The sequence below is a fragment of the Colwellia sp. MB3u-41 genome, assembly GCF_014076845.1.
Taxonomy (GTDB): domain Bacteria; phylum Pseudomonadota; class Gammaproteobacteria; order Enterobacterales; family Alteromonadaceae; genus Colwellia_A.
In genome coordinates this window covers 230,685-313,046 of the sequence record NZ_JACGUT010000077.1, presented here as the reverse complement: position 1 = coordinate 313,046, position 82,362 = coordinate 230,685, and the positions used below count along the sequence as shown (strand labels likewise).

The 82,362-nt window shown below is 38.5% G+C and carries 86 protein-coding genes and 1 tRNA gene (1 of these 87 cut by a window edge); 15 read left to right on the top strand and 72 right to left on the bottom strand.

Translation table 11 applies throughout. The annotated features are described in order from the left end of the window. From H4J73_RS10630 to H4J73_RS10570, 13 genes are all read right to left on the bottom strand, one after another. Positions 1–299 (bottom strand): GTP-binding protein (locus H4J73_RS10630; protein ID WP_259366696.1); only part of this gene is annotated, 299 nt, incomplete at its 3' end. 78 nt (positions 300–377) lie between these two features. Continuing rightward, entirely contained in the window at positions 378–2,486 is a 2,109-nt protein-coding gene (gene fusA / locus H4J73_RS10625) for an elongation factor G (RefSeq protein WP_182180516.1), read from the bottom strand. A 213-nt stretch (positions 2,487–2,699) separates the two neighbouring features. Then, complete coding sequence (gene rpsG, locus H4J73_RS10620; RefSeq protein WP_070375045.1) at positions 2,700–3,173, bottom strand: 30S ribosomal protein S7; 474 nt, start codon at positions 3,171–3,173, stop codon at positions 2,700–2,702. Between the two features lie 116 nt (positions 3,174–3,289). Beyond that, positions 3,290–3,664, bottom strand: a complete 375-nt coding sequence (gene rpsL, locus H4J73_RS10615) for a 30S ribosomal protein S12 (protein ID WP_011045492.1) — start codon at positions 3,662–3,664, stop codon at positions 3,290–3,292. A 186-nt stretch (positions 3,665–3,850) separates the two neighbouring features. After that, a complete protein-coding gene (rpoC, locus tag H4J73_RS10610; protein ID WP_182180518.1) occupies positions 3,851–8,062 on the bottom strand; it encodes a DNA-directed RNA polymerase subunit beta' in 4,212 nt (1,403 codons plus the stop codon). A 101-nt stretch (positions 8,063–8,163) separates the two neighbouring features. Next, positions 8,164–12,192 carry a DNA-directed RNA polymerase subunit beta gene (rpoB, locus tag H4J73_RS10605; protein WP_182180520.1) on the bottom strand — a complete coding sequence of 1,343 codons (4,029 nt, stop codon included), beginning with the start codon at positions 12,190–12,192 and terminating at the stop codon, positions 8,164–8,166. A 260-nt stretch (positions 12,193–12,452) separates the two neighbouring features. After that, on the bottom strand, positions 12,453–12,812 hold the full coding sequence (gene rplL / locus H4J73_RS10600; RefSeq protein ID WP_182180522.1) for a 50S ribosomal protein L7/L12: 360 nt from the start codon (positions 12,810–12,812) through the stop codon (positions 12,453–12,455). A 99-nt stretch (positions 12,813–12,911) separates the two neighbouring features. Beyond that, positions 12,912–13,406 carry a 50S ribosomal protein L10 gene (gene rplJ / locus H4J73_RS10595; RefSeq protein ID WP_182180524.1) on the bottom strand — a complete coding sequence of 165 codons (495 nt, stop codon included), beginning with the start codon at positions 13,404–13,406 and terminating at the stop codon, positions 12,912–12,914. A 299-nt stretch (positions 13,407–13,705) separates the two neighbouring features. Continuing rightward, positions 13,706–14,410: a 50S ribosomal protein L1 gene (rplA, locus tag H4J73_RS10590; RefSeq protein WP_182180526.1), complete on the bottom strand. Its 705-nt coding sequence runs from the start codon at positions 14,408–14,410 to the stop codon at positions 13,706–13,708. A gap of 3 nt (positions 14,411–14,413) precedes the next feature. Then, positions 14,414–14,842: a 50S ribosomal protein L11 gene (gene rplK, locus H4J73_RS10585; RefSeq protein ID WP_182180528.1), complete on the bottom strand. Its 429-nt coding sequence runs from the start codon at positions 14,840–14,842 to the stop codon at positions 14,414–14,416. A gap of 275 nt (positions 14,843–15,117) precedes the next feature. Beyond that, on the bottom strand, positions 15,118–15,714 hold the full coding sequence (gene nusG, locus H4J73_RS10580; protein WP_220460067.1) for a transcription termination/antitermination protein NusG: 597 nt from the start codon (positions 15,712–15,714) through the stop codon (positions 15,118–15,120). Positions 15,715–15,716: 2 nt separating this feature from the next. After that, entirely contained in the window at positions 15,717–16,097 is a 381-nt protein-coding gene (gene secE, locus H4J73_RS10575) for a preprotein translocase subunit SecE (RefSeq protein WP_182180530.1), read from the bottom strand. 87 nt (positions 16,098–16,184) lie between these two features. Beyond that, positions 16,185–16,261 (bottom strand) — tRNA-Trp (locus H4J73_RS10570). Between the two features lie 251 nt (positions 16,262–16,512). On the opposite strand from H4J73_RS10570, the gene H4J73_RS10565 reads away from it, so the two are divergent. Beyond that, positions 16,513–16,917, top strand: a complete 405-nt coding sequence (locus H4J73_RS10565; RefSeq protein WP_182180532.1) for an OsmC family protein — start codon at positions 16,513–16,515, stop codon at positions 16,915–16,917. Positions 16,918–16,963: 46 nt separating this feature from the next. Here H4J73_RS10565 and H4J73_RS10560 read toward each other — a convergent pair whose 3' ends face one another. The 36 genes from H4J73_RS10560 to H4J73_RS10385 form a co-directional block, all read right to left on the bottom strand. Further along, on the bottom strand, positions 16,964–17,863 hold the full coding sequence (locus H4J73_RS10560; protein WP_182180534.1) for a phosphoribulokinase: 900 nt from the start codon (positions 17,861–17,863) through the stop codon (positions 16,964–16,966). A gap of 149 nt (positions 17,864–18,012) precedes the next feature. Beyond that, the gene (gene rplQ, locus H4J73_RS10555) at positions 18,013–18,417 is read right to left on the bottom strand and encodes a 50S ribosomal protein L17 (RefSeq protein ID WP_182180536.1); all 405 of its coding nucleotides are present in this window, start codon (positions 18,415–18,417) and stop codon (positions 18,013–18,015) included. A gap of 43 nt (positions 18,418–18,460) precedes the next feature. Next, entirely contained in the window at positions 18,461–19,450 is a 990-nt protein-coding gene (locus H4J73_RS10550; protein WP_182180538.1) for a DNA-directed RNA polymerase subunit alpha, read from the bottom strand. Positions 19,451–19,474: 24 nt separating this feature from the next. Next, on the bottom strand, positions 19,475–20,095 hold the full coding sequence (gene rpsD / locus H4J73_RS10545) for a 30S ribosomal protein S4 (protein ID WP_182180540.1): 621 nt from the start codon (positions 20,093–20,095) through the stop codon (positions 19,475–19,477). A gap of 32 nt (positions 20,096–20,127) precedes the next feature. Further along, complete coding sequence (gene rpsK, locus H4J73_RS10540) at positions 20,128–20,517, bottom strand: 30S ribosomal protein S11 (protein ID WP_070375058.1); 390 nt, start codon at positions 20,515–20,517, stop codon at positions 20,128–20,130. A gap of 13 nt (positions 20,518–20,530) precedes the next feature. Then, on the bottom strand, positions 20,531–20,887 hold the full coding sequence (rpsM, locus tag H4J73_RS10535) for a 30S ribosomal protein S13 (protein WP_070375059.1): 357 nt from the start codon (positions 20,885–20,887) through the stop codon (positions 20,531–20,533). A gap of 158 nt (positions 20,888–21,045) precedes the next feature. Then, positions 21,046–21,159 carry a 50S ribosomal protein L36 gene (gene rpmJ, locus H4J73_RS10530; protein WP_083277954.1) on the bottom strand — a complete coding sequence of 38 codons (114 nt, stop codon included), beginning with the start codon at positions 21,157–21,159 and terminating at the stop codon, positions 21,046–21,048. A gap of 38 nt (positions 21,160–21,197) precedes the next feature. Next, positions 21,198–22,526 carry a preprotein translocase subunit SecY gene (gene secY, locus H4J73_RS10525; RefSeq protein WP_182180542.1) on the bottom strand — a complete coding sequence of 443 codons (1,329 nt, stop codon included), beginning with the start codon at positions 22,524–22,526 and terminating at the stop codon, positions 21,198–21,200. Positions 22,527–22,532: 6 nt separating this feature from the next. Next, a complete protein-coding gene (gene rplO, locus H4J73_RS10520) occupies positions 22,533–22,967 on the bottom strand; it encodes a 50S ribosomal protein L15 (protein WP_182180544.1) in 435 nt (144 codons plus the stop codon). 2 nt (positions 22,968–22,969) lie between these two features. Further along, positions 22,970–23,149, bottom strand: coding sequence for a 50S ribosomal protein L30 (gene rpmD / locus H4J73_RS10515; RefSeq protein ID WP_070375062.1), 180 nt, complete (start codon positions 23,147–23,149; stop codon positions 22,970–22,972). Positions 23,150–23,155: 6 nt separating this feature from the next. Further along, the gene (gene rpsE / locus H4J73_RS10510; RefSeq protein ID WP_070375063.1) at positions 23,156–23,665 is read right to left on the bottom strand and encodes a 30S ribosomal protein S5; all 510 of its coding nucleotides are present in this window, start codon (positions 23,663–23,665) and stop codon (positions 23,156–23,158) included. Between the two features lie 9 nt (positions 23,666–23,674). Beyond that, on the bottom strand, positions 23,675–24,028 hold the full coding sequence (gene rplR, locus H4J73_RS10505) for a 50S ribosomal protein L18 (protein WP_070375064.1): 354 nt from the start codon (positions 24,026–24,028) through the stop codon (positions 23,675–23,677). A gap of 9 nt (positions 24,029–24,037) precedes the next feature. Beyond that, positions 24,038–24,571 (bottom strand): 50S ribosomal protein L6, encoded by a 534-nt coding sequence (gene rplF, locus H4J73_RS10500; protein WP_182180546.1) that lies wholly within the window; start codon positions 24,569–24,571, stop codon positions 24,038–24,040. 10 nt (positions 24,572–24,581) lie between these two features. Next, positions 24,582–24,971 (bottom strand): 30S ribosomal protein S8, encoded by a 390-nt coding sequence (rpsH, locus tag H4J73_RS10495; RefSeq protein ID WP_146799770.1) that lies wholly within the window; start codon positions 24,969–24,971, stop codon positions 24,582–24,584. A 19-nt stretch (positions 24,972–24,990) separates the two neighbouring features. Then, positions 24,991–25,296 (bottom strand): 30S ribosomal protein S14, encoded by a 306-nt coding sequence (rpsN, locus tag H4J73_RS10490; protein WP_070375066.1) that lies wholly within the window; start codon positions 25,294–25,296, stop codon positions 24,991–24,993. 4 nt (positions 25,297–25,300) lie between these two features. Then, positions 25,301–25,846 carry a 50S ribosomal protein L5 gene (rplE, locus tag H4J73_RS10485; protein WP_182180548.1) on the bottom strand — a complete coding sequence of 182 codons (546 nt, stop codon included), beginning with the start codon at positions 25,844–25,846 and terminating at the stop codon, positions 25,301–25,303. A gap of 15 nt (positions 25,847–25,861) precedes the next feature. Next, entirely contained in the window at positions 25,862–26,176 is a 315-nt protein-coding gene (rplX, locus tag H4J73_RS10480) for a 50S ribosomal protein L24 (protein ID WP_182180550.1), read from the bottom strand. A gap of 12 nt (positions 26,177–26,188) precedes the next feature. Next, a complete protein-coding gene (gene rplN / locus H4J73_RS10475) occupies positions 26,189–26,557 on the bottom strand; it encodes a 50S ribosomal protein L14 (protein WP_070375069.1) in 369 nt (122 codons plus the stop codon). Between the two features lie 337 nt (positions 26,558–26,894). Next, a complete protein-coding gene (gene rpsQ, locus H4J73_RS10470) occupies positions 26,895–27,146 on the bottom strand; it encodes a 30S ribosomal protein S17 (RefSeq protein ID WP_182180552.1) in 252 nt (83 codons plus the stop codon). Further along, positions 27,146–27,337: a 50S ribosomal protein L29 gene (gene rpmC / locus H4J73_RS10465; RefSeq protein ID WP_070375071.1), complete on the bottom strand. Its 192-nt coding sequence runs from the start codon at positions 27,335–27,337 to the stop codon at positions 27,146–27,148. The genes rpsQ and rpmC overlap by 1 nt, the downstream gene beginning before the upstream one ends. Further along, positions 27,337–27,750, bottom strand: coding sequence for a 50S ribosomal protein L16 (rplP, locus tag H4J73_RS10460; RefSeq protein WP_070375072.1), 414 nt, complete (start codon positions 27,748–27,750; stop codon positions 27,337–27,339). Before rplP ends, rpmC begins: the two co-directional genes overlap by 1 nt. A gap of 10 nt (positions 27,751–27,760) precedes the next feature. Then, positions 27,761–28,456, bottom strand: coding sequence for a 30S ribosomal protein S3 (gene rpsC / locus H4J73_RS10455; protein WP_070375073.1), 696 nt, complete (start codon positions 28,454–28,456; stop codon positions 27,761–27,763). Between the two features lie 12 nt (positions 28,457–28,468). After that, positions 28,469–28,801 carry a 50S ribosomal protein L22 gene (gene rplV / locus H4J73_RS10450; RefSeq protein WP_182180554.1) on the bottom strand — a complete coding sequence of 111 codons (333 nt, stop codon included), beginning with the start codon at positions 28,799–28,801 and terminating at the stop codon, positions 28,469–28,471. Between the two features lie 10 nt (positions 28,802–28,811). Further along, complete coding sequence (rpsS, locus tag H4J73_RS10445) at positions 28,812–29,087, bottom strand: 30S ribosomal protein S19 (RefSeq protein ID WP_070375075.1); 276 nt, start codon at positions 29,085–29,087, stop codon at positions 28,812–28,814. 86 nt (positions 29,088–29,173) lie between these two features. Continuing rightward, entirely contained in the window at positions 29,174–29,998 is an 825-nt protein-coding gene (gene rplB / locus H4J73_RS10440; RefSeq protein ID WP_182180556.1) for a 50S ribosomal protein L2, read from the bottom strand. A gap of 12 nt (positions 29,999–30,010) precedes the next feature. Beyond that, positions 30,011–30,313, bottom strand: coding sequence for a 50S ribosomal protein L23 (rplW, locus tag H4J73_RS10435; protein ID WP_182180558.1), 303 nt, complete (start codon positions 30,311–30,313; stop codon positions 30,011–30,013). After that, on the bottom strand, positions 30,310–30,915 hold the full coding sequence (gene rplD, locus H4J73_RS10430; RefSeq protein ID WP_182180559.1) for a 50S ribosomal protein L4: 606 nt from the start codon (positions 30,913–30,915) through the stop codon (positions 30,310–30,312). The genes rplW and rplD overlap by 4 nt, the downstream gene beginning before the upstream one ends. A 15-nt stretch (positions 30,916–30,930) precedes the next feature. Continuing rightward, positions 30,931–31,569 (bottom strand): 50S ribosomal protein L3, encoded by a 639-nt coding sequence (gene rplC / locus H4J73_RS10425; protein ID WP_182180561.1) that lies wholly within the window; start codon positions 31,567–31,569, stop codon positions 30,931–30,933. A 12-nt stretch (positions 31,570–31,581) separates the two neighbouring features. Next, complete coding sequence (gene rpsJ, locus H4J73_RS10420) at positions 31,582–31,893, bottom strand: 30S ribosomal protein S10 (RefSeq protein ID WP_070375080.1); 312 nt, start codon at positions 31,891–31,893, stop codon at positions 31,582–31,584. A 217-nt stretch (positions 31,894–32,110) separates the two neighbouring features. Further along, the gene (locus tag H4J73_RS10415) at positions 32,111–33,703 is read right to left on the bottom strand and encodes a PDZ domain-containing protein (protein WP_182180564.1); all 1,593 of its coding nucleotides are present in this window, start codon (positions 33,701–33,703) and stop codon (positions 32,111–32,113) included. After that, positions 33,687–34,235, bottom strand: a complete 549-nt coding sequence (locus H4J73_RS10410) for a hypothetical protein (RefSeq protein ID WP_182180566.1) — start codon at positions 34,233–34,235, stop codon at positions 33,687–33,689. Before H4J73_RS10410 ends, H4J73_RS10415 begins: the two co-directional genes overlap by 17 nt. Continuing rightward, the gene (locus tag H4J73_RS10405; RefSeq protein WP_182180567.1) at positions 34,225–34,758 is read right to left on the bottom strand and encodes an RNA polymerase sigma factor; all 534 of its coding nucleotides are present in this window, start codon (positions 34,756–34,758) and stop codon (positions 34,225–34,227) included. Before H4J73_RS10405 ends, H4J73_RS10410 begins: the two co-directional genes overlap by 11 nt. Positions 34,759–35,429: 671 nt before the next feature. Beyond that, positions 35,430–36,632, bottom strand: coding sequence for a hypothetical protein (locus H4J73_RS10400; protein ID WP_182180569.1), 1,203 nt, complete (start codon positions 36,630–36,632; stop codon positions 35,430–35,432). 183 nt (positions 36,633–36,815) lie between these two features. Further along, entirely contained in the window at positions 36,816–38,390 is a 1,575-nt protein-coding gene (locus tag H4J73_RS10395) for a PDZ domain-containing protein (RefSeq protein ID WP_182180571.1), read from the bottom strand. Then, the gene (locus H4J73_RS10390; protein WP_182180573.1) at positions 38,374–38,925 is read right to left on the bottom strand and encodes a hypothetical protein; all 552 of its coding nucleotides are present in this window, start codon (positions 38,923–38,925) and stop codon (positions 38,374–38,376) included. Before H4J73_RS10390 ends, H4J73_RS10395 begins: the two co-directional genes overlap by 17 nt. Further along, positions 38,915–39,454 (bottom strand): RNA polymerase sigma factor, encoded by a 540-nt coding sequence (locus tag H4J73_RS10385; protein WP_182180574.1) that lies wholly within the window; start codon positions 39,452–39,454, stop codon positions 38,915–38,917. The genes H4J73_RS10390 and H4J73_RS10385 overlap by 11 nt, the downstream gene beginning before the upstream one ends. Positions 39,455–39,747: 293 nt before the next feature. On the opposite strand from H4J73_RS10385, the gene fusA (H4J73_RS10380) reads away from it, so the two are divergent. Further along, entirely contained in the window at positions 39,748–41,853 is a 2,106-nt protein-coding gene (gene fusA, locus H4J73_RS10380; protein WP_182180576.1) for an elongation factor G, read from the top strand. A 155-nt stretch (positions 41,854–42,008) separates the two neighbouring features. Here the strand turns inward: fusA (H4J73_RS10380) and rluF are convergent, their stop codons facing one another. From rluF to metB, 4 genes are all read right to left on the bottom strand, one after another. After that, positions 42,009–42,827, bottom strand: a complete 819-nt coding sequence (rluF, locus tag H4J73_RS10375) for a 23S rRNA pseudouridine(2604) synthase RluF (RefSeq protein WP_182180578.1) — start codon at positions 42,825–42,827, stop codon at positions 42,009–42,011. 78 nt (positions 42,828–42,905) lie between these two features. Then, a complete protein-coding gene (locus tag H4J73_RS10370; RefSeq protein WP_182180580.1) occupies positions 42,906–44,357 on the bottom strand; it encodes a hypothetical protein in 1,452 nt (483 codons plus the stop codon). Between the two features lie 168 nt (positions 44,358–44,525). Then, on the bottom strand, positions 44,526–46,976 hold the full coding sequence (metL, locus tag H4J73_RS10365; protein ID WP_182223480.1) for a bifunctional aspartate kinase/homoserine dehydrogenase II: 2,451 nt from the start codon (positions 46,974–46,976) through the stop codon (positions 44,526–44,528). A 40-nt stretch (positions 46,977–47,016) separates the two neighbouring features. Beyond that, a complete protein-coding gene (gene metB / locus H4J73_RS10360; RefSeq protein WP_182180584.1) occupies positions 47,017–48,174 on the bottom strand; it encodes a cystathionine gamma-synthase in 1,158 nt (385 codons plus the stop codon). A gap of 182 nt (positions 48,175–48,356) precedes the next feature. On the opposite strand from metB, the gene metJ reads away from it, so the two are divergent. Continuing rightward, complete coding sequence (metJ, locus tag H4J73_RS10355) at positions 48,357–48,686, top strand: met regulon transcriptional regulator MetJ (RefSeq protein WP_182180586.1); 330 nt, start codon at positions 48,357–48,359, stop codon at positions 48,684–48,686. 3 nt (positions 48,687–48,689) lie between these two features. On the opposite strand, the gene H4J73_RS10350 is transcribed toward metJ, so the two are convergent. The 13 genes from H4J73_RS10350 to H4J73_RS10290 form a co-directional block, all read right to left on the bottom strand. After that, on the bottom strand, positions 48,690–49,055 hold the full coding sequence (locus H4J73_RS10350; protein ID WP_182223479.1) for a hypothetical protein: 366 nt from the start codon (positions 49,053–49,055) through the stop codon (positions 48,690–48,692). Between the two features lie 267 nt (positions 49,056–49,322). Next, positions 49,323–50,564 carry a malic enzyme-like NAD(P)-binding protein gene (locus tag H4J73_RS10345; protein WP_182180590.1) on the bottom strand — a complete coding sequence of 414 codons (1,242 nt, stop codon included), beginning with the start codon at positions 50,562–50,564 and terminating at the stop codon, positions 49,323–49,325. Positions 50,565–51,065: 501 nt separating this feature from the next. Next, positions 51,066–52,364, bottom strand: a complete 1,299-nt coding sequence (locus tag H4J73_RS10340) for an adenylosuccinate synthase (protein ID WP_182180592.1) — start codon at positions 52,362–52,364, stop codon at positions 51,066–51,068. A gap of 144 nt (positions 52,365–52,508) precedes the next feature. Next, the gene (locus H4J73_RS10335) at positions 52,509–52,697 is read right to left on the bottom strand and encodes a DUF2065 domain-containing protein (protein WP_182180594.1); all 189 of its coding nucleotides are present in this window, start codon (positions 52,695–52,697) and stop codon (positions 52,509–52,511) included. Between the two features lie 131 nt (positions 52,698–52,828). Next, positions 52,829–53,716, bottom strand: a complete 888-nt coding sequence (hflC, locus tag H4J73_RS10330) for a protease modulator HflC (protein WP_182180596.1) — start codon at positions 53,714–53,716, stop codon at positions 52,829–52,831. Positions 53,717–53,719: 3 nt separating this feature from the next. Next, on the bottom strand, positions 53,720–54,865 hold the full coding sequence (hflK, locus tag H4J73_RS10325) for an FtsH protease activity modulator HflK (RefSeq protein ID WP_182180598.1): 1,146 nt from the start codon (positions 54,863–54,865) through the stop codon (positions 53,720–53,722). Positions 54,866–54,919: 54 nt separating this feature from the next. Further along, entirely contained in the window at positions 54,920–56,227 is a 1,308-nt protein-coding gene (gene hflX / locus H4J73_RS10320; protein WP_182180600.1) for a ribosome rescue GTPase HflX, read from the bottom strand. 88 nt (positions 56,228–56,315) lie between these two features. Next, positions 56,316–56,573: an RNA chaperone Hfq gene (gene hfq, locus H4J73_RS10315; RefSeq protein ID WP_182180602.1), complete on the bottom strand. Its 258-nt coding sequence runs from the start codon at positions 56,571–56,573 to the stop codon at positions 56,316–56,318. 102 nt (positions 56,574–56,675) lie between these two features. Beyond that, on the bottom strand, positions 56,676–57,641 hold the full coding sequence (miaA, locus tag H4J73_RS10310) for a tRNA (adenosine(37)-N6)-dimethylallyltransferase MiaA (protein ID WP_182180765.1): 966 nt from the start codon (positions 57,639–57,641) through the stop codon (positions 56,676–56,678). Between the two features lie 4 nt (positions 57,642–57,645). Continuing rightward, positions 57,646–59,523, bottom strand: coding sequence for a DNA mismatch repair endonuclease MutL (gene mutL / locus H4J73_RS10305; protein WP_182223478.1), 1,878 nt, complete (start codon positions 59,521–59,523; stop codon positions 57,646–57,648). A gap of 33 nt (positions 59,524–59,556) precedes the next feature. Beyond that, a complete protein-coding gene (locus tag H4J73_RS10300) occupies positions 59,557–60,861 on the bottom strand; it encodes an N-acetylmuramoyl-L-alanine amidase (RefSeq protein WP_182180606.1) in 1,305 nt (434 codons plus the stop codon). 38 nt (positions 60,862–60,899) lie between these two features. After that, positions 60,900–61,382 (bottom strand): tRNA (adenosine(37)-N6)-threonylcarbamoyltransferase complex ATPase subunit type 1 TsaE, encoded by a 483-nt coding sequence (gene tsaE / locus H4J73_RS10295; protein ID WP_182180608.1) that lies wholly within the window; start codon positions 61,380–61,382, stop codon positions 60,900–60,902. A gap of 9 nt (positions 61,383–61,391) precedes the next feature. Beyond that, positions 61,392–63,014 carry an NAD(P)H-hydrate dehydratase gene (locus H4J73_RS10290; RefSeq protein ID WP_182180610.1) on the bottom strand — a complete coding sequence of 541 codons (1,623 nt, stop codon included), beginning with the start codon at positions 63,012–63,014 and terminating at the stop codon, positions 61,392–61,394. A 48-nt stretch (positions 63,015–63,062) separates the two neighbouring features. On the opposite strand from H4J73_RS10290, the gene queG reads away from it, so the two are divergent. After that, entirely contained in the window at positions 63,063–64,223 is a 1,161-nt protein-coding gene (queG, locus tag H4J73_RS10285; protein ID WP_182180611.1) for a tRNA epoxyqueuosine(34) reductase QueG, read from the top strand. On the opposite strand, the gene H4J73_RS10280 is transcribed toward queG, so the two are convergent. The 4 genes from H4J73_RS10280 to H4J73_RS10265 form a co-directional block, all read right to left on the bottom strand. Next, on the bottom strand, positions 64,210–65,868 hold the full coding sequence (locus tag H4J73_RS10280) for a response regulator (RefSeq protein WP_182180613.1): 1,659 nt from the start codon (positions 65,866–65,868) through the stop codon (positions 64,210–64,212). The two genes, queG and H4J73_RS10280, sit on opposite strands and share 14 nt — an antisense overlap. Before the next feature lie 18 nt (positions 65,869–65,886). Continuing rightward, entirely contained in the window at positions 65,887–66,084 is a 198-nt protein-coding gene (locus H4J73_RS10275; RefSeq protein ID WP_182180615.1) for a DUF1289 domain-containing protein, read from the bottom strand. A gap of 1 nt (position 66,085) precedes the next feature. Next, the gene (locus H4J73_RS10270; RefSeq protein ID WP_182223477.1) at positions 66,086–69,415 is read right to left on the bottom strand and encodes a hypothetical protein; all 3,330 of its coding nucleotides are present in this window, start codon (positions 69,413–69,415) and stop codon (positions 66,086–66,088) included. Positions 69,416–69,523: 108 nt separating this feature from the next. Further along, positions 69,524–70,009 carry a DUF4442 domain-containing protein gene (locus tag H4J73_RS10265; protein WP_182180619.1) on the bottom strand — a complete coding sequence of 162 codons (486 nt, stop codon included), beginning with the start codon at positions 70,007–70,009 and terminating at the stop codon, positions 69,524–69,526. 551 nt (positions 70,010–70,560) lie between these two features. On the opposite strand from H4J73_RS10265, the gene H4J73_RS10260 reads away from it, so the two are divergent. From H4J73_RS10260 to H4J73_RS10245, 4 genes are all read left to right on the top strand, one after another. Then, entirely contained in the window at positions 70,561–70,782 is a 222-nt protein-coding gene (locus H4J73_RS10260; protein WP_182180621.1) for a hypothetical protein, read from the top strand. A gap of 174 nt (positions 70,783–70,956) precedes the next feature. Continuing rightward, on the top strand, positions 70,957–71,259 hold the full coding sequence (locus H4J73_RS10255; RefSeq protein WP_182180623.1) for a hypothetical protein: 303 nt from the start codon (positions 70,957–70,959) through the stop codon (positions 71,257–71,259). A 95-nt stretch (positions 71,260–71,354) separates the two neighbouring features. Continuing rightward, positions 71,355–71,660 carry a hypothetical protein gene (locus H4J73_RS10250; protein ID WP_182180625.1) on the top strand — a complete coding sequence of 102 codons (306 nt, stop codon included), beginning with the start codon at positions 71,355–71,357 and terminating at the stop codon, positions 71,658–71,660. Positions 71,661–72,094: 434 nt separating this feature from the next. Next, positions 72,095–74,143, top strand: coding sequence for a methyl-accepting chemotaxis protein (locus H4J73_RS10245; RefSeq protein WP_182223476.1), 2,049 nt, complete (start codon positions 72,095–72,097; stop codon positions 74,141–74,143). Positions 74,144–74,374: 231 nt separating this feature from the next. On the opposite strand, the gene orn is transcribed toward H4J73_RS10245, so the two are convergent. Further along, positions 74,375–74,920 (bottom strand): oligoribonuclease, encoded by a 546-nt coding sequence (orn, locus tag H4J73_RS10240; RefSeq protein ID WP_182180629.1) that lies wholly within the window; start codon positions 74,918–74,920, stop codon positions 74,375–74,377. A 326-nt stretch (positions 74,921–75,246) separates the two neighbouring features. On the opposite strand from orn, the gene rsgA reads away from it, so the two are divergent. The 5 genes from rsgA to H4J73_RS10215 all read left to right on the top strand — a co-directional run bounded on the left by rsgA (position 75,247) and on the right by H4J73_RS10215 (position 80,499). Continuing rightward, on the top strand, positions 75,247–76,284 hold the full coding sequence (gene rsgA / locus H4J73_RS10235; RefSeq protein WP_182180631.1) for a small ribosomal subunit biogenesis GTPase RsgA: 1,038 nt from the start codon (positions 75,247–75,249) through the stop codon (positions 76,282–76,284). A 68-nt stretch (positions 76,285–76,352) separates the two neighbouring features. Continuing rightward, positions 76,353–77,186 carry an archaetidylserine decarboxylase gene (gene asd, locus H4J73_RS10230; RefSeq protein ID WP_182180767.1) on the top strand — a complete coding sequence of 278 codons (834 nt, stop codon included), beginning with the start codon at positions 76,353–76,355 and terminating at the stop codon, positions 77,184–77,186. Positions 77,187–77,188: 2 nt separating this feature from the next. Next, complete coding sequence (locus H4J73_RS10225) at positions 77,189–77,926, top strand: glycerophosphodiester phosphodiesterase (RefSeq protein WP_182180633.1); 738 nt, start codon at positions 77,189–77,191, stop codon at positions 77,924–77,926. 132 nt (positions 77,927–78,058) lie between these two features. Then, positions 78,059–78,439, top strand: a complete 381-nt coding sequence (locus tag H4J73_RS10220; RefSeq protein ID WP_182180635.1) for a BlaI/MecI/CopY family transcriptional regulator — start codon at positions 78,059–78,061, stop codon at positions 78,437–78,439. 56 nt (positions 78,440–78,495) lie between these two features. Then, a complete protein-coding gene (locus H4J73_RS10215; RefSeq protein ID WP_182180637.1) occupies positions 78,496–80,499 on the top strand; it encodes a M56 family metallopeptidase in 2,004 nt (667 codons plus the stop codon). Positions 80,500–80,510: 11 nt separating this feature from the next. Here the strand turns inward: H4J73_RS10215 and H4J73_RS10210 are convergent, their stop codons facing one another. Then, positions 80,511–81,002 (bottom strand): Spy/CpxP family protein refolding chaperone, encoded by a 492-nt coding sequence (locus tag H4J73_RS10210; protein ID WP_182180639.1) that lies wholly within the window; start codon positions 81,000–81,002, stop codon positions 80,511–80,513. Between the two features lie 236 nt (positions 81,003–81,238). Here H4J73_RS10210 and H4J73_RS10205 point away from each other — a divergent pair, with 236 nt between their 5' ends. Both H4J73_RS10205 and H4J73_RS10200 read left to right on the top strand, forming a co-directional pair. After that, on the top strand, positions 81,239–81,952 hold the full coding sequence (locus H4J73_RS10205; protein WP_182180641.1) for a response regulator transcription factor: 714 nt from the start codon (positions 81,239–81,241) through the stop codon (positions 81,950–81,952). Further along, positions 81,952–82,362, top strand: the beginning of a protein-coding gene (locus H4J73_RS10200) for an ATP-binding protein (RefSeq protein WP_182180643.1). 981 nt of this gene lie beyond the right edge of the window; the window shows 411 of its 1,392 coding nt (coding positions 1–411); the start codon lies at positions 81,952–81,954; its stop codon lies beyond the right edge, outside the window. Before H4J73_RS10205 ends, H4J73_RS10200 begins: the two co-directional genes overlap by 1 nt.

The following is an 82,362-nucleotide window of genomic DNA, read 5'->3' as shown; positions in this document are numbered from 1 at the left end:
TCCATTTGTGCAGCACCAGTGATCATGTTTTTGATGTAATCGGCGTGACCAGGACAATCTACGTGTGCGTAGTGACGAGCTTCTGTATCGTACTCGATGTGAGAAGTATTGATTGTAATACCACGCTCACGCTCTTCAGGAGCATTATCGATTTGTGCGAAATCTTTAACTTCACCACCGTGTACTTTAGTTAATACTGCAGAGATAGCAGCTGTTAAAGTTGTTTTACCGTGATCGACGTGACCGATAGTACCAACGTTAACATGCGGTTTTAAACGTTCAAATTTTGCTTTAGCCATTTTTCATTTACCTTAAAGTTTATTAAAAGCGCAGCCAAGACGACCGAGCTAGACTTTCACTAACTATAAGTGAGTGTCTTACGAGATTCCAAGAGATTCTGTTATTGCCGCAACTACATTCTTAGGAGCTTCACTGTATTGTAAAAATTCCATAGAATAAGAGGCGCGGCCCTGTGTTGCACTGCGTAATGCAGTAGCATAACCAAACATTTCAGACAGTGGTACTGTTGCATTCACTACCTTAGAGCCAGCAGGACCTTCGTCCATGCCATCGATCATACCGCGACGACGATTTAAATCGCCAACGACATCACCCATGTTTTCTTCTGGCGTTGTAACTTCTACTTTCATCATAGGCTCTAGAAGAGTTGGCGTAGCTTTTAACGCCCCTTCTCTAAATCCCATTGAAGCAGCAACTTTAAACGCCATTTCGTTAGAGTCAACGTCATGAAAAGAACCGTCATAAAGTGTTACTTTAACATCAAGCATCGGGTAACCAGCTAAAACGCCACTATCCATTTGCTCAAAACAGCCTTTTTCTATGGCGGGGATATATTCTTTAGGAACACTACCGCCAACAATTTCGTTAACAAACTCGAAACCACCACCTTCAGGTAAGGGCTCCATTTTCAACCAGACGTGGCCAAACTGACCTTTACCACCTGATTGTCGAACAAATTTACCTTCAACTTCAACCGTTGAACGAATCGTTTCACGATAAGCGACTTGTGGTTTACCAACATTACATTCAACGCCAAACTCGCGCTTCATACGTTCAACAATGATGTCTAAGTGTAGCTCACCCATGCCAGAAATTATCGTTTGGCCTGTTTCTTCATCAGATGCCACTTTAAACGATGGATCTTCAGCTGATAATTTACTTAATGCAAGGGCTAACTTATCTTGAGAAGCGATGGTTTTCGGCTCAACAGCAATTGAAATTACTGGATCTGGAAATTCCATTCTCTCAAGTGTGATCACATGATTTGCATCACACAAGGTCTCACCTGTAGTAACATCCTTCAAACCAATGGCTGCAGCGATATCGCCAGCACGTACTTCTTTAATTTCTTTACGATCATTGGCATGCATCTGTACAAGACGGCCTAAACGTTCTTTTTTTCCTTTGATAGGATTAAAAACGCTGTCACCTGTTTTTACGACACCCGAATAAACACGGAAAAAGGTAAGTGTTCCTACGAAAGGGTCAGTGGCAATTTTAAAAGCCAAAGCTGAAAATGGTGCGCTGTCATCAGCGGCACGAGTCGCGGGTGTCTCATTTTTATCATTACTAATACCGGTAATCGCAGCAACTTCAGTTGGTGAAGGTAAATAGTCAATAACGGCATCTAAAACAGCTTGTACGCCTTTATTTTTAAAAGCAGAGCCACAAGTACAAAGAATGATTTCATTATTAAGCGTGCGCTGGCGAAGGGCTGATTTAATTTCAACTTCAGTCAAATCAACACCTTCTAGATACTTTTCCATTAAATCATCTGAGACTTCAGCCGCTTCTGAAATCATATTTTCACGCCACTCATCGGCAAGGTCTTGCATATCGTCAGGTATTGCTGAATAAGTAAAAGTCATGCCGTAATCGTCTTCATTCCAGTTGATCACTTTCATTTTGACAAGATCAATAACACCTTTAAAGTCTTCTTCAGACCCAATCGGCAACTGAATAGGAACAGCGTTTGCTTTTAGACGTGCTTTTAGCTGACCAACAACAGAAAGAAAGTCTGCACCCGTGCGATCCATTTTGTTGACAAAAACAATGCGTGGAACCGCATACTTTTCCATTTGACGCCAAACAGTTTCTGTTTGTGGTTGAACACCAGAAGATGCACATAACACTAATACTGCACCATCGAGTACACGTAATGAACGTTCAACTTCGATAGTGAAGTCAACATGGCCAGGAGTATCAATAATATTAATGCGATGGTCAACGAATTGCGCATCCATCCCCTTCCAGAAACAGGTAGTCGCTGCAGAAGTAATGGTAATACCGCGCTCTTGCTCTTGTTCCATCCAGTCCATTGTGGCAGCGCCATCATGCACTTCACCAATTCTGTGAGAAAGCCCCGTGTAAAACAAAACACGTTCTGTGGTTGTCGTTTTGCCAGCATCTACGTGCGCACAGATACCAATATTACGGTAGCGCTCAATAGGGGTGATACGTGCCAAAATGAAATCCTCTAATTCTTAGTCACTAATAATTAGTACTATTAAATAAATATTCGCGTAAGCGGTGAGTATTTGTTTAATACTACTTTTTGAACTGTACAAAGCATCAGTCCGTAAAAGTTAGTATGGCTAGCAAGAGAAACTCTTGCTAGCCATGTATTTACCCTAAGCATATGCAAAGGGTAAATCATACATCCATTCAAAACTGCTAGCTTACCAGCGGTAGTGAGCGAACGCTTTGTTAGCATCAGCCATACGGTGAACGTCTTCACGTTTCTTAACCGCTGAACCTTTGCTGTCAGACGCATCTAACATTTCGTTAGCTAGGCGCTGAGCCATTGATTTTTCACCACGTTTACGAGCTGCTTCAACTAACCAACGCATGGCTAGAGCATTACGACGAACTGGACGAACTTCAACTGGTACTTGATAAGTAGAACCACCAACACGACGAGATTTAACTTCGACAGATGGGCGGATATTATCTAAAGCAGTTTCGAAAAGCTCTAAGTGAGTTTTCTCGCTGTTTTTTTCAGTTAAAATGTCTAATGCACCGTAAACAATTTTTTCTGCAGTAGATTTTTTACCATCAACCATAAGGATGTTGATGAATTTTGCTAAAAGTTCGTTATGGAACTTAGGATCTGGCAATATTTTACGTTGCCCTACGACGCGTCTTCTTGGCATCTTAATTCTCCGTAGTATTCAGGATTAATCCAAAATATATAAATTTAAAAATTTCTTATTTGGCCTTACTTAACGTTTTTTTCTCTTCCTATCTATAAGGAGTTAGAGAGGAAAACTTAAGATTTAGGTCGTTTAGCACCGTATTTAGAACGGCCTTGTCTTCTGTCGCTTACACCTGAACAATCAAGCGCGCCACGAACGGTGTGATAACGCACACCCGGTAAATCTTTTACACGGCCACCGCGTATTAAAATAACGCTATGCTCTTGTAAATTATGTCCTTCACCACCGATGTATGAAGTTACTTCGAAGCCGTTAGTTAAACGAACACGAGCAACTTTACGAAGTGCTGAGTTAGGTTTTTTCGGTGTAGTTGTATACACACGAGTACATACGCCACGACGTTGTGGACAAGCTTGTAACGCTGGAACGTTACTTTTAGTTACTTGTCTTACACGTGGTTTACGTACTAATTGGTTAATAGTTGCCATTAAATAGCTCCCGATTAGTTAAACTTGTGCAAATTCCAATCAATGAGAAACTTACACCCTTATAAACGTGAAAATCCGCGACCTTAAATGCTATACATAAACAGTACAGAATATAGGGTCGCGGAATTCTATAGGTCAAGCTATGGCCTGTCAAGTAGCACAGGCCATTAACGCTATATTTTTTACTTAATCACTAGCATTTAGTGCGTCAGTTAATGCTTGTGCTGCATCGTCAGCTGAAACAGCGACTTCTTCAACGGCAGGCATTTTTGCTTGTAGTTTACGTTTAGCACGTTCTTGGTGGTATGAATAACCCGTACCTGCAGGGATTAAACGACCAACGATAACGTTTTCTTTCAAGCCACGTAACTTATCTTTCTTACCTGCGACAGCAGCTTCAGTAAGTACACGTGTTGTTTCTTGGAAAGATGCCGCTGAAATAAACGATTCAGTTGCTAATGATGCTTTAGTAATGCCCATCATTTGCATTTCGTATTCAGCAGGTTGCTTACCAGCAGATTCAAGCTCACGATTTGAAATATTCACGCGTGCTACTTCTACTTGTTCGCCTTTCAAGAAATCACTATCACCGGCGTCTAAGATTTCACACTTGCGAATCATTTGACGGACGATAACTTCGATGTGCTTGTCGTTAATTTTAACACCTTGTAAACGATATACTTCTTGTACTTCGTTAACAATGTAATTAGCAACAGGCGCAACACCACGTAAACGCAAGATATCATGCGGAGACTCAGGACCATCGGCAATAACTTCACCTTTAATCACTGGCTCACCTTCATAGATATTTAAAAGACGCGTTTTAGGAATCATCTCTTCGTAAACTTCACCGCTAGGCTGAGTGATCAATAGACGTACTTTGCCTTTAGTTTCTTTACCGAAAGCAACAACACCTGTTTTCTCTGCAAGAATAGCAGGAAGTTTAGGCTTACGCGCTTCAAATAAATCAGCAACACGTGGAAGACCACCGGTAATATCACGCGTTTTTGAACTTGCCTGTGGTATACGAGCAAGTGCATCACCAATATTTACATCCGCGCCATCTTCCAAGTTTACAATAGCATTACCTGGTAAGTAGTAAAGTGCTGGGATTTCAGTCCCTGCAATCATTACTTCATCGCCTTTAGCATCGATAAGTTTCAATGCTGGACGCATTTCTTTACCGGTAGCATTACGTTGACCTGCGTCAGTAACGATAATACTTGATAAACCAGTAAGATCATCCGTTTGACGAACCATAGTCACGCCATCAGAAAGGTCAACAAACTGAACTTTACCCGCTACTTCCGTAATAATAGGGTGAGTATGTGGGTCCCAGTTGGCGATAATTTCACCGGCAACAATTGAACCACCATCTTTCTTAGAAAGAACAGAACCGTAAGGAACTTTATAGCGTTCTTTTTCACGACCGAGTTCATCAATTACCGTCATTTCAGAAGAACGTGAGGTAATAACAAGATGGTCTTCAGAGTTTGTTACAAACTTAGCATTTTGAAGTTTCAAGGTACCAGTGTTTTTAACTTGTACGTTGTTCTCAGCAGAAGCACGCGATGCGGCACCACCGATGTGAAACGTACGCATGGTAAGCTGTGTACCAGGTTCACCAATTGATTGTGCTGCAACAACACCAATAGCTTCACCTTGATTGATCATATGTCCACGAGCTAAATCACGACCGTAACAATGAGCACAAATACCAAAATCAGTTTTACAGGTAATAATTGAACGTACTTTCATTTGATCAATTGAGTTTTCTTCAATGAAATCACATAAAGCTTCGTCTATTAACGTATTACGTGGTAATAAAACTTCGTCAGTACCCGGCTTGATAACATCTTCAGCAACAACACGACCAAGAACACGTTCTCTTAATGGTTCAACAACATCACCACCTTCGATAAGTGGCGTCATTTGTAGACCGTCGTAGGTACCACAATCATGTTCAGTAACAACCAAATCTTGTGCAACATCAACCAAACGACGAGTTAAGTAACCCGAGTTAGCTGTTTTCAATGCTGTATCGGCAAGACCTTTACGCGCCCCGTGAGTTGAGATGAAGTATTCTGATACGTTCAAACCTTCACGGAAGTTAGCTTTGATTGGCGTTTCGATGATAGAACCATCTGGTTTTGCCATCAAGCCACGCATACCTGCTAACTGACGGATCTGAGCAGCACTACCACGAGCACCCGAGTCAGCCATCATGTAGATAGAGTTGAATGAATCTTGCTCTTCTGGAACGCCATCACGGTTAATAACTGTTTCTTTCGATAAATTGTCCATCATCGCTTTTGAGATTTTCTCGTTGGCAGATGACCAAATATCAATAACTTTGTTATATTTTTCGCCTTGAGTCACTAAACCTTGCTCGAATTGAGTTTGGATTTCAGCAACTTCTTCTTCCGACTCTTCGATAATAGTGTATTTAGCATCAGGAATAACCATATCATCAATACCAACAGAACAACCCGCGATCATCGCATAATGGAAGCCTGTGTACATGATTTGGTCAGCAAAAATAACCGTTTCTTTCAAACCTAAATTACGGTAAGCATGGTTAATCAGTTTCGAAATAGGTTTTTTACCCAGCGGTTGATCGATTAGATCATAAGGCATACCTTGTGGACAAACTTGCCACATAATGGCACGGCCGACCGTGGTATCACGTAAAGTCGTTTTAGGAACAGTAAAGTTACCTTCTTCGTCTTTAAAGTATTCTGTGATACGAATTTTCACACGGGCGTGAAGTTCAGCAACGCCAGTACGGTAAGCCTTTTCAGCTTCTTTAGTGTCGGCAAAAACCATGCCTTCACCTAAACCATTAACACGGTCACGTGTTAAGTAGTACAAACCTAAAACAACATCTTGTGATGGTACAATAATCGGCTCACCGTTTGCTGGTGATAGCACGTTATTAGTAGACATCATTAAAGTACGAGCTTCCATTTGTGCTTCAATAGTTAACGGTACGTGTACCGCCATTTGGTCACCATCGAAATCGGCGTTGTATGCCGCACAAACCAGTGGATGCAAGTGAATCGCTTTACCTTCAATAAGAACAGGTTCAAATGCTTGAATACCTAGTCTATGAAGTGTTGGTGCACGGTTAAGCATTACCGGATGTTCACGGATCACTTCGTCAAGTACATCCCAAACTTCAGCGCCTTCACGTTCAACTAATTTTTTAGCTGCTTTAATCGTAGTCGCTAAACCACGAGCTTCTAATTTACCGTAAATAAATGGCTTGAATAATTCAAGTGCCATTTTTTTTGGTAAACCACACTGGTGTAAACGTAGTGTAGGACCAACAGTAATTACAGAACGACCAGAGTAATCAACACGTTTACCCAATAGATTCTGACGGAAACGACCTTGCTTACCTTTAATCATATCGGCAAGAGATTTAAGAGGACGTTTGTTAGAACCGGTAATTGCGCGACCACGACGACCGTTATCAAGAAGTGCATCAACAGACTCTTGTAACATACGTTTTTCGTTACGTACGATAATGTCTGGTGCTACTAAGTCTAGAAGACGCTTTAAACGGTTGTTACGGTTAATAACACGACGGTATAAATCGTTCAAATCAGACGTAGCAAAACGGCCACCATCCAAAGGTACTAACGGACGTAAATCCGGTGGTAAAATGGGCAGTACGTTCATGATCATCCACTCAGGTTTGTTACCTGAAGCGGCAAATGCTTCCATTAACTTTAAACGTTTTGTCACTTTTTTACGCTTAGTTTCACTACCAATTTCAGGAAGCTCTTCACGCATTTGCGCTACTTCGCCTTCTAAATCGATTTGTTGTAGTAAAGCTAAAACAGCTTCTGCACCCATTAGGGCGTCAAATTCATCACCGTGTTCTTCTAACGCGTCAAGATATTCTTCTTCAGTTAGAATTTGGCTTTTTTCTAATGTTGTCATACCAGGTTCAGTAACAACATAGGATTCAAAGTAAAGGACACGTTCGATATCACGAAGCGTCATATCAAGTAACAAACCAATACGTGAAGGTAATGATTTTAAGAACCAGATATGTGCAACGGGGCTAGCTAATTCGATATGGCCCATACGGTCACGACGAACTTTTGTTAATGTAACTTCAACGCCACATTTTTCACAAATAACACCACGATGCTTTAAACGCTTATATTTGCCACATAGACATTCGTAATCTTTTACTGGACCAAAAATACGCGCACAAAACAAGCCATCACGTTCAGGTTTGAACGTACGGTAGTTAATCGTTTCAGGTTTTTTTACTTCACCAAATGACCAAGAACGAATCTGGTCAGGTGAGGCTAGTCCGATACGTATACCATCGAACTCTTCTGTTTGATTTTGTTGCTTAAGAAACTTAAGTAAATCTTTCACACTTCTTCTCCTGTCGGAGTTAAACCTTAAAGAGAAAGCAGTTGCCTGCTTTCTCCGTGTACTGACTCATCAAATTGATAGTCAGCATGCAGCTTTCGAGGCTAGTCCTGGTCTAATTCGATGTTAATACCTAACGAACGAATTTCTTTCAACAGTACGTTGAATGATTCAGGAATGCCTGGTTCCATTCTGTGATCACCGTCTACTAAGTTTTTATACATCTTAGTACGACCGTTAACATCATCAGATTTAACCGTTAACATTTCTTGTAGCGTGTAAGCAGCACCGTAAGCTTCTAGTGCCCATACTTCCATCTCACCAAAGCGTTGACCACCAAATTGCGCTTTACCACCAAGTGGTTGTTGCGTAACTAATGAGTAAGAGCCTGTTGAACGTGCATGCATTTTGTCATCAACCAAATGGTTAAGTTTTAACATATACATGTAGCCAACCGTTACAGGACGTTCAAATTCACGACCAGTACGACCATCAGTTAAGATAAACTGACCACTTTCAGGCATATCTGCAAGTTTGAACATCTCTTTGATTTCTTTCTCTGCAGCACCATCAAAAGCGGGTGTAGCAATAGGAAGACCAGCACGTAAGTTGTTCGCTAAACGCATCACTTCGTCATCAGAGAAACTTGCAATGTCAACAACTTGACGAGATTCACCAACATTGTAAACTTCTTGAATGAAGTTACGTAGTTTATGAATTTCTTGTTGTGCTTCTAACATACGGTTGATTTTTTCGCCAATACCACGACACGCCATACCTAGATGAGTCTCTAAGATCTGACCAATGTTCATACGTGATGGAACACCTAACGGGTTAAGTACCACATCAACAGGAACACCAAACTGATCGTAAGGCATATCTTCTACTGGAACTACGTTTGAAATAACACCTTTGTTACCATGACGACCGGCCATTTTATCACCCGGTTGGATGTGGCGTTTTATCGCTAAATAAACTTTGATGATTTTAAGAACACCTGGAGCCAAATCAGCACCTTGGGTGATCTTACGACGTTTAATTTCAAACTTCTTATCAAAGTCAGCTTTAATGTTGTCGTATTGCTCAGCAATTTGTTCAAGTTCAGATTGTTGACCTTCGTCAGACAAGTTTTGAACTAACCAATTTGCACGAGACATACTATTAATGTCTGATTCGTTTAAGCCAGCAGATAAAAGGAGATTTTTAGCACGAGCATAAATACCATCTTCTAAGATGCTAAATTCATCGCCTAAATCTTTCTTAACTTCTTTAAGTTGTAATTCTTCAATTTCAACAGCGCGTTTATCTTTTTCTACACCGTCACGGGTGAAGATTTGCACGTCGATGATAGTACCTTTAACTGAATTAGGTACACGTAAAGAGCTGTCTTTAACGTCAGCAGCTTTTTCACCAAAGATTGCTCTTAAAAGTTTTTCTTCTGGTGTTAATTGAGTTTCACCTTTAGGAGTAACTTTACCCACTAAGATGTCGCCACCATTAACTTCAGCACCGATGTAAACAACACCCGCTTCATCTAATTTAGATAATGCTGATTCGCCTACGTTAGGGATATCAGAAGTAATTTCTTCACTACCTAATTTTGTGTCACGCGCGATACAGGTTAACTCTTGAATATGTACCGTAGTAAAACGATCTTCAGTAGCAACACGTTCAGATAACAACATTGAATCTTCGAAGTTGTAACCATTCCAAGGCATAAACGCTATACGCATGTTTTGACCAAGGGCTAATTCACCCATGTCCGTTGAAGGACCATCGGCTAAAACATCACCACGAGTTACAGGTTCGCCCATACGACACTGTGGACGCTGGTTGATACATGTATTTTGGTTAGAACGTGTGTATTTTGTTAAGTTGTAAATATCAATACCTGCTTCACCAGCATGCATTTCATCTTCGTTAACTTTAACAACGATACGTGAAGAGTCTACATAGCTGACTACACCACCACGTTTAGCAACGGCTGTAACACCTGAGTCAACAGCAACTACTTTTTCCATACCCGTACCGACTAAAGGCTTATCAACGATAAGAGTTGGTACCGCTTGACGTTGCATGTTTGAACCCATCAAGGCTCTGTTAGCATCATCGTGCTCGAGGAATGGAATTAAACTTGCTGCAACTGAAATGATCTGTTGTGGCGAGACGTCCATATATTGAACTTGTTCTGCTGAAATAAGTGTAAATTCATTTTTGTGACGACATTGTACTAAGCCATCAACTAACTTACCTTCACTATCAACCGCAGCAGTCGTTTGGGCAATAACGAAGTTACCTTCTTCAATTGCTGATAAATAATCTATCTCATCAGTTACTAAACCATCAATTACTTTACGATAAGGAGTTTCTAAGAACCCATAATCGTTAGTACGTGCATAACACGAAAGTGAATTGATCAAACCAATGTTTGGACCTTCCGGCGTTTCAATAGGACATACACGACCATAATGGGTAGGATGTACATCTCGAACTTCAAAACCGGCACGTTCACGCGTTAGACCGCCTGGGCCTAATGCTGAGATACGACGTTTATGCGTCACTTCTGATAACGGGTTGTTCTGATCCATAAACTGTGACAATTGTGAAGAACCAAAGAATTCTTTCACAGCCGCAGAAATTGGCTTAGCGTTAATTAAATCTTGTGGCATGATCGCATCTAAGTCACCAAGACTTAAACGCTCACGAACCGCACGTTCAACACGCACTAAACCAACACGGAATTGGTTTTCTGCCATTTCGCCTACAGAGCGAATACGACGGTTACCTAAGTGATCGATATCGTCAGTTTCGCCTTTACCGTCACGAATGGCGATTAAAGTTCTCATTACTGAAATAATGTCATCGTTAGATAAAATGCCTGTACCAACATCGTCTGAATTACCAACACGACGGTTGAACTTCATACGACCTACCGTTGATAAGTCATAACGTTCTGATGCGAAAAATAAGTTAGTAAATAACGTTTCTGCTGCATCTTTTGTTGGCGGCTCGCCTGGACGCATCATACGGTAAATCTCAACTAAAGCTTCAAGCTTATTTGAGGTACCATCAACACGAATAGTGTCAGACATATATGAACCGACATCGAATTCATTCATGTACAATGTAGAAAGAACTTTATGACCTGCTTGGCTAAGCTCTGCTAATAGCTCTAATGTTATTTCAGCATTGGCTTCAGCGATAACTTCACCAGTAGACTCATCAATGTAAGCTTTAGATAAAACCTTACCAACGATGTACTCAGCTGGAACTTCAAGCTTTTCAAGGTTTTCTTTAGATAAAGAACGAATATGACGGGCAGTTATACGACGTCCTTGCTCTACCAATACATCACCATTTTTCAAGCAAATGTCAAACGTTGCCGTTTCACCACGTAAGCGTTCAGGGATTAGATCCATGATCAACTTATCGCCTTTGATTGAGAAGTCAGTGGTGTCATAGAACATATCTAGAATTTCTTCAGTAGAATATTCTAATGCACGTAATATGATTGATGCTGGTAATTTACGACGGCGATCAATACGTACAAATAAGTTATCTTTTGGATCGAACTCAAAATCCAACCAAGAACCACGGTAAGGAATAACACGTGCGTTATATAACACTTTACCCGATGAGTGTGTTTTACCTTTATCATGATCGAAAAACACACCAGGAGAACGATGTAATTGCGAAACAATAACACGCTCAGTACCATTAATAACAAACGTACCGTTGTCTGTCATTAATGGGATTTCACCCATGTATACTTCTTGTTCTTTGATATCTTTAACTGTGCCTGCTGGCGCTTCTTTATCGTAAACTACTAAACGTAATTTTACGCGAAGCGGCGCAGAATAGGTTACACCGCGGATTTGACATTCTTTGACGTCAAATAACGGTTCGCCAAGTCTGTAGCTCACATATTGTAACTCTGAGCTACCAGAGTAGGCTTTAATTGGGAAAATAGAATGAAACGCAGCCTCTAGGCCTGTTTCACCTGTTGGATCAATATCAATAAACTTACGGAAAGATTCGAGTTGGATTGATAACAAGAATGGATAGTCCATTACTTGTATGCTTTTACCAAAGTCCTTGCGAATACGTTTCTTTTCGGAGTAAGAGTAAACCATGGGGTTCCTCAGCTTGCTGGTTATGGCCGATCTGCCTTTAAAATACCAATTGGACTAGACAACTTTAGTATAGTTTCATACATTTTGTTAGCTAATCCAATTGGTATCAGACAGGATATTGCAATGATACTTAATACATTTAGTATCAAATTATGCACTTTTTTGGTTTAAAAAAACCACTTTCTTTAGCGCAAAAAGGCCGGTAACTTTAAAGTCACCAGCCATTGCCTTTTCAGGCAAATAATCTGTTTAAAAACAGATTATTTGATCTCAACAGAAGCACCAGCTTCTTCAAGAAGTGTCTTAAGCGAATCAGCTTCAGCTTTATCAACGCCTTCTTTAACAGTGCCAAGAGCTTCAACTAAGTCTTTAGCTTCTTTAAGGCCTAAACCTGTAGCGCCACGAACTGCTTTAATTACTGCAACTTTCTTCTCACCGAAGCTAGTCATAATAACGTTGAATTCAGTTTGCTCTTCAGCAGCTTCAGCAGGTCCAGCAGCGGCAACAGCAGCTGATGCAGATACGCCAAATTTTTCTTCCATTGCTTCAATTAAAGCAACAACGTCCATTACTGACATTTCAGCAACTGCGTTTAGGATATCGTCTTTAGAAATAGACATTTTTAATTTCCTGTTCAATTAACAACCTAAGGTTGTTATAAATAACTATAAATACAAAAAGTGCAAATTGTGCTCTTAAATTTAAGAGGTAAACAATTATTAAGCAGCTTCTTGTTCTTTCTGATCGCGTACTGCAGCAATCGTGCGGACCAATTTGCCTGCAGATGCTTCTTTCATTGCGCTCATTAAACGTGCAATCGCTTCGTCGTAAGTAGGTAGCTTAGCTAACATATTTACGTCTACTGAATTACCTTCAAATGCAGCTGCTTTTAATTCAAAGGCTTCGTTCTTTTTAGCGAAGTCTGTGAATAAACGTGCAGCAGCACCTGGGTGATCAGATGAAAAAGCAACTAATGAAGGACCTTTGAATACGTCAGAAACACATTCAAATTGAGTACCTTCTACTGCACGACGTGCTAATGTGTTACGAACAACCTTCATCCATACGCCATTGTCACGTGCTTGCTTACGCAATGCAGTAATTGCTTCAACTGTAACACCACGGGCATCCGCGATTACAACTGAGTGAGCGCCACTAGCAGCTTCTTGAACTTCAGCAACAATTGCCTTTTTGTCATCAAGATTGATAGCCATTGGCTTTAACTCCTGGTTCACCGGTTACATAAACCGGTATTTACTATCCCTAAGCTACTACCTTTTACAGTCATTAACTTAGGCCGTTACGGCGAGGACCAGAATTAGGAAATACTGGGTAATCACCATCTACGTAGGAAAAATTAAGTTAAATGTGATAAATAATTATCGATAAAACTCCTACGGTCTTTGACGGGGTTGTTTAATCTTGTTAAAGAAGAAAACAACACCTACCAAAATTTTTAAGGGCGAAATTATAGTCTATAATTTAACCCTTGTAAAGTACCATGATAGGGACTTTACTTAGAAACTGCTGTCAAACTAGCTTGGTTTACCGATACACCGGCACCCATTGTAGTTGAAATAGAAAGTTTCTTAATATACTGACCTTTAGCATTTGCTGGTTTAGCTTTCTTTAAAGCTTCCAATAAGAACTCTAGGTTTTCTTGTAATTTAGCGTCGTCGAAATCAGCCTTACCAATAGTAGTATGGATGATACCGTTTTTATCATTGCGGTAACGGATTTGACCCGATTTTGCATTGTTAATAGCGGTTACAACATCTGGCGTTACGGTACCAACTTTTGGGTTAGGCATTAAACCGCGAGGGCCTAATATCTGACCTAGTTGACCAACAACACGCATAGCATCTGGAGAAGCGATAACAACATCAAAGTTCATCTCGCCTTTTTTAACTAATTCAGCTAAATCTTCCATACCTACGATGTCAGCACCAGCTTCTTTCGCTTTCTCAGCATTTGCACCCTGTGTAAATACAGCAACACGAACATCACGACCTGTACCATTTGGTAATACAGCTGCGCCACGTACATTTTGGTCTGATTTACGAGCATCGATGCCAAGATTTACAGCAACATCTACACTTTCACGGAATTTAGCAGTTGCTAATTCTTTTAATAATGAGATTGCTTCTGCAATGTCATAATCTTTTAATACGTCTACTTTTTCACGGATAAGACGAGCGCGTTTTGATAATTTAGTCATTGATTAGTCCTCTACCACTAAACCCATTGAACGAGCAGAACCCGCAATGGTACGCACTGCAGCTTCTAATGAACTAGCAGTTAAATCAGATTCTTTTGTCTTAACAATTTCTTCAAGTTGTGCTGTAGTAACAGTTCCAACTTTATCTGTGTTAGGACGACCAGAGCCGCTTTTTATGCCAGCTGCTTTCTTTAATAAGTAAGATGCAGGTGGAGTTTTTGTTTCGAACGTGAAAGAACGGTCACTGTAGACAGTAATAACTACTGGAACTGGAGCGCCTTTTTCTAAAGAATCTGTTTTTGCGTTAAACGCTTTACAGAATTCCATGATGTTCACACCGTGTTGACCTAATGCAGGACCAACAGGCGGTGACGGATTTGCTGCACCAGCAGCAACTTGTAGCTTGATTAAAGCTTGGACTTTCTTAGCCATTTTTCAATACCTTTAGTTTGGGTTCAAACGCTAAAGACTATTCAGCTCCCCGTTGTACGATTTACCCTGTTTTTTTTTAAGCAACAATGTCGTTTAAAAAAAATAGGCAGCGGATTATATATTAAATAGGGCAAGTTACACAAGTTTTTTAAATAGAAAGTTTTGCTGGCCTTATACGTACTGAACAATAACAGTATTTTTTTATTAAGGGCAAAGAAAAAGGCTAAAGATTTACATCTTTAGCCTTTTGTGTATTGTATGGTTTTATTGAGGTACTAGCCTTTTTCGACTTGACCAAACTCTAAATCTACTGGTGTAGAGCGACCAAAAATCAAAACCGATACTTTAATACGGTTTTTATCGTAATCTAATTCTTCAACAACACCATTAAAGTCGGCAAATGGACCGTCAATAACACGAACCACTTCGCCGGGCTCAAAGAGTGTCTTAGGACGAGGCTTATCAGTATCTTCGAGACGTTGCAAAATACGATCAGCTTCTTTTTGTGAAATAGGCGCTGGACGATCACTGGTTCCACCAATGAAGCCTAATACGCGTGGCACACTTTTTACTAGATGCCATGCTTCAACATCCATTTCCATTTGAACTAAAACATAACCTGGAAAGAATTTACGTGAACTTTTACGCTTTTGACCTGCACGCATTTCAACAACTTCTTCGGTAGGAACAAGTATTTGACCAAACTTTTCATGTAAGCCCTGAATCTCGATATGCTCAACTAATGTTTTTTGCACTCGACCTTCATAGCCAGAGAAAGCTTGAACAACATACCAACGCAACTTTGGGTTCGTATTCACTACTTTTTCTTCGTTTTGTTCATTCTCTTCAGATGGTAAATTTTCTTCAGTCATAATTAAACCTGTAAACCTGTAATAAAGCCAACTACCCAAAATAGAGTAGAATCAAGTCCCCACATAACGAGTGACATGATAAAAGTAGCAAATAAAACGATACCTGTCGTTTGTATAGCTTCTTGGCGAGTTGGCCAGACAACTTTACGAATTTCGGTACGTGATTCTTTTGCGAATGCAACGGCATTGTGGCCTTTAACTGTTTGCATGGCGATAAAACCAGCAACAACTATACCTACGACTGCACCTATCGCACGATATAAAACGGATTCATCACCGTAGAAATAATTAGCGAAAACGACTCCAGCTAAAAGAAGGAGGACGATCATCCACTTTAGTGAATCAAGAGACCCGTTTGGCTGGCTTTCTGTACTTGCATTCATAATATTGACCCGTAAATATTTGCCTATGGCATGTTAACTTCATCACTGAAGTTACTTCAAAAGTATTAAAAACTACTTTATAAAATATGGCAGGGGTAGAGAGATTCGAACTCCCAACCGTCGGTTTTGGAGACCGCTGTTCTACCAATTGGAACTATACCCCTAATTTACTTTTCATCTTAGATGAAGAGTTTCACTTTTCTGGTGAATCTTAGTTTTTTTGGGAATTAAAAGAGACTCAAGAAGTGAGGCGCTATTATACTAATGATATTACTTTTCTCAAGTGATATTTTGTTTTGTCTGATGTTTCTTGGTTTGAAATATCTTTTTCCCGTTATCTCAACTGTTCACTAGTAAAATTCTATCGATGCAAGTTAAGATATTATTAGATAATAAGTAACTATAAGGTATAACAATGAAGGCAAGTGTAAAATGGATGGGTAAAGAATTATTTATGGGCACTTCTGATAGCGGCCATACAATTCTTTTAGACGCGAATGCAGGAACCTCTGCGCCTAGTCCACTAGAAAATGTTCTCATTTCTTTAGGGGCGTGTTCCTCAGTTGATATTGTTAGTATTCTAGAAAAATCGCGACAAAACATCAGTGCTTGTCGTGTAGATATCCAAGCAAAACGTGTAGATTCTGTACCAAAAATGTTTTCAGACATCCATCTTCGCTTTGTTATCACAGGGCAAGAGGTCGCTGAAAAGCATGTCGAAAGAGCGGTTAAACTTTCAGCCGATAAATACTGCTCCGTAGCATTAATGTTGAATAAAACGGTTAATATTACTCATGACTTTGAGATTATTGACGATTAACCGATATTATTGGTGCTGTAGTCTTTTTAAACACAGCACCTTTGTTCTATAAATCAGTCATCCAATCTAACTGCTGATTAGCTTTATGTTTCTTATTCATTAAATCTTGAATAAGTGGCGTTAAAAGTAACTCCATGGCAAGCCCCATCTTTCCCCCAGGCACAACTAAAGTATTAATACGTGACATAAATGCTCCATCAATCATTGATAAATAATAAGGAAAGTCTACACCAGTTGCTTCACGAAAGCGGATGACGACAAAGCTTTCATCAAGACTAGGGATCGCTTTTGCACTAAAAGGGTTTGACGTATCAACCGTAGGTACACGTTGGAAATTGATATGTGTTTTTGAAAACTGCGGTGTAATGTAAGAAATATAATCTTCCATGCTACGAACGATACTCGCAGTGACTGCTTCTCGACTATGTCCACGATGATTAGTATCACGAATTATTTTCTGGATCCATTCTAGGTTTACTATCGGTACCATGCCAATTAATAAATCAACATGCTTCGCGACATCGTTTTTTTTGGTAACAACCCCACCATGTAATCCTTCATAGAAGAGCAAGTCTGTGCCATCTGCTAACTTTTCCCATGGTGTAAATGTACCAGGCATTTGATTATAAGGAACCGCTTCGTCGAATGTATGAAGGTATCGGCGCATCTCCCCTTTACCTGTTTCAGAATAGTTTCTAAAAAGCTTTTCTAAAGCATCAAAGTCATTAGCCTCATCGCCAAAGTAACTAATGTTTCTTCGCTCCTCTCTTGCTTTACGTTTCTCTAGATCCATTTCTTGTCGGGAATATCGATGAAAGCTGTCACCTTCGACTGTAGCAGGAGTGACTCCAAGAGACCGAAATATGTGTGCAAACGACTCTATTGTAGTAGACGTACCTGCACCTGAGGATCCGGTTACAGCAATAATAGGGTTGCGTGATGACATAGTTAATTCTCTTTGGGGTAAGATAAATGTTATACGGAGAATTTGAAGGTGGGTCAAGTTTTACAAAAATATCATTTAGCTTATTTTTAAAAACAAAAACGGAGCCGAAGCTCCGTTTTTAATTTTAAAGTAAATTTAGCTAGGCTAAATTATGCTTCAACTGATTCTTCAACTTCTTCTACAGCATCTTCAACTGCAGGACGGTCTACTAATTCAATGTAAGCCATAGGTGCTTTATCACCAGTACGGAAACCGCATTTTAAAACGCGAGTATATCCACCTGGACGGTCTTGGTAACGAGCACCAAGTTCGTTAAATAAAATACCTACTACTTCTTTATCTTGTGTACGAGCAAACGCTAAACGGCGATTTGCAACACTGTCGGTCTTAGCCAATGTAATCAATGGCTCTATTACCATACGTAGTTCTTTAGCTTTTGCTACAGTCGTTCTAATAAGACCGTGCTTAACTAAAGAGCTTGCCATATTGCGGAACATCGCTTTACGATGACTGCTATTACGGTTTAACTGGCGACCGCTTTGACGATGGCGCATAAGTTAATCCTTCTCTCAAACTATTAAAAAAATGATGAACGAATTAGTCGTTATCAGCGATGCTTTCAGGTGGCCAATTTTCAAGGCGCATACCTAAAGATAAACCACGAGACGCCAAAACGTCTTTGATTTCTGTTAAAGACTTCTTACCTAAATTAGGTGTTTTAAGAAGTTCAACTTCTGCACGCTGTACTAAATCGCCAATATATTGAATTGCTTCTGCTTTTAAACAGTTAGCTGAACGAACTGTTAATTCAAGATCATCTACTGGACGAAGCAAAATAGGGTCAAATAAAGGCTTAGCTTCTACTTGCTCTACTTCTTTAATATCACGCAATTCTACAAACGCATCTAGCTGTTCAGCTAAAATCGTTGAAGCACGACGAATAGCCTCTTCTGGATCCAATGTACCATTGGTTTCCATATCAAGTACAAGTTTGTCTAAATCGGTACGCTGTTCAACTCGAGCTGAGTCAACATCGTAAGCAATTCTTACAACTGGACTGAACGAAGCATCTACTAACAAACGTCCTATAGCACGATCTTCATCCTCGGCGTCGCGTCTTACTGAAGCAGGAACATAACCACGTCCCATTTCAATTTTGATGCGCATACTGATAGAACCTTCACCTGTTAAATTACAGATTACATGATTTGGATTTGCAATTTCTACATCACCGTCATGTTGGATATCAGCTGCCGTTACAGGGCCTTCACCGGATTTAGTTAAAGTAATAACAGCTTCGTTTTTACCTTCTAAACTTATAGCTAATCCCTTAAGGTTCAACAATATTTCGATGATGTCTTCTTGAACACCCTCTTTACTACTGTATTCGTGTAGAACGCCATCAATTTCAACTTCAGTTACAGCACAACCTGGCATTGAAGATAAAAGAATGCGACGTAACGCATTACCTAAAGTATGACCAAAACCACGTTCTAATGGCTCTAAAGTTACCTTAGCACGAGTTGCACTAATGGTTTCAATACCAACCAGTCGTGGTCTAAGGAATTCGGTTACAGAACCCTGCATATGTGTCCTCTCTTAAGTGCTACTTTACTTAGAGTAAAGTTCAACAATTAACTGTTCATTAATTTCAGCAGACAAGTCAGAACGATCAGGAACACGTTTAAAAACGCCTTCAAGTTTCTTGTTATCTACTTCAACCCAGACTGGTTTCTCACGTTGTTCAGCTAATTCTAAAGCAGCGATAATACGTGCTTGAGTTTTAGATTTCTCACGAATAGAAACTGCATCTTCAGCTTTAACATTGAAAGATGGAATATTAACAACTACGCCGTTAACTACGATAGCTTTATGGCTAACAAGTTGACGGGCTTCAGCACGAGTGCTTGCATAGCCCATACGGTATACTACATTATCAAGACGCTTCTCTAAAAGTTGTAACAAGTTTTCACCTGTATTACCTTTCAAACGAGCCGCTTCTTTATAGTAATTACGGAATTGCTTTTCTAGTACGCCATATATACGACGAACTTTTTGTTTTTCACGAAGTTGAATACCGTAATCAGACAAACGACCGCGACGTGCGCCGTGCTGACCTGGTATTGTTTCGATTTTACATTTAGTGTCAATTGCTCTAACACCGCTTTTAAGGAACAAATCTGTTCCTTCGCGACGACTAAGCTTTAACTTAGGACCTAAATATCTAGCCATTTTCTTTCTCCAACTATCCTAGAAAAGTGCGATTAAACGCGACGTTTCTTAGGAGGACGACAACCATTATGAGGAATAGGCGTAACGTCAGTAATGTTGGTGATTTTAAAACCAGCAGCATTTAAAGCACGGATAGCAGACTCACGTCCTGGTCCAGGGCCTTTAACGAACACTTCAATATTCTTCAAACCAAACTCTTTTGCAGCGGCGCCAGCGCGGTCTGCAGCTACCTGAGCAGCGAAGGGTGTTGATTTTCGTGAACCACGAAAACCTGAACCACCCGCAGTTGCCCAAGATAAAGCATTACCTTGACGATCTGTAAGAGTTACGATTGTGTTGTTGAAAGAGGCGTGGATATGAGCCATGCCATCAGCAACTTGTTTTTTAACGCGTTTACGCGTACGTACAGGTGTTTTAGCCATTGTCTAGTTCCTCTTACTTCTTAATTGGCTTACGAGGACCTTTACGGGTACGCGCATTTGTTTTAGTGCGTTGACCACGTAGAGGAAGACTGCGACGATGACGTATGCCACGGTAACAACCTAAATCCATAAGACGTTTAATATTCATTGAAACTTCACGGCGTAAATCACCTTCTACGGTGTATTTATCCACTTCAGCACGTAGCAAATCTATTTTTGCTTCGTCTAATTCACTGATCTTCGTTGATTCTGCGATACCTGCGGCTGCACAAATTGCTTTTGCGCGAGTCGCTCCGATACCGAAAATCGCAGTAATGGCGATTACTGCATGCTTACGATCAGGGATGTTAATGCCAGCGATACGGGCCACTAACACATCTCCTATTTAAGGTTAAAATTATCAGGTTGGAAAGCCCGTTAGGATACCCAACCCGTCTTCTTTTCTGCAAATCGAAGCGGCATTATACAGAAATCTCTGCACAATGCTACTTCTAAAAGATATTGCTGTCAGCTTAGATAAATCTAAACTTAACCTTGTCTTTGCTTGTGCTTAGGTTCAACACAAAGAATGCGTACTACGCCTTTGCGTTTAACCACTTTACAATTACGACAAATCTTTTTTACGGATGCACGTACTTTCATTTTATACTCCGTTTACCTATTAAATTAAGCCTAACGGCCTAACCTTTTAAGTTAGCTTTCTTAAGCACATTATCATATTGATGAGACATCATATGCGTTTGTACTTGTGCCATAAAGTCCATAATAACCACTACTATAATAAGTAATGATGTACCACCGAAGTAGAACTGAACGTCCCATGCGATGATCATGAACTGAGGTACCAAACAGATAAAGGTAATATACAACGCACCGGCTAGGGTTAAACGTGTCATCACTTTATCTATATATTTAGACGTTTGCTCGCCAGGACGTATCCCAGGAATAAACGCACCTGATTTTTTTAGGTTATCTGCTGTTTCACGCGGATTGAAAACAAGAGCCGTGTAAAAGAAACAGAAAAATATTATCGCTGCGGCAAGTAACATAACGTACAACGGCTGACCTGGAGAAATAGCAATAGATACTTCTTGTAAAAAGTCAGCAACTGCACCTTCACCTTGCCCGAACCAGCTCGCTAGAGTGCCAGGGAACAAGATAATACTTGATGCAAAGATTGGTGGTATAACACCAGCCATATTCACTTTCAGTGGTAAATGTGTGCTTTGGGCAGCAAAAACCTTACGGCCTTGCTGACGTTTAGCATAGTTAACAACAATACGTCGTTGACCACGTTCCACAAATACTACAAAAAATGTTACAGCGAATACTATGACACACATCAGCAATAATACTAATAAGTGCAATTCACCTTGACGCGCCATTTCAGCTGTTTGTGCAACAGCCGAGGGCATGCCAGCAACAATACCTGCAAAAATCAAGATTGATATACCGTTACCAATACCACGTTCAGTAATTTGTTCGCCTAACCACATCAAAAACATGGTACCGGTTACTAAACTTACTACCGCAGCAAAGTAGAAACCAAAACCAGCGTCCATTACTAGACCCGGCATCATTCCTGGTAAACTTCTTGCAATTGCAATTGATTGTACTGTCGCTAAGACTAACGTGCCGTAGCGGGTGTATTGGCTGATCTTACGACGTCCAGCTTCACCTTCTTTTTTCAGCTCTGCCATTGCGGGATGAACCACAGTGAGCAATTGCATGATAATTGAAGCTGAGATGTACGGCATAATACCTAGCGCCAATACAGAGGCTCGCTCAAGTGCACCACCAGAGAACATGTTAAACATTTCTACAATGGTGCCCTTTTGTTGTTCAAACAACTGAGCTAATACAGCGGCGTCAATACCAGGGATTGGCACAAATGATCCTAAACGGAACACAATGAGGGCGCCGAGAACAAACCATAATCTTTGCTTAAGCTCAGACATTCCGCCTGCGCCTTTACCACTTTGTGAAGTAGCCATTCCTGGTGTAGCCATGCTGTACTATTCCTCGATTTTTCCGCCAGCAGCTTCAATAGCTGCACGTGCGCCTTTAGTAACACCTAAACCACGAACCGTAATTGGACGGTTAATTTCACCAGACAACATAATTTTTGCTGTCTTAATGTTACGTGTAATTAGGTTTGCATCTTTAAGAGCAAAGATATCGACAACATCACCTGTGATGTTATTTAGTTCATGTAGACGTACTTCAGCGCGAACTAAAGATTTACGTGACGTGAAACCAAACTTAGGTAAACGTTGTTTCAATGGCATTTGACCACCTTCGAAACCTGGACGTACACTACCGCCAGAACGAGACTTCTGACCTTTATGGCCACGTCCGCCTGTTTTACCTATGCCTGAACCAATACCACGCCCACAGCGCTTCTTAGCTTTCTTTGCACCTGGTGCAGGAGATAAAGTATTTAAATGCATAATTAGTCCTCCACCTTAACCATATAAGATACTGTGTTAATCATACCGCGTACAGATGGAGTATCTTCTAACTCTACTGTATGACGGATACGACGTAATCCAAGACCTCTTAATGTAGCTCTATGCTTCGGTAAACGACCGATAGAACTTTTCATTTGAGTTACTTTTACTGTTTTAGCCATGCTCAATTACCCCAGTATGTCTGCAACGGTTTTGCCACGCTTAGCTGCAACACCTGCCGGCGATTTCATATTCGCAAGAGCTGAAACAGTAGCACGAACTACGTTGATCGGGTTAGTAGAACCGTATGCTTTTGACAATACGTTCTGAACACCTGCTACTTCTAGTACTGCACGCATCGCGCCACCGGCGATGATACCTGTACCTTCAGAAGCTGGTTGCATGTAAACTTTAGAACCAGAGTGCTTGCCAATAATGACATGCTGAAGAGTTGTACCCTTCAGATCAACGGTTACTATGTTACGACGTGCTTTTTCCATTGCTTTCTGGATTGCAGCAGGCACTTCACGTGCTTTACCGTATCCGAAACCAACGCGACCAGCACCATCACCAACTACTGTAAGAGCAGTGAAACTGAATATGCGACCACCTTTAACCACTTTTGAAACGCGGTTAACGGCGATTAGCTTTTCAGCCATATCACTTTGTTGTGAGTTTTCTTGATTATGATTAGCCATTATCAACTCCTAGAACTGCAGGCCAGCTTCACGAGCTGCTTCTGCTAACGCTTTTACGCGACCGTGATAACGGAAACCAGAGCGATCAAAAGCAATGCTTGTGATCCCTTTAGCTACTGCACGTTCAGCAATTGCTGTACCGACTGCAGTTGCTGCGGCAACGTTACCTGTTTTATCTAACTGAGCACTGATTTCTTTGTCTAAAGTAGACGCAGATGCGATAACTTCAGAACCCGTTGGAGCGATCAATTGCGCGTAAATGTGGCGAGGAGTACGAAATACAACTAAACGATTCGCACCCAACTCGCTAATTTTTGCACGAGCGCGTTTAGCGCGGCGCAAACGAGATGTTTTCTTATCCATAGTATTATCCTACTTCTTTTTAGCTTCTTTACGGCGAACATGCTCGTCACTATAACGTATACCTTTACCTTTATAAGGCTCTGGCTTACGGTATGAACGAATGTCTGCAGCAACTTGACCAACCAACTGTTTATCAGCACCTTTCAGTATGATTTCAGTTTGACTAGGAGTTTCAACGGTAATCCCATCAGGGATAGCGTGGTTAACTGGATGTGATAAACCTAGAGATAAGCTTAATGACTTACCTGCAGCTTTTGCACGATAACCAACACCGTTTAATAACAATGTTTTTGCATAACCTGTACTAACACCTTCAACCATATTATTGATTAAAGCACGTGCAGTACCTGCTTGAGCCCATGCGCCTTTAACATCAGCAACGATATTAGTAATGATGCTATTTTCTTCTTGAGAAATAACAACGTCACTATGGATCGTGCGAGATAATTCGCCCATTGGACCTTTAACTTGAATGTCTTGACCTGATAACGTAACAGTAACGCCAGCAGGAACAACGACAGGTGCTTTTGCAACACGAGACATATATTTCTCCTTACGCTACGAAACCGATGATTTCACCGCCGATACCCGCAGAGCGAGCAGCGCGATCAGTCATCAGACCTTTAGAAGTAGATACAATCGCAATACCCATACCTGCTAGAACTTTAGGAAGTTCATCACAGCTTTTGTATATACGAAGACCAGGACGTGAAACACGTTTGATCGTTTCTATTACTTCTTTACCTTCAAAATATTTCAAAGTTACAGATAACTCAGGCTTAACTTCGCCTGACACTGAAAACTCTGATACATAACCTTCTTCTTTAAGCAAGTTGGCAATAGCAACTTTAACCTTAGAAGATGGCATTGTAACTGCAACTTTAGCTGCAGATTGACCGTTGCGGATGCGTGTAAACATGTCCGCGATAGGATCAGTCATCATAACAATTTACTCCCGTGAATTACCAACTAGCTTTCTTAAGACCTGGAACTTCACCACGCATCATTGCTTCACGCAATTTGATTCGGCTTAAACCGAATTTACGTAAGAAACCATGCGGACGACCAGTAATATTACAACGGTTACGTTGACGACTACTTGATGAATCACGAGGTAAACTTTGAAGTTTCAATACAGCATCCCAACGATCTTCTTCAGAAGAGTTATCGTTAGAGATAATTGCTTTCAATGCACTACGCTTTTCAGCATATTGTGCTACTAATTTGGTTCTTTTAGCTTCACGAGCTTTCATTGACGTTTTAGCCATAACTCTACACCTTGTTCTTAAACGGGAAGCTAAAGGCAGACAACAATGCGTGTCCTTCTTCATTGCTCTTCGCGCTAGTAGTGATAGTAATATCCATCCCACGAATTTTATCGATTTTATCGTAATCGATTTCAGGGAAGATTATTTGCTCACGTACGCCCATGCTGTAGTTACCACGGCCATCGAATGACTTAGGGTTTAAGCCACGGAAATCGCGGATACGAGGAATAGAGATCGAAATTAAACGCTCTAAAAATTCCCACATACGTTCGCCACGTAGAGTTACTTTTGTACCAATAGGGTAACCTTCACGGATCTTAAAGCCCGCAACAGATTTGCGTGCTACAGTCGTAACTGGTTTTTGACCTGAGATTGCAGTAAGATCATTTGTGGCATGGTCTAATACTTTTTTATCAGCAATAGCTTCACCAACACCCATGTTAAGGGTGATCTTTTCAATCCGAGGGACTTGCATGACACTCTTATATTCGAACTTCTTCTGAAGGTCGTCTACAACAGTATCTTTGTAAAAATCATGCAGTTTCGCCATCGTTTACTCCAATAATTAAACTAGTTCGTTGTTAGATTTGAAGAAACGAACTTTTTTGCCGTCTTCAACTCTAAATCCTACACGATCTGCTTTACCCGTTTTAGGGTTAACAATCGCTACGTTTGAAACTTGTAAAGAAGCTTCTTTTTCAATAATCCCACCAGGTTGCTGTAACTGAGGTACAGGCTTAGTGTGTTTCTTGATTAAGTTTATGCCTTCTACAAATACTTTACTGTCTTCAACAAGAACTTTAGTGACTTTACCAGTCTTACCCTTGTCTTTGCCAGCTAGTACAATAACTTCATCATCACGACGAATCTTAGATGCCATTATCGTGACTCCTTATAGTACTTCAGGTGCAAGTGAAACGATTTTCATGAACTTTTCATTACGAAGTTCACGCGTCACTGGACCGAAAATACGAGTACCAATTGGTTGTAAGTTAGCATTTAACATTACAGCCGCGTTTTCATCAAAACGGATGGTTGAACCATCTGAACGACGAACACCTTTCTTAGTGCGCACAACTACCGCAGTCAGAACATCACCTTTTTTAACTTTGCCACGAGGATTTGATTCCTTCACTGCAATTTTAATGATATCACCGATACGCGCGTAGCGACGGTGCGAACCACCAAGAACCTTTATACACTGTACACGTCGAGCGCCGCTGTTATCAGCTACGTTCAGTTGTGATTGCATTTGGATCATTGAGTTTTACTCCGCTATTTATCTAAATTAACTTAGATATAATTTAAGGCCAGAAATTTGACCCGTCACTGCCTTCTACTCCCCCATAAAAACGTCAAACGAATTCGGAGGGCGCGAGATTATAACACCGCAAAAGTTAAAGTGATACTTTATTTAGCTAAAAAATAAACAATTTCATAGCTTGGAAATAATTAACACCATCAATATTGTAAAATATTATCAACTCTGATTTTTATTATTACGAAAAAGGCTGTCTTTCATGCATAAAAAAACCCTATCACAGTGTGATAGGGTTTTTATTAAACACGTTCGTTAAAACAAATTTACTAAAAGTAAATTATGATTTAGTGATTACATCAACTAAAGTCCAGTTTTTAGACTTTGAAATTGGTGCAACTTCACGAATTGTTACTAAATCACCTTCGTTGCATTGGTTTGTCTCATCATGCGCTTTCAACTTAGTTGAACGCGTAAGGTACTTACCATACATTGGGTGCTTAACACGACGTTCTATTAATACAGTGATAGACTTATCCATTTTATCACTGACAACACGACCTTGTAGTGTGCGGATTTTAGCTTCGCTCATTACTTACCTGCCTTTTCAGTTATGATAGTCTTTACACGTGCAATATTGCGACGTACCGTTCTTAGCAAATGAGTTTGTGCTAATTGTCCTGTGCTTGCTTGCATGCGATAGTTAAACTGTTCGCGTAATAATGCAAGCATTTCAGTATTTAGCTCTTCAATGCTTTTATCTTTTAATTCACTAGCTTTCATTACATCACCGTTCTAGTTACGAAAGATGTTTTGAACGGAAGTTTAGCCGCGGCTAAAGCAAATGCTTCGCGTGCGATTTCTTCCGATACACCTTCCATTTCATAAAGAACACGGCCTGGTAGAATTTGGCATACCCAATATTCCACTGAACCTTTACCTTTACCCATACGAACCTCAAGAGGCTTTTTAGTAATTGGCTTATCAGGGAATACACGTATCCAGATTTTACCTTGTCGCTTAACGTGACGAGTCATTGCTCGACGTGCCGCTTCAATCTGACGCGCAGTCATACGACCACGTTCCATTGATTTTAAACCGAAAGTACCGAAGCTAACTGAACTACCGACGTGTGCAAGACCACGGTTGCGCATTTTAAATTGCTTACGGAATTTAGTACGTTTTGGTTGTAACATTACTTAGCTCCTACTTAGGCTTGCGGTTGTTTTTTCTTTTAGGTTTAGCCGCTGGTACTTCTGCCTGTAGAGGCATATTACCAATGATTTCACCTTTAAAGATCCACACTTTGATACCAATAACACCATAAGTTGTGTTACCGCGTGCAATAGCATAGTCGATGTCAGCACGTAAAGTGTGTAGTGGTACACGACCTTCACGATACCATTCAGCACGTGCAATATCTGCACCGCCTAAACGACCACTTACTTGTACTTTAATACCCTTTGCGCCTAGACGCATAGCATTTTGTACAGCACGTTTCATAGCGCGACGAAACATCACACGACGTTCTAATTGACTAGCAATGCTGTCGGCAACAAGCTGCGCATCCATTTCTGGCTTACGTACTTCAGCGATGTTGATTTGAGCAGGAACACCAGCAATTTTAGAAACAGCTAAACGTAGTTTTTCAACATCTTCGCCTTTCTTACCGATAACTACACCCGGACGAGCCGTGTGAATTGTTACGCGGATAGATTTAGCTGGACGTTCAATCACTACTTTAGATAATGATGCACGGACAAGCTTCTCTTTCAAATATTCGCGAACCAAATGGTCACCGCGTAAATTTTCAGCGAAGTCTTTATTACTTGCAAACCAAGTAGACGCGAAAGGTTTCGTGATACCTAAGCGAATACCGTTAGGATGAACTTTTTGACCCATACTAATATACTCCTAGTTATCAGATACAATCACAGTTATGTGGCTTGTACGTTTAATTATACGATCCGCACGGCCTTTTGCACGAGGTCGGATACGTTTCATTGTTGGACCATCATCAACCGTAATAGTTTTTACGATAAGTTCATCAATGTCTGCACCTTCGTTATGCTCAGCATTAGCAATTGCAGAGTTAAGTACTTTTTTAACTAATTCAGCAGCTGACTTGTTGCTGAAAGTTAGTATTTCAAGTGCTTTCTCTACATGTAAGCCGCGGATTTGATCCACAACTAAACGTGCTTTTTGAGCAGAACCGCGGGCAAATTTATGTATAGCGATAGCTTCCATTTAATTTCCCCTATTTCTTCGCTTTCTTATCAGCGATATGACCGCGATAAGTACGAGTTGGTGCAAATTCTCCTAATTTGTGACCGATCATTTCATCAGTTACAAATACAGGTACGTGTTGACGGCCATTATGGACAGCTATGGTCAATCCGATCATCGTAGGGATGATCATTGAACGACGAGACCAGGTTTTAATTGGCTTTTTATTCCCGCTTTCCAGAGCTTTCTCTACCTTCGTCAGCAAGTGTAGGTCTATAAATGGACCTTTCTTGAGAGAACGTGGCATGGTGAATCCTCTTTATTTACCCTTCATGTGAACTTAACCTTACCGAAGTAACCTAAGCTCCACATTCAGAGTATTAATTAAATGTACTATTTAGTACGACGACGCACGATAAATTTATCAGTACGTTTGTTTGAACGAGTCTTGTAACCCTTAGTTGGTACGCCCCAAGGGGATACCGGGTGACGACCGCCAGATGTTTTACCTTCACCACCACCGTGTGGGTGATCAACTGGGTTCATGGCAACACCACGAACAGTTGGGCGAATACCGCGCCATCTTGAAGCACCAGCTTTACCCAAAGAGCGAAGCATGTGTTCAGAATTGCCGATTTCACCTAAAGTAGCACGACAGTCAGACTCAATTTTACGCATTTCGCCAGAGCGAAGACGTAAAGTGACATATGCACCGTCTTTAGCAACTAACTGAGCGTAAGTACCAGCAGCACGTGCAATTTGTGCACCTTTACCTGGCTTAAGTTCGATTGCATGCACAACACTACCTAATGGTGTGTTGCGAAGTGGCATTGTATTACCTGGCTTGATTGGAGCATCGATACCTGACTGGATTGTATCTCCAGCGCTTAAGCCTTTAGGGGCTAAGATATAACGACGTTCACCATCTGCATATAATACAAGTGCAATGTTAGCAGAACGGTTTGGATCATATTCCAAACGCTCAACTTTTGCAGGGATACCATCTTTGTTACGTTTAAAGTCGATCATGCGGTAATGTTGCTTGTGACCACCACCAACGTGACGAACTGTAATACGACCGGTATTGTTACGGCCACCAGACTTAGACTTAGTGTCTAATAATGGTGCGTAAGGCTTACCTTTATGCAACTCCGTGTTTACCACTTTAACTACGTGGCGACGACCCGGAGAAGTAGGTTTACATTTAACTATAGCCATTTTCGTAAACTCCTATGATTCCGCGCCGACGAAGTCGATGTCGCTGCCTTCAGCAAGAGTAACGTAGGCTTTCTTCCAGTCACTTCTGCGACCAAAACGAGCACCAGTACGTTTCACTTTACCTTTAACATTTAATGTGCGAACACCGTCTACTGAAACTTCAAAAAGTTTCTCAACAGCAGCTTTGATTTCAGCTTTAGTAGCACTAGTGACAACTTTGAAAACAACAGTGTTGTTTGCTTCAGCGGCCATTGTGCTTTTCTCAGAAATGTTCGGTGCTAAAAGCACTTTTAACAAACGTTCTTCGCTTATCATCCTAACATCTCCTCAAGTTGTTTAACTGCAGTAGCAGTCATCAAAACTTTCTCGAAACCAACCAAGCTAACTGGGTCAATACCGTCTACGTCACGAACGTCAACTTTATATAAGTTACGTGCTGACAAGAACAAGTTCTCATCAACTTCTGGAGTGATGATTAATACATCTTTTAACTCCAAGCCGTTAAGTTTAGCTACTAATTCTTTAGTTTTTGGTGTTTCAACAGTAAAATTTTCTACCACGACTAAGCGATCTTGACGAACTAACTCAGATAAGATGCTTTTAATCGCACCACGGTACATTTTACGGTTTACTTTTTGGCTGTGGTCTTGAGGTTTAGCAGCGAATGTTACGCCACCAGAACGCCAAATTGGACCACGGGTAGTACCAGCACGAGCACGGCCAGTACCTTTTTGACGCCAAGGTTTTGCGCCACCGCCGCTTACTTCTGAACGAGTCTTTTGAGCACGAGTACCTTGACGAGCGCCAGCTGCATATGCAACTACTACTTGATGTACTAATGCTTCGTTAAACTCAAGTCCAAAAGTTGCTTCAGAAACTTCAAGAGCACCTGAAGCGTCTTTTAATGATAATTCCATCACGAATCTCCCGGACTAGGCTTTAACAGCTGGTTTGATGATTACGTTACCGTTGATTGCACCCGGAACCGCACCTTTAATAAGGAGCAAGTTACGTTCTGCGTCAACGCGAACCAATTCAAGGTTTTGTGTAGTACAACGCACAGAACCCATGTGACCAGACATTTTCTTACCTTTGAAAACGCGACCTGGTGTTTGACACTGACCTAACGAACCGTTAGAACGATGTGATAAAGAAACACCATGAGTGGCATGTTGCATAGTAAAGTTCCAGCGCTTAATACCGCCTTGGAAACCTTTACCTTTTGACGTGCCAGTTACGTCTACTAATTTTATGTCATCGAAAATTGAAACAGTTAATTCACTGCCCAACTCTAAACCTTCGCCTTCATTTTCGTTTAAGCGGAATTCCCACAGGCCACGGCCTGCTTGAACGCCAGCTTTAGCGAAATGACCCGCTGCTGGTTTTGTAACACGGCTAGCCTTGCGGCTACCTGTTGTAACTTGAAGCGCTGAGTAACCGTCAGTTTCTAAAGTTTTCACTTGAGAAATACGGTTGGCTTCAACTTCTAGAACGGTTACAGGTGTTGATACGCCATCTTCAGTGAAGATACGAGTCATGCCTACTTTACGTCCAACTAGACCAATAGTCATTGTTAAAACCCCTTAACCCAAGCTGATTTGAACGTCAACGCCAGCTGCAAGATCTAAACGCATTAATGCGTCTACAGTCTTTTCAGTTGGCTCTACGATATCAATCATGCGTTTGTGAGTACGAATTTCGTACTGATCTCGCGCATCTTTGTTAACGTGTGGAGAAGTCAAGATAGTAAAACGCTCTTTACGTGTAGGAAGTGGAATTGGACCACGAACCTGTGCACCAGTGCGTTTTGCAGTATCTACGATTTCAGCTGTTGATTGATCAATCAAACGATGATCGAACGCTTTCAAACGAATGCGAATTCTTTGATTTGACATTAATCAAATCCCCATTTTTAAAGAACAACAAAATACATCCCATCACCTTTTATATGTAAAAGGGGGGTGTATCGCTAATAACATTCAACTCCCTATCGGAGCTGCTGTAGTACTTATCCATGTTGGCATAAGTAGAAATCCGCACAAAGCCTGAGCTATATGCGGATGCGTATTATACATAAGCAAAGATATATAGCAAGACAAAGATATTCGTTAACTATTTTTCTGAGCTTTTGCTTTCTTTTCCTGATCTCTTATTACTCGATTGCCAAGGTGAAGACGGCCCCTTCCCGGAAATCCTGCTCTTTGTAGAAGAACTCCGAGTTCCCTGGCTGTTCCTAAGTAACTGTGTAAAATCTTTAATATCTTTGTTCACACTTTTTATCGATGCTAAGTTAGCGTAATAGGTGTCCACAGAGTCTAGTTCTATTATTAAATTAAAAGATAAAAAAGCACTTGCTGTAAATTTCTCGGTCAAAGCTATACTTTTACCTTGGCGTTCTATAGCTATAGTATACTCTTCTCCTACTGCTAGATTTTTTAACTCTTCATTAATATGCGTGATGTATCGTGTGTTCATTACTTTATCATTCACTGAGACTATTATATCACCAACTTTAAGTCCTATAGCCTTAGCTGCACTATGAGGCAAGACTTCATCAACAACAATGCTATATTTTGAACCTGAGACTTTGTCTAATGTACCTATAAGACCAAATTGTTCGTTCAAGGTATTGTCTCTTACTATGTTGAGCCGACCTTTGTAATTTTTATTTCGATAGTATTCTGTAATTTCAAGCATAAGTCGTTCATATTCAAACTGTAATTCATGATCAAACTCTACCCCTTCAATAAGTGTTTTTTGAATATCGTTTTTATCGCGACCATAGGTTACTTGCGGCACAACAACAGGCTCATACACCATGTTAAGCGCGACTAATGAACTATTCCTTAAGACCTCAAGTTTCATTTCTTTTTTATAGTCAAGTGCCGTGAGTAATTCTGTTAAGTTACTATAAGCAGGATCGCCGTAACTTACTATTACATCTCCGCTAAGTAACCCCAGTTTATGAGCTAATGAAAAAGGCAAAACGCTTAGTAATCTTACCCCGCCGTCTTTGTCTTTATAATTTTCGTCTTTAACCGCACCAAAATATTGACTTACTTCACTATTAATAAGACCTAAAGGTTGCACATTATCAAAGAGTTTATTCATCACCACCCTTAGGCGTTTTTCAAGTTCAGGCGGCAATTTTTCACTACTTTTAATCTCATCAACTTTGCTCGTGATAGCTCCAAGAATATAATTATTGTCTAATACGCATAATGACTTTTCTGCACTGAGTGTTACCTGACCATCGAGACTAAAAACCACCTGATATGCATGATTATCTTCTACTCTCAATCTAAAGGTTGATAAGCGTTCAGGTGATTTAGGGCTATCGGTTCCACGCATAAAATCTGTGTAATACGTCTCCAAATCATCCTTTTTCCATAGTTCCACTGTTACGCTGTGTTCACCTGGTTCTAAATAATAGAGTTTACTGGCGTTTAGCGTCCTTAATTCATCTCCACCAATAAGACCGGTACGAAGTGTTCTAGTGCTGAGGCCACTTGTATACTTTTTAATTTCACTCTCTAACATCAAACCATTGCTAAGTCTTATTCTTGAGAGGTAAGTTTCACCTTCTATTTTGGTCTGTTTTAGTTGTAAAGATGAACACTCCTTAGCTGAAACTGTATGCGTCGTTATCCCCAATAACAAAACTAAACCTAATACAAATTTATGACTTTTATATACTGAATACATCGCTGACTCCCTGTTGTGTTTTATAGAGCTCTAAAATAAGAACACTTCGCTTTTGAAGAAGTGTTACTTTTTGATCTAAAGAGCTAATATTTTGTAATTTTTTATCAATATCATTTAATTTTTGAACAAAAAACACTTGTTCATAGGTAGTGACTTTAGGATTTATAAGTTTTGATTCTAATTGTTGATTTGTTAATAACACTTGTTCTAATTGATTGTGTAATTGATAATTGCTAAAAACTAGCCAGCCCATTGCTAAAAAGATTGTTGATGCAGCTACAGCAAAAGATTTAATGTAAAAAGGCACAACAGTTGGCTCTTTAACGTGATGTGGAGCGGCAATTATCGGTTGAATTCGGCCTTGAATTTTAAGCCAGTTAATTTCATTAGGGACGCTAAGTGCAGACATTTTAGAAGATTGTATTAAGGCTGACATCTTAGTTCGCTCATCTTCATTGTCAGTAATTTCCCTAACATGATCTTCGTCTGCAGCTGTTAGTAAATCTGCACTTTCAATTTTATTATCCTGCATATTTTTTAGCCTCAGATTTTATTTTTAACTTTTTTAAGGTGCGTGAAAGCGTAGATTTTGAAAAGCTCGCGGTTTTATTGAATATACGCCCTATTTCATCATGCTTATATTGCTCAACCACTGACAACCATAAAACCATTCTCTCAGTCTCCGTTATTTGTGCTAATAAGTTATCTAATAAGTTTTGATTTTCTGCTTCATTATTTACATAACTGCCATCAGTAAAAAGGTAAGTTAATTGTGAAAACACCTCTTGTTGTCTTTTTACTTTCTTAATATTATTTAAGGTATTATTAAAACCGATCCTCTTTATCCATGAAGCAAAGCAGCGATTCTTATCAAACGATCCTATTGAATTAAAGGCGTCCACAAATGTATCTTGCAATAAATCATTAGCGGTAGATTCATCTCGGCAAATCCTAATAATAAAACCATAAAGTGCAGGGGAGAAAAGCCGATAACACTTTTCAAAAGCCTCATTCTCTCCGGCTAACATTCCTGATAAAACGTCAATTTTTAACATCTACTCCTCCAAATCCCTTTTCTTCAATGTGTGTGCCACTATTATTGATAAAGTGTGCTTTCATTGACTTAACAACTTACAACGCAATTACCAGCGTTAGCACCGGCGGTCTATCATATCGATACGGTATAATATGATATTTTAATAAGTCACTTAGTTTATCTTAAGCTTTTTACCTTGCATTGATTTCTATCCTTATCCTTTCATACTTAGTAATACATCTGTCAACAATAAATGGTCGCAAAGAATGGTAAACTTTTCTGATTTTTCTTTTTATTTATAGAGAAAGGGTTAAGTGACGCTGATTCAAAGCATCATATAAATAAAGTGCAAACTTACCGACATGGATCCTTTTTCAACCGCCTTATTACCGATAAATATAACGGAGAAATATGATTTTATATTTACAATTGGTGTGGGTATTATGCAGTTTATGATATGAGTTAACGTAGATAGACGTAACTTTTATTCACAGAAGATAGGTTGAGGCTCTGTAGCACCTAAAGATAAATTATCCTGAAGGTGCTACATTACATTGTTAAAGTATTTTCAGCTTTATTGTTAGCTACTTGTGTGCATATTAAGTTATTTGTAATGCTCACCGTTCACTGAATGTTATTCATTAAGTTGAGATATATAATGACTTATTTAAAGTCGATGATGTTAAGACTCTACCCCCCCATATTATAATTAAGAACGCCTGAACTTCTCGATTCTCTACTCCTTAATTTATGATAACTGCCCTTTCCTTCAATACTCGCTTTCAACATTTCTTTTTGCGCATTCTCTACAGAAGCCAAATTTATTGAGAGTTGAAATATTGGTTCTTTAACAATGACGATTTTATTACCTTGCCCCATTTGTTGGTAATAATTGTTCATTGCTAACAAAAACTGGTCAAATTCGAAGGCTAGTTGTGCAGGTAATATTGTTTGATTAATAACATCATTCATTGAGCCTTTAACAATGGTGTAAGATGCTTCAGGGACAACCACTGGGATATAACGGCCAGTGAGCTTCATTACTTTCCCTGCACGAAGGATGTCTAGAGATATTTGTTCACCATAGGCACGCCCTTTCAAGTAAGTATTTATTACTTGGCTGGGTGTATTACTCGCCGTATTAAATATTTCTTCTCCCAATTTAATAATTAAGTCTCCTGCCTTAATATTAACGCCGGCTGCAAGTGAATGGCTTATCACTTTATCTACCTTTATATTCTCACCGACAAAATCTCTTGCCAACACAGTGCCAAAATGTTCGTTTAGCTTACGAGATTGAACATTAGTATCATCACGCTTGTCAGCTGTTTGTTGATGAAAGACGGTAAGGCTATGCATCATTGACGTTAGCTGCTGCTGAAGATTTTCGGGTAGGTCTACCGCAAGTAATTCAGGATAATTAGTTTTTGCTTTTGCAATGAATATCCCTTCGCACTCTTTACTGTCTTGTTCCTTAATTTCGATTACAGAACCAAGTCCCATTTCACTCACAGATAACTGATAATGTTGATTAGCCAATACTTGCATAGTAACTGCAGACTGCAATGGCACAGGTGGATTACTGGCCGTTACTCCTCTACGTAAACTTTTATGATATGAAATAAAATCACGTTTATCCCATTGATTTAAAATCAAGGTATGCGTACCAGGAGCAAGAAAGTATGCATGGTCTCCTTTGAGCGTTTTTTGATATTTCTTAGGTTGAGCTACCGCTTTACCATTAGTTCCCAGTAATTCTAAGATAACTTTTTTTCCAGAGATTTCACCACTCGCCAAACTAACTGATGCACAATCTGCTGCATAGACTGTTTGTAGCAGCAAGGCTGGAATCAATGCAACTAATGCTGATTTTGCCAATCTGTATTTATTCATCTGTAATCCTTTATTTTAACTGAATACGTTCATAGGTTTAGCCATTACCGCTTAATTAAGTCAATATTTGTTAATAATATTGACTAATAATGGCTCTTAGTTTGGAACTATTTTTCTGATAAATCGTTGGTTAATTCGGTTTTAGAATGCTGCCTGAGTTATTAACTCAAGCAGCGTTAAACCTTAATTCTTTGATGAAGATTTTGAACTCGAACTCGATTTTGATGGCGAACTTGGTTTTGAACTTGATCTCCAGCTTGCATCAGAACGATGACTTCTCGGAGTTCTTAACGTACTCGAACGGTAGTCATATAATTCAATTCCATAGTTATAACGCAACTTGCGTTCCTTGGTAAATTCCATAGGATTATTCGCTAAATCAAATAAAGCGTTTAACGCTAAGCTTCTCTCGGCTAAATCTACAGTCATTTCAAATTTAGGAAATAGTATTGGTGTATATATCCCCGTTAAAACCTGTTTAATACCACTACGTAAAATAGACACTGTATATACTTTATTTTTCTCTAGGGCTCGAATATTACTGGCTAGAATAACCGATGCAGCACCCGTAAATTCTTGTTCATTAATAGAAACAATTATATCTCCTTGCTTTAAATGTAAATTTTCAGCTGGACTATTTTCAGTAATTCGCGTCACCATAAACGCTGATTTGTTGCCTATCGTTGTATTTTTTCCTGTAATACCAAAAGAAACATCATATTTCTCAGGGCTTTTTATCATAATCGCAGTATCATCCAGATCATTATTTTTGGCATATTCTGCTATTTCTACCATCAAATTATTGTACTGATATTTAATATTCTCAGGTATTGCAGTAGCATTAGTTAATGATTGAACCGTATCAAAATCAGTTGTTTTATAATTCACACTAGGGACAATTGCTGGTAAATATTTATTTGACAACTTATGCTGTTTTTCTGCTCTTGAAATAGTCATATTTACGTCATGACCTAACCCTAACTCTCCTAACAAGCCATAAAGAACACTATAAGGATCCGAAGTTATACTTTTGACATCGACACCATTAATTTCAAGTATTTTGTCGCCACTGGTTAGTTTTAATTTGCTCGCAAAAGAGTATGGAAAGACGGCGAGTGTTTTAAAACTATTTTGATTAGTGTCAAATACGGCCCCAAACGACCAATTAAACTCTAATGGGAATAAATTATTCTCCTGAATGGTTTTCATTTTTGCCATTAGATGCTTCAGTTTGTAATCAAGGTTGTTATTAAGTTGGATCTCGCGCGCCTTAGTTGATGCTATATAAGTTACTTTGTCTTCATCACATAAGTCGCTGCTTATGTCCTCAATAGATTCAATACTAAAAATAGGGAGATTATCTTTGCCTGATGACTTAGCAGCAACATTGTACCTTTTATTTTTCTCTACAATCATTTGAATAGAGCTGGGCAAGGTTCTCTCAAAACGCGGTTGCAGCCCCCTTTTAAATCGTTGATAGTAACGTTTATCCCATTGATTGAAAGTCAGTGTATGTAGACCAGGGGCTAAGTAATACTCTTTAGTTCCATCAAGTACGGCATTGAAATAAGAATGTTTATTATGCCCTTCTGCAACTGCCCCGTTGTGCCCCACTAATTCATAAACGACATCATGCTCTTGAGGATTTGCTGAAGTTATTTTAACTGCCGCACATTCGTTGGCGTGTATATTCAATGAAAAAATCAGAGCACTAATTACTAATAATGATTTTTTATAGAGTCTAGATTGATATTGCATCGTTATTTTCCTTTTGTATATTTACAATTTCCTGAATTAGTAACTTTCTTTTATTCAGTAAAATTAATTTTTCTTGAGCATTCGTTGATTGGGAAAGTTTTAATTCAATATTTCTGACCTTGTTCAAAACACCTGTTTGATGAAATGTTGGCACCGCATTGTCGAACAATTGTAATTCTAACGATTGATTAACCATCAGCACTTGTTCTAACTGACTCTGTAACTGATAGTTGCTCCACACTAACCAACCCACTGCAATAAAAAAGGTGGAAGCGGCAATGCCAATAAGTTGTTGGAAAAAATAGGGCCTAGTCCTTTTGGTTTTCCGCGAAATGACCACTAACTTTTTATCAATAGTGTGTCTTCTAATCGCTTGCCAATTCGATGCTTCTGGTATTATTACCGGCATCACATTCGCAGAAGCTTTTAATTGTTCTAACAACTTAATATCTTCTTGGCATTGTTCACACTTTTTTATATGTAAGCACTCTGCTTCGCTATATTTATCATGAGCTTGATGTAAATTAATATGCATAATTTTTAATCTCTTGCTTTGCTCTTAACTTTTTTAAACATCTTGAAACCACTGACTTTGAATAACTAGGACTTTTCTTCACAATATTTCCAATTTCTTCATGGCTATATTGTTCAACCACATACAACCAAATAATCAAACGTTCTTTTTCTGAAATTTTTAGTAATAAGGCACTTAAAAAATTATGCTGTTCGTGTAGCATTTCTATTGAAAACTCTGTTGACGTTACTTGGTTTTCATTCTCTATACCGATAACGGTTAATTTATGTTTTTTCAAAAAATTAAAAGTATGGTTAAAGGCAATACGTTTTATCCAAGCGGGAAACAATTGTGGTCCAGATGTGTAACTGTGAATTTTTTCAAATGCGGCAATAAAGGTATCTTGCAATAAGTCATTAGCATTACCTTGATCACGACATATATTAAAAATTGCCGTATAAATGAGGGGAGATAACTGTCGATAGCATTGTTCCAATGCCTCTTGATCTCCGGCTTTCATTTTATCGACAAGCGATTCATTCCATTGCACCAAAAGTTCACCCCTTTATTTTTCTTATATTTATATAACAACGCTTGTGCCTGAAGGGTCGCATATATTTTATAAAAATTAACCTTTTTAAAGTTCTACTTATATAGAGGTAACATTAATTCTATGGAGGTAATACTAATTCGAAATATATAGCCATAATCCAAATCCAAATAAATACTCTTTGTACAATTTTTTTTCATTATTTATACAGATTTAGATAAAGTAATGGTATACTCGCGCGCAAATTTTCAATAATTCCGCTTTTTTAGTAGCGACTTAAATAGAGTAAAGTAATGGCAGATTTATCTAAATACAGAAACATTGGTATCTTCGCTCACGTTGATGCGGGTAAAACCACAACAACTGAACGTATCTTAAAACTTACGGGTCAAATCCATAAAACAGGTGAAGTACATGATGGTGAATCTACGACTGACTTCATGGAACAAGAAGCTGAGCGCGGTATCACCATACAGTCTGCTGCGGTAAGCTGTTTTTGGAACGATCACCGTTTCAATGTCATCGATACTCCTGGTCACGTTGATTTCACCGTTGAAGTTTACCGTTCACTTAAAGTACTTGATGGTGGTGTTGGTGTATTCTGTGGTTCTGGTGGTGTTGAACCACAATCAGAAACTAACTGGCGTTACGCGAACGACTCAAAAGTTGCTCGTATCATCATGGTTAACAAACTTGACCGTTTAGGCGCCGATTTCTATCGTGTTTGTAAACAAGTTAAAGACGTTCTAGGTGCTACTCCTCTTATTATGACTTTACCAATTGGTGAAGAAGATGATTTTGTAGGTGTAGTTGATCTTCTGAGCGAAAAAGCTTACATATGGGATGACACAGGTCTTCCAGAAAACTATGAAATTACCGATATTCCAGCAGATATGGTAGAAAAAGCGGCTGAATACCGTGTGAAGTTAATTGAAACAGCTTTAGAAGTTGATGAAGATATGTTGATGGAGTTCTTAGAAGGGGAAATGGTTCCTACTACAGAACAAGTCAAAGCGTGTATCCGTACTGGTACTCGTGATATGACTTTCTTCCCAACTTACGGTGCATCTGCATTTAAAAACAAAGGTATTCAATTAATTCTTGATGCTGTTGTTGATTACTTGCCTTCACCTACCGATGTTAATCCTCAACCACTTACTGATGAAGAAGGCACGCCTAATGGCGAATTCGCAATCGTTTCTGCAGAAGAAACATTCAAAGCGTTAGCATTCAAAATCACTGATGACCGTTTTGGTACATTAACTTTCGTACGTATCTATTCAGGTACATTGAAGAAAGGCGATACAATTCTTAATGCTGCTACAGGTAAAACAGAGCGTGTTGGACGTATGTGTGAAATGCAAGCTGATGACCGTAATGAGCTTACTTCGGCACAAGCTGGTGATATCATCGCGATTGTTGGTATGAAAAGTAATGTTCAGACAGGTCACACATTATGTGATCCAAAACACCCTATCGTCCTAGAAGCGATGGTTTTCCCTAAGCCTGTAATTTCAATCTCTGTGACACCTAAAGATAAAGGTTCAACTGAGAAAATGGGTCTTGCTATCGGTAAAATGGTTGCAGAAGATCCTACTTTTAAAGTTGAAACTGATATCGATTCAGGTGAAACAATTTTATCTGGTATGGGTGAGCTTCACTTAGATATCAAAGTAGATATTCTAAAACGTACTTATGGTGTTGAATTAGAAGTTGGTAAGCCACAAGTTGCCTACCGTGAAACAATCACTACGGCAATTGAAGATTCTTACACACATAAGAAACAGTCTGGTGGTTCTGGTCAGTTCGGTAAAATTGATTACCGTATTAAGCCCGGCGAACCAGGTACTGGTTTCGTATTCAGCTCTGTTGTTGTCGGTGGTAATGTTCCTAAGGAATTCTTCCCAGCTATCGAGAAAGGCTTCAAAGGCATGATGGATACTGGTGTTCTTGCTGGCTTCCCTGTACTTGACGTTGAAATTGAATTATACGATGGTGGTTTTCACGCGGTCGATTCATCTGCTGTTGCATTTGAATTAGCTGCTCGTGGTGCTTTCCGTCAATCAATTCCAAAAGCTGGTGCACAGTTAATTGAACCTATCATGAAAGTTGATGTGTTTACGCCTGATGATCACGTTGGTGATGTTATTGGTGATTTAAACCGTCGTCGTGGCATGATCGCAGGTCAAGACGCGGGTGTTTCTGGTGTTCGTATTAAAGCTGACGTTCCTCTTTCAGAAATGTTTGGTTACATCGGAACATTACGTACAATGACATCAGGTCGTGGTCAATTCTCAATGGAATTCTCTCACTACATGCCTTGTCCTAATAACGTAGCAGAAGTTGTTATCGCTGAAGTAAAAGCAGCTAAAGCAGCTAAAGATGCCGCTAGAAAATAGTAAGCATTAAAGTACTAAAACAAAAAAGGACGCTTCTGCGTCCTTTTTTATTGTCTTAATATTACAGATAATCAACGATTTAAATTTTATAATATCCGTTTAATTAATGAGTGGTTCTATTTTCTCATGGGGTAAAAGGGATAAACTTAGTATAGTTATGAGATATCCGTATCATTTTCTATATCCGTGACTGCTATAACAGTAGCCCAGGGATCTGCAGATTCATCAGCTTCTTTTGGTAAGGCTGTTTTCGTTGACGTCGCTACCGCAGCATTTATTTCGGTCATTTCTTCTTTCGTTAAATTTCGCCATTGGCCTGACTTTAAGTCGCCCAGTTCAACGGTCATAATACGTGAACGTTTGAGTTTCAATACTTCATAATCTAAATATTCACACATGCGGCGAATTTGGCGATTCAAGCCTTGCGTAAGAATAATGCGAAATTCAAATTTGCTGTGAACTTTAACAATACAAGGTTTTGTAATAGTACCAAGAATAGGAACACCTTTAGACATACGCAGAATAAAACGCTCACTGATAGGTTTATCAACGGTCACAATATACTCTTTATCGTGTGCATTTTCAGCGCGTAAAATTTTATTAACAATATCTCCATCACTGGTAAGAAAAATTAATCCTTCTGATGGTTTGTCTAAACGACCAATAGGGAAAATTCTTTCTTGATGACCAATAGCATCAATAATATTGCCCCTGACATTTAGTTCAGTTGTACAAGTGATGCCAATAGGTTTGTTGTAGGCAATATAAACCCTGTCTGATTTATTGGTAGGCATTGCACCGACTTGTTTACCATCAACAAAAACAACATCACCTGGCTGTACTTTAGTACCTAATTCAGGGCTTTTACCGTTAATGGTAACTCGGTTTTCTTCAATCAGCTTATCAGCACCTCGACGCGAGCAATAACCTGATTCACTGATAAATTTGTTGAGTCTTTTTTCTTGATCGCTCACGAGATATTCCAAAATAGTACAAAGTAGTGAATATGTATTTTACCTGAACTTTTACAGACATTGATAAAAGCTTTATTATTATTTAGCTTTATTCCACAGGTTTTGGTTAATCTTTACAGCAAAGAACTCTCCGGGCTCCCAACAGCGTGGAATTAAGTCTAATTTCTTACGTTCATGATAATTTGATACTAAAAGCTCTAATATTTCATGGAGCCGTTCTTTGCTGATGCTAGAAAAACTTTTTGCTGTTTCTGTATAATACAAATTATTAGACTTTTTGAGCACAACTTCTTGTCCATGACATATAAAAGCTAAATTACGCGTTGCTGCTCGGCAAATAGGATTTTCAAGATCATTAGGGTAAAGCTGACTGACTATTGCATATTCATAGCGGTCAGCCATATCTTGTTCTACCGGAATATAGGTAACGCCATAACCTTGAGGGAAATGACCCGTAATTTGAGCGAGTGCATCAACAACTATCTGGCTACAGGCTCCGCGCTCTGCATTCTGGTTTAAGACATGATAAACTTTTGGTAATAATTTGTAGTTATAGCTATCTTTGGTCGACAAGATTATTGAACTATAGATTTGTGGCACTTTAAGTAAATTACCAATCCCTTGTTTTGGGTTCACGGCGCTTTTTAATAGGTGCTTAATAAATAATAATTTTTTACGTTCAAGTGCATTATACTTATCACGATCTGCTTTTGAGTTACCTATATAAATCGACGCGCCAATGCCATCTACAAGGTATTTTACCGTTTCCCGGTAGTTAATTTGTAATAATGCTTTTCGTTCTTCTATCGGTAATGTTCTGTGAGGATTTTTTTCATTTTTTTCGCCAGACAAAATAGCTATCGCTTCAGGGTGGTTATTACCCATATCTTGTAATAATGACGCCATCATTAAAGGAATTTTCACCTTTTCAACAAAAGCCTGATACGCTTGTGGATTGTCTTGTGCAAAAGTTTTATACTGGTCTGAAGATATATTACCCAAGGCAACTTTAATGTAAGGTTCAACAATATTTTTGTCTAAACATAATCTGTCGAGTAAACGTAAACACAGCACACTTTTATAAAGAGGCTTGTTCTGCTCATTGGATAAAGCGACTTTTTTACCTTGGGTAGGGCTAACTAATTGGATAATACCTAATAACTGCCCTGATTTACGATTACTTTCCTCAAAACTATCACCTTCGCATAAACTGATAATTTCTTTACACAGCAAGAATAAATGTTGATGGCGCTCATTACGTTCGAACTTCAATTCTTCCTGATAGGCACGTTCTTCTCGCTCTAACCGAACCCTTTGTTGTTTAGTTTTATCGCTAGGGACTTGGGCCGTTATTTTTTCAATATTATTTTGAAGTTCATCGAGCTTATGTTGGATAAAGGGTTGTTTTTCATAATATTCAATCGCACGCTCGAGTACTGAATCGTTTAGTTGGCTACGTCCGTATATCCTTGTTAAAAGGCTTTTTGCTTGTGCGGTAAAGTTTGTATCGCTGTTACTTTTATTTGCCATAAAAAATAAAACTGAGCCTTAAATAAGTGTATTAAAATTTTTGTTAACCAGATGCTAGTTGATAATACTACGGAAACAAGTATTTCGTACACTTTACGTAATAAAAAAGCATAACGTTAAGGTCATGCTTTTTAAATTAAAGTATTGTCTATTAAAAGCGTTATGTAACTAACTTAAACCTTTAATTTTAACTTGATGTTTTTTACCTGCCAATTGTTGACAGATACTAACTAAATCTGAGTGTAAGCCACCAGCGGTAACATCTCGTCCTGCACCAGGTCCTTGGATAATGAGTGGGTTATCTTGATACCAAAGGCTTTTTATTAAAAATATATTATCGCACGGTGTTAAACGAGTAAATGCGTCATTATTGGGTAAAACAGCTAAATGAACCTTAGCTGTTGATTTACCTTGTTCATTTACAGCAAACTCTGCAATATAACGAATACACGATTGCTTCGCCGACGCTTGCGCTAACTGTTCAGCAAAATAAGTATCTAATTGAGCTGCTTTTGCTAAAAAATCTTTTATTGATAGGCCTTGTAGTGATTCAGGTACTAAGTTCTGACAATCAATATCTTCAAGTGATAATTCAAAACCAGCCATACGCGCTAGTATTAGTAATTTTCGTTGTACGTCTCGGCCCGATAAATCTTCACGTGGATCAGGTTCAGTAATACCTTGTGACAGTGCATCTAGTAACAACCTTGAAAAAGGAACACTACCATCATAGGTTTCAAATAACCAAGAGAGTGTTCCAGAGAAAATTCCGGATATTTCAATGATTTGATCGCCGCTATTAAGTAAATCGTTAATCGCAAAATTAATCGGTAAACCTGCACCTACGGTCGTATTACCTAACCATAAGCTTTTATTTTTTGCCGCTGTCGATACTAAGGTATTATATTGTTTGGTGCTGGACGATGCCGCCCACTTATTTGCGCCAATAACATGAATTCCCTCTCTAAAAAAATCGCCGTATAGATAACTAAAATGTTCACTGGGTGTTATATCAACAACAATTAATTCATCGTAAGGGTGATTGGTCAACCATGACATTAATAATGCATTGTCATAAGCTTTAGCATCTCGCTCATAAAGCTTTATCGCTCGAACAACATCGATACCGTCGGTATTAAGAAGTGCTTTATTCGACGCAACTAAACCGACTAAATGTACGTTCTCTAACGCCGGGATCCGATTGAGTTGCCCAGGTAATAACTCCAAAAACCGTTGACCAATATTACCAAGTCCTGCTACAACAACCCCGATATGACGTGCGTCTTTAGTCATATCATGATGAACATTATTGAGTAACTCCCCCGTACAACTCTGCTGAAGAACGGCAATAATACTATGTTCACTTAACGAGTTAACCACATAAAGCACTTTGGAATGTTTGAGAGCACGCTTAAAACGCGCTTGAATATTACCTTGGTTCACTACACTGTGACCAACAATAGCTAAAATTGAAACCGGTGTGAATGACACGTCGGTATCATGATTGGCTAACCATTGACTAACCAACTTTTGTTGTGCTCGGTGAATAACAATAAAACCTTGTTTAACATCACTGCAAATAGCAGAAAACTCATGGTTAGCCTGCCCAGCCAATGAACCAGTTAAACTTGTTGATTGAACCAGTAATAAATCATTGAGTGAAGTCACTGATAGTTCTTGCTTAGCAATTTGACCAAATTTACCAATTTCTGTACCAGATATTTCGGGATCAAAACTGCTTGCTACATGTAAATGCGTACTGTGGTTCGTGAGCGGTTGTAAAGTTTTTGCATGTAAAACGGGGTTACCCAAGCGACCAAGCTCTTTTGCTACACCGTTTGGTAAACGGTGTAATTTACGAGCAAGTGGTACAACACGGGGATCAGCACTATATATACCATCGACATCAGTCCAGAGCGTAACATTCAACGCACCCGACAGCGATGCGATTATTGTTGCTGAATAGTCACTGCCATTACGTCCTAATGTACAGGTCTCACCTCGTGAGTTTTTAGTAATGTAGCCAGTAATGACTGCCAACTTTCCCTTTTGTAATATTTCCTGAAATTGTTTTTTGCTGCTTTGATTATCAACTGCACACTCTTTATCGTTATTAATAACTAAGAAATCACGCGCATCAATTGAATAACTTGGACACACTTGCTCACTCAGCACTGCGGATAATAAACGCGCAGACCACACTTCTCCATAGGCCAGCATATCAGCATGATGTTGACGCGGTTGCTCTGTTAACCAAACGGTTAATTGATCTATATCATCAGACAAAATCTCAATTAAGCATGCGGCTCTACTCTTATTTAATAGTTCACTAATTAATACACTTTGTGACTGTTTTAATGCCTCAATGGCGACTAAAAGATCCTGACTATTTTCAACAGCGAGTTCATAAATATTGAATAAGTCATCCGTCGTATTACCATTAGCAGAGACAACGACTAAATCATCTAACTGACAATTTTTGCGAATAATAGCAACCACACGCTCAATACATTGTGTGGTTGCCAAGCTGCTACCACCAAATTTATGTGCATGTATAGCATGTTTGGCAAGTTGGTTATTCCCGGATGATAACGGTTCTACTGTATTTGACTGTGTCATTTTCACTCATTAATTATTCTACTAAAAATAGCCTAAAAACTTAAATTTGGCTCGCAAGTAAAGCTTGTTCCAAATCACTGATAATATCAGTAATATCTTCAATACCTACAGAAATTCTGACTAAGGATTGCGTGATACCTGCAGCAATTTGTGCTTCAATCTCCATACCTGCGTGAGTCATCGTTGATGGATGACTGATTAAACTTTCGACGCCACCTAACGATTGTGCCAAGGTAAAGAGTGCTAACTTATCAAACAACACTTTAACCGCTTCAACACCGCCTTTTATTTCAAAACTCATCATAGCGCCAAAATCTTTTTGTTGCCGCTTAGCAATTTCATGTCCTGGATGATCTTTCAAACCAGGAAAATACACGGCATTAATTGCTGAGTGATTTTTTAGGTATTTTGCCACAACATTTGCATTCTCTTGATGTTGTTTCATGCGAATAGGCAATGTTTTTAAGCCGCGTAATGCAAGATAGCTGTCAAATGGTGAGCCCGTAATACCAATACAATTTGCCCACCACGCAAGTTCTACACCAAGCTCCTGGTCTTTTGTTACTAATACACCACCAACCACATCACTATGACCGTTAATATATTTAGTTGTTGAATGAAAAACAATATCCGCGCCTAATAATAACGGCTGCTGCAAAAGAGGTGAAAGAAAAGTATTATCTACCGCAACTAAAGCTCCTACATTATGACTCGCCTGAGTGACCTTTTCTATATCAACCAAACGTAATAATGGGTTACTCGGTGATTCAACCAGAACTAATCTTGGCTTTTTCGCCAGTGCTTGAGCTAAGGCTTCCTCATCGTTTTGGTCAACAACGATAACATTAAATTGGCCACGTTTTGCTAAATGGGTAAATAATCGATAACTGCCACCATAACAGTCATGGGGGATAATAACAGTATCTTGTGTTGTCAGTAGTTGACAGATTAAATGAACAGCAGACATACCGGTACTAGTGACTATACCAACTGCGCCATGCTCTAAATCAGCAATAGCTTGCCCAAATGTACTTCGTGTTGGATTTCCTGTCCTAGAATAATCAAACTGGCGCTTATCATTAAAGCCTTTTAAAGCGTAAGTACTCGATAAATGAATTGCAGGTACAACGCCACCATGGTGTTTATCACTATTAATACCCGCTCTAACCGCCAATGTTGCTGGTTTTTTGCTTGTCATTTTTTGCTCCAATTGGACAATAAAATCAAATAGATGTTTGGACGTCTATAACTCTAAACGCTTTACTTTTGCCGGTCAAGAACTTTAGACTTCTAAACTTCTACACATTCGTTATTGACTCAACGCCAACAACCAGTAAAATCGAACCTATAAAAAATAATTTAGCTAAACAAGGTAATTAGATGGCAAAGTGGAATGGCGATTATATAAAACCATACGCCGAACATGGGAAAAAAAGTGAGCAAGTTAAAAAAATCACCGTATCAATTCCGTTGCGTGTGCTTAAGGTGTTAACTGACGAACGCACACGTCGACAAGTTAATAATTTACGCCATGCGACAAACAGTGAATTATTATGTGAAGCTTTTTTACATGCTTTTACTGGACAGCCTCTTCCTGATGATGGTGATTTGACAAAAGACAATACTGAAATGCTCCCCAAAAGTGTTCGAGATGCACTGATAGCAAAGGGGATTACCGACTTTAGTCAATTTGAAGTAGATGACGAGTAGTAATTATTTACACTCATTTAAAGACGCTTTAGCGTCTTTTTTTATGCCTAAACGATAAGCATCGATAACACCCACTCCCCAACAAATTACGAGTATATAGGTTAATGTGCTCACCCAGAACGGATCAAAAGTAATAGGGTGTTTTGCTATTTCATTTGCAAGTACTTGGCTGTTTAGCCCAATTTCACCTGATTTTACTCTATCAATAAGTGGCTGATATTTACTGACCACCTCTTCAATATACACATAAGCCGTTATTGAAAATACTAAAATTAGCGCTATTGCACGCCGATAGGACTGAAAAACTAGTTGGCCAACTCCTGGGTAAACAAGCGTAGAAAGTAAAACTGCTTTTGTTACGTTTTTCATTATGGCTCTCCCGCGTGTTCATCTTAGTTTATTTGCATTACATTTTACTGATTATTCCATATAATTTTCAAGCATCACTAATGCGGCAACGCCAGAATCAACCGCGGCTTGGGCAAGTGCAACTCGACCACATAAACCACGATTGCTCCTTTGCGCTGATTATTCCATATAATTTTCAGGCATCGCTAATGCGACAACGCCAGAATCAACCACAGCTTGGGCAAGTGCAACTCGACCACATAAACCACGATTGCTCCTTTGCGCTGATTATTCCATATAATTTTCAGGCATCGCTAATGCGGCAACGCCAGAATCAACCGCAGCTTGGGCAACAGCAAGTGCAACTCGACCACATAAACGCGGGTCCATTGGTTTAGGAATGATATATTCCTTACCAAAAGTTAAACTTTGCTCACCGCTAGCATCTAGCACTTCCTGCAAAACAGGTTCTTTTGCTAATTCACGGATGGCATTAACAGCAGCAATTTTCATTTCATCGTTAATCCTTCTAGCACGAACATCTAATGCTCCACGGAAAATAAAAGGAAAACATAAAACATTATTAACTTGGTTAGGGTAATCAGAACGTCCAGTGGCAATAATAAGATCATCGCGAACAGCAAGCGCTAATGCTGGTTTAATTTCAGGATCGGGGTTTGAACAAGCAAATATCACCGGATTCGCCGCCATCATTTTTACATTTTCAACAGAAAGTAAATTTGGCCCAGAAACACCGACAAATACATCTGCGCCATCGATGACATCTTCTAGCGTACGTTTATCGGTATTATTAGCAAACATACGCTTGTATTCATTAAGATCGTCACGACGAGTATGAATAACACCTTTAGTATCTAACATGTAGATTTTTTCTCGCTGAGCGCCACATTTTATTAAGAGTTCCATACAAGCAATTGCTGCAGCACCTGCCCCAAGACACACTATATTGGCGTCTTTAATATGTTTACCTTGAATTTCTAAGGCATTGATCATACCTGCAGCAGTAACGATAGCGGTACCATGTTGATCATCATGAAATACAGGTATTTTACAACGTTCAATAAGGGCCTTTTCAATAGCAAAACACTCTGGCGCTTTAATATCTTCTAAGTTAATGCCGCCAAAACTATCTGCAATATTAGCCACCGTATTAACAAATTCTTCAACTGTCTTATGTTTGACCTCGATATCGAATGAATTAATGTTTGCAAATCGCTTAAACAATAACGCTTTACCTTCCATCACTGGCTTAGCAGCCATACCACCTAAATTACCTAAACCTAAAATAGCGGTACCGTTAGTAATAACAGCAACCGTATTACCTTTGCCGGTATATTTGTAAACATCATCTGGGTTTGCTGCAATTGCACGTACCGGCTCAGCAACACCGGGGCTGTATGCGAGCGCTAAATCAAGGCTAGTTTCAGCAGCGGTAGTTAATTCGACACTTATTTTCCCTGGCGTTGGGAATTGATGGTAATCAAGTGCTTGTTGGCGAAAATCAGTCATGATGAGTCCTATGCGTTAGGTAAATTTATTATGTTTTTTATGCTATTTTTTAAGTTTTATTATTTTTACATACAGTATAGTTATATATATTATGGCAATCTTACATGTTGTTCCAACATTATTCTTATATAAAAAAGTGCCAGAAGCCACAACAAACATACCCTCAGCACTTTTCTATTGCACATCATAAAACTAAATATTCGTTATATAGCTTAATCTATTCATCTAATACTTATGTACATTTTATAAACTTCATTCACTGGCTAAACTTAGCTTTCTATTTTTGTTTTTTTCAATGCACAATAGCGAATTTATCACTAAATTTTAACATTAAAACCATAACGTTCATTAACTTTATAACTTATGATTGTAGTGTTAGTAATTTTTTTTGCATTTATATTCAAATCAATGTTTGAATATATTTTATTTTTGATGAAAAAAAAACCACCTAAAAGGTGGTTTTAATAAAATTTTATTTTAGAAAATATGCTGTATTATGTGTTAATCAGTGAACGGATTAACTAAAATAATAGTTTCATTACGTTCTGGTCCTGTTGAAATAATATCAACCGGTACGCCTGTCAATTCTTCAATACGCTTGATGTAAGCAATTGCATTAGCAGGTAAAACATCACGAGAAGTTGCTCCAACTGTTGTTTCAGACCAGCCCGGCATTTCTTCGTAAACAGGTGTAATACACTCATAACCTTCAGCAGCCGTTGGCGGCACGGTGATAATATCACCCGCTTGAGTTTTGTAGCCTGTACAAATTTTAAGTGTTTTTAAACCATCTAAAACATCAAGTTTAGTTAAACAGAAACCTGTTACGCTGTTAACTTGAATCGCGCGATGCATTGCAACGGCATCAAACCAACCACAACGTCGCTCACGACCCGTAGTTGCGCCAAATTCATGGCCAACGGTGCCTAAGTGTTCACCCACTTCATCGTCTAGTTCTGTTGGGAAAGGACCCGAACCAACACGCGTTGTGTATGCTTTAGTAATGCCTAATATATAATCTAAGTGACGAGGTCCAAAACCACAACCGGTAGCAACGCCACCTGCAGTAGTATTTGAAGACGTTACATAAGGGTAAGTACCGTGATCAATATCCAGTAAAGTGCCTTGAGCACCTTCGAACATAATTGACTCACCGTTTTTACGCGCTTGATCAAGCATTTCAGGTATATCAGCAACCATCTTAAGGATCACATCACGCACCGCGAGGGCATCAGCAAGGACTGTTTCATAACAAACAGGCTCAACTTTGTAGTAATGTTCTAAAGAGAAATTATGGTATTCAACAATTTCTTTTAATTTAATTGCAAATGTTTCTGCACAGACTAAGTCACCAACCCGTAAACCACGGCGAGCCACTTTATCTTCATAAGCTGGACCAATTCCGCGTCCTGTCGTACCAATAGGCTTATTACCACGAGCAATTTCACGCGCCGCATCTAAAGCATTATGGTAAGGAAGAATTAACGGACAAGCATCACTAATAAGTAAGCGTTCGCGAACAGGAACACCCTTAGCTTCTAACATTGCGATTTCTGTCATCAAGGCTTTTGGACATAAAACTACGCCGTTACCGATTAAACATTTCACATTGTCACGTAATACACCCGATGGAATTAAATGAAGTACGGTTTTTTCACCGTCAATTACCAAAGTATGACCTGCATTATGGCCTCCTTGATAACGTACTACGTACTTAGCTTTATCTGTGAGTAAATCAACAATCTTACCCTTACCTTCGTCACCCCATTGGGTGCCTAGAACTACGACGTTTTTGCCCATGTTTTCAATTTCGATAAAAAATTAGGCGGCGATTTTATCAAAAATAAAATAGTAGTCCAAGTAATATATGACGATTTTTAGTTCAATTTTAAAATATTCAATTAACTAAAGGGCTTATAAAAAATATTTATATCAAACTTTAACCTATTTGCTCATCAACCATAAAATAATCATACCAAAAAACAATAAACTCATGCCGATATTACGGATAGATGAAGTCGGTTGTTGTGTTAACTTTATTAGGTAGTTTTGCCATTTATTGGGAAAAAGGGCTGGTACTAAACCCTCAATGATCAGTACCAACGCGAAAGCGGTTAACAGTGTATCTATCATCTTAATACTCCGTAAGTTATTTGATTAGTATTGAAATAAGGAATTACTCCTATTAACAATTGATTGGTTGCTACTTATAGCAGATATAAAAAAGCCATGACAAGTCATGGCTTTTTTATCAAAAGAATAGACTACTTTTGAACTTTAGCGCCTTCTTTTAAGTAGTTAAAGAAATCACTATCAGGTTTAACCACCAGGATATCACTTTTACTACTAAAACTTTTTTCATACGCTTCAAGGCTACGGTAGAAACTGAAAAACTCAGGATCTTGTCCATATGAATCAGCATAAACTTTAGCGGCTAATGCATCACCTTCACCACGCATTTCTTGTGCTTCTTTTTGCGCCGTTGCTAACATCACTGTTACTTTAGCATCTATTGTTGCACGAATAATTTCTGCTTGCTCTTGACCTTTAGAGCGATGCTCTTTTGCAACCGCGGTTCGTTCTGCTCGCATGCGGTCGTAGATAGACGCACTAACTTCGGCGGGTAAATTAATCGCCTTAATACGTACATCAATAACTTCAATACCTAAATCTTCGCGACTACTTTCAGCGCTTGCCAAAGCCTTAGCCATAATGCCATCACGGTCACCTGAAACAATTTCTTTAATGGTACGAGTACCAAATTCGGTACGCAGACCATTATTTACTTTTTGCTTTAATAACGCACGAGCATTTTCTACTGAACCAGAGGTCCGTAAGTAAAAGGTTGAAAAATCAACAATACGCCACTTAACAAAAGAGTCTACCATCAAATCTTTTTTCTCAGAGGTCACAAAACGATCAGCTGCTTCATCAAGTGTTTGAATACGCGCGTCAAGTTTACGAACGTTGTTAATAAACGGTATCTTAAGATGTAAGCCCGGTTCATAGACAATCATTTCGCCGGTATCAGCATCACGTTTAATTTTTGTAAACTGAAAAACGATACCACGTTGTCCTTCTGAAACGACAAAAACAGAAGAGACAGTTAATACCAAAAATAATACAATTAATGCAATTATAAAGTTTTTCATTGCTTAATTTCTCCCATCATTAAATCTGTCTGCACGACCTGACAAGTCAGGAGCAGAGCTTGACGTATTAACAGATTTGTTTACACGTGACTGGCTCTGCATCGTATTATTCTGGTTTGATGACTGACTTTGCATCATTTTGTCTAACGGTAAATACATCATATTATTACCGCCTTCAACATCAACCATTACTTTGCTGGTATTCGCGTAAACGCTTTCCATCGTTGATAAATACATACGCTGGCGAGTAACTTCTGGAGCCGCTAAATATTCAGGTAATAGTTTATTGAATTTAGCCACTTCACCTTCAGCATCTAATACCGTTTGTTGCTTATACGCTATGGCTTCTTGCTCCATACGTTTCACTCGGCCACGTGCTCGTGGTTCAATACCACGTGCATAGGCTTCAGCTTCACGTAAAAAACGCACTTCATCTTCTTGTGCAGAAATAGCATCATCAAAAGCATCTTTCACTTCTTCAGGAGGACGAGCATCTTTAAAGTTAACATCGACAACAATTAACCCAAGGTTATACGGGGCAATAATATCATCTAATTCTTTCCAAACATCTTGACGAACTTTCTCACGACCACTTGTTAAAATATCATCCATTCTAGAATCACCAATAACAAAGCGTAAAGCACTATCTAGTGATTGGCTTAAACTGTCATCTGCATTGGTAACACTGAAAATATAATTACGCGCATCAACAACACGATACTGTATTTGCATTTCAACACGTACTACGTTTTCATCTTTTGTTAACATGAAGCCAGATGCAGGTAAATCGCGTGTTGTTTGCATATCTACAGGAATAATACGTTCCGCAAATGTCCACTTCCAACGCAAACCTGGCTCTACTGTGCCAGAATATTGTCCAAAACGTAAAACAAGACCTTTCTCAGCTTCTTTAATGGTATAAAAACCACTAAATGCATAGACAAGAATACCCACAATTAAAGCAATAGCGATACCAACATTCGATGCGCCTTTCTTGCTACCACCGTTTGATGATTTACCACCAAAAATACCACCGAACTTATTACCAATATCTTTAAGTAAATCGTCTAAATCAGGTGGCCCTTGATTCTTATCATCTTTCTTTTTCCAGGGGTCTTTATCATTATTCCCCGGTTCGTTCCACGCCATGGTCTTCTCCACTCACTTTAAATTTAAATAAATACTAAAACTACTATTTACCCATTACGGTAATATATCAGTCTGTTTGCGTTCAATAAAGCCTTCAATATCAGCTTCGTTGAGTTTAACTAATCTATCCCACTCTCTTGCAGGTAATTTAACTTTTAATAAACAATTTCCGTCTTCATCATAACTTTCATCAACAATAGAATTTAATTGATAAAATACACCCCGTAATTTACCTTCACTTGGAGGTAAACATAAGTTGTGCTTAATAATTTTCTTTCCAAGGCGTTCAGCTAGCGCTTGAAAAAGTAAATCGATTCCTATACCTTTCTGTGCAGACAACCAGACTCTACTAGGTAAGCCTGTGTCATCTCTGTCAATGCGAGGCTGAATATCTTCCAGAGCATCTATTTTGTTACAAATTAATAATTGCGGTACGTCGCCCGCTTGGATCTCTTTTAAAACCGTTTCAACCTGCTCAATATTTTCAGTTCGCCTATCGTCCGAAATATCGATTACATGTAGTAATAACTCAGCTTCACGAGTTTCGGTCAATGTTGCTTTAAAAGCAGCGACTAAATCATGAGGCAAATGACGGATAAAACCTACTGTATCAGCGAGTATTGCCCGACCGACATCCTCAATCTCAATTTTTCGTAACGTAGGGTCTAAAGTTGCAAATAATTGATCAGCTGCATAAACATTTGCCTCAGTAATAATGTTAAACAGCGTCGATTTACCCGCATTGGTATAACCCACTAAAGAAATAGTCGGTATTTCAGCGCGTGTTCTTGCTCTTCTGCCTTGCTGGCGTTGTTTCTCAACCCGTTCTAAACGTTTACGAATATTAACCATACGATCACGAAGTAAACGCCGATCAGTTTCTAGTTGAGTTTCACCAGGACCTCGTAAGCCTATACCACCTTTTTGTCGTTCAAGGTGAGTCCAGCCACGAATAAGGCGAGTACTCATGTGTCGTAACTGTGCCAGCTCAACTTGCATCTTCCCTTCATGGGTTCGCGCGCGTTGTGCAAAAATATCTAAAATAAGTGTCGTGCGGTCAATAACACGACATTCACACAACGCTTCAATATTTTTTTCTTGAGAGGGGGAAAGTTCGTGATTAAAAAGTACGACATTGGCTTGGTATAGCTTTACCGCCTCGGCTACTTCTTCAGCCTTACCACTACCAACAAAGAATTTAGCGTGAGGTGTACTGCGTTTACCGGTAATAATAGCAAGCGCATTCACACCCGCAGAGCTTACAAGCATTTCAAATTCTTGTAAGTCTTCACGTGCATTTTCATCAGGGAAATCAAGGTGAACAAGAATAGCTTGCTCACCTGCTTCATAACGATCAAACAATTGAGTATTACCTATAAACTAAATAGTTAAACCAAAAAAGATTTATGTACATTTAATATTTGGCGTATAACCAAACTCAATAAAATCATTAATCTTGCTGTTCCTGATTATAATCACCTGTTTGAGGCGCTGGCATAGTAGAAACTGCCCGTGAAGGAACAACAGTAGAAATCGCGTGTTTATAAACCATTTGACTTACTGTATTTTTAAGTAAGATAACAAATTGATCAAATGACTCTACTTGTCCTTGTAGTTTAATGCCATTAACTAAATATATTGCTACCGGAATGCGATCACGTCGTAAAGCATTCAAAAATGGGTCTTGTAAAGATTGCCCCTTTGCCATTGTGTGGCCCCTTTTTTGTTATTTTTAATAAATGTATTGTCGAGTTTTTTCGTTATAAAACTAGTTACTTACTATGCAACTGTTTTCATTATACATCAAGGTTTAAAGTTTGCTTACAGAAGACAAAATTAGTTTTAAATTATTTTCATCTTCCATATGCAGCCATTGTAGATTTGGCCAATTTCTCAGCCAAGTCAACTGTCGTTTTGCCAATTGACGTGTCGCACAAATGCCTTTGAAGACCATTTCATCATGGTCGACTTCATCATTTAAATATTCCCACATCTGGCGATAACCAACACAACGGATGGAGGGTAAATCTTTATTTAAATCATTACGTTGCTTTAATTTAACAACTTCTGATTCAAAATCTTGTGCTATCATTTGCTCAAATCTTAGCGCGATACGAGCATGTAAATCTTTACGTTCTTTAGGTGAAATAGCAAATTGTAGAACATCGCCGCTAAGTCGCTCACCTTTAACTTTCGTTAATTCAGTCATGCTTTTGCCAGTAAGTCGATAGACTTCTAACGCTCGCATTAATCGTTGCGGATCATTTTTATGAATACGTTCGGCAGAAATGGGGTCTACTACAGCAAGTTGCTGGTGTATATTGCCCCAACCTAACGCTTTAGCTTCAGCTTCGATGGCTTCACGAATACTAACATCTGCAGATGGCAGAGGTGAGATCCCGTCAATTAAGCTTTTAAAGTACATCATCGTACCGCCTACCAATAAAGGTATACGGTTATTTGCTCGAATTTTAGCAATTTCTATTAATGCATCACGACAAAAATCAGCGGCTGAATAGCTTTCACTAGCATCGATTAAATTAATTAAACGATGTGGATACTTTGCTAATTCTTCAGCCGTTGGCTTGGCTGTGCCAATATCCATATCTCGGTATACAAGTGCAGAATCAACGCTGATGATATCGCATGGTAGTGCATCATATAATGCCATCGCTAACGCTGTTTTCCCCGCGGCAGTCGGCCCCATCAAACAAATTACTGGCGGTAATTTACTTTGTTTACTGTCAATAACGTTTAAGGATAGAACTTCAGACATCAGCTTAATTGGCATTCGTTAACTTTCTTATTGAGGATGTGAGGTCTACCACTACCGAATTCAAGCGTAGCTGCTGTTCAAAAGTAGAATTAAATTTTTGTTCACCCAAATGAAGTAGATTATTAGCTTCTTGGCTATCATAGACACCAGCGGTCAACAAACTTGCAAACGCCTGTTGCCAATCACTATTTTCCAATTTCTGGACATCCTGCAAAAACAAAAACTTTAGTAGGTTATTAAAGCTCAAGTTAACATCTTTATTTCTCAATAAGGCAGGAAATTCGCGAACCTGCACACTAGTTTTTGTTAAAACACTGGCAACGATGCCTATTTTTTTCAAAGCATCCGTCTGTTGTTCAACAAAATTGACTTGATTGTTATCTAACGATATTTTTATGGGTAATAATAGCGGTTGGCTTACAAAGTTATGTTGCCACCTGTTTTGAACATCAAGCAATTTAACCGCTTGTTCTAGTTTATTTAACGCTAATAAACGCAGTTCATTATTAAGTGTAATCACAGCATATTGTTTGTCAACCACATCGCCCAGTACTAGGGTTTGGTTGTCATTAACGGTTTTTAATCTTTCATCAGTATTTTCTTTGTCAGACAAAGGTGTCATTAATGTTTGATAAGCTTGAGCCGCACTTCTACTGACTTTGTTATTGCTTTGTGTATAAGAGGATTGATTATTTTGAGGGCGATGCTCATAAGATTGAACATGTACATCAGTCACTTTAGTCAATGGCTTAATATAGTCACGCTCTACTTGGTGAACGCTTTCGTGTTGATTGGCTTGTGGGTAATTTACCCCGCTCATTTCAGGCTGAATGTGTGAAAGAGTGGCAGATTGATTACCTTGAACAGGCACCTCAGCCACATTTGCATTTTCACTTAACGCGTCATGACAAACCGAGTAGATGAAATCATGTATATAACGGCCTTGATGAAAACGTACTTCATGCTTTGCAGGATGCACATTAACATCAACTTCACGCACATCAAGCACCAGAAAAAGTACAAAAGCGGGATAAGTATCCGCTGGCAGCATATTACTGTAAGCTTGGCGAATCGCGTGATTAATCAACTTATCTCGCATCATGCGACCATTAACATAGCTAAAACATAAGTCATTTTGGCTGCGCGCGAAGCTTGGTAGCCCTACCCAACCCGACAATTGCAAATCACCATGATGACAATCAACTTCAAGTGAATGTTCAATAAACTTTTGACCACAAATTTGCGCTACGCGCTTCGCATATAAGCTTTTATTATTAACCGCTTTGAAATGTTTTATCACTTTTTGGTTATGCGACAAAATAAAGCTCACATCAAACCGTGCCAAAGCGATACGCTTAATGACTTCTTCAATATGAGAAAATTCTGTTTTCTCGGTGCGCAGAAATTTTCGCCTAGCTGGCGTATTGAAAAACAAATCAACGACATCAATAGTTGTACCGTTGGGATGTGCGGCTGGTTGCAATGCCACCGCCATATCTCGGCCTTCCGCAATTGCTTGCCACGCTGATTCTTGCTCAGCAGGCTTTGAGGTCAACGTTAAACGAGCAACAGAGCTAATACTTGCCAGTGCCTCACCACGAAAACCTAAACTGCATATGCCTTCTAAGTCATTTAAATCTTTAATTTTACTGGTTGCATGGCGACTTAGCGCTAAGGTGAGTTCATTTTTAACAATGCCCGCGCCATTATCGCTAATACGAATACGTTTAGCGCCACCTTTTTCAATATCTATTTTAATGGTCGTTGCGCCAGCATCTAAACTGTTTTCAACTAATTCTTTCACCACTGATGAAGGGCGCTCTACGACTTCACCCGCGGCAATTTGGTTAGCAAGACGAGCGGGAAGGATTTCTATGGTCATAAAATTTGATCTATTAACTATTTTATAATGAAATTAATCGGCACGAGGTATTCTTAATGTTTGACCTATGCGTACGGTATTAGACGTTAGATTGTTTGCGAGTTTTAATTGTCTTACTGAAACGCTATAACGCTGCGCCAACACCGACAAAGATTCACCACGAGTAATTTTGTGCTGACGTTCTTCAATAGAGGCATAAAAACTTCCCATCGGTGGTTGAGACAGAAAATGATTTTTAATGCCTTTAAAAATACCTTTAGCGAGTTTTCTTTGATGGGCACTAGAATTTAAATTTTGCTCTTCTCTGTGGTTAGAAATAAAGCCTGTTTCTACCAAAATTGAGGGGATATCAGAAGATTTTAACACACCAAAATTACCATTTTGTGGATATTTCTTATGCATCTTAGTGATTTTTTTTAATTGTTTAATTACGCTCGCTGCCATACTGATACTGACACCTTGTGAGTGCTCTTTATTCATGTCAGCTAAGGTTTTCGCCAAATTATCATCACGGGTATTTTTGATTACGCCCCCTCCACCACCTAATAACTCTGAGTTGTTAGATCGGTTACGCAACCATTTTGCCATTTCTGACTCTACACGTTTATGCGATACAATCCACACTGACGCACCACTTGGCTGTGGGGTTCTAAAAGCATCGGCATGAATGGACACTAAAAAGTCGACCTGGCTTTTTCTGGCTATTTCACTACGTCGCCCGACAGAGACATAATAATCTCCATCGCGAACCATTACCGCTTTCATCCCTTTTTCATTATTGATATAAGTCGCAAGTTTTTTTGCAATCGCTAGCGTAACGCGTTTTTCATAAGTCCCCTTCCCACCCACCGAGCCTGGGTCTTCGCCGCCATGTCCGGCATCAATGGCTATGATGATATCGCGTTGATTATTTTGTGGCGTATGCGCACGCTGGGTGATTTTTTCCTGATCGAATAAATCAATCACTAAACGATTGCCGTATTGTCCTGCGGGGGCAAGGGGGAAAACAGCTAGAGAATAATTGTTAGCTAATTCTAATACTAAGCGTGTTGTTCCTTTAGTAGGAGACTTGCTGGTACGAATGCGTGTAATACGCTTGTCTTTTTTAAGAAGATTCTTAAACGAAACGTGATTTTTACTATTTTTAAAATCAATGACTAACCGTTGAGGTTTTTTTAAACTGAAATACTTATAGTCAGGTACTCCACTTAAATCAAAAACAATACGTGTATTCTCAGGTGCAGGCCAAACACGAACGCCGTCAATACTATTACCGTAGGCAGAAGAAAAACCGCTAAAAAGTAATAAAATAGCTAAAAATAACGATCGAATATTCATTTACTGCTTTCCCTTCCTTTTGCTTATTTCAAACTACATTAAGCCAGTGAGCTCAGCACAAGCTGACCCAGCGTGGTTTTTGCTTGGAAATTAATAGTTCTTTGTTCATCACTATACGCTAAGTCGATACGTAAATCAGGCGCCTTAATCATACCTTGCCCCTTTTCCGGCCACTCTATAAAGCAGCAGCAATTCTGCGCAAAGTAATCTCGAATGCCCATATACTCTAATTCTTCAGGGTCAGACAATCGATATAAGTCAAAATGGTATACTAACCAATTATTCAGTTCGTAGGGTTCAACTAAAGTGTAAGTTGGGCTTTTAACGTGACCAATATGCCCCATACCTTGTACAAAACCTCGTGTTAACGTCGTTTTTCCTGCACCTAAATCACCGTATAAATAAACAACAATACCTTGTTTAAGTTTTTTTTGTACAATATCAGCCAGTTTTTTACCCATGGCTATGGTTGCGGATTCATCAGGTAATAAGTAGTGTTTGTTTGTAAGTATTTCTTTCATTAGTATATTCTAAAGTTTCTTATTAATAAGTTGCGGGATAATAGGCAATAAGTCGCTTGCTAGCATACCAATTTTACCATGCTTTTGTGCAATAAAATCGCCGGCTTTCCCATGAATATAAACAGCCAGAGCAGTAAGTTGTGCATAATTGAGGGTCTTTTGCTTTTTGCTCCAACCTTTAACCATATTTTTTTGCATAACGACCGCTGCAATAATACCTGACAAGACATCCCCCATACCACCACTAGCCATACCTGAATTTCCTGTTGTATTTATCCAAGCATGTTGTCCATCACTGATTAAGCTCCCTGAGCCTTTTAATACACAAACACAGTTATATTGTCGGGCAATTTTTTTCACTGCACTAAAACGGTCTCTTTCTATGTCTGCTACTGTACAATCTAATAATGCAGCCGCTTCACCAGGATGTGGCGTTAATATCCAATCATTATTTTTAAGGTACTCTCCCAATAGACCTTGATAATAATCGCTTGCCAATAAACGCAAGCCATCCGCATCAATGACACAAGGTTTATGTTGAGCTAAAACCAAATTAAATAACGCCATACCCCAGTTATTTTGACCTAACCCCGGGCCAAGCACATAGATTTTAGCGTTAATAAATGCATCATTAGTTGATAATTTTTCAGCACAAGTCGGTGCTAACATCAATTCAGGCCGCCCATTAAATACGAATGCTTGGTTGGCTTGATGACAACAAACACTGACCAATGCTGCGCCACTTCGTAAAGCAGCCTCTGCAGATAACCTAATGGCCCCCGCAAAACCTTTCTCGCCACCAATCGCCATACATAAGCCAATATTTCCTTTATGGCTGCTGGCCACACGTGTTGGCAGATACTGAAATACCGACTCACCTAACACGGAAGCTTCATTCGAGATTTGTGCTGAAAACTCGCAACCCAGATCTAAATCAGCAAAATATAACTGACCAACGTGATTCATTGCTTGCCCTGTTAACAAGCCACTTTTAAGCGCAATAAAAGTGACTGTACTCTGCGCAACAACCGCTGAACTTTCCACATAGCCAGTTGTTGCACAAAGTCCAGACGGAACATCAACACTGACCACTGGCGCTAAATGCTGATTAATAGCGTCAACCAAAGTAACGATGCATGGCGGCAAACTTCCTTTAAAACCAATACCAAAAATTGCATCAACGATTAGGGCGCCTTGAAAATTCACCACCGTTTCATCATTGCAGTTTTGCTGTTCAAATAAAACCAATGCATCTTTAGCTTTATTAATCACTGTGTAGTGTTGGTAAGCAGTTAAAGCATTACCTGAGAGTTCCTGTGGGGGTACGGTAAGTAAAACAGTGACTTGAAAGCCTTCCTGTGCAGCTAAACTCGCCAAAACAAAACCGTCACCACCATTATTTCCTTTACCGCAAATCACTAAAATTTTCGGCTTTAAAAGATACTCGTTTTCTAGGTTAGACTTTAATAAATAGGTTTGTTGTATATGTTGAAAAGTAACCTCACCTGCACTTTTCATTAATGAATACATTTCAATTTTTTGCTTTTTTGCAACTTTTTCTTCATTGTTCAACACTTGCTTCGCGGAAAAAGCCGCTTGTGGTAAACTTGCTGCTAAGATTTTTATATTCATTATTTTTATCCAACTTTCGGTTAATTTTCCTGCGACAACAATGTAACTATGACAACATCTACGATCAACTATCAAGAATTAGCCGAAAAAATCAAGCTTTGGGGTCAAGAATTAGGCTTTTCCCAGGTAGGTTTCAGCGATATTGACTTATCAAGCCATGAAAAAGCATTAACCCAGTGGTTAGAAAACAACTACCATGGTGAAATGGACTACATGAAAAAGCATGGTTTAATGCGAGCACGCGCTCAAGAGCTTGTTGAGGGCACAACACGAGTAATTAGTGTACGCATGGACTATTTACCTACCGATGCTAAATTTGCGCGTACCCTTAAAAAGAAAGATCATGCCTATATTAGCCGTTATGCTTTAGGCCGAGACTATCACAAATTAATCCGTAAACGCCTTAAACAACTTGGTGATAAAATTAGTGAATATTGTGAAGCGTTTAATTTTCGTCCATTCGTTGACTCTGCCCCCATTTTAGAAAGGCCATTAGCAGAAAAAGCGGGGTTAGGCTGGGTAGGCAAGCACTCACTCTTGATCAACAAAAATGCGGGTTCATGGTTTTTTCTTGGCGAACTTTTAGTTGATATACCCTTACCGACCAGTGATAAAACAGCTAATGAATGTGGTAGTTGCGTCTCTTGTATTAAAATTTGTCCAACTCAAGCAATAGTGGCCCCTTACGTCGTTGATGCTCGTCGTTGTATCTCTTATTTAACCATTGAATTACGAGATGCGATCCCTGAAGAATTTAGACCCTTAATTGGTAATAGAATTTACGGTTGTGATGATTGCCAGCTTATTTGTCCATGGAATAAATTTGCAAACCTGACACATGAAGGTGATTTCTCGCCACGTCAAAATCTTGATAACATTGAATTACTGACGGTCTTTAACTGGGATGAACAAACGTTTCTCAGTAAAACCGAAGGCTCACCAATCCGCCGTATTGGCTTTAATAGCTGGCAACGAAATATTGCCGTTGCACTGGGTAATGCTCCGTATAACGAAGCAAATGTTCAAGCACTACAGCATAACTTAGTTAGCGCGGAGTCTATGGTCGCTGAACATATGACTTGGGCACTGAGCCAACAGGAAAGCAAGCGTATTGCAATAGAACAGCAAAGTAAGATACACGTAAAAAATCAACGGTTAACTGAACGATTGATTCGCAGTGTTGAAAAAGGTTTACCTAGAGACGCTTAATTGGCTCAGCTTCTTGCCACTTTATTTTAAGTTTTTCAATTGCCTCTAGACCACTCCCCTTGACGTTTGAAGATAAGAGTACTTCAATAGCCTCTTTCCCGAAGATATCATGACATTCTTCAAATTCATTACTTTCCTTTAACGCAATCAATATTTTTAACAATCGCATCGTCAATTTAATATTATGAGGCGTTAATCTCAGTGCTTGCTGAATAGCGTCAAGTGCGGGTTTAAGACGGTTTTTTTCGAAATGCTCAATCGACATGTCATTCAATTGTTTAGGAGAAAAATTAATTTCAACACGCTCAATACTTTCTTGTTCGATGTATTTATTGATGACTTGGCTCGTCAGTGAATCACCTGAAACTTGATTACTAATGACATCTAACATTTTCAATGCCTCTTCACGCATACCTAATTCATGAAATACTTTAACTTTGTCAAGGTTGTCTTCAATTTGAGTGGATGCTTTCAAGTCAACGTGATTTAAAATGAGCTTAGTCGCTTTACCTTTATGTTCTCGCACAATATATAAACGTGCTTTTATCACTAACAACTGCTGTTTGAATTCACTTATATCGTTACTATATTCACTTTCAAGTTGTTTAATGTTTTTATCTGTTTGCTTTAAAACAATAGATGCCCTTCCGTCTGTAAGTGCGCCAGCTAAGTCAATACCTGATCGAATCAGGTTTAAAAGGAGTTCAGGGGAATCATGAATAGAGTTTTTTGCTTGTTTGACGATATTACGTGTCGCAATATATTGTCCTTCATGGTCATGATTAAGACGCGCTAAATCCCATGATTTTTTATTACGTTCAATATTTCGTGGCGATAACTCAGTGGCTTTTTTTATCTCATCGTAAGCTTTGTCAAATTGCGCTTGTTCAATATAATATTGAGCAAGCATATCGTGAGCACCAAACCGAGTAGCAGGTTTTTTTATCAGTTTTTCGAGTAAGTCATAAATATCCTTAATACGTCCTTGTTTTAATAAAGACTTTACATAACCCAAATATACCCAAGCATAGGTATAGGTTTTCATTAAACCTTTATAGAAACCTTCTGCTGTCTCGAACTCTAAAAGACTTAAATAAGCCTCACCTTTCATACGTGATATGTTTGAATGAAAATGATGTAAACGCTCATTAGCTAAATGACGGTCTGCAAAATAAATAACTTTTGAAAAACTCTTCGTATCGCTCGCTCGATACATATTGAATAATTGCTTCTTAATTTGCAAAGTATGTATTAAGCGTTCTTTGACATTTTTAGGCGCAAGTGGCTTTACCCAAAAATCATCAGGCTGCAATTCTACAATAGAATTAACGAGAGACTCATTGGTTTCAGTACTAAGAAAAATGAGTACAGTGGTTTTATTAACATGGCCTCTAAACTTTAATTCTTCGAGTAAATGAAAACCATCTTTATCACTGTTAACATTAAATGAGCAAATAACAATATTAAAACGTTCTGTTTCACATAACCTTATACCGTAATAAGCATTTTCAGCACATTTTACGTGATTAATACCAATGTCATATAATCCCCTTTTTAAGGTGTCATGAACTAACCGGTTGTCGTCTATTATTAATACAGTAAGTTGAGAAAAGTCATCTAGCTCATTTTTTTCAGTAATTTCCATTTAACATTTACCTTTAGATCATTTTTCTTGCGCAGTAACTCGCCTATGTTCGCACGTTTTAATCACCTTGTTTTTCTCATGATTTTTATAGTTTTTCCATGCCAAAATTTCATTAATATGTCGAAAACAGCCAAGACAAACATCGTCCGTATTCAAACAACAGTTTCTCGTACAAGGACTGGCTACGTTAGTGTTTTTATCCGCTTCAAAAGTCACTTTATATTGCCTCAGCAAACAGACTTAACAGCCGTTTCTGATGATTCAATTGTCCAAACAACACCATAATCAGCTGATGTTCATGTATTTTATCTTGATTAAGTTCAAACAGTAATTGTTTACACGTATCAAGCAAGTTTTGAGCAGCTAATATTGTGCCTGTTTTCATTAAATTATGGATCAAGCTTATACCTAAGGGGTAATTTTGCTCATCAAGCGCTGTCGATAATTGTCTAACCACATCATTAATATCAGCAATGTAATCATCAAGCATCACGATTGCCAGTTCTGCAGAACCTTGGGTGTTTGCATATTGTTCTAAATTAAGCGGCTCCGACTGATTACTTCTCGATGCGGGTGTTAAATCTAACGCCGAGTGTACTTGGTCAATTTCTTTACTCGTATGCCGCTTTTGGCTGTCGTTATTTTGCTCTTCTAGCGGTGCATTAGAAATTGCTTGAGTTTGCTTTGCCTTTAGCCAAGGCTGTAAAAGTGTCACTAAAGCGTCAATATCATCAAGTCTGGGGACAACAGAGACACGCCACTTCTCTGCCAATGATGGAATATTTTTTGTTGAAAAGCTACTTTTACTAAAAGTAAATATATCGCGGCGAACGCCTTTACCTGCAGCCATTTCAATAAAAGGTGATTGCTCAAACCCAGTAAATAATAATAAATATCGCCCAGAACTCCAAAATTTAGACATAGCCTTAGGCTGAGAAACAATTTTCACTTGTAATCCTAACCACTGTAAAATACGTATTAACGTTAGGTGCTTAGTAGGAGCTTCTACAGCAAAAAGTACTTCAACCTGTGTCATTAAATACTGATGTTCGATAAACAGACTTGCATTAAGTTTATGATTACTCGCTTTTTCTGTTGTTAAAAAATCATAGATACTTTGTTGTAACGCAGATATTTGTAGCGGGTTAGCTCCTTGTTCAAACAAACCATGCCGCTCTATAGGAGCATTGAAATTGGGTTGTATAACGAAGAGTTTGGGCTGAATATTTGTTGCTAAGCTCGATATATGTTGCTGGATTTTTTCAAACCACTTTATATAAAGATCGCTACCTAAAATAACCAGATCAACCCTGTTACTCATCAGTTTTGTTGTGCTTAAACGCGGAAAAATTAACGCTGGTTTTGCTAAGCTTTCAATTAAACCATTAGCTGAAACAAGCGCTTTTTCGATAATGCCACAGATGTTGTTGTCACTTGAGAGTAATAAAACATTCGTTTGCTGCAAATCAATTTTATTTACTGATATTTCTTGAACAATATCAGTAAAAGCAATCGGTAACGTAAATGAGAATTGATAACCGTTTTCTTGAAATTGAACATTTTTGTCCGTGACATTTAAAGTGTCAAAAAGTAGGCTCAAGTAGGCAAGAGTATCATTTGTTGTTATTTTCGCAGACTCCGAACTTTCCACCAATAATAGACGTTTTATTTCCTCAGGTACTTTTGCTATTGCCTTTTTGGCTATAACAGAAAAGTCAAAACGCACCATTTGCTGACCTTCGTTTTTATCAATGACACGGGTACTTATTTGTAAGGTAGCTTTAAATAAGTCAACAAGCAGTAATCGACAAATGCCATTTAAAAGTCGGTGGAATAAACGTATATCCAATTTCGCGTGTGTTAACAATTGTTCGTCCTGGAGATAGTAAATATTATTACGCTGAAAATGTGTATCGCTAATAATATTAAGTAGTGCCGCATCTATTTCGTTGTACAAGGCGACATCGCTCAATGTCATCGGTTGTAAAGCAGACGAAAACTGATTTCGAATTTCATTTTGTCGACACCAATCAAAGATGCGTGATAATTGCCGATAAACCTGAAGTGAGGTAACACCAGAGCCAATGGATACACTCTGACTTTGCAACATAGTACGTACCACCATATTACTTAACTTTTCGTTATCGGTGTTATGTTTAGATATTAGCTGCAGACTTTTTTTATCACTGACCTGTTCTAATTTATTTATAGCGTTTTTCAGCTTTTTAATTTCTTCAACTTGTTGACTACTATTTTTATTAGTAATTTGTAGCTCTAAAAGTTGTTGCTGAAATTCTTTTTCACTATGTGCAGGATTAACCATTGTTTCTAGGGCTATTTGCATTTTTTCTGCAATTTTTTTATTTTCCATAGAATTCAAAAAATTGGGGGTAAGTTTTTCATCTCCATTGTTAACCCTACTTTCAATAAACGCCATAAATAGCGGTACACTTTCTTGGCCATACTTTTTTATTTTTCTCTTGGTATTGAATATCATGCTCACTAAAAATAAAAAAAGTAGCGCAATAAAACCAAGTATCGCTAACTGTAAATGTTGGTTGCTTAGAACGATTTTTTGTTGGCTTAGTAAGGTTGTTACCTTGGCAGGAAGCCAATCGATTAATAACAATTTTTTATTTAATGAAACAGACTCTACGAATGAAAAGTCCAACACTAGTTTTTGTAATTGTTGTTGCTGTTGTTTTATAAATTCGACATATAAACGCGACAACCATAAATGGCTACGCCACTTTGCCACCGTATTTTGCTGTGAAAATAATAACTGTTCTAACATTATTAATTGTTTTGTTAATAACGAAGTATTTTTACTGACCACATTTTTAGTCGGTAAATAACTTGTTAAAGCTTGCCTTAGCTCAGTACTTACATCATCAAAATCAAGAATAGAATACTGAAGATTTAATTGTTGAAAGGCTAACAATGCATGGATAATTGTTTGTTGTAATTGTTGCAAATGACTCAGTTCCGTTATTTGCGTTGCGTAGGCTTTAGCTCTTGTTGCCGTTACGTTGTCAGTAAACTTGTCTGAACTGATTTGCTGAAGTAATAGTTTTTTTTGTCGCTGCTTTTGTTTAATATCAGTCGATATCTGATCATTAATAAGCTGTAATTGAATAATCGTATTTTGTTTTAGCTGGTAGTTTCTATCGTGATTTTTAGTCAATTTATCAACAACACCAGCAAACTCTTTATGACCTATATACATTAAATCTAGCTGAGGTTTATTATTGTTTATCAATAGTGAAATATTATTAATTTTTTGTTGGGCCTTTACATAGTCAGGCTTTAACTTATCGGCATGTGTACGTTGAGCTAAATTATCTAGTGCCAAATAAGTCAGTAATACTTGCTGTTGCCTTTGGTTTTGTTGCGTTAATAACGGCAGATCTTTCTCTGCGAATGAGGTAACTTGATTGTCGCGAAAGACTAAAAGTGCGGTTATCACAGAGAATATAAGAAAGGAAAGTAAAGCAATCCTAAAAAATCGTCCTGATAATTGCTGAGAAAAGTAACGAGAAACGTCCATATTGTTCTATACCTTCAACGGTAAATTTATAGAAAAATACAGTGTAGGGAATTATCACTAAGAATCAACGATTTTTAATGGTTATCAATGCTTTCATTTTATAAAAACTTAACTTCTTTTGGTGACCCAAGCCCATTCCATTTCACAAACAATAGGCTTTTTTTGTGATTCATCGGTAATTTCTACACTGACCATTAAGCTGCCCTTGTCGGCATTTTCTATCTGTTCAATGTCGGCTTCACTTAACACAGCGACCGCAGATAAACTTCCCTGCATTCGCCTTTCAAAGTTTATCGTCATACTTTTTAGTAAAGGTACACAACGGTCAGGTACATTCATACCAAAAACAATACCCGTTGCTGATTCTGCCAATAATGCAGCAGCAATGGCGTGAATACCGCCAATATGGTTTTGTACTTTCTTTTTATTTTCTAAAAACAATACAGCTTTGGTGTGCGAAACTGAAATAAGCTTTATTGATGAAGTACCGGCAAACTTTACCGTAAAACAAAAAATTTTAGTCAGTAAAAAAGAGCGTATAAAACGCGGCATTTTATTAACTTTACTGATGATTTTTCCAAATTTATTCGCCATAAGTTATTCACATTCTGTTAATTTAAAAGTAGTGTCGCGCAAACTGGTCTGACCTGCAAGGCATTTTACTATACTACAGAATATCTTGCGTTTTAATGTTGTAGTTTCTAAGACATTCCGTCTTTTGTCCGGTACACATGTCTCGAATTATGAAAAAGGTTATTTCATAATAATCAATAACATTAATTGGTTGAGGTGATATAAAGCTTGAAATAATCCGCCCTACTGCCGTTTTGCGGTTGAAATTGAATGTTGAAGGACTTTTCAAAATCAAACTTTTAGTTTAAGTCGAAATATTGCAGTTTTTTTAGTTTTATTTGCTAAATTTTACTTAAAGAGGTATTTTTTATTTTGGCGCTAGCCACACTTGTACGCGAGTGAAAAAGAGCAAAACACCTAAAAAGATCTTAGTAATACCTAATCTATTACAAGCAACACATAAAAATTTTATAAATTAAGACATGCCTTGAGCAAATCATGTTGTAATCGCGTATAACGATAATTGATAGCAGTATTGAAGCTGCCTTAGGCATATGGATATGGATATGTTTATGAAAAATTTACAACCATTAGTTCATGCTACTCACTGCGTGCTTAAAATTACCATCCCATCAATTAAAAAAAGCCAGATATATGAAGCAATTGCCTCATACAGTGGCTTTAAAAGTTATGCCGCTTTTCAATTGACAGATGAGTTACAAGTAACTAATAAAGAACAAGCAAATCGACAATGCTTTGAACGAATGCTCGATATTGGTTTTGTTGCTGATTAAGCATTGTTAATAAATCAACATGCGGAAAATTGTGGGAAGAGCTTAAGACTCTTAACCTCGATGATATTTGGGATTTTTATAACCATGCATCTTATGATGAAAAACTCTCTTCTCTAGATATGCTGGATGCATTGAAATCGTTTATGAACACCAGAAATTTGGAAGCAAAGTTAATTGGATTGGTATAAAACTGAGGTCATGCAAAACCCAAATAAAGAAAGGGTCGCAGATGTTATTGCAAATACTAGCCCACATGAGGAAAAATGGTTCTGGTATTATTTTGGCAAATTATATGACTTTGATGTAACTAATGACGAGCATGTTGCTATAAATGCTGATACTGGTGAAGAATATGATGGATATGGTCCTGTCTCGGTGGCCGGATATTCAAGTATTTTGATGCCTGAAATCTCAGAGTCTTCGAAATTAGAAATGCAAAAAGTAGTGACTAGCCTCTTTTCAAAAAGCATCAAATAGTTAAAAACAGCAGAGTTATAGCAAAAATTATTTCTCTGCTCATTCAAATTAAAAGCAATAATTCATAAGTATACAATGTGATTAAGAGGAATTTTATGGATAAGCAAACGTTTATTGATTCATGCTATACGCAACTGACTTCTATATTCAAAGAAGTCAAAGACTACAAAAAAGATGATAAGAAAAAACATAGGTTAGAAGGGTATCTTCATGCAGGTAAGGCTCTCGGTGTGATTTCCAATGAGGAAGCACTTAATTTGATGGAAAATGCACATCTTGAGGTGTTTGGTGAAACTATAGAATCGAGGAAATCTCGCAAAGCAAACCTAAGAGAGGCCGTTGCAAGGGGCGATGATGGTTATATCGACATTCCCGCCTATGAGAGAAATAAAGGTGGTTAGGAGCAGACTAAAATTGAAGAATGCCTATTATTTCAAAAGAAATGCCATACCTGAATGGGAAAGTATATCCTTTTTGGTATAACAACTTCTATTAGTGATTAGCCAAGTTAATCATCGTCATAATCTTCATCTTGACCACTACAAGACGCTTTATGAACGGTAACTACAAAACGCCGTAAATAGAATATTTAACTCACTTAAAAATGTTATCTCTTATCAAAAAAATTGTTCGATAGCTTAATACGATTTGTAACTTTAAAACATTATACTAAACTTACCTAAGCAGATGTATCCGAGTATAAGCAGATATATCCGAGTATAAGTAACAGAATTTTTTCTCTTTTAGCTCACAAAACTGGTGTGGATCATTCTTTATACGACAGAATAAACATTAAATTATTGTGGACCTTAAGTATTATCAATAAGAGGCATATATGAATACACCCCAAAGTAATAAACTCTACTCAATAAAAACAAAGTTGGTTGCTAGCTTTAGCCTTTTAATTTTTTTCTTAGTGATATCTGCATGGTTTGGAGTGAGAGGAATGTCTAACATAAACAATCAACTCAATGACATTGTTGATATATCTGTCGAAAAAGTTAAGCTTGCTGCACGAATAAATCAAAATCTTTTATCTATATCGAGGGCTGAAAAGAATATTATATTAGCAAACACTCAAGAAGAGATGGATATATTTTCTACCAACACAGATTTAGAAAACACTGAAATGAGCAAGCGCCTGGCCAAGTTAAGAGTATTACTTGATGGTAATGGTAAAAAAATATTAGATGATTTTGCTAACACTTGGGATCAATACATAAAAATAAACACGGAAGTTCGAACACTGGCTAGACTTAACTCGAATAAAGTCGCCGGAAAATTATCCAGAGACGAGGCCCGTTTGGCCTATGATACTGCATCTAAATCAATCATTGCCGTTGTAGCTCGTAACGACCTAGCTTTGACTGCAGTCAAACGTTTAGTCGATGCAAAGCTTGTTGCCGAACGCATTAAACTTGCGGCACGTATCAATCGTAATTTAGTTGAAATTCAACGTGACGAAAAAAACATGATTCTCTCCACGCAACTTGAAAGCATTAATGAGTACGCCACAGCCATTGACATCACTCAAAAAGATATTTATGAACGATTGACGGCCCTAAGAGCCCTTGTACCTAAAGAAGATAGACAAGAAATAAAAGATTTTACCCTTGCTTACGAACAATATATGACCTTAAACCAAAAAATAAGAGATGCTACACGAGAAAATGGGAATCAACGCGCGTTTGACCTGTCAACAAACCAAGGCCGCATCATCAGTGATCAAGCCAGTGATTTAATGGCTAAACTGGTGAAAAAAGCAGAAAGTGATATGTCTCATGACTCACAATTAAGTGACAACCAATATGCGACAGCGCGCAATATAATGTTAATACTTACCCTTATAGGCCTTATAACCGGTAGTACGCTTGCTCTTTATATTTCGATGAGTATCGGTGGCGCGTTACAACGATTAGTCAATCGACTATATATTGCTCAACGCGAGGGTGATTTAACCGTTGTTATTGACGAAAGTGCCAAAGATGAAACCGGTGATGTTTCCCGTGCCTTCAATCAATTTACTGCCCAGATACACACTGTAATTAGTGAAGTAACCTATTCTACGGAACAGCTCTCAAGCTCCGCAGAAGAGTTATCGACGGTTAGTCAGCAGACAGGTCAAGGCGTAGAGAACCTTGGAAGTGAAATAGAACAAGTTGCCACTGCAATGAATGAAATGGCAGCAACAGTTCGAGATGTTGCCAGTAATGCTGAGCAAGCAGCAAGTTCTGCAAAAGAAGCTAATGTCAGTGCAGGTAATGGTGCCAATGTTGTAAAGGAAACAATAGAGTCAGTGGGTCTATTGGCAAGTGAAATTGAACACTCTGCAGAAGCCATTAATAAACTAAAAGTTGATAGTGAAAATATTAGTTCAGTCTTAGATGTGATTAAAAGTATTGCTGATCAGACAAATTTATTAGCACTCAATGCTGCTATAGAAGCAGCTCGAGCAGGAGAACAAGGACGTGGTTTCGCTGTTGTCGCTGATGAAGTGCGTTCGCTAGCACAGCGGACGCAACAATCCACTTCAGAAATTGAAATTATGATCGATAAAATACAAAATGGCACCATTGCTGTTGTTGATAGTATGAACAAAAGCCGTGAGCAAACACACCATGTAGTAGAAAAAGCCGATGAAACAGGTCAAATGCTCACACTAATTACCTCATCAATCACTGCAATTAATGATATGAATTGTCAGATTGCAACTGCCTCAGAAGAGCAGTCTGCTGTTGCAGAAGAAATTAATCGCAATGTTGTCAATGTACAAGAATTAACCATTCAATCGTCTACATCAACGTCACAAATAGCAACAACCAGTGTTGAATTAGCAAAGCTGGGTGAAGCACTTAATACGCAAGTTAGGCAATTTAAAATCTAAATCGTTATTTGTATAATCTGTAACTAACAACCTATGATTGTTAAAAATTGAGATCACTTGAGGCTAAAATACGCTACAGTGACCAAAATATTTTCTTTATAGCTTAAGACTTATCAACAGATATTTACATTTAAGGACCATTGAGGTGGATTTTTAACAAAAAAGACAGGGCTGTCGTAAAGTATAAAAGCGCCGTGGGCGCTTTTATTTGAAAGGTATTGATAAAGGGCATTACAATTTAAAAAAGTGTTCTTGATAAACTTTCATTTCAGCAATTGACTCTAAAATATCATCAAGGGCTAAATGAGCCCCCGTTTTTACCACTTTATCTAATACTTCAGGTTTCCAGCGACGCGCTAATTCTTTAACGGTACTGACATCTAAATTTCGATAATGAAAGTAATCTTCAAAATCAGGCATGTACTTATTGATAAAGCGCCTGTCTTGTCCAATGCTATTGCCACACATTGGTGATTTTCCTTTTGGTACATATTGCTCAACAAATTTTATCGTTGCCTGAGTAGCATCGGCTAAAGTACTTAAACTTTCACGGCAACGCGCAGTTAAACCTGATTCACCATGGTGTTCTATACACCACTGACTCATATTATCTAAGACTTCATCACTTTGATGAATCGCAAAGACTGGCCCTTGCGCTAAAATGTTTAAATGGCTGTCGGTGATAATACTGGCAATCTCTAAAATCACATCCGTATCAGGCTCTAATCCTGTCATCTCTAAATCTAACCAAATTAAATTTGTGTCGCTACATGTCATACCGCTTCCTTAATAATGCCAACTGTTTACTGAGACCAATTTCATCCATTGATCGCCCACATATGCAGGGTTAAATACGCTAAGGCAGCGTTGTTTTAATCTTCAACGTCTCGGCAAAAATCAATTGCGCGCCTTGCTTTGATTTGTTTTCCCCATACATAATAAAATCACAAACGTAATAAAACTGATATTACTATTACAAGTATATTAGATGAATTGTGATTTAGTCAGTATAATACGTACAATGAACTGTGATTAAAACTTTTTGTCGCATTAGCCTTTTTTTAAACAAGAGTGAAACTCCATAATTAACATGATAAAACCGCATGTCTAAGATAAAAAAGCTGACTAAAGGTCAGACAAGACGCATTAAAGATAATCAAGCGAAAAAACTGCGTAATAAACCTGAACAAGTGCAATGGCAAGACACTGAACTAGGTGAACCTGAAAACGGTACAATTCTCAGCCGTTTTGGTCAGCATGCTGATGTTGAGGCGGAAAATGGCGATTGCATTCGCTGTAATATTCGCCGTGGTGTTAAGTCTTTAGTCTGTGGCGATAAAGTGCTATGGCGTAGAGGTAAAGAAACTCAGCATAGTATTTCAGGCGTAATAGAGGCTGTACACGAGCGTACGTCGGTATTAAGCCGCCCTGATGTTTATGACGGTGTAAAACCTATTGCTGCCAACATTAGCCAAATACTCATCGTTTCTTCTGTATTACCTGCCTTTAATCCAGATATTATCGACCGATATTTAGTGGCCGCAGAACAAACAGGTATTACACCGGTTATCTTACTCAATAAAACCGATTTACTTGATGAGGCCACCAAAACAGAAATTGAGAAGCACCTTGATATTTATCGTGATATTGGTTATCAAGTAATCTATGTCAGTAATGAATCTCAACACGGTATAGAAGAACTCAAAAAACAACTCAGTGAACATACCAGTATTTTTGTGGGTCAGTCGGGTGTTGGTAAGTCAACACTTACTAACACGCTAATGCCTGAACTTGGTTTAATGACCAAAATAGTCTCTGAAAATTCGGGATTAGGTCAACACACCACAACGGTTGCTCGTTTATATCATTTTAAACAAGGTGGCGATTTAATTGATTCACCCGGTATTCGAGAGTTTGGCCTTTGGCATTTAACTCCCGCAGAAGTTTATGGTGGTTTTATTGAGTTTGCAGATTACTTAGGTGGTTGCCGATTTAGAGATTGTAAGCATCAACAAGACCCCGGTTGTGCATTAATTGCCGCAGGAAAAGAGATGAAAATACACCCTAAACGTTTAGCAAGTTTTCAACGAATATTAGCCAGTTTAGGCGATAATAAATTAACCTCCCGTTTTAATAACTAAATTAATATAGATAATATAAAGGAAATTCAGTGCTTTTAAATAAATTAAAAATCACCCTTCAATACCTTATGCCTAAACATTTGATTTCTCGTTTAGCGGGAAAGTTTGCTGCTGCAGAATGTGGCCGAGTAACGACGAAAGCCATTGAAGCATTCATTAAGAATTACGACATCAATATGTCTGAAGCCAAGCTTAAAAATGCGGAAGACTTTAAAACCTTCAACGATTTTTTTACCCGTGAACTTGAAAATGGTGCTCGCCCTATTGATAAAGATGAAACAACACTTTGCTACCCTGTTGACGGTGCCATTAGCCAACAAGGTGATATTGAAGACGGACGTTTAATTCAAGCTAAAGGCTTTGATTATTCATTAGAAACCCTACTCGGTGGCTCATATAACACCGCCAAGCCATTCCAAGGCGGTAAGTTTTCTTGTATCTATTTAGCACCAAAAGATTATCATCGTATTCATATGCCACTGGCGGCAACATTACGAGAAATGATTTTTGTGCCTGGTGATTTATTTTCTGTTAACCCATTAACGGCGAATAACGTGCCTAACTTGTTTTCTCGTAATGAACGTGTCGTTGCTATCTTTGATACAAAAGCAGGTCCAATGGCAATGGTACTGGTAGGTGCAACGATTGTTGCCAGCATAGAAACAACTTGGGCAGGCACGATTACCTCACCCAAAAAGAAAGGTATTTTTAGAGAAAATTACCCCGCTGATGGCGATGACGCGATCACTTTTGAAAAAGGTGACGAGATGGGACGTTTCAAACTTGGCTCTACGGTAGTTTCGACCTTTGCGCCTAATATGATTGAGTTTAGTGGCGATGCCCGTGCCGGTACTGTTACGCGTTTAGGTGAGCATTACGCAAATATCGTTAACGCTGATTAGCCATGAAAATAATTGCTCATCGAGGCGCTAGTGGAGAATTTCCTGAAAATACACTATTGGCTTTTGAGCAAGCAATAAAACAGCAAGCCGATGGTATTGAGCTTGATGCTCAATACCATCAATCGTCAGGTCAGTTTGTTTTATTACACGACGCCTTCGTCATCAATAACGCTGGGCAAGCTTTATCTTTTGAAGACTTTTCACTTGAAGCCCTTTTAGCTATCACCCACAATAATCAAGCCACCACAACATTAGATAAAGCATTGGCAACGATTAACGGTCAGTGTTTAGTTAACATTGAATTAAAAGCAACGACTAGTGATAAAACACTCATAACAACGATTGTTGATGCGTTAAAGCAGCTGTTAAATGGCTTTATTGAGCGTAAGCAATTTACCTATTCACAATTTGTTATCTCTGCTTTTAATCACCCGCTATTATTAAAAATCAAACGGGATATCCCGCAAGTAAGTACTGCGGCACTTATTGCACACTGCCCATTAACCTTTGATGAATTTAAACAGACATTGCAGGTAAAATCAGTAAACCCGTCTATACATTGCTTAAACCAAAACTTAGTCAATAGTATTCATCAGCAAGGCTTAGCTGTTTGGGTTTATACCGTAGACCGAGAACAAGACATACAACAATGCATGCAACTAGGCGTTGATGCTATTTTTACTAACTATCCAACTCGTACTAGGTTAATTATTAACAAAAAACAAAAAAACAATAATTAAAAAACCTTTGTTATCAGCACTCTATTTCAAAAAATCATCAATAACTCGAAAAGTGGTTGCTCATTTTATCAACACAAGATACGATTACATTCGTATTTAACTCATAATTATTCACAGCATTAAGGAATTTCAATGGCTCGAGATAATACAAATATCAAGCCTACAGAAGCAGAGTTAACTTTGCTTAATGTTCTCTGGAAAGTTGGTCCAGCAACCGTTCGTCAGGTACATGACGTTGTTAGTAAAACTCAAAAAACGGGTTACACTACTGTTTTGAAAATTTTACAGATTATGCATGAAAAAACGTTGGTCATTCGTGACGAAAGTAATCGTGCGCATGTATATGCGCCCTCGAACAGTGAAACATTCACTCAGTCATCGTTATTAAAAGACTTGGCGACAAAAGCTTTTGGTGGTTCTACATCAAAGTTAGTTATGCGAGCTTTAGATGAGTCTACGAGTAAAGAAGAAATTGCCGATATTCGTCAATTACTCAACGAGCTAGAAAAATAATAGCTAAAATAACCGGTATAGTCGTACGTTAAAATGTACATAAACACGGAAGGATAATGCCCGATAATTTAATGAGTAGTCCCTTTTTATACAATTTATCGTTGACTCTTATCCATTTTATTTGGCAAGGGCTTTTTGTTGCGCTTGCCTTAAAGTTAGCATTAACATTTACGTCTTATAAAAAACCACAGTGGCGGTATGTCTTTTCGTCACTGGCGATGGTTGCAAATCTATTACTGCCCTTCTTCACCTTCTACATCATTTCGCAGGCTGACTTTCAACAATTTAGCCCTTTACTAAACAACAGCATATTATTAGCTGACATTATTAATGGTGATGCGCAAAGCACGGCGACTTGGTATGCCAATACTGTTGAATATTTACCCTACTTATCATTAACATGGATAGTAATTAGTTTTGCTTTAGCGGTTAAACTATTTATTGAATTATATAATGTTAATCAACTTCCCAAAACAGGTACATCTCCAGCAGAACCTGAACTTGAAGCAAGATTTCACCGATTAGTTCAGCAAGTAAAGTTAACATGTACACCACAAATTTTAATTTCACTAAAAAATGATGTACCTATGGCTATTGGTTGGATGAAGCCTGTAGTGCTTATTCCAGTATCTATGCTTTCAGGGCTAACACCAGCACAACTAGATATGCTTATTCTTCACGAACTAGCTCATATTCGTCGCCACGATTACTTAGTGAATTTTATACAAACCTTAGTTGAAATATTTTTGTTCTTCCATCCAGGTGTTCGTTGGGTTTCTAAGCAAATGCGTAATGAACGTGAGTATTGTAGTGATGATATCGCCGTTCAACATTGTGGTAACCCTGTTGCTTATGCGCATACCCTAGCGGATACTGCGTCGATATGTAACAGTCATCGACATCACTCTATTCCTGCAATGGCGATGGCAGCGTCTGGAGGCGACTTAAAACAGCGAGTGGTACGTTTAATTGATCAAAACCAGCATTGCTCAACGACGAATAATTCAGGAAAATGGTTAGCCTCTATTGCAATTATTCTTTCAATTATCGCTGTGGGCAGCAAGAAATTCATCCAAATCCCCACCTTAGATATAAGCACAGGCACTATTTCTTTATATCGTAATTCTGATGATAACTTCAACACCCATAGTAATGACAATACTAAAGTAACCTTACCCGCTTTAGCGCAACAATTATTACATCAAAAAAATGACAATATACCCTTAAAAAATAAATTACTTGAAACTGTTTCATCGCCATCTATGCAGCGTATTTCAACGAATAATATTAGCGCATTAAAAATAAAAAAAGCAACCCCAAAAGCGTCTATTGAATTAGCCAACGACTTTAGAAACACGAGTGCTCAAGCTAACCTTAATGAGGTGAATGCGTTAAGTCTTTCAGCTAAAGCAACTGAGAAAAAAATAACCGCTATTGAGGATGTAACGATTCAACCCGTGACCAATTTCACCGGAAATTTGGTCGTTGAAGAAAATAAATCACCGCTTACTTCTACTCAGCAAGCAGCGGATAAATCATTACCAGAATTAGTATTAACTAAAAGAATAGTCTCGAATAAATCAATCTCTGAATTAGCTTTTGAACGCACCGACTCAACCAGAGATGGGGCAATATTAAAGAACCCATATGCCCAACAAGTCGCAAACTTAGCAAGAGCGCCTTCAATAGAAACTTCTCAATTAACGCTGCCAGCGAATATCAATTCAAAAACTGTAGAACAGGTACTCTCATCAAAAAGTGAATCTGCTATTAACTTTATGCCTATTCGCTCATCAGCAAAACTACTGACGTCAACTTACCCAAAGTATCCATCGAACGCCAAACGTAAGGGTATTGAAACCGATATTGAAGTCACGTTCACAATAGATAAAAACGGCTATATTCGTGACATTCAATACGGTAGTGAAGGTAAAGTAAGTTACTTCCGTAATACTATTCGCACATCATTAGAAAAATGGCGTTTCACACCTGCGAGTTATAACGAACAGCCGATAGAAAGCACCATGTCTAAAATCTTTTCGTTTAGTCTTGCTCGATAACAAAGCTAAAACTATTCAAAATGATGAGGCCTTCTTTTCTCGCTAGCACGACGAGACTTCATTTTCGGTTTTTGCTCTTCTGTTAATAATGCTATAAAGCGATGCTTTGTCTGTGCTTTAATCAATGCCATTTGTGCAAAACTATCTTGATACTGACTTTGTAAGTCAATAAAAGCTTGTTCGTTAAAGTCGTCTTCCATCATTAAAATTTCACTTTGTTGATGAAAATTTTGCAAACTATCCTTTAACACTAAGCGACTTTCTTTTGCCTGTTGGTAAATAGCTTTTACTTGCTGTCGCTGTTCAAAAGTGAGTTCTAAATACCTCATCATTTTTTTCAACTTATGCTGCATAAAACCTTCAGATTTTTGCATAGATTTAGTCGCATGCTTTTTATGTTTATGACCATGACCTTCATCATTATTCAAGGCAAAAGCGGAAGTGCTCGCTAATGACATCGTTAACACGGCACTGGCTAATAATACTGATAATTTATTTTTCATTGGGTAATCCTTATTGTTTATAGATACTATCAATTGAGTAAATGATTTGGCGGTTTAAGGAGCTAAGTGGGCTAATTCATTAACTTAAGTGATATAACTATAAACTCTGCAATGCAAAGAAACGCAAGCCAGTGTAAATTTTATGTAAAGGCTCGAACAAAGTAAGTTTTCTACTAAGAGTTAAGTTAATATCAACACTAGCCAAATAAGCCTTCTAAGTATGATGATGCAAAATTATGAGTAAACAGAAAATATTGATCATAGATGACGACAAAGAACTCACTGAATTATTAGCGGAGTATTTATCATATGAAGGCTTTGAGCTCGAGGCTTGTCATGATGGTGTTGCGGGTTTAGCACGTGCATTTGATGAGTCTTTTTCGTTAATATTACTCGATGTCATGATGCCAAAACTTAATGGCTTTGAAGTATTAAAAGCCTTGGGTGGTCAGCATAAAACGCCCATTTTGATGTTAACGGCTAAAGGCGATAACGACGATAGAGTTTTAGGGTTAGAGCTTGGCGCTGATGATTATTTAGCAAAACCTTTTCAGCATCGTGAATTACTCGCGCGTATTAACGCAATTTTACGACGAATAAAAATAGTAAAAACCAGAGAAGGTAAAATTAACAATCAACTGATCAATGCCGTGAGATTAGATCACGCAACACGCCAAGTTTTCTGTCATCAACAATTAGTAGAATTAACGGGGACTGAATTTCAAATACTCGATTTATTGATGAATAATGCTAGTCAAATCGTCAATAAAAATGAAATATCAGAACAAATTCTAAAGCGAAAACTTAGTGCTTTTGACCGCAGTATCGACATGCATATCAGTAACATACGCCGCAAGTTACTCGAATTTTCTCCAAGCGATAAATTAAAAACTATTCGTGGTGCTGGTTATATATTCCTTGCAGGAGAAAGCCTAGGGAATAATGAATAATGATCACTAAAATTAGACGTTCATTTTCATCTATTGGCTTCAAAATATTTTTATGGTTTTGGCTTTTCGCCTTAAGCTCGATTATTGCGACGCGATTCATCTCAGCACAATTAGCAGAAAACAGTATTATATTGCCTGCACATCCTAACGACCAAAAAAAATTAAACCGTCTCGCTAATCGAATTGAAAGCAAAAATATTACCGCCAGTGAACTTTTGCGATACCGACCTAAAATATCTCATGATGCCATTATTATTAAAGATATTAAAAGTGGTGAATTTACCACCGATAATAATCCATTTTTAAATAATTTAGTGAGCTACCTAGAAATAAATAGTTTTCCTGCAATTACCAGTATTCAATTTCCAAGATCTCGTATTACCGGCCCTAAAAATATTACCTTAGACAAC

Coding starts and splice junctions, on each gene's coding strand:
- rpsG (WP_070375045.1), bottom strand. CDS start 3,173: ATGCCAAGAAGACGCGTCGTAGGGCAACGTAAAATATTGCCAGATCCT.
- rpsL (WP_011045492.1), bottom strand. CDS start 3,664: ATGGCAACTATTAACCAATTAGTACGTAAACCACGTGTAAGACAAGTA.
- rpoB (WP_182180520.1), bottom strand. CDS start 12,192: ATGGTTTACTCTTACTCCGAAAAGAAACGTATTCGCAAGGACTTTGGT.
- rplL (WP_182180522.1), bottom strand. CDS start 12,812: ATGTCTATTTCTAAAGACGATATCCTAAACGCAGTTGCTGAAATGTCA.
- rplJ (WP_182180524.1), bottom strand. CDS start 13,406: ATGGCTATCAATCTTGATGACAAAAAGGCAATTGTTGCTGAAGTTCAA.
- rplA (WP_182180526.1), bottom strand. CDS start 14,410: ATGACTAAATTATCAAAACGCGCTCGTCTTATCCGTGAAAAAGTAGAC.
- rplK (WP_182180528.1), bottom strand. CDS start 14,842: ATGGCTAAGAAAGTCCAAGCTTTAATCAAGCTACAAGTTGCTGCTGGT.
- nusG (WP_220460067.1), bottom strand. CDS start 15,714: ATGACTGAAGAAAATTTACCATCTGAAGAGAATGAACAAAACGAAGAA.
- secE (WP_182180530.1), bottom strand. CDS start 16,097: ATGAATGCAAGTACAGAAAGCCAGCCAAACGGGTCTCTTGATTCACTA.
- H4J73_RS10565 (WP_182180532.1), top strand. CDS start 16,513: ATGAAGGCAAGTGTAAAATGGATGGGTAAAGAATTATTTATGGGCACT.
- H4J73_RS10560 (WP_182180534.1), bottom strand. CDS start 17,863: ATGTCATCACGCAACCCTATTATTGCTGTAACCGGATCCTCAGGTGCA.
- rplQ (WP_182180536.1), bottom strand. CDS start 18,417: ATGCGCCATCGTCAAAGCGGTCGCCAGTTAAACCGTAATAGCAGTCAT.
- H4J73_RS10550 (WP_182180538.1), bottom strand. CDS start 19,450: ATGCAGGGTTCTGTAACCGAATTCCTTAGACCACGACTGGTTGGTATT.
- rpsD (WP_182180540.1), bottom strand. CDS start 20,095: ATGGCTAGATATTTAGGTCCTAAGTTAAAGCTTAGTCGTCGCGAAGGA.
- rpsK (WP_070375058.1), bottom strand. CDS start 20,517: ATGGCTAAAACACCTGTACGTACGCGTAAACGCGTTAAAAAACAAGTT.
- rpmJ (WP_083277954.1), bottom strand. CDS start 21,159: ATGAAAGTACGTGCATCCGTAAAAAAGATTTGTCGTAATTGTAAAGTG.
- secY (WP_182180542.1), bottom strand. CDS start 22,526: ATGGCTACACCAGGAATGGCTACTTCACAAAGTGGTAAAGGCGCAGGC.
- rplO (WP_182180544.1), bottom strand. CDS start 22,967: ATGCATTTAAATACTTTATCTCCTGCACCAGGTGCAAAGAAAGCTAAG.
- rpmD (WP_070375062.1), bottom strand. CDS start 23,149: ATGGCTAAAACAGTAAAAGTAACTCAAATGAAAAGTTCTATCGGTCGT.
- rpsE (WP_070375063.1), bottom strand. CDS start 23,665: ATGGCTAATCATAATCAAGAAAACTCACAACAAAGTGATATGGCTGAA.
- rplR (WP_070375064.1), bottom strand. CDS start 24,028: ATGGATAAGAAAACATCTCGTTTGCGCCGCGCTAAACGCGCTCGTGCA.
- rplF (WP_182180546.1), bottom strand. CDS start 24,571: ATGTCTCGTGTTGCAAAAGCACCTGTCGTTGTTCCTGCTGGCGTTACT.
- rpsH (WP_146799770.1), bottom strand. CDS start 24,971: ATGATGACTGATCCTATCGCGGACATGTTTACACGCATCCGCAACGGT.
- rpsN (WP_070375066.1), bottom strand. CDS start 25,296: ATGGCTAAAACGTCAATGAAAGCTCGTGAAGCTAAAAGAACCAAATTA.
- rplE (WP_182180548.1), bottom strand. CDS start 25,846: ATGGCGAAACTGCATGATTTTTACAAAGATACTGTTGTAGACGACCTT.
- rplX (WP_182180550.1), bottom strand. CDS start 26,176: ATGGCATCTAAGATTCGTCGTGATGATGAAGTTATTGTACTAGCTGGC.
- rplN (WP_070375069.1), bottom strand. CDS start 26,557: ATGATCCAAATGCAATCACAACTGAACGTAGCTGATAACAGCGGCGCT.
- rpsQ (WP_182180552.1), bottom strand. CDS start 27,146: ATGAGCGAAGCTAAAATCCGCACACTACAAGGTCGTGTTGTCAGTGAT.
- rpmC (WP_070375071.1), bottom strand. CDS start 27,337: ATGAAAGCTAGTGAATTAAAAGATAAAAGCATTGAAGAGCTAAATACT.
- rplP (WP_070375072.1), bottom strand. CDS start 27,750: ATGTTACAACCAAAACGTACTAAATTCCGTAAGCAATTTAAAATGCGC.
- rpsC (WP_070375073.1), bottom strand. CDS start 28,456: ATGGGTCAAAAAGTTCATCCTAACGGTATTCGCTTAGGTATCACGAAA.
- rplV (WP_182180554.1), bottom strand. CDS start 28,801: ATGGAAGCTATCGCTATACATAAATTTGCCCGCGGTTCTGCTCAAAAA.
- rpsS (WP_070375075.1), bottom strand. CDS start 29,087: ATGCCACGTTCTCTCAAGAAAGGTCCATTTATAGACCTACACTTGCTG.
- rplB (WP_182180556.1), bottom strand. CDS start 29,998: ATGGCTATAGTTAAATGTAAACCTACTTCTCCGGGTCGTCGCCACGTA.
- rplW (WP_182180558.1), bottom strand. CDS start 30,313: ATGATAAGCGAAGAACGTTTGTTAAAAGTGCTTTTAGCACCGAACATT.
- rplD (WP_182180559.1), bottom strand. CDS start 30,915: ATGGAATTATCATTAAAAGACGCTTCAGGTGCTCTTGAAGTTTCTGAA.
- rplC (WP_182180561.1), bottom strand. CDS start 31,569: ATGACTATTGGTCTAGTTGGACGTAAAGTAGGCATGACTCGTATCTTC.
- rpsJ (WP_070375080.1), bottom strand. CDS start 31,893: ATGTCAAATCAAAGAATTCGCATTCGTTTGAAAGCGTTCGATCATCGT.
- H4J73_RS10415 (WP_182180564.1), bottom strand. CDS start 33,703: ATGTATTCAGTATATAAAAGTCATAAATTTGTATTAGGTTTAGTTTTG.
- H4J73_RS10410 (WP_182180566.1), bottom strand. CDS start 34,235: ATGCAGGATAATAAAATTGAAAGTGCAGATTTACTAACAGCTGCAGAC.
- H4J73_RS10405 (WP_182180567.1), bottom strand. CDS start 34,758: ATGTTAAAAATTGACGTTTTATCAGGAATGTTAGCCGGAGAGAATGAG.
- H4J73_RS10400 (WP_182180569.1), bottom strand. CDS start 36,632: ATGAATAAATACAGATTGGCAAAATCAGCATTAGTTGCATTGATTCCA.
- H4J73_RS10395 (WP_182180571.1), bottom strand. CDS start 38,390: ATGCAATATCAATCTAGACTCTATAAAAAATCATTATTAGTAATTAGT.
- H4J73_RS10390 (WP_182180573.1), bottom strand. CDS start 38,925: ATGCATATTAATTTACATCAAGCTCATGATAAATATAGCGAAGCAGAG.
- fusA (WP_182180576.1), top strand. CDS start 39,748: ATGGCAGATTTATCTAAATACAGAAACATTGGTATCTTCGCTCACGTT.
- H4J73_RS10370 (WP_182180580.1), bottom strand. CDS start 44,357: ATGGCAAATAAAAGTAACAGCGATACAAACTTTACCGCACAAGCAAAA.
- metL (WP_182223480.1), bottom strand. CDS start 46,976: ATGACACAGTCAAATACAGTAGAACCGTTATCATCCGGGAATAACCAA.
- metB (WP_182180584.1), bottom strand. CDS start 48,174: ATGACAAGCAAAAAACCAGCAACATTGGCGGTTAGAGCGGGTATTAAT.
- metJ (WP_182180586.1), top strand. CDS start 48,357: ATGGCAAAGTGGAATGGCGATTATATAAAACCATACGCCGAACATGGG.
- H4J73_RS10350 (WP_182223479.1), bottom strand. CDS start 49,055: ATGAAAAACGTAACAAAAGCAGTTTTACTTTCTACGCTTGTTTACCCA.
- H4J73_RS10345 (WP_182180590.1), bottom strand. CDS start 50,564: ATGACTGATTTTCGCCAACAAGCACTTGATTACCATCAATTCCCAACG.
- H4J73_RS10340 (WP_182180592.1), bottom strand. CDS start 52,364: ATGGGCAAAAACGTCGTAGTTCTAGGCACCCAATGGGGTGACGAAGGT.
- H4J73_RS10335 (WP_182180594.1), bottom strand. CDS start 52,697: ATGATAGATACACTGTTAACCGCTTTCGCGTTGGTACTGATCATTGAG.
- hflC (WP_182180596.1), bottom strand. CDS start 53,716: ATGAAAAACTTTATAATTGCATTAATTGTATTATTTTTGGTATTAACT.
- hflK (WP_182180598.1), bottom strand. CDS start 54,865: ATGGCGTGGAACGAACCGGGGAATAATGATAAAGACCCCTGGAAAAAG.
- hfq (WP_182180602.1), bottom strand. CDS start 56,573: ATGGCAAAGGGGCAATCTTTACAAGACCCATTTTTGAATGCTTTACGA.
- miaA (WP_182180765.1), bottom strand. CDS start 57,641: ATGTCTGAAGTTCTATCCTTAAACGTTATTGACAGTAAACAAAGTAAA.
- mutL (WP_182223478.1), bottom strand. CDS start 59,523: ATGACCATAGAAATCCTTCCCGCTCGTCTTGCTAACCAAATTGCCGCG.
- H4J73_RS10300 (WP_182180606.1), bottom strand. CDS start 60,861: ATGAATATTCGATCGTTATTTTTAGCTATTTTATTACTTTTTAGCGGT.
- tsaE (WP_182180608.1), bottom strand. CDS start 61,382: ATGAAAGAAATACTTACAAACAAACACTACTTATTACCTGATGAATCC.
- H4J73_RS10290 (WP_182180610.1), bottom strand. CDS start 63,014: ATGAATATAAAAATCTTAGCAGCAAGTTTACCACAAGCGGCTTTTTCC.
- queG (WP_182180611.1), top strand. CDS start 63,063: ATGACAACATCTACGATCAACTATCAAGAATTAGCCGAAAAAATCAAG.
- H4J73_RS10280 (WP_182180613.1), bottom strand. CDS start 65,868: ATGGAAATTACTGAAAAAAATGAGCTAGATGACTTTTCTCAACTTACT.
- H4J73_RS10270 (WP_182223477.1), bottom strand. CDS start 69,415: ATGGACGTTTCTCGTTACTTTTCTCAGCAATTATCAGGACGATTTTTT.
- H4J73_RS10265 (WP_182180619.1), bottom strand. CDS start 70,009: ATGGCGAATAAATTTGGAAAAATCATCAGTAAAGTTAATAAAATGCCG.
- H4J73_RS10260 (WP_182180621.1), top strand. CDS start 70,561: ATGAAAAATTTACAACCATTAGTTCATGCTACTCACTGCGTGCTTAAA.
- H4J73_RS10250 (WP_182180625.1), top strand. CDS start 71,355: ATGGATAAGCAAACGTTTATTGATTCATGCTATACGCAACTGACTTCT.
- H4J73_RS10245 (WP_182223476.1), top strand. CDS start 72,095: ATGAATACACCCCAAAGTAATAAACTCTACTCAATAAAAACAAAGTTG.
- orn (WP_182180629.1), bottom strand. CDS start 74,920: ATGACATGTAGCGACACAAATTTAATTTGGTTAGATTTAGAGATGACA.
- rsgA (WP_182180631.1), top strand. CDS start 75,247: ATGTCTAAGATAAAAAAGCTGACTAAAGGTCAGACAAGACGCATTAAA.
- asd (WP_182180767.1), top strand. CDS start 76,353: ATGCCTAAACATTTGATTTCTCGTTTAGCGGGAAAGTTTGCTGCTGCA.
- H4J73_RS10225 (WP_182180633.1), top strand. CDS start 77,189: ATGAAAATAATTGCTCATCGAGGCGCTAGTGGAGAATTTCCTGAAAAT.
- H4J73_RS10220 (WP_182180635.1), top strand. CDS start 78,059: ATGGCTCGAGATAATACAAATATCAAGCCTACAGAAGCAGAGTTAACT.
- H4J73_RS10215 (WP_182180637.1), top strand. CDS start 78,496: ATGCCCGATAATTTAATGAGTAGTCCCTTTTTATACAATTTATCGTTG.
- H4J73_RS10210 (WP_182180639.1), bottom strand. CDS start 81,002: ATGAAAAATAAATTATCAGTATTATTAGCCAGTGCCGTGTTAACGATG.
- H4J73_RS10205 (WP_182180641.1), top strand. CDS start 81,239: ATGAGTAAACAGAAAATATTGATCATAGATGACGACAAAGAACTCACT.